Genomic DNA, 87,356 nt, shown 5'->3' on the forward strand with positions numbered 1-87,356 from the left:
CTCGCGGCGTTGCCGAGAGGCCCTAGTAGCTCCGCTACGAGGGCCTCTCGGCGCCTTGCGATCGCACGCACCACGCCCCCGCTCCCTGATCCAGATCACAACCCCACACAGGCCCTAGAGCCGTACAGGTACCGGTATGGGTAAGGGGCGGTCGCCATGGCGACCGCCCCTTACCAAACCCCTTGCGGCGCTCAGAACTTGTTGCGCGGCGTGATCCCCAGGGACATGCCCGCCAGGCCGCGCTGCCGCCCGCCCAGCTTGCTCGCGATCCCGCGCAGCGCGACGGCGGCCGGCGAGTCCGGGTCGGACAGCACGATCGGCTTGCCCGAGTCACCGCCCTCGCGCAGCCGTACGTCGATCGGGATCCCGCCGAGCACCGGCACCTCGGCGCCGGTCGTCCGGGTCAGCCCCTCGGCGACCAGCTTGCCGCCACCCGTGCCGAAGACATCGATCATCTCGTCGCAGTGCGGGCACGGCAGACCCGACATGTTCTCGACCACGCCGACGATCTTCTGATGGGTCTGCACGGCGATCGATCCGGCCCGCTCGGCGACCTCGGCCGCCGCCTGCTGCGGGGTGGTCACCACCAGGATCTCCGCGTTCGGTACGAGCTGGGCCACCGAGATCGCGATGTCGCCGGTCCCCGGCGGCAGGTCCAGCAACAGCACGTCCAGATCGCCCCAGTACACATCCGCCAGGAACTGCTGGAGCGCGCGGTGCAGCATCGGGCCGCGCCACACCACCGGGGTGTTGCCCGGGGTGAACATCCCGATGGAGATCACCTTCACGCCGTGCGCCGACGGCGGCATGATCATGTTCTCGACCTGGGTGGGTTTCCCGTCCGCGCCGAGCATCCGCGGCACGCTGTGCCCGTAGATGTCCGCGTCCACGACACCGACCTTCAGCCCGTCCGCGGCCATCGCCGCCGCCAGGTTGACCGTCACCGACGACTTGCCGACGCCGCCCTTGCCGGACGCCACCGCGTAGACCCGGGTCAGCGAGCCCGGCTTGGCGAACGGCACCTCGCGCTCGGCCGTACCGCCCCGCAGGGAGGCCGCCAGCTCGCGCCGCTGCTCGTCGCCCATCACGTCCAGCGTGACGTCCACACGCGTGACGCCCTCGACCCGGGCGACCGCGTCCGTCACGTTCCGGGTGATGGTGTCCCGCATCGGGCAGCCGGACACCGTCAGATAGACCGTGACCGCGACCACGCCGTCCGCCGCGATGTCGACCGATTTCACCATGCCGAGATCGGTGATCGGCCGGTGGATCTCGGGGTCGTTCACCGTCGCCAGCGCGGCGCGCACCGCGTCTTCCGCGGGGGCGGCGGTTCCGTACGTGTCGGTAGCCATACCGAGATGGTACGGCGCTCCCCACCTCCGCACGAAAGCCCTCGGCGGCAGTTGTCGGAGGCCGGTCAGCGGTCGGATTCCTCGCCGGCGGGCTCCGCCAGATCCCGGACCAGATCCTGGAGCTCCGAGCGGATCCAGTCGCGGGTGGCGACCTCGCCCAGGCCCATCCGCAGCGCCGCGATCTCCCTGGTCAGATACTCCGTGTCCGCCATGGACCGCTCGTTCTGCTTGCGCTCCTGCTCCTGCGTGACCCGGTCCCTGTCGTCCTGGCGGTTCTGCGCCAGCAGGATCAGCGGAGCGGCGTACGACGCCTGGAGTGAGAGCACCAGCGTCAGGAAGATGAACGGGTACGGGTCGAAGCGCAGTGCGGCCGGCGCGAGGATGTTCCACCCCAGCCACACGATGATGACCAGGGTCATCCAGACGATGAAGCGGCCCGTCCCCAGGAACCGGGCGACCCGCTCCGACAGCCGTCCGAACGCCTCCGCGTCGTACTGGGGCAGCTCGGGCAGCAGCCGGGGCCGTCGCGGGCGCGGCTGGTCGAGGCGGCGCCGCTCGCGCGAGAGCGCCGTGGCGCCGCTGCCGGGACCCGCCTTCGCCCGCTCCCGGCCGCCGCCGTCCCGATCGGGTCGCTCAGCCGGCACGGCCCGTCCCCTCCACCTCGTGGTACCCGGTCTCCCGCCAGTCGTCCGGCAGCAGATGGTCGAGCACGTCGTCGACCGTCACCGCGCCGAGCAGCGCCCCGCTGTCGTCGACGACCGGCGCCGAGACCATGTTGTACGCGGCGAGATGGCTGGTGATCGCGGGCAGCGGGGTGTCCGGGGAGAGCGTCGGCAGATCGCTGTCCACGATCGAGCTGACCAGCGTGTACGGCGGATCGCGCAGCAGCCGCTGGAAGTGGACCGTGCCCAGGTACTTGCCCGTCGGCGTCTCGTCCGGCGGCCGGCACACATAGACCTGCGCCGCGAGCGCGGGGGACAGGTCCTGCTGCCGTACGCGGGCCAGCGCGTCCGCGACGGTCGCGTCGGGCCGCAGCACGATCGGATCGGTCGTCATCAGCCCGCCGGCCGTCCGCTCCTCGTACGACATCAGCCGCCGTACGTCGGCCGCGTCGTCCGGGCGCATCAGTGTGAGCAGCCGCTCCTTGTCCGCCTCGGGCAGCTCGGAGAGCAGATCGGCCGCGTCGTCCGGGTCCATCGCCTCCAGGACATCGGCGGCCCGCTCCTCCGCCAGCTTGCCGAGGATCTCCACCTGGTCGTCCTCGGGCAGCTCCTCCAGGACGTCGGCGAGCCGGTCGTCGTCGAGGGCCGCCGCGACCTCAGCCCGGCGTTTCGGCGTCAGATGGTGCAGCACATTGGCGAGATCGACGGGGCGCAGCCGCTCGAAGCTGGCCACGAGGTTCTCCGCGCCCTGCCCCTCCTCCTCCAGCGAGAAGCCGGTGACGGCCGACCACTCGACGGTGAGGGCCTCCCCGCGCCTGCGCAGCGCACCGCTCCTCCGGCCGCGCTCGACGAAGACCTTGTCGATCTCCCAGTCGCGGCGGGCAGGCAGCTGCCGCACGGCGATGTCGAGGACGGTCACCTCCTCGCCGGTCTCCACCAGCCGGACCCGCCGGTCGAGCAGCTCGGCCAGCACGAGCCGCTCCGTCGGACGCTGTTCGAAGCGCCGTACGTTCAGTACGCCCGTGGTGATCACCTGGCCCGACTCGATGCCCGTGACCCTGGTCATCGGCAGGAAGATCCGGCGGCGGCTGAGCACCTCGACGACCAGCCCGAGCAGCCGCGGCGGCCGTCCGGCGACCCGGAACATCGCGACCAGGTCGCGGACCCGGCCGACCTGATCGCCGTTGGGATCGAAGACCGGAACGGCCACCAGATGCGAGACGAAGACCCGGGGGGCGCCTGCCGCCATCGTCGAGCGCCTCCTTGTCGGCGATTGTCGTTCTATGCAGCGTGATGGACGGTTTCAGGCTAGCCCGTACCGCTGCGGGCCGCCCTGACGGTTCCGTCCGTACGGTGTCCCGGCCGCCCGCGTCGAGCGGTGTGCGCGGCCCGGGTACGCTGCGATCTGCCACCCCCAGCAGCGTATGAGAGGCAGTGCGTCTGTGACCGTTCTCCCATCGTCCCACCGTGCCCGCGGAGCCGCTCTGCCCGTCGCGATCTGCCTGGGACTGGCGGCGGTACTCACCGGGTGCGGTGAGGATCCCGACGAGGGGACGAACGGAGTCGGGAAGCTCTCCGCCACCGAGATCGAGAAGAAGGCGAAGACGGCGGCGGACACGGCGGGCGCGGTCCGGCTCTCCGGCGCGCTGGTCAGCGGGGGCGAGACGTACAGGCTGAACATGCGGCTCAAGCAGAACGGCGCGCTGGGCTCCGTCACCTCGAAGAGCAGCGAATTCCAGCTGCTGCGGATCGAGGACGCGCTCTATCTGAAGGCCGACGCGGGGTTCTGGAGCCACACCGACGGCAAGTCCGGCGAGGCGACCGCCAAGCCCAGTGCCGGGGACACCGAGGCGGCCGGGAAGCTCGGCGACAAGTACGTGAAGGTGCCCGAGGAGGACCCCGCGTACAAGCAGCTGACCGGCTTCACCGACATGGAGGTGCTGCTCGGCGGGATCCTGTCGCTGCACGGCGAGCTGAACAAGGGCGACCGGGACCGCATCGGCGGCCTCCGGACGATCAAGATCAGCGGCAGCGCGGGCGACGGCGGCACGCTGGACATCGCGCTGGAGGGCGAGCCGTACCCCGTACAGCTGGTGCGCGCGGGCAACGCGGGGACGCTCACCCTCGCGGACTGGGGCAAGGACTTCGAGCTGACGGCCCCGGCGAAGAACCAGATCGTCGACTACGGCAGCCAGTTGCCGAAGACGGGCGAGTAGGACGGGCGGCGGTCAGCTCTTCGCGGCCTTCCCGGTCTTCTTGCCGCGCTTCAGCAGCAGTCGCGGCAGGGACGCCGGTACGGGCTGACGCGTCGTCACCGGGGTCGGCAGCGGCGGCGCCGCCAGCGAGCCGGCGGGCAGATCGGTGGTCGAGTTCCGGGGCGTCAGCCGCAGCACCCGGCACTCCCGCGCCCAGCGCTCCGGCATCTCCTCCGCGTCCGGCGCGTTGAGGCGCTTGCCCTTCAGCTCGGCGACCGCCGCCTCCCACGCCGGGGAGTGCGGTGCCAGCTCGGACACGGCGGCGGTCCAGGCCACCAGCCGGCCGCCCTTGTCCTTGCTGCGCACGGTCACCTCGGCGCTCCCGCCGTCGGCCAGCCCCGGCAGCGGCTGCTCCCCGGGCCCGTCCCCGACCACCAGCGCCGCGCCCTCGTGCCAGACGTGCCACAGGGCGCGGTCGGGGCCGGATCCTCTGATCCACACGAGGCCGGACTTCTTGGTGGCCTCCTCGACCAGCGCCGCGCCGAAGAACTGTGGTTCTGTCATGCGCGCAGCCTATCCAGCGGCCGGGAGAGCGGGGGCTGGGAGCGGGCGGTTCCGTCAGGTCTCGAAGAGCTTGCCCGTGAGGTAGAAGAGCGCCCCCATCGTGCCGAACAACTGGAGCATCAGCAGCCCGGGCATTTGGTTCTCCTTGCTCGGCCCCTCGTCCGCCTCCCGGCGCGCGACCTGCCGGATCCGCTCCCGGTGCCCGAGCGCGCCCACCGCGAACGAGAGCGCGATCACCGCGGCGTACAGCAGGATCTGCCGGAACGACCAGCCGGCCTTCGCCCCGCCGAAGGCCCCGAGCCCGGCGAAGACGGCCAAGGCGGCCAGCCCGATCATGACCTTCTGCTCCCGGGTGGCCATGAGCGGTGCCCACAGCCCGACGAAGGCGGCGGCCGAGAGCAGCGCGACCACGATCAGCAGTGGTACGGGTATGGAGGAGAGCGGCATCGGTCCGTCCTGGGATGGTTCCTGGGATGGGCCGAAGCCCCCCTCCCGGCCGTGTGGCGGGGAGGGGGGCTTCGGGGTGTTGTCCGACAGGTGTCACATCGGGAGGATGCCCGACTGAGTGAGCGCCAGGCATACCAGCACCTGGGCCAGGAGCAGATCGGCGGGAATCAATTCCCACCGCTTCACCGTCACTTCTTTCTCCCGAAGTGATTCCGGTGATGCCGCCCGGCTCGCCGCCTTTATCTCGGTGGCGGCCTTTACGGTGCTGCTCTTGCCGCGCCGCTTCAGCATCTCATCGATCAAGGAGCCGCCGAAAGCGGCGGAGCTGTGTTCCTTGTCGCCGCGGGTGATGATGGTGAGTCCTTCATCGGTGTCGACCCTTCGATAGGCACCCCAGGGAATCCATTCCCGGCGCACGACATCGATGATGACCAGCCCACCCTCATGAATCTCCACCCGAGCCCTGCCGAAACGGATCATGAACCAGGAGATGGCCATGGCTACCGACGTCAGCATGAGAGCTTCGCCCACGGAGTTGTACGACATCGTGGTCAGCCAGACCACCAACGCCATTGCGTACATTCCACAGCAGAGCAGTGCCATGAAGATCCAGGTGCCTGTTCTTCGCAGTATGCGTGGCTTCACTTCTCTCGTCATTCCTCCTGATCAGCAGTACGCGGCTTTACCGAGGCTACCTGTTCCACAACCGGCCCAGGCCATCCCGAAGTTCAGCGCACCATTGCCCAAGGTCTCCCGGACACTCGTTGTTATGGGACTGGCCTTCATGGCGGCGCGGAAGGTACCGCCGCTGACGGCCTTCCCAAAGGCTCCGGCTACCGCGCCGCCGCCGAAGGCGAAGGCGCTGTCCTTGGCGAAGGTTCCCCAGTCCGTCTCCATGTTCGGGTCGATGCCGGAAGCGGTGACCTTCGCGAATGCCACCGCCATGCCCGCCGCCACACACAGACCTGCCGAGGCCATGATGCAGACACCCAGCGCCGCGGCTCCCGCGTAGTCGCGCCAGTTGTCCTTGACGTGGTTGCCCACGGCCTTGGCCCCCGACACGAGCGCGTCGCCCGCCGCCTTGTTGGCGCGGTCGACCGCCTTGGCGCCCGCCACCACGCCCTTACCCGCGGCCTTTCCTGCCTTGACCGTGGTCCGGGCGGCCGACTTGGTCGCCTTCTTGGTGCCCGACCAGGCGCGGCTCGCCTGCTTCTTCACATAGCCGCCGGCCTTTTTCGTGGTCTTCTTGACATAGCGATACGTTTTCTTCGCGTATTTCTTGACCACGTAGACCGATCGCTTGACCACCTTCTTGGTGACTCTGGCGACCTTCTTGGCGATTGCCTTCGTCTTCTTGACGACCTTCTTGACGACCTTCTTCACCGTCTTGACGGCCTTCTTGACGACCCTCTTCGTCTTGTTGGCGACCTTCTTGGTGGTCTTGACGACCTTCTTCGCGACCTTCTTGGCGGCCTTCTTGATCTTTCCCCAGAAGAGCCCGTCGGGGTCGGAGAAGGACGCCGGATTGTTGTTGGCGTACGCGTACGCGTTCATCCGCTGCGACTCGGACATATCGATCATCGGGTCGACGCTGATGAACCGCCCCAGCCCGGGATCGTACGCACGGGCGCCCAGTTGGGTCAGTCCCGTACGGTCCTCCGTGCCGTTGACGAAGCCCCGGCCGATCCACGCGGCCGGTGTCGCGGAGACCGTGCCCCGCTCCTCGCCGAAGGGGGCCAGCACGCGGCGCTGCACGTCCTGGGTCGTCGCGTCGATCGCGGTCGTCGCCGTGGAGTGGTGGTCGGCGAAGAGGAACTGGATCGCGCCCGCGGACCGGGCCGCGACCGTGTCGCCGTCGAACTCGTAGTAGCGGGTGCCCGTCTTCTTGCCGTCGGCCGTGAGCAGCAGCTCATTGCCGCCGGGCAGATACAGGGTCGTGCCCGCGATGTCCTTCCTGATCAGCCGCCCGCCGTCGGCGCTGTAGGTGTACTCGGTGGCGCCCACGCCCGCCTCGTCGACCTTGACGAGCTGGTTCTCGGCGTCCCACTCCAGCGTCTGGTCCCGGCCGTCGGTCTTGCGGGTGACGGTGTTCCCGGCTCCGTCGTACGTGAAGGAGGAGGTGGTGGACGACGTACCGTTCCTGGCGGTGTCCACCGAGGTCAGCGCGGCCGGCTTGGCGCCGTCCGGCTTGGCGTACTTGTAGGTGCGGACCGCGTCCTTCGCGGTGGCACCCGCGGTGTCGTGGCGGGTCTCCTTGGTCCGGTTGCCCAGGGCGTCATAGCTGTACGACAGCCAGTAGGGCTGCGCACCGCCGATGTTCGAGCCGCTCGGGGCCGCCGTGCAGTCGTCCTTGGCGGTCCACGCCTCGGTCAGCCGCTGGAGCGCGTCCGAGACGAAGCACTGGGTGTCGGTCTGCTCCGTCGCGTCCTGGCCGGTCTTGGTGGTGATCCTGGTGACATTGCCCTCCAGGTCGTACCCGTACGAGGTGTCCTCGACCCGGGTCGGCCCCGCCGTGCGGTCCGTGGTGGTCCGCAGCAGATCACCGGTGTGCTCGTCGTACGACCAGCTCCGGTAGAGCCGGCGCGCCTGGTCGTTGTACTCGGTGCGCTGCGCCCGCCCGAAGGCGTCGTACGTGGACGAGTTGACCAGGATCCGGCCGCCCGCGGTCAGGCCCTGGGCCTGGTCGTCCGCGCCGTACCGGGTGACCACCCGCTCCGCCGGCAGATCGCCGATGGCCGGCTGGTTGACCACCGTCTGGAGCCCGGTGATCTCGTCGTAGCCGAAGCCCCAGGTGTAGGTGCCGGCCAGCGCGCCCTCGGTGGACGGGATGGTGACGTCCAGGCCGGTGGCCTGGTAGTCGTCGGTGAAGCCGGTGACCCGCTCCACATAGGCCTCGCCGTTCACATACCGGCGGGTCTCGGCGATCTCGCCCTTGGCGACCGTGTCGTACTTCCACTCGGAGAGGACCTTCGAGCCCTGGCTGAGCGTGGTCTGCCGGCCCAGCTGGTCGTAGTCGACGGAGAGCGACACGTTCCGCCCGTCGGTCGTGCCGACCGGACGGTCCAGCGAGTCGTAGCGCGTCTCCATGGTGCCCGTGTCCGGGTCCTCGGCCTTGACCTCACGGCCGCGCGCGTCGTACGTGAACTTCCGTACGTTGCCCGCCGCGTCGGTGACCTTCTCCAGCAGACCCCGCGCGTTGTAGCCGTAGAGGAGGGACTGCGACGTGGTGCGTGCCGCGTTGGTGTACTCGATGATCTCGGTGGTCCGGCCCAGCGGGTCGGTGACCGTGGTGCTCGCGGAGCCGCCCTGCGGCGGGATCTCCGTGGTGTGGTTGCCGTCGTACACCGTCTTCGTGCGGCGCGTCTCCGTGCCGTACTTCATGGCGACGGTGTCCGTGGCCCGGCCCGCTCCGTCGAAGACGGTACGGACGACGGCGGGCGACTTGGTGTCGTCACCGGCCACCAGCTTCCCCTCGGGGTCGCCGGTCGCGTAGTAGTCGTCGAACGACTTCCACTCCTGGCCCTGCGAGTCGTACAGGGTCTCCGTCAGCACCCGGCCCGAGCCGGTTCCCGAGGCGACCTGCGTCTGGCGCTCGCGCAGCAGACCGTCGTAGATCTCGTAGCCGGTCTCCCACGAGCCGTCGCCGCGCAGCTCCTTCGAGACGACCACCGGGGTGTCCGTCTTCGAGATGCGGTACGTGAACGAGCTGTTCGGCGCGGTCGGGAACGCGGTCCGGCTGCGGCCCGCCTCCCAGACGGCCGTCACCCGGCCGAGGTCGTCGTAGGCGATCTCCGTCTTCTTGCCGTTGGTGTCCGTCTCGGCGATCTGGAGGCCGCGCGCGACATCGAACTCGGTGGTGAGCGTGTGGCCGAGCGGGTTGGTGACGACCGTCTTGGCGGCCGGCCCCGTCTCCGGGGTGAAGGCCGTCGTCATCGTCCGGCCCTGCGAGTCGGTCGACTTCAGGGGCCGGCCGTACGGGTCGTACGTGGACGTGTTGGCGGTGAAGAAACCATTCCCCTCGGCGTTGTTCTCGTCCTCCCGCGTGGTGTTGCCACGGGTCGGCGCCGCGCCCAGGGTCGTGGAGTCGTCGTAGTAGCTGCGGTTCTCCGAGATCAGCTCGCCCGGCGCGGCACAGGTGCCGGCCGTGACCTTCTCGGACGCGGGCAGCTCCAGGATGTTCGCCGCGGTGCTGCGGGCGTACGTCGTGACGACGCAGCTCTCGTCACCGGTCTTCGCGGTGTCGCCGTGCTCGGTCTCCGTGATGACCATGCCGTACGCGTCGAACGTCCGCTCCGTCTTCGTACGCTGCCAGCCGCCGCCCTTGGCGGGCGACCGCGTGGTCTCCGTCTGGACGTCCGTCATGTCGGACTCCAGGGCCGGCAGACCCGTACGGGCGCGGGAGGCCGTGACGGCTGACCGCCACGGGGTCGAGGTCTCCTCGGAGACCACCTCGGCGCCGTTGTAGACGATCTCCGACCGCTCCATGGCCTGGAAGGACGCGTGGTCCGCGACCTCGTTGCCCTCGAAGTCGGCGACCTTCGCGCCGTCGATACCGCGGAAGTAGCGGGTACGGCTGTCCTGCCGCGGGCCGTCGGTGCCGTTGCCGGTCTGGGTGCGGACCTCGCCGTACCCCCGGTAGTCGCTGTACGTGCGGTACTCGGCCTTGGTGAACTCGTCCTCGCTCTTCGCCCAGGCCGCGCCGCCCACGTACGTGTAGTCGGTCTGCTGCGTCGGCGAGCCGCCGACCAGGTCGTTCTCCAGGACCTGGGTGACCACGTACTTGTGGAACCAGTCCTTCACCGGCTTGTAGTCCGCCGCCGGGGAGTCCGCAGAGGACCAGTAGACCGGGTAGCAGCGCCGGGTGTTGCTTGCCTCGGTGGGCAGGCTTCCGGGAGCGCAGTCGGCCGCCGAGTAGCTGATGCCGATGGAGCCGCCGGTCTCGGTGTTGATCTGGTTGACGCGGTAGCGGACCAGCGGCGGGATGCCGTCACCGGTGGCGTCCACGCGGTTGGCCAGCTGTGTGCCCTTGAAGGTGATCTCGGGCAGCGCCGTGGAGGAGTCCGCCGAGTAACCCGTCCGGGTGATGCCGGCCAGCCACAGGGTGGCGGGGGAGCCGTCGCCCGGATCGGGCAGCTCGTGCCGGAAGTCCCAGGAGTCCACGGACCGGTAGCCGGAGCCGACCAGCGCCGAGGTGGTGATCCTGGCCAGCCGCTTGCTGGTCCAGAAGGTGGGCGCGATCTTGTCCTTGCAGGTCTCGCCCGCCTTGCAGTCCTGGTCGAGCGGGACATCGGGCCAGCGCTTGGCGTTGGCCGCCGTCATCTTCGCCGGGGCGCAGTCGAACGACGCGTCGGGCAGGCAGCGTTCGGCGACCGTGTACTGCACCTTCGCGGAGGCCGCGTTGGTGCCGTACAGGTTGTCCGCGCGCAGACCGTACTCGATCCGGTCCAGGTATCCGCCGCGGACGTACTCGGTCGGGGTGCCCAGGCCGGTGCTGCTGGAGACGTTGCGGCCGTAGAAGTTCTTCTCGGTCTTGTAGTAGTACGCGGAGGCGTTGGAGTTGGGGTCGACCACGTAGTCGAGGTTCCAGCGCCACGCCTGCTGGCAGTACGAGTCGGCGTAGGCGGCCTTGTAGCAGGGCTCGGTGCTCTGGTTGCCGTACACCGGCACGGTCCAGGTGGAGTTGGTCTCCTCCTTGCCGGACGACCAGCCGGGCAGCCGGTTGTACCCGAAGTGGTACTTCGTGCCGTCGGTGGTGGTGATCAGCCAGTGCTCGCCGTTGTTGTCACCGTTGCCGCGCGCGGTGTCGGTGAGCAGCTCGACGCGGGTGCCGTCGTCGTCCTTGAGCTTCCACGCCTTGGACTTGTCGTCCCGGACGAGCTCGTGGGACTGGCCGTCGAGCGACATGGTGGCGTTCTCGGTGCCGTAGCAGAGGTCGCCGTTCTTGGCCTTGTTGTTGCCGTTCGTCATGTCGTCGTTGCACGACACGTAACGGCGCTCGATGTAGTTCTCGGTGAGCGCCCAGCCGTCGCCGACCGCGTTGGCCTGGTTGTTGGTGGCCGCCGTACGGCCGTCCAGCGACTGGGAGGAGTAGCCGAGCGACAGCTCGGGCTCCAGGCCGCCGGGGACCTCGGGGGTCTGGATCTCGTAACCCCAGCCGAAGTTGCCGGAGGAGTCACCGGCCACCCAGTTGCCCGAGGGGCTCAGCGGGGTCGCCTTGTAGTCGCCGGTCGAGCCGGACGGCGCCGCGGAGACCGCGAGCAGGGTGACCCCGGAGGCGGCGGCGAGCCCGGTGACGGACTTGGCGCCGCTCGGGGCGGCGCTCACCGGCGAGCCGGACGCGTCGCTCGTACCGGCCGTGCCGTCGACGGGGATGTCCGCCGTCAGCGTCCTGGCGTCCGAGTCGTTCTCGGTGGCGAGCGGGGTGCCCGCGCCGCAGTCCTTCGCGTCCGGCGATTCCAGCGCGCAGTCCGGCAGTTGTACGAGCGAGAGCCGGGAGGCCCAGCCGGCGCCGAAGGCGTTCGCGAACCCGGAGTAGTCGAGCGAGAGCCGTACCTTCGCGTCGTGCCCGCCCTCCGCCGCGCGCACGGCGATCAGGACGCCATCGACCCCGAGCTTGCCGGCCGCCTTCCGGTCGAGTATCTGGACCTGGGCGCTCTCCGGCGCGGTGCCGCGCTTGCCCGCCCTGGGCTTGCCGGCCGCCGTACCGACATGTACCGGCAGCTTCCCGGCGCGCTTCACCGCGCCCCGGGCGCCCGGGAGTTGGACCTCGGCCGTACCCGCCGCGGGCCATGTGACGGCCGGTGCGGAGGTACGGGAATCACGCGCGGCGTCGTCCTTGCCGCCGGGCTTCTTCGCCCCGACCGGGGTGACCGGTACGGGCTTGGTGGTGTCGAGCTTCGGCAGGGCGAGCGAGGCGAGTGCGAAAGCGGTCTCGGCGCTCAGGAATCCGCCCAGCAGGACGGACGCGGTGACGACGGAGGTGGCCTTTATCCATCTTCTTCGCCTGGTTGGTTTCGTTCTGCGCGCGCTGTTCGCGGCGCGGACCGAAGGGTCGTTCACGGATGCCCCCTAGTGCTGAAAGTAATAACCGCGAGTGGAGAGTACGTCGCTGAGGATCACGTAAAGCGTGGCTAAAGGGACATACCTGATCGCTCCCGCTGGGATTTGCACAAGCGGAATGCCGGGCTTGGCACGGCATGTGAAATTAATTCACCTTCTCGGTGCGATTTACTCTCCTTTCGTTCGGCACCGCCGTTCATCCACATGGCTTTTTGGGCTTCGCCGGCCGCCGCTTCGCGCGCACGCCGGTGAGGCTTCGGGGAGGAAACGTCTTGAGATCTCAACGACAGCCGCACAAGCGGAGAACCGGAATGCGCCCGCTGATAGCGGGCGCGATCGCGGTCTGTCTCGCGAGCGCAGCGCTCCCGCTGGCCGCGGGACCGGCAGCTGCGGCGGACGAACCGGTGCCCGCGGAGCCGACGGCGGCCGAACGCGCCCTGACGCGCGCCGCCGCGAGCGGGGAGCCGGTCGAGGTGGTGGCGGAGCGGAGCGAGTACTCCACGACCTACGCCAACCCCTCGGGCACCTTCACCAAGGAGACCTACGTCGTCCCGGTCCGGGTGCGCCAGGAGGGCAAGCTGGTCGACGCGGACGCCACGCTCGTACGCGCCAAGGACGGCACCGTACGGCCCCGGGCGACCGCGGTCGGGCTGGAGTTCTCCGGCGGCGGCAACGACACGATGGCCACCATCGAACGCGACGGCCGCGCCATGTCGCTGGACTGGGACGGCAAGCTGCCCACGCCCGAACTCGACGGTGACACCGCCACGTACCCCGAGGTGTTCCCGGGCGTCGACCTGAAGCTCCGGGCCAGTGTCAACGGTTTCCAGCAGCTCCTGGTCGTCAAGACCCGTGAGGCCGCCGCCGATCCGCGGCTGGAGCGCCTGTCGTTCCCGATGGAGACCGACGGGGTGACGGCGCGCACCGACAAGGCCGGCAACCTCACCGCCGTCAACCCGGCCGGGCAGAACGTGTTCGCCGCGCCGACCCCGGTCATGTGGGACAGCTCAGGCGTCGCCGCAGGCGCCCCGGCCCCCGCGAACGCGAAGTCGGTCGGCGCCGCGCTGTCCGCCGCCGCGGCGGCTCCCGCGCAGGCCCCCGCCATCGAGGAAGAGGGCTTCGTCCCGGCCGTCGGCGCCAAGGAGGCCACGATGCCGGCCGTCGTCGAGGACGGCGCACTGAAACTGACGCCCGATCAGTCCATGCTCGCGGCCGACGACACGGTCTACCCGGTCCACATCGACCCGTACGTCTCCGGCGGGCGCAACAACTGGACCTCGGTCGCGAAGAAGTACCCGACGACCAGCTTCTGGAACAAGTCGGACAACATCGCACGGGCCGGCTACGAGTCGGACACCGGTGGCACCTGGGCCTCCTACTTCACCATGGACACCAGGAACCTGGCCGGCAAGACCGTCACCAACTCCACGTTCCGGATCAAGGAGACCCACTCCTGGTCCTGCACCAAGAAGCCGGTCTACCTCTACGCGACCAACCCGATCAGCTCCGCCACGACCTGGGCCAACCCGCCCACCCAGGGCGCCCTGCTCTCCACCGTGACCGACGCCAAGGGCTGGGGCACCGCCTGCCCGGCCGGCAACCTGGAGTTCGACGTCAAGGGCAACGCGATCAAGGCCGCCGCGTCGAGCTGGGCGACGATGACGCTGAGCCTGCGCGCGAGCGAGACCGACACGTACGGCTGGAAGAAGTTCGACGCGTCGACCGCCGTCCTGTCGACCGAGTACAACACCCCGCCGAACGATCCGACCGACCTGGACACCGTCCCCAGCACCAAGGGCACCTCCACCACCTGCGGCAACATCTCGCCGTACGGTCTGATCGGTGACACCGACGTTCAGCTGGCCGCGAAGGGCGTCGACCCGGACGGCGGCAAGGTCAACGTCAAGTTCAACCTGTGGGCGACCGGCCACCACCCCAACGACGAGCCCAACGGGAAGCTGATCGTCAACACGACGGTCTCCGTCACCTCGGGCACGGTCGCCCGGGTCACCATCCCCAAGGCGACGCTGAAGACGTATGTCCCCGACGCGGACGGCTACTTCTCCTGGCGCGCCCAGACGGACGACGGCACCCTGATCAGCGCCTGGTCCCCGCCCACGAGCGCGGCGGCCTGCCGGTTCCGCTACATGCCCGACCGGCCGAGCACCCCGCCGACCGTCAGCTCCCCGCAGTTCCCGAACGGTGACGCGGGCTGGCCCGTCGACACCAGCCCGGTCCGCACGAAGGGCACGTTCACCGTCGGCCCCGGCGCGGCCACCAACATCGCGTCGTACGAGTACTGGTCCACGCTCGACGCGACCGTCGTCACCCGCACCCCCGCGGCCCTCAACGGCACGGTGACCCTCGACCTCACCCCGACCAAGGCCGGCGCGAACCAGCTGTACGTCCGCAGCGTCGACCAGGCGGGCAACCGCTCCGACATCCGTACGTACCTCTTCTACGTCAACGGCGCCAAGGTCTCCGACAAGCCCGGCGACCTCAACGGCGACGGCCACGCGGACCTGTGGGCCGTCGACTCCGCGGGCACCCTCCAGCGCTACTTCGGCGACAGCACGGGCAAGGTCGCCAAGGCGTCGGCCCCGGCGTCCGACACCGGCCGCTACAAGGACGCGAAGACCACCCGGCGCGGCGACTGGACCGACGACGGCTACGAGGACCTGATCATGAAGGCCAACGACCCGAACCTGGGCCGCGACCGTCTCTGGGTCCACCCGAACGACGGCACGGGCGCGGTGGTCCCCGCCGACCAGCGTGAACTGCGCGTCTGGGACCGGGAGAACGACCACTGGCAGGGCGCCGACCAGATCCTCGCCATCGGCGACGTCGACGGACCGCTCGACATCGACGGCGACGGCGTGATCGGCCCCGACGACCGCCCCGGCTTCCCGGACCTGCTGGTCAAGCAGGGCGACCAGCTGTGGCTGTACTTCGGCTCGGCGTCCGGCTATCTCGACGAGATCTACCTGGACGACTACATCGAGCAGCCCCCGCTCCTCATCGGCGACGGCGGCTGGTCGGACTACGACCTGGCGGCCCCCGGCGACGCCAACGGCAACGGCTATGCGGACCTCATCGCCCGCAAGAAGAGCACCGGTGAGGTGTTCCTCTACGCCGGCATCGGCCCGCACGGCGAGGGCCTCGGATCCCCGTCCGGCCGCACCACCCTCTACACCGGCTGGACCCCCGCCGGCCGCCCCCTCCTGACCGCCGTACCCGACGTCATCGGCACGGGCCAGTCGGGCGTCTGGTCCACCAACGCCGCCGGTGACCTGTTCGTCGGCCCCTCAACCAGCGCGGGCCCCAACCTGACGGGCTTCCGCTCCCTGAACTGACCCGCCGACCCGCCCCTTCACCCACCCGTGCCCCGGAGGCAGCCGCCTCCGGGGCACGGGTCTGTTCTCAGTGGTCGCCCTCGTGCCCGGCGAACAGCACGCATGCGTCGCCCCGAGGGTCGAGACGGGGGCAGTCCGCGAGGGTGACCAGAGCGCTGGGCGGCTTGGAGTCCGTCCAGCGGGCCCAGACCGCCCCGGTGTCCCTTCCGTCCAACTCGCACACGAGCCCGTAGTGCTGCTCGCCGTGATGGCCGGCCAAGAGACACTCCAGCGGTTTCAGCAGGTCGTCGTCGGACTCGGGCTCGGGCGCGGGCGGTCCCATCGTCCGTACCTCCTGCACGAGCGCGGGCGGCAGCCACTGAAATTCGGCACATCGTTCAGTCATCGGATCATCCCGTCGTTCAGCGGCCGGTTCTGTCCTCCAACGGTTTCAACTTTCAGCACGGTCGGCGAGGGCGGGGGTGTCCAAATTCTCTGGCCTGCACTTCAGCCGTTGACCTGCGGAAACCATCGTTTCTGGACATCAGGTTGGACGGATCCGGGTCCTGCCGCACATGGTGTGTCCTCTCCAGGGCCCGTTGTTCTGGCTACCGTGAGCGCATCCCGCCGCACTCAGGGAGAGCGATGACGCCACCACCCAAAGCCGGATCGAAAGCTGACCGTGACGCGCTGAGGCACCAGATGTCGGCAGCCGGATGCACCACCGCGGAGATCGCCACCGAGATGCGGGTCCGCCTCCGCGTGCGACCACGCGAAGCCTGGCGTCACGCACTCGGCTGGACCTTGCAATCGACGGCGGACCGCATTTCGACACGCCCGGGTCCTGCGGTTTCCGCAGATGCCTCCTTGATCGGCAAGTGGGAGAAGTGGCCGGGCCCGGGCGGCCGTCGGCCCACCCTTCAGGTCCTGGTGGCCCTTGCGGCCATTTACGGCTGCGATGTCGAAGACATCCTCGACATCGAGGACCGCGGCGCCCTTCCGGAGAGCGACCTCCGGATCCTGCGTCACTCGGCACCGGAGCAGGCTGTTCCCGCAGCCGCTATGCCGGCCATGCCTGCTGTGCCCGCTGTCACCGAGCCGGAACCCGAGCGCGATCCCGTACTCGCGGCGGCCACCGAATCCGCGTCCTGGGCGCAGTGGGCCGAGGCTACCAACGTGGGAGAGATCGCCCTGGAGCAACTGCTCGCGGATGTACGAACTCTCGCGTACGACTACTTGACCGGCGACGCGCTCCCGCTGTTCAACCGCACACGGGCATTGCGCGACCGGACCTTCGCGCTGCTGGAAGGTCATCAACCACCGCGCCAGTCAGCCGACCTCTACGTGGTCGCCGGCCACCTCTGCGGCCTCCTCGCGTGGATGACATCCGACCTCGGGAACCTGCGCGCCGCCGACACACACGGGCGTACCGCGTGGCTGTGTGCGGAGAACGCCGATCACAACGGGCTGAGGGCATGGGTGTGTTCGACTCGTTCGAAGATCGCGCTGTGGGACGGCAGGTTGAGGGACGCTGTCACCCATGCCAGGCGTGGCGCTCTTGTCAACGTCAGTGGAACGGTGGGTGTGCTGCTGGCATGTCAGGAGGCGGACGCATGGTCCGTGCTCGGTGCGGCAGAGGAAGCCGAGGGCGCCCTCACGCGGGCGACGCGCGCCCGGGACAACATCAACGGGGAGGACGAAATCGGCGGTCTCTTCTCCTGTCCACAGGCCCGGCAGGAAAACTACTCGGCCGCCGTGCACCTTCGGATCGGTCGGCCACAGGAAGCTCTTCGGGAGACATCGGCCGCACTTGATCTCCTCGCGACACAGCCGGTCCGTGCGTACGGCACCGAGGCACAGATCCACATCGCACGGGCAGCAGCGCTCCTCGACAGCGGCGAGCCCGACGGAATCATGCCCGCTCTGACGCCAGTGCTTGCCATGCCCGCCGAGCGGCGCATGGGCCCCGTGACGCAGCGCATGCGTGAGCTGGCGGCGTCCATGGCTCACGGTCCGGCAGCCACCGCCGCCACGACGACCGGGGCCAAGCGCAGCATCATCGACTGGTGCTCCGACTCGGCGTCCCGGCACCTGGCCCTCTCGTCAGGAGAGGGCGCCGGCTGATTGGATCTCAGATCATGACCTCTCCTGAGCACATGAGCAACCATTGGTGGTGGCGACCTGGTTGGTCCACCGGAAGCCGCTTCTACACCTGGCACCTCACCTTCGACGGACAGTTGGATGTCCATCGGTTCGCGGACGAGTACCGCACCTCACTGGCCGGGGCCGACGGACTCGACCTCATCCCCGATCAGTGGCTGCACCTCACGATGCAGGGCATCGGCTTCGTCAACGACATCGACCGGGCGGACGTCGATGCCGTGGTGGACGCGGCCCGCCACCGCCTCGCCGCCGTACCGCCCTTCGACCTGAAGCTTTCCGCGCCGATCCTCGACCCAGAGGCAGTCCTCGTTCCCGTGCGACCCCATGAACCGGTGTGCGCGGTCCGTGACGCGATCCGCGCGGCGATCGGCGACGTGCTCGAAGTGCCCGAGAAAGCCGAGGGCTTCCGGCCGCACGTATCCCTCGCGTACAGCAACAGCGACGGACCGGCAGCCGCCATCGGTTCAGTCCTGGGCGCCGTTGATGTGCCACCGGCGACCGCGCGCATCGCCTCGGCCGAGCTGATCGTGATTCACAGGGACAACCGCATGTACGAATGGGAGACGTACGCGAGGGTGCCACTCGGCTGAGGCCGCCGGACATGACGAACCGAGGGACGGATACATGACGACGCTGGCCGTGACCGGGCACATGGACCTGACCGAGGAGAGCGTCCCGCTTGTACGGGCCGCTCCGCGAGAGGCTCTGGAGCCGTACCGCGAGGATCTGACCGGGGTGTCGTGCATCGCTGCCGGGGCCGACACCCTGTTCGCGGAGGAGGTGATCGCCGTCGGCGGGCGGCTCGTGGTGGTGATCCCGTCTCGGGACTACCGCGACAGCAAGGTGAAGCCGGGCCACGCACCGGTCTTTGACCGCCTGGTCGCTGTCTGGAACGGCGAGCCGCCCTCGGGCAGGGGCGGAGGGACCTCGGATGTCGTGGGCGCCCGCCGTGGCGGGATGCCGGTGGACGTGGTCCGGCCGGACGGAGCCGCGCGGCGGGCGTGACCCGCGACGCCGTCCGGCCCACGTGGTGCCGGGGCAGTCCGGGCCGCGTCAGAGCCAGCCGTTGCGCTTCAGCATGCGGTGGATGGACAGGCAGATGGTGCCGATGGCGACCAGCACGAGCGGGTAGCCGTACTTCCACTTCAGCTCCGGCATGTAGTCGAAGTTCATGCCGTAGACGCCGCACACGGCCGTCGGTACGGCGATGATGGCCGCCCAGGACGTGATCTTGCGCATGTCCTCGTTCTGGGCGACGGTCGCCTGGGCCAGGTTGGCCTGGAGGATCGAGTTGAGGAGTTCGTCGAAGCCGATGACCTGCTCGTGGACCCGGGCGAGGTGGTCGGCGACATCGCGGAAGTACTTCTGGATGTCCGGGTCGATCAGCCGCATCGGGCGTTCGCTCAGGAGCTGCATCGGGCGCAGCAGTGGGGAGACGGCGCGCTTGAACTCCAGTACCTCGCGCTTGAGCTGGTAGATCCGGCCGGCGTCGGAGCCGCGCTTGCTGCCCTTCGCGGGCTCGGAGAAGACATCGATCTCGACCTCGTCGATGTCGTCCTGCACCGCGCCCGCCACCGCGATATAGCCGTCCACCACATGGTCGGCGATGGAGTGCAGAACGGCCGAGGGGCCTTTGGCCAGCAGCTCGGAGTCGCCCTCCAGACGGTGGCGGAGGTTGCGCAGCGAGCCCCGGCCGCCGTGCCGGACCGTGATGACGAAGTCCCGGCCGGTGAAGCACATCACCTCGCCGGTCTCGACGACCTCGCTGGTCGCGGTCAGCTCGGTGTGCTCCACGTAGTGGATGGTCTTGAAGACGGTGAACAGGGTGTCGTCGTACCGCTCAAGCTTGGGCCGCTGGTGGGCGTGGACGGCGTCCTCCACCGCCAGCGGGTGCAGCCCGAACTCGGCCGCGATACCGGCGAATTCCTCCTCGGTCGGCTCGTGGAGGCCGATCCAGGCGAAGCCGCCGCTCTCGCGCACCCGCAGCATCGCCTCGTGCGGGGTGACACAGGGGGCGCTCATCAGGCGCCGGCCCTCGCGGTAGACGGCGCAGTCGACGACCGCGCTCGACGCGGAGGGGTCGCGGGTCGCGTCGTACGAGTCGTACTTGCTGGTACTGGTCTTGCGCAGGGACGGGCGTACCACTGCGCGCAGGTCACGGATCATCGACATGGCGGGCTCCTTCACGGAGAGGCCGTCGGCGGTGGCGTGGCACAGCCCGGAATGGGGACGTGAGGCGTGGGTACGTCCGCAAAGCGGGCGGCACCGCGGGTTTCGCGGTGACGGCTGTTCGCTACAGACAGGCAAAAACACCGGCGATTGCTGGAGAAGTGCTCTTCCGTCGTGCGAAGTGCCGCATGCGCGTCAGCGTCGGACCGACACGTCGGCGCCGGATCAGCGGCACATGGTGCGGGCGGAAGAGCGGCTGGTACTGGCCGGGTGACTTCGATCCACCGCAGCCCCACCTCCTCCGGCCGGTCCCCCGTGGGGGATGACGTGCTCCAGGACTGGAGAGCGACGCTTCAGCGTGCTGTCCCGGACAACGGCCAAGACTATCAGTCCGCACCGGGCCAATCCGTTTCCCTGCCCCGTTCGTGGCCGATCTATGCTCCCCGGATGGAAGAAATTCTCGCTCTCGTCGACGCCCGGCTCCGTACCGCCCTCGGTGAACCGGACGCGCGCGCCGCGGTGACCTTCCTGGGTACGGACCGGTTCGAGGTGCTCAGGTTCCGGGACTCCGAGGGCGGTACGGACGTGGTGCGCTACGTCACCCTCGGAATGTCGGGTCAGCCCATGGCGGACCCCTCGGCGCTCCTCGCCGACCCCGTCGGCGGGCCCCGGGCCGAACTCGTCCTCTCCGTACGCGCCGGACTCGCCGACACCGATCAGGTGCTGCGCCCGCTCGCGGTGCTGGCGGCCTCGCCGCAGGTCGAGGGCGTCGTCGTGGCGCCGGGCGGCTCGCTCGACCTGGGGGAGCCGCTGTGGCCGGGGGCGCCCTTCCACTCCGTGCTGGTGGGGGAGCCCGGCGGGCTGGTGCCGGACCTGGATCTTGACCCGCCGCTGGAGCCCGTACGGTTCCTGCCGCTGCTGCCGATGACCCCCAACGAGGCCGCGTGGAAGCGGGTCAGGGGCGCGCGGGAGCTGGAGGAGCGCTGGCTCGCGCACGGTACGGATCTGCGCGATCCGCTGCGGCGTTCGGTGGCGCTGGACTGATCATCGGACCCGTCGCGGCGCGGCTGATAGGTGCCGTATACATCTGCGTCGCTCCGTGACCGCGTGCTGCTCCCCGGTGATCGTCCTTGACGGGGAGCGGGACGGAGAGGACCGTTGGGTGCTATGAGGGGCGAACCCAATTGCCCGAAGTGTGGTGGCCGGCTCAGGGCGCCCGGTCTCTTCGCCGACTCCTGGCAGTGCGATGTGCACGGCGTCGTCCATCCGCTGCAACCCGTGATACCGCCCAGCGTCGAGGCTCTCGAAGCCGTCGTGCACCGCGCGCGCGTCCCCGTCTGGATGCCCTGGCCGCTCCCGGTCGGCTGGCTCTTCACCGGCGTGGCGTACGCGGGCGACGACCGCAGCGGGGGCCGCGCCACCGCCGTCGCCTGCTCGGGCCCCGGACCGCTCGGCGGCCCCGGTGAGCTGCTGCTCATCGCCGAGGAGCTGGGGGTCGGGCTCGGCGCGCGCTACGCGGGCATCGAAGGACCCGACCCCGGACCCGCCATCCACGCCGACAAGCCGCCGCAGACCAAACTGCTCGCGGCCGGCCGCCCCACCCCGCTCTGGCATGTCCCCGAGGCCCCCCAGGACCGCGCGGTCTTCGCGGGCGAGGCGCTCGGACTCTGGCTGTGGGCGATCGTCTGGCCCGAGCAGTCGGGCATGCTGCTCTACGACGAACTCGTCCTGACCGACCTGCGCGAGGCGGGCCAGGGAGCGGAGCTGCTGCCCTGTGGCGCGCTCTCGCCCCGGCTGCTGCACTGAGCCGCAGCATTGACCGCGGTACGGGGGCGGCCCGGCGCGCCCCCGGCGTGACGTTATCCTGGGGCGTCCTCAGAACCGTGCCGAGCCCCTCGGCCCCGAGCCCCGGAGTCCGCGTCGTGCGCATCGACCTGCACACCCACTCCACGGCCTCGGACGGTACGGACACCCCCACCGAGCTGATCCGCAACGCCGTCGCCGCCGGGCTGGACGTCATCGCGCTGACGGACCACGACTCCACCCGCGGCCACGCCGAGGCGATCGCCGCGCTCGCCGGCCTCGGCGACACCGGCCGCCCGCTCACCTTCGTACCCGGCGCCGAACTCTCCTGCCGGCTCGACGGCATCGGCCTGCATCTGCTCGCGTACCTCTTCGACGCCACCGAGCCGGAGTTCCTCGCCGCGCGCGAGCTGGTACGGGACGACCGCGTGCCGCGCGCGCGGGCGATGGTCGGCAAGCTCCAGGAGATGGGCGTGCCGGTCACCTGGGAGCAGGTGGCCCGGATCGCGGGCGACGCCTCCCTCGGACGCCCGCACATCGCCACCGCCCTCGTCGAACTCGGCGTCGTCAAGACGGTCTCCGACGCCTTCACGCCCCAGTGGCTCGCCGACGGCGGCCTCGCGTACGCCCCGAAGTACGAGCTGGACCCGGTCGAGGCGATCCGGCTGGTCAAGGCCGCGGGCGGCGTCACCGTCTTCGCCCACCCCCAGGCCGTCAAGCGCGGCCGGACCGTGCCCGAGTCCGCCCTCGCGAAGCTCGCCGGCGCCGGACTCGACGGCATCGAGGTCGACCACATGGACCACGACGGCCCCACCCGCGCCCGGCTGCGCGCGCTGGCCGCCGAACTCGGGCTGCTGACCACCGGATCCAGCGACTACCACGGCAGCCGCAAGACCGTGGAGCTGGGCGCGTTCACCACCGATCCCGAGATCTACGGCGAGATCACCCGGCGCTCCTCGGGCGCGTTCCCGGTGCCGGGCGCGGGCGGACGCGCGTAACAGAAGGTATCGGCGCGTCACAGCGCCGAGCGCGCCCCTCTTTCCTCCCTCCCTTTCCACTCCCTTTTCACGCGATTTCTTTCGCTCTTCTCTCGCAAGGCCCATACCTGTGTTCGACTTTGCCGTTTTCGGATCCCTTTTCCTCACGCTTTTCGTGATCATGGATCCGCCCGGGATCACCCCGATCTTTCTCGCGCTCACCTCCGGCCGCCCCGTCAAGGTCCAGCGCGCCATGGCCTGGCAGGCGGTGGCCGTCGCCTTCGGGGTCATCGCCGTCTTCGGGCTGCTCGGCCAGCAGATCCTCGACTACCTGCACGTCTCCGTACCGGCCCTGATGATCGCCGGCGGACTGCTCCTGCTGCTGATCGCGCTGGATCTGCTCACCGGCAAGACGGACGAGCCCCAGCAGACCAAGGACGTCAACGTGGCGCTCGTCCCGCTGGGCATGCCCCTGCTGGCCGGTCCCGGCGCGATCGTCTCCGTCATCCTCGCCGTACGGCACGCCGACGGCGCCACGGGCCAGCTCTCCGTCTGGGCGGCGATCCTGGCCATGCACGTCGTGCTCTGGCTGACGATGCGCTACTCGCTGGTGATCATCCGGGTCATCAAGGACGGCGGCGTGGTGCTGGTGACCCGGCTCGCCGGGATGATGCTCTCGGCCATCGCCGTGCAGCAGATCATCAACGGGATCACCCAGGTGATCCGGGCGGGCTGAACAGGCGCTGAACGGGCCGCCGCCGAACAGGCAGCGCCCCCGTACGAAAGAATCCGTACAGGGGCGCTTCGTCGGTCGTACGCAGAGTGATGAACAGTGAGGGGTGCCGAGTACGGTGTTACGAGGCCGGGGATTCGGCCGGGCGGATATAGATGCGCTGGCCCATCGCGGCGGCCTGCTGCACGATCCGGTTGACGGAGGCGGCGTCCACGACGGTGCTGTCCACGGCTGATCCGTCGACGTCATCGAGGCGCATGATTTCGAAGCGCAAGGCTTCTCCCTTCGTCTGATCCTCCTGCTGGAGAACTGATGGACGGGTGACGGAGGATTCCGTCGTTGCCTACATAGGTGTGCAACGGGTTGCCCTCTGCAAACATTCCCTACGCTAAGGAAAAGTTTCGGATGGCTAACTACTGGCGGATCCGGGTGTGCGACGGGTGTCGTCCACGGAGAATGGACGGCGTATGAACGAGGCAGAGATCCACCCACAGGACACCCCGGACGACATCCGGGACATCACCGAGATCGCCGCGCGGCTGGAGCGCACCAACGAGCTGCTTCAGCGCATGCTCGCCGAGGTCGCCAAGACCCCGTCCACGCATGCCATCTTCGTCGACGCCGGTTACGTCTATGCTGCGGCCGGGTTGCTGGTAGCGGGCACCGAGGACCGGCGCTCCTTCGACCTGGACGCCGAAGGCCTGATCGAGGCATTCATCGACAAGGCCCGGATCATCTTCGCCGACAGCAGACTGCTCCGCGTCTACTGGTACGACGGCGCCAGACGCCGGATCCACACCTCCGAGCAGCAGTCCATCGCCGAGCTGCCGGACGTGAAGGTCAGGCTCGGCAACCTCAACGCCAACAACCAGCAGAAGGGCGTCGACTCCCTGATCCGCACGGATCTGGAGTCGCTCGCCCGGCACCGCGCCATCAGCGACGCGGCGCTCGTCGGCGGCGACGAGGACCTGGTGTCCGCCGTCGAGGCCGCGCAGGGGTACGGCGCCCGGGTGCACCTCTGGGGCATCGAGGCGGGCGAGGGGCGCAACCAGGCGGAACCGCTGCTGTGGGAGGTCGACAGCCAGCGCACCTTCGACCTGGAGTTCTGCAAGCCGTACGTCACCCGGCGCCCCGTCACCACGTACGAGCACGAGGGCGACCCGCCGCCCTCCCGCGACCAGGTCCGCTTCATCGGCGCGCAGATCGCCGCGACCTGGCTGGTGGAGCGGGGCCGCGAGGCCGTGGCGGAGCTGCTGCCGGGCCACCCGTATCTGCCGGGCCCGGTGGACCAGGATCTGCTGATCGAGGCGGAGAAGCTCCTCCAGCGGTCCCTGCGGGGCCACGCGGTGCTGCGCCGGGCGCTGCGGGACGGCTTCTGGCAGCACGTGCAGTCCCAGTTCTAGGGCGTGTTTAGAAAGTAGCGCCGTCCGCCCGTAGGGCGGGCCTGGCGGCGTCTGGTGCGTGCGATCGCAAGGCGGAGGGTCGCCCCAGTACTGGACGTACTGGGGTGATCCCGACAACGCGGCGAGCGTGCGTGCCAGGCGTCGCCAGGCAGGCGGGACTTTCTAAACACGCCCTAGCCCTCGCTGTCGCCGTTCCGGCCCGCGGTGTCGCCGTTGTGGCTCTCGCTCCAGTCCCCGTGCGGGTCGTCCCAGAACTCCGTCAGCGCGGCGGCCGTCTCCTGCGGGCGGTCGGTGTTGGGGGAGTGCCGCGCGCCCGCGATCCGAGTCCGGCGCGCCCCGAGCCGCTCGGCCATCGCGTCGAACTGCTCCACGGGCCAGGTGTCGTCGTGCTCGCCGGAGATCACGTGCAGCGGCAGCCGCCGCACGGCGGCCAGCTCGGCCACCCGGTCGGGCTCCTCGCTCAGCTGCCGGCCGGTCACGATCAGCTGGGCCGGCCGGGTGCGCAGCCAGCGCGTGCGCAGCTCGTCGCCGTCGACGGGCGTCTCCTCCGGAGGATCCATCGCGCGCATGGCCTCCCAGACCTGCTCCATGGTCATGCCGCCGGCGAGCGCGTCGCGCAGCAGCGCCAGCCGCTCCCGCTGGGAGTGCGAGACCCGCGCGGGCCCCGAGGACATCAGCGTCAGCGTGGTGAACGGGCTCCGGTCGAGCAGGACGGCGGCGCGGGCGATCTGCCCGCCCAGCGAGTGCCCGAGAAGGTGCACCGGGCCCCCGACCGCCTCGGCCTGCGCCAGTACGTCGGCGGCCAACTCGCCCTGGGCGTAAGCCTCTTCGGTGTCAGGACCGGCTGTCTCGTACTGTCCGCGGCCATCCACCGCGACGGCTCGGTAGCCCGCTTTCGCGAGCGGTTCGAGCAGCGCGATGAAGTCCTCCTTGCTCCCGGTGAACCCGGGCAGCAGCAGTACGGTCCCCAGCGGCTCGCCGGAGGGCCGGCCATCGAGGACGGCGAACCGGCCGCGGCGGGTCGGGAGCGTGTGCGCGGTGGCGCAGGGGGGCGGGGTGAAGGTGGGCGGCCTGCTCATGCGACGAGGCTATCCGCGTACATGACGGCCGCGCGTCCGGGGCCGGTGCCCGGGGGACCCGGGCCGTACGTACGCCGATGGCCCGGCACCCCGTTGTAACGGGGGTGGCGGGCCATCGGGCGTGTTCGGGCTGGTGGTGCGGGGTCGTGCGGGTCGTGCCGTCGGTCAGTCCTCGGACGCGACCTTGGCCGTACGGGTGCGGCGGCGCGGGGCCGGAGCGGCCTCGGCCTCCGCCTCGGCGGCCTGGGGGGCAGCCGTCTCGGCCTTCGGCTTCGCGACGCGGGTGCGGCGGCGGGGCTTGGCCTCGGCGACGGGCGCCTCGGCGGTCTCCACCGGCTCGGCCGCCTCGACCGCTTCGGCCTTGGGCTTGGTGACCCGGGTACGGCGGCGGGGCTTGGTCTCGGCGGCCGGGGCCCCCGGGGTCTCCGCCACCGGGGTCACCGGTGCCTCGACGACGGCGGCCGTCTCGACGCTCTCGGCCACCGTCCCGGTCTCGGTCTCGGCCACGGGCTTCACGGCCCGCGTCCGGCGGCGACGCGGCTTGGCAGCCGCCTCGGCCTCCGGCTCCGCGACGACGGGAGTCACCGCGGGCGCCGTTACGGGCGCGACCACGGCGGCCTCCGCCACCGGCTCGGCGGCGACACGGGTGCGCCGGCGGCGGCGCGGGGTGCGCGCTTCGGCCGGGGACCGCTCCGGGGCGATGTCCATCGGGACGGCCGTCTGGAACTGCGGCTCGGGCTCCGCGACGCGGGGTGCCAGCGGCGGCAGGGACGCCACCGACGGCACGGACGCTGCGGACGCGGGTGCCGCGTCCGGCGCGTTGCTTCCGCCACGCGTACGGCGCCGCTGGCGCGGGGTGCGCGGCGGGCGCTCCTCGCGTACCGCCGGAGCGGGCGCCGCGGCGGCGGACCTGCGACCGCGCCCGCCCGTCTCGCCGAGGTCCTCGACCTGCTCCGCCGACAGCCCCGCGCGTGTGCGCTCGGCACGCGGCAGGACGCCCTTGGTGCCGGCCGGGATGTTCAGCTCCTCGAAGAGGTGCGGGGACGTGGAGTACGTCTCCGGCGGGTCGGGGAAGCCGAGGTCCAGCGCCTTGTTGATCAGCTGCCAGCGCGGGATGTCGTCCCAGTCGACCAGCGTGACCGCCGTACCGGACGCGCCGGCCCGGCCAGTACGGCCGATGCGGTGGAGGTAGGTCTTCTCCTCCTCGGGCGACTGGTAGTTGATGACGTGCGTCACACCTTCGACGTCGATACCGCGCGCGGCGACGTCCGTGCAGACCAGCACGTCCACCTTGCCGTTGCGGAAGGCGCGCAGCGCCTGCTCGCGGGCGCCCTGGCCCAGGTCGCCGTGGACCGCGCCGGAGGCGAAGCCGCGCTGGGCGAGCTGGTCGGCGATGTCGGCGGCCGTCCGCTTCGTACGGCAGAAGATCATCGCGAGTCCGCGGCCCTCGGCCTGGAGGATGCGCGCGACCAGCTCGGGCTTGTCCATCGAGTGCGCCCGGTAGATCCGCTGCGTGGTGTTCGCGACGGTCGCGCCCTCGTCGTCGGGCGAGGTGGCGCTGATGTGCGTGGGCTGCGACATGTAGCGGCGGGCGAGGCCGATGACCGCGCCCGGCATGGTCGCGGAGAACAGCATCGTCTGGCGCTTGGGCGGCAGCAGCTGGATGATCCGCTCGACATCGGGCAGGAAGCCCAGGTCGAGCATCTCGTCGGCCTCGTCGAGCACGAGCCCGCGCACATGCGACAGGTCGAGCTTCTTCTGGCCCGCCAGGTCGAGCAGCCGGCCCGGGGTGCCGACGATCACGTCGACGCCCTTCTTGAGCGCCTCGACCTGCGGCTCGTAGGCCCGGCCGCCGTAGATGGCGAGCACGCGTACGTTGCGCACCTTGCCAGCCGTCAGCAGGTCGTTGGTGACCTGCTGGCAGAGCTCGCGGGTCGGTACGACCACCAGGGCCTGCGGAGCGTTGGTGAGCTCCTCGGGCCCGGCGCGGCCGGCCTCGACGTCGGCGGGGACGGTGACGCGTTCGAGCAGCGGCAGGCCGAAGCCGAGCGTCTTGCCCGTGCCGGTCTTGGCCTGGCCGATGACGTCCTTGCCGGACAGAGCGACCGGGAGGGTCATCTCCTGGATGGGGAACGGGGAGAGGATGCCGACGGCTTCAAGCGCCTCGGCGGTCTCGGGAAGGATTCCGAGTTCTCGGAAAGTCGTAGTCAGGGTGCTGCCTCTTCTGTGAGACGCGACGCGAGGCGAACGCTGGGGGTCGTACCGCGCCTGGGTACTGGCCGGCCATGGATTGGCCGGATGGCGTGGGACCACTGCCGTCGCTCAAGCGCTCGTGCCGCTGAGGGGGCCCCTCATCTGCGAGTCGTGCGCAGCTGTGCGCACGGTCCCGCACGGAGGGCGGTCGGGGTCGGAGCCGATCGGGCCACCGACCGGGCATCCTCTGGGGCCTGTACGGAAGGAAGGACTTCCGTACGAAAGCTGTCTAACACTGTGAAACACATGCTGTCACACATGCGATGGCCCGCCGAAAAGTCGGCAGGCGCATTATCACTGTACCCCGGATTCGCGCATGTGTGTTGGGCGAATTCGTCGGAACGGTGGGACAGCGGGGTCTGACCAGCCCCTTACACGGTGCGCGGAGCGGGCTATTGTGCGCTTCATGGAGACGCCCGACACGCCCGACCAGCCCACCGAGCCCGCCGCCGTCGTCGAGGACGCGACCGAGGACGCGGCCGAGCAGCCCACCGGAATCGCCGCCCAGGACTGGGCCACGGCCTCGGCCGAGCCGCAGTACCGCGCCGCCGTCGTGGATCTGCTGGGAGTCCTCGCCTACGGCGAGCTGGCGGCCTTCGAGCGGCTCGCCGACGACGCCAAGCTCGCGCCGACCCTGGGGGACAAGGCCGCGCTGGCGAAGATGGCCGCCGCCGAGTTCCACCACTTCGAGCGGCTCACCGACCGGCTGCGCGCGATCGACACCGAGCCGACCGGCGCGATGGAGCCGTTCGCCAAGGCGCTGGACGACTTCCACCGGCTGACCGCACCGTCCGACTGGCTGGAGGGCCTGGTCAAGGCGTATGTCGGCGACTCGATCGCCAGCGACTTCTACCGCGAGGTCGCCGCCCGGCTCGACAGCGACACCCGCGCGCTGGTGCTGGGCGTGCTGGACGACACCGGCCACGGCAACTTCGCCGTCGAGAAGGTACGCGCCGCGATCGAGGCCGAGCCGCGCGTCGGCGGCCGGCTCGCGCTGTGGGCGCGCCGGCTGATGGGCGAGGCGCTCTCGCAGGCGCAGCGCGTGGTGGCAGACCGGGACGCGCTCTCCACGATGCTGGTGGGCGGGGTGGCCGACGGCTTCGACCTCGCGGAGGTCGGCCGGATGTTCTCCCGGATCACCGAGGCGCACACCAAGCGCATGGCCGCGCTCGGACTGGCCGCCTGACCCGCGCGGATACGAGAACGGGTACGGCGCGGACCGTACCCGTACGTACCGAAGCCGCACGGGATCCCCGCCGCACGCCGTCCCCCGTGTACGACGCCCGCTACACGACGCTCCGGGACGGCACGGTCCGGCCGATCCGGTGTCCCGACGGGCGGATCAGCAGTGAGAGCAGCACCGCTCCCACCAGCAGGGCGCCCGCGAAGGGCGCGTAGGCGTGGCCGGGGCCGAGCGCCGTATGGGTCAGATAGAGGCCGAAGAGCGCGCCGAGCGGCCCCGCGACGTACACCGTCCGCTGCGCCGGAAGCCGGTGGGAGAACCGGTGGACCGCCGCCCACGAGAGACCGAGTCCGAGCAGGACCGATCCGAGGACTTCCAGGATCACTGCTGATCACCTCACGCACGCCGGGAGTGGACTTGCGGTCCGGACCTTGCGGCCCAGCACGTCACTACCCGGAGTACCCGGAGCGCAACCCTTTCCGGCCTCCCTCCGGACCGCGCCGGACCAGCGGAGACGGCGGAGACAGGGCTGAGACAGCGGAGACGGGGCGGAGACAGCACGAAGGCCCGGCGGGACATCCCACCGGGCCTTCGCCCTGTTCAGGTGACGACAGCGTTACAGCGCGCCGAAACCGACCCGTCGCGCCGTAGGCTCACCGATTTCCACGTACGCGATCCGCTCGGCCGGTACGAGCACCTTGCGCCCCTTGTCGTCCGTGAGGCTGAGCAGCTGCGCCTTGCCGGCCAGCGCGTCGGCCACGGCTCGCTCGACGTCCTGGGCGGACTGCCCGCTCTCCAGAACGATCTCGCGGGGCGTGTGCTGCACGCCGATCTTGACCTCCACGGCTATGTCCCTCCGAACGGTCTGCGTTGCGCGATCAGCCGCGCCGTACTTCGCACACATTAGCCCGGTGAGACCACCGGGAAGACGCCCCGGGGCACGCCCGCAGCGAACAGAGCCGGTACCGGCCCGTTCAGTGCGCCTCCGCGTCGTGCAGCGGGAAGCCGGCGATACCGCGCCAGGCGAGCGACGTGAGCAGCCGGACGGCCTGCTCGCGGGGGATCGTGGAGGAGCTGGAGAGCCAGTAGCGGGCCACCACCTGGGAGACCCCGCCGAGGCCCACGGCCAGCAGCATGGACTCCTCCCTGGAGAGGCCGGTGTCCTCGGCGATCACCTCGGAGATGGCCTCCGCGCACTGGAGGGCGACCCGGTCGACGCGCTCGCGCACCTCCGGCTCGTTCGTCAGGTCCGACTCGAAGACCAGCCGGAACGCGCCCCCCTCGTCCTCGACATAGGCGAAGTACGCGTCCATGGACGCCTCGACACGCAGCTTGTTGTCCGTGGTGGACGCGAGCGCCGTGCGGACGGCCTGGAGGAGCGCCTCGCAGTGCTGGTCGAGCAGCGCCAGATACAGCTCCAGCTTCCCGGGGAAGTGCTGGTACAGGACCGGCTTGCTGACACCGGCCCGCTCGGCGATGTCGTCCATCGCGGCCGCGTGGTAACCCTGCGCGACGAAAACTTCCTGTGCCGCACCCAGCAACTGATTGCGTCGGGCGCGGCGCGGCAGGCGGGTACCTCTCGGGCGTGCCGCCTCGGTCTGCTCTATGGCTGTCACGCCGCCTCCCAAATCGTTCCGTGCGCGCGATGCGCCGCTCCGCCATCGTACTTTTGGGTAACGGGGCGGTGCTCCGTGCGGACGCAGAATTTCATGGAGCCCCCCGTTTCCGGAAGCTCAGCCCAAAGCTCGGGACCGGGGAGCGGCCGGGGACCGGCCCTGGACCTCCCGGACCTCCTCCCGGACCGCCCCGGACCTGTCCGGCTACGGGCGGTAGTCGTCCTCGTCGCCGTCCACGGCCCGCGCTTGCTCGGCGGCGTCCCCCTCGCTCGCCGTGTCCGGGTCGATATGGGTCAGCGGTTCGTCGCCGCGGTGCCGTACCTCCCGCTGCTGCTCCGCCGCGTCGGCCTCGGGGACCTCGTCGTCCAGCTCGCCGTCCTCACCGTTCGTCTCGAAGGTGTCGGGGTCTGTGGGATCGACCGACATAACGCCCCCTTCCTCTCCCCTACGAGCCTAGGAGCCACGGGGGCGAGGCGCCATGTGGCCTGTGACGGCGAACACACGGACCGGGGCGTGATCGTCTCGTAACATTGCCCGCATGTCGTCGACCGAACTGCCGGACGCCGTCGCCGCGGCGGTGGTGCCGAAGGTGAGTCCCGTGCGGGCCGTGGAGGGCGAGCGGCTGCGCTCCGTCGAGCTGCCCGGGCTCACGCTGAACGTGCGGGCGCGGCCCGCGACCAGGGCCGGGGCGCCGCCCGCGCTGTACGTCCACGGGCTCGGCGGGTCCTCGCGCAACTGGTCGGCGCTGATGCCGCTGCTCGGTGACCTGGTCGACGGCGAGGCCCTCGATCTGCCCGGCTTCGGTGACTCGGCGCCGCCGCTCGACGGCGACTACTCCGTCGCCGGGCACGCGCGTGCCGTCGTCCGGCTGCTGGACGCGGGCGGACGCGGCCCCGTACATCTGTTCGGCAACTCGCTCGGTGGCGCCGTGGCGACCCAGGTCGCCGCCGCACGGCCCGATCTGGTGCGGACCCTGACCCTGGTCTCGCCGGCGCTGCCGGAGATCAGGGTGCAGCGCACGGCGCTGCCCACCGCGCTGATCGCGGTGCCCGGCCTGGCCGCGCTGTTCCTCAGGCTGACCAGGGACTGGACGGCGGAACAGCGGGCCCTGGGCGCGATGTCGGTCACCTACGGGAACCCCGCCTCGGTCACCGAGAGCGAGCTGCGCGACGCGGTGGCGGACCTGGAAAGGCGGCTTCAACTGCCGCATTTCTGGAAGGCGATGGCGGGCTCGGCGCGCGGTATCGTCAACGCGTACACGCTCGGCGGTCAACACGGTTTGTGGCGGCGGGCCGAGCGGGTGCTCGCGCCCACCCTGCTCGTCTACGGCGGGCGGGATCAGCTCGTTTCGTACCGTATGGCCCGAAGGGCGTCGGCGGCTTTCCGTGATTCCCGGCTCCTCACTCTTCCGGACGCGGGACATGTCGCCATGATGGAGTACCCGCGACAGGTCGCGCCGGCCTGCCGGGACTTCATCCATGAGTACGAATCCCGGCACGCGCGCGAAGACAACGAAGACGAAGACGGCAGGAGCTGATCCGGGGCGTGGGACGACACAGCCGCAGGGGTCCCGTACCCCAGGACGCCCCGCGCGGATACGACGGCGCCGAGGGCGCTGACGCGTACGGCACTCCGGCGCACGGCAGCCCGGTGTACGGCACTCCGGCGCACGGGACCCCGGCGTACGGCACCCCCGCGCACGGCACTCCGCTGTACGGCACCCCCGCGCACGGCGTGCCGCAGGTGCGCGGCGGCCACCCCGAACAGCGTGAGTCCGGGGGCGGTTGGGGCGGCGCGCCCGCCGCTTCCGCCTCCGCCGCGACCGCACCGGCCGCGCCGACCGGGCAGCGTTACGGCGACTGGCGCGGCGGCCCCCGTACCACCGCCGTGCGGGGAGCCGCGCCCGGTACGGCGGCGCGGCCGGCTCCTGCGGTCCCGGGACAGGCCCCCGCTCCGGCCTTCGCGCCCGCGCCCGCCCCTGAACCGGTGATACCCGCGCCCCGGCGCGAGTTCATCGACGCGTTCGACGGCTTCCAGGCGTTCGGCGCCCCGGCCGCCAGGACCGTCTCGCGTGAAGGCGCCGGTCCCGGAGTCCTCACCGGCGAGCCGGACACCGCGGGAGCGGGCGGCGGTACGGGCGGCGACGGCGCCGCCACCGGCCACCCGGGACCGGAAGGACCGGCCAAGGGCGGCAAGGGACGCGCCTTCACCGGGATCGCCGCCGCCGCGCTGACCACGGTCCTCGCGGTCGTCGTCGTCGGACAGGTCACGGGCGGCGGCTCGGACAAGTCAGGCGCCAGGGCCGCCGGGAGCCTCGACCGTACGGAGGGGAGCGACGACACCTCCCGCTCCGAGGGCCGGGCGACACCCGAGCAGTCACCCACGGCGCCGGCCGCCGCGCCGCCCGCCGCCACGTACGCGACGCTGATGACCCAGCAGTTCGCGCTCGACCCGAATCTGACGGCGACGGGCGAGTTCACCGCCGTACCCGGGCTGGCCAAGGCGCCCGGCAAGGGGAAGAAGATCCGCTACCGGGTCGATATCGAGAACGGACTCGGCCTCGACGGACAGCTGTTCGCCGATGCCGTCCAGAAGACCCTGAACGACAACCGGAGTTGGGCCCACAACGGCGGCATGACCTTCGAGCGGATCTCCAGCGGCCAGCCCGACTTCGTGATCACACTCGCCAGCCCGGGCACCACCGGCGTCTGGTGCGACAAGTCCGGTCTCGACACGACCGTCGACAACGTTTCCTGCGACTCCGCCGCCACCGACCGCGTCATGATCAACGCCTACCGCTGGGCGCAGGGCGCGAAGACCTTCGGCCCCAAGGCGATGCACGCCTACCGGCAGATGCTGATCAACCACGAGGTGGGGCACCGGCTCGGCCACAACCACGAGAGCTGCCGCACAGCCGGAGCGCTCGCACCGGTCATGCAGCAGCAGACGAAGACGCTGGAGATCGACGGCATCGCATGCCGGCCCAACCCCTGGGTATACCCCACGGCGTGACCAGGGCCGCCCCGACCGAGTTATGTCCGTATGGCGAGATCTCCATCTCACCCTGCGTTGACATCGAACGCCTGGTCGGTCATATTTCTCGACATGTCGTCCCCCCACGCCACCGTCTCCGGTCACGCCGCCATAGAGCTCACGCTCATCGGTGTGACGGCGCTGTGCGTGGCCGACATTCTCTGTCGCTGACACCTGCGACCCCCGCCCGAGCGCGCACCGGCCGGCCCTCCTCCGCCGCCACGCCGTTCCCCGCCCGGGCCCTCCTGACGTTCGTCCGCGGGTGCGGCGCGCCGGATCACAGCTCCCTTCTCCCGGCCGCTTCCGCCTGCGCGGACACCGGGCGCGGTCCCGCGACGCCGTCCCGACCCTCCCCGTACCGCCCGACCGCTGCCGCGCAGCCGCAGCCCACCGAGAGGCCCTCTCCGATGCGTCAACCGTCCGTCAAGTACCGCCGCGTGGCCGCGGCAGCCATCACCCTGGCCGTGGCGGCGGGCGCCGCCGCCTGCGGCCCCGATGACAACGCTGCCAAGAAGGCGGACGGCGCGTCCGACGGCAAGCCGCAGAAGGGCGGCACGCTCTCGGTGCTGAACACCGAGCCGCAGAGCACCTTCGACCCGGCGCGGCTCTACACCTCCGGCGGCGGCAACGTCCCCTCGCTGGTCTTCCGTACGCTCACTACCCGCAACCGGGCCAACGGCGCGGAGGGCACGAAGGTCGTCCCCGACCTCGCCACCGACACCGGCCGTCCCAACAAGGACGCGACCGAGTGGACGTACACGCTCAAGGACGGGCTGAAGTTCGAGGACGGCACCCCGATCACCACCGCCGACATCAAGTACGGTATCGAGCGCTCGTTCGCCGCCGAACTCTCCGGCGGCGCCCCCTACCTGCGGGACTGGCTGGTCGGCGGCGCCGACTACGAAGGCCCGTACAAGGACAAGAAGGGCCTCGCCTCGATCGAGACGCCCGACGCGAAGACGATCGTCTTCAAGCTCAACAAGCCCGAGGGCGACTTCCCCTTCGTGGCCACCCAGACGCAGTTCGCGCCGGTCCCCAAGGCCAAGGACACCGGCGCCAAGTACGCCGAGCACCCCGTCTCCTCCGGCCCGTACAAGGTCGTCTCGAACGAGGGCGACGGCCAGCACATGGTCCTGGAGCGCAACCCGCACTGGTCGGAGAAGCTCGACGACCAGCGCCACGCCTACCCGGACAAGATCGACGTCAAGGCCGGTCTCGACGCGGCGGTCATCAACCAGCGGCTCTCCACCAGCTCGGGCGCCGACGCCGCCGCAGTCACCACCGACACCAACCTCGGGCCCGCCGAACTCGCCGAGATCAGCGGCGACAAGGCGCTCGCCGCGCGGGTGGGCACCGGCCACTTCGGCTACACGAACTACCTGGCCTTCAACCCGAAGATCAAGCCGTTCGACAACGCCAAGGTGCGCGAGGCGATCTCGTACGCCATCAACCGCACCAGCGTCATCAACGCGGCCGGCGGCTCCGCGCTCGCCGAGCCCGCGACCACCTTCCTCCCGGAGCAGAAGGCGTTCGGCTACACGCCGTACGACGCCTTCCCGGCCGGGAAGACCGGCAACCCGGCCAAGGCCAAGGAGCTGCTCAAGGAGGCCGGCTACCCCAAGGGGCTGACGATCTCCCTCACCCACTCCACCGTCCAGAACCGGGAGACCAGCCCCGAGGTCGCCACCGCCGTGCAGGAGGCGCTCAAGCAGGCCGGGATCACGGTCAAGCTCGTCGGCCTCGACCAGAACGCGTTCAACCAGGCGCGCTGGGCCTACAAGGGCGGCCCCGGCTTCTTCCTCTCCCGCTGGGGCGCGGACTGGCCGTCCGGCGGTCCGTTCCTGGCCCCGATCTTCGACGGCCGGCAGATCGTCAAGGACGGCGCCAACTTCAACCACGCGCAGCTGAACGACCCGGCGGTCAACAAGGAGATCGACGAGATCAACAAGCTGACCGACCCGGCCGCCGCCGCCGAGCGCTGGGGCGCGCTGGACAAGAAGATCGGTGAGAAGGCGCTCGACGTGCCGCTCTTCCACCCGGTCTACAAGCGGCTGTACGGCAAGGACGTCAAGAACATCGTGATCAGCGACTGGACCGGCGTCCTCGACATCTCGCAGGTCTCGGTCAAGTGACCACCTCTCCTCCCGCACTTGACGCGCCCGGGGCGGCGGCCGGGACCCCGGTCCCCGCCGCCTCGGGCGCGCGTCAGGTCTGGCGGCGGCTGCGCGGACGCCCCTCGGCCCTGGTGGCCGGGGGCGTTCTCGTGCTGCTGACCGTGCTGGCGCTGGCCGCGCCGCTGCTCGCCGCGATCGAGGGCCAGGACCCGAACACGTACCACGACTCGCTGATCGACTCCGCGCGCGGCGGGGTGCCGATCGGCTCGTTCGGCGGGGTGAGCGGCGACCACTGGCTGGGCGTCGAACCGGGCACCGGACGCGATCTGTTCGTACGGCTGCTGTACGGCGCCCGGATCTCGCTGCTCGTCGCGGTCGGCGCGACCGTGGTGCAGGTGATCATCGGGGTCGCGGTCGGCCTCGCCGCCGGGCTCGGCAACCGGCTGCTCGACTCCTTCCTGAGCCGGGTCACCGATCTGATGGTCGCCCTGCCGATGCTCGTCCTCGCGATCGCCCTGACCGCCGTCGTCTCCGACAGCTTCCCGCGCCCGCTGCTGCTGATCCTGGTCATCGGACTGCTCAACTGGGGCGGTACGGCCCGGATCGTCCGGGCGCAGACCCTCACCCTCAAGAGCCTCGACTTCGTCGCCGCCGCCCGGCTCGGCGGCTCCGGACGGCTGCGGGTCGCGCGGCGCGAACTGCTGCCGTCGCTGGCCGCGCCCGTCATCACGTACGCGGCGATCCTCGTCCCGATGAACATCGTGAACGAGGCGTCGCTGTCGTTCCTCGGCATCGGGGTCAAGCCGCCGACGCCGTCCTGGGGACAGATGCTGTCGAACGCGCAGACCTGGTTCCGGGCCGACCCGATGTACGTCCTGCTGCCCGCGGGCGCGCTGTTCGTGACGGTGTTCGCGTTCACCGTGCTGGGCGACGCCGTACGGACCGCGCTCGACCCGCGCGAGGCCAGCCGGCTGCGCGTCGGCACGCGCGCCTCGCGCCTCTCGCGCGCCGCCCGTAAGGGACGTACCACCGCCAAGAACTCCGCTCCCGAGGAAACCGCCTCATGACGCGCTACCTGCTCAAACGGCTCGGCGGCGCGCTGCTCGTCCTGCTCGTGCTCTCCGTGGCGATCTACGCGCTCTTCTATCTGGCCCCCGGCGACCCCGCCCGGCTGGCCTGCGGCGACCGCTGCTCGACGGCGCAGGTCGACCAGGTGCGGGAGCGGCTCGGGCTCGGCGAACCGGTCCTCGCGCAGTACGCCCACTTCCTCCAGGGCATCTTCGTCGGCCGCGACTACTCGACCGGCACGGCGCTGCTGCACTGCGACGCGCCGTGCCTGGGCTTCTCGTACAAGAACGACCAGCAGGTCACCCAGCTGATCCTGGACCGCGCCCCGGCCACCCTCTCGCTCGCCGTCGGCGCCATGGCCGTCTGGCTGATCGTCGGGGTCGGCACCGGGCTGCTCTCGGCGCTGCGCCGGGGCGGGATCACCGAGCGCGTGCTGACCGTGATCACGCTGGCGGCGACCGGCACGCCCGTCTTCATCCTCGGGCTGCTGCTCCTGATGCTGGTCTGCGCGTACTTGCAGTGGCTGCCGTTCCCGTCGTACGTCGCGCTGACGGACGACCCCGAGCAGTGGGCGTGGAACATGCTGCTGCCCTGGCTGACCCTGGGCTTCTTCGAGAGCGCCAAATACGCGCGGTTGACGCGCAGTTCAACGCTGGAGACGCTGGCGGAGGACCATATCCGCACCTTCCGCGCGTACGGCGTCGGAGAGCGGGCGATCGTCGGGCGGCACGCGCTGCGCGGCGCCCTGCCGCCGGTGATCGCGCTCAACGCGAACGACTTCGGCACGGTGATGGGCGGGGCGGTGCTCACCGAGACGCTGTTCGGCATCCCGGGGATCGGCAAGACGCTGGTCGACGCGGTGCGGGTGGTCGATCTTCCGGTGGTGGTGGGCGTCGTACTGGTGACGGGCACGGTCGTCGTGCTGGCGAATGTGGTGGCCGACCTGCTCTACGCGGCGGCCGACCGAAGGGTGGCACTGCGATGACAGAGCTGACGGATCGCGCCGAGTGGCTGGTCGAGGTCGACGGCCTCACCGTCGACTTCACGGCCGGCTCCGGCGGCGCGGAGGACACCGTACGGGCCGTGGACGGGCTGTCCTTCACGCTCGCGCCCGGCCGCGCCATCGCCCTCGTCGGCGAGTCGGGCAGCGGCAAGAGCACCGTCGCGGGCGCCCTGCTCGGACTGCACCGGGGCACCGGCGCGCGGGTCGGCGGCAGCGTGCGCGTGGCCGGTACGGACGTGGGCGGCGCCACCGACCGCGAACTGCGCGCGCTGCGCGGCGCGGTGGCCGCGATGGTCTTCCAGGACCCGCTGTCGTCGCTCGACCCGTACTACGCGGTCGGCGACCAGATCGCCGAGGTCTACCGCGTCCACACGGACGCGGGCCGGCGGGCGGCACGCGCGCGTGCCGTCGAGGTGCTCGACCGGGTGGGGATCCCGGACGCGGCCCGCCGGGCGCGCTCCCGGCCGCACGAGTTCAGCGGCGGGATGCGCCAGCGCGCGCTGATCGCGATGGCGCTGGCCTGCGCACCGCGCCTGCTGATCGCGGACGAGCCCACCACGGCCCTCGACGTGACCGTGCAGGCCCAGATCCTCGATCTGCTCCACGAGCTGCGCCAGGAGACCGGCATGGGGCTGCTGCTGGTCACCCACGACGTGGGCGTCGCGGCGGAGAGCGTGGACGAGGTGCTGGTGATGCGGCACGGGCGGGAGGTCGAGAGCGGTCCTGTGGCCGAGGTGCTGGCCACCCCGCGCGACGCGTACACGCGCGCGCTGCTGGCGGCGGTGCCCCGGGTGGACGCGCCGCTGACCCGGACCGTACCGGCCGTTCCGGATGAGGCTCCCGCGGTCGCACCACTGATCGAAGCCGTCGACCTGCGGCGGGAGTTCCGGCGCGGGCGGGACACCGTCGCCGCCGTGGACGGGGTGTCGCTCACCGTCGCACCCGGGGAGACCCTCGGCATCGTCGGCGAGAGCGGCAGCGGCAAGACCACCCTGGGCCGGATGCTCGTACGGCTGCTCGACCCGAGCGCCGGCCGGCTGACGTACCGGGGCACGGAGATCGGCGCGGCCTCCGAGAAGGAGCTGCGGCCGTACCGCCGCGAGCTCCAGATGGTCTTCCAGGACCCGGTCTCCTCGCTCAACCCGCGCCGCTCGGTGGGCGAGTCCGTCGCCGATCCGCTGCGCGCCGCCGGGGTGCTGGACGAGAACGCGATCCACGCGCGCGTGCGGGAGCTGCTGGAGCGGGTCGGGCTCGATCCCGACCGCTACGACCGCTATCCGCACGAGTTCAGCGGGGGCCAGCGCCAGCGCGTCGGCATCGCCCGCGCGCTCGCCGCCGAGCCCCGGCTGATCGTCTGCGACGAGCCCGTCTCGGCGCTCGACGTGACCACCCAGGCCCAGGTCGTGGCGCTGCTCGCGGAGCTCCAGCGGGAGCTGGGTCTCGCACTGGTCTTCATCGCGCACGACCTCGCCGTCGTGCGCCAGGTCAGCGACCGCGTCGCGGTGATGCGGGCCGGCCGGATCGTCGAACAGGGCACGGTCGCCGAGGTGTACGGAGCGCCCGCCGACCCGTACACGCGGCAGCTGCTCGCGGCCGTACCGGTGCTCGATCCGGTGGCCGCGACGGCCCGGCGGGAGGCCCGCAGGGCGCTGCCCGGGGCCGTACCGGGGGCCGCCCGAGAAGTGGCCGTGGCCTGACGCTCCGTATCCGTGCCGTCGTGTAGCGCGCCCAAACGCTACCGGTACGGGAAAGTTACGTGCATTCACCCCTTCCGGTGGTGCGACGGACAACCGTCCATCACACCACCGGGTTGTCCGCTTACGGTCGTCCCGCTGTGAGTCGCCGATCAACGGCGGCTGTCCACAAGGGATATCGGGGGTGCGCTCGTGCGGATCGGACTGCTCACGGACGGTGGATACCCGTACGCGACGGGTGAGTCCAGGCTCTGGTGCGACCGGCTCGTACGCGGGCTCGCACCGCACGAGTTCGACGTCTACGCGCTGAGCCGCAGCGCACGGCAGGAGGCCGCCGGCTGGATACGGCTGCCCGACCGGGTCACGCGGGTGCGGACCGCGCCGCTCTGGACCCCGGCCGGTCACGGGCCGTACGGCCGCGGCCCGCGCGGACTCGGGCGGCGCGACCGGCGCCGGTTCGCGGACGCCTTCGCCCAGCTGGCCACCGCGGTCTGCGCCGCACGCTCGGACGACGCGACCGCCGCCGACGCCTTCGCGGCGGGTCTCTACGGCCTCGCCGACCTGGCGGGCGAGCACGGAAAGGGGCACGGGCAAGGGCGCGGACACGGGCACGGACACGGGCCCGGGCGCGGACATGGGCACGCGTACGGGTACGGCGGGCTGGGCGCCGCGCTCCGCTCGGAGAGCGCCGTACGGCTGCTGGAGTCGGCCTGCCGGGCGCCCGGCGCGCGCCGGAGCGCGCAGGCCGCCACCGTCCCCGACTTCCTGGTCTTCGCCGACCGCCTGGAGCGCGCGCTGCGCCCCCTCTCGCTCGACTGGTACGGGGACGACGGGCTGGCCGCCGTGGACCTCTGCCACGCTGCCTCCGGCGGCCCGGCCGCACTGCCGGGACTGCTGGCCAAACGCTTCTTCGGGGTGCCGCTGCTGGTCACCGAGTACGGCGTACGGCTGCGGGCGCACTACCTCGCGACCGGCGCGCCGGACGGCGCCGAGGGCACGGCGGGGGACGCGGGGGAGGCGTACGCCGGTCTCCGGACGCCGGTCCGCGCGCTGCTCGCCGCCTTCCACCGGCTGCTGGCCGCCGAGGTCTACCGGCAGGCCGGCGCCATCACCCCCGGCAACGCGCACGCCCGCCGCTGGCAGGAGCGGTGCGGCGCCGACCGCGCCAAGCTCCGCACGGTCCACCCCGGCATGGAGGCGCGGCGGTTCGAGGGCGTGGGCGAGGCGGCGAGCGGGGACGGCCGGCGGGACACGGACCCGGACGGGGCCCGCGACAGTGACGGCGCCGCCGTCCTCGGCGGTGACCCGACGACCGTCGTCTGGGTCGGCCGGATCGAGCCCGGCAAGGACCTGATCTCGCTGCTGCACGCCTTCGCCGTGATCCACGGCGCCGAACCGGCCGCGCGGCTGCGGATCGTGGGCGCGCCCGTCGAGGAGCCCGGGGCCGCCGCGTATCTCACCCACTGCCGGGGGCTCGCCGCGCAGCTCTTCCCCGACGAGGCGGCGGACGCGCACACCGTCGGCGAGAACCCCGTCTCCTTCGAGGAGATCGGCGGCCCCGAGGCGCCCGACCTGCCCGGCGTCTACGCGGCGGCCGGGGTGATCGTCCTGTCCAGCGTCGTCGAGGGCTTCCCGATCAGCCTGGTCGAGGCGATGTTCTGCGGACGCGCCACGGTCTCCACGGACGTCGGCGCGGTCGTCGAGGTCATCGGCGGTACGGGGCTGGTGGTGCCCCCGCGCAATCCGCGGGCGCTCGCCGACGCCTGCCTCACCCTGCTGCGCGACCCCGAGCGCCGGGCGCGGCTCGGCGCGGCGGCGCGCGCCCGCGCACTGGAGCTCTTCACCGTCGAACAGAATCTCGCGGCCTTCCGCTCCCTCTACCTCGAACTCATCTCGCACGCGCCCGTCCGGCGCCCGGCCGAGGCCGTCGGCGCCGACGGGGAGCCGCTGCTCTTCGCGACACCGCCCGAGATGTACGTCCCCGGGCGGTGGACGGCCGGCAGCCAGGCCCGGGCGTCGGAGCCGACCCCGGCGTCCGAGCCGGCCCAGGCCCCGGCCCAGGCCCAGGCCCCGGCCCCTGAGTCGGACCGTCTGACGGAGGCATCCGCATGACCGCACAGACCACCCCGCCCGGACAGGTCAGAGCCCCCGCCCGCCGGGGACCGGCCGATCCCGTCAAGGCGCTGATGCACCGTCACCGGGATCTGTGCGAACGGGCCGTCGACCCGCTGGAGATCGCGGCCGGGCTCGAAGCCCACGGGATCACCGACCGGACCGCCGCCCGCTTCCGCCACCGCGACGTCTTCTCGCTCGCCGAGGAGCTGTACGCGCGCGTGCCGCGCGCCACGGACACGGACGGTGCCGCCGTCGTCGTCCAGGGGCCCGGCCCCGCGGGCCCCGCCCGCTGGACCGCCTACGCGCTGCTGCCCGGCGCCGTCTGCGCCGCCACCCTCGTAGGGCTCGACCACAGCACAGGACAGGGCCGGCTCGCGATAGGACTGGCGGGGGCGCTCGCGCTCTCCGGCGCGCTCTCCGCCTGCCTCCGGCGCGGCCCGCTGCGCACCGAGGGCCGTACGTTCCCCGCCGCGGGGCTCTGGACGTACTGGCTGCTCGGCTACCTGCTGTGCGGCGACGGACTCCTCGCCGCGCTCGTCGCCGGCGGGCCCGACGGCCCCTGGCCCGGGTCGCTCACCCCGCTGGCCGTGCTCGCCCTCGCCGTCGTCCCCGCCGCCTGGTGCGCCCACCTCTTCGCCGTACACGCCCGGCGCAGGCTGCACGGCAGCCGCGGCCTGGCCGACTTCACCGCGGGCGCGCGCCCCCTGCTGCTCACGCTCGTCGGGCTGTACGCCCTGGCCGTGACCGGCCTGTCGCTGCTCGCCGCGTACACCCCCGGAGGGGTGGAAGGCACGGAGACGCTCGCGCCCACCGTCGCCCTCGGCACCCTGTTCCTGCTCGCCAGGCTCCTGACGGTCCACGGCTTCCCGGAGTCCGCCGCCACCGGACTCGCCGCCGCCTGCGCGGCCGAAGCACTGGCCTGCGCGACCGCCCTGGCGGGCCGGATCCCCGGCTGCGGCTTCCTCGCCGTACCCGTCAGGGCAGTGGTCGACGCCGCCGGCGCCGGCGCCGTGTCCGCGCTCGCCTGCGGCGCCGCCGCCCTCGGACTGCTCACCCATGCCGCCGTCGCCCTCTCCCGGGCCTCGGCGCACACCTGAACCACCCGAAGCACACACCAGAGAAACCAAAGAAGGAGACATCAGAGATGAGCCCGCAATCCCCCTCACCGGCCGGGGTACCGGACCGTCGGCACACGGGGGCCGCGCGATGAGGGTCCTCCTGCTCGGCGCCAACGGATTCCTCGGCCGCTTCGTGGCCGACCGGCTGCTCGCCGACCCCGCCGTCCACCTCACCGCGCTCGGCCGCGGCGACGACGCCGACGTACGGTTCGACCTCGCCGGCGGCAGCCCCGGAGCGCTCACCCGCTTCCTGGACGCCGTACACCCCGGAGTCGTCATCAACTGCGCGGGCGCCACCCGGGGCGGCGCCCGCGAGCTGACCCGGCACAACACGGTCGCCGTCGCCACCGTCTGCGAGGCGCTGCGCCGCAGCGGCTGCGGCGCCCGGCTCGTCCAGCTCGGCTGCGCCTCCGAGTACGGGCCCTCCCCGCAGGGCTCCTCGACCGCCGAGGACGCCGTGCCCCGGCCCGGCAACCCCTATGGCGTGAGCAAGCTCGCCGCCTCCGAACTCGTCCTGGGCTCCGGGCTCGACGCCCTCGTCCTGCGGATTTTCTCCCCGGTGGGTCCCGGCACCCCCGCCGGATCGCCGCTCGGCCGGCTCGCGGAGGCCATGCGGCGCGCCATGCAGGCCGGCGACGGCGAGCTGAAGCTCGGCGGCCTCGGCGTCCAGCGCGACTTCGTCGACGTACGCGATGTGGCGCGCGCCGTGCACGCCGCCTCGCTCTCCGCCGCGCAGGGCATCGTCAACATCGGTACCGGACGCGCCGTCAAGCTCCGTGACGCCGCCGCCGTACTGGCCAGGGTCGCGGGCTACGCCGGGGCGCTCCACGAGATCGACCTGCCGGGCGGTCAGGGCGGCCCCGGCGACCCCCGGCCGCTGCGTCCTGGCCATGCCGCCATCGGCCACCCCCGGGGCGAGCCGATGGCCGAGCACCTCGGCGTCGGTCCCTTCCCGTACCCCGATGGCTGCGGTGCCTTTCAGCAGGCCGACGTACGCACCGCGCGCGACCGGCTGGGCTGGCGGCCCCGGATCAATCTGGAGGAGTCACTCGCCGATATCTGGATGGAGGCGGCGTGCCGTATCTGACCAGCGCGGGCGGCCGGCTCCCCGCCACGGAGGGGAGCCGGCTCGGCTTCGGCGTGCCGGGGTACGCGCATCCGCTGCTCGCGCCGGTCGAGTGGGCCGAGCTGACCCGTCCGGGCACCCCGCTGCACTGGGCCGTCCTCAATGTCGCGGACGGCCCCGGCGACCGGCCCGACCCGGACTGCCTGACGGCGGCGGGCCGGCTCACCAACGCCGGGGGCCGGGTGCTCGGCCATCTCGACCTGGCGTACGGCGCCCGGCCGTTCGACGAGGTCGTCGCCGACGCGGGACGCTTCCTCGACTGGTACCGCGTCGGCGGGTTCTTCCTCGACCGGTGCCCGACGGGCCGCGCGGAACTCCCCGGCGTACGGCGGACGACGGCCGCCCTCGAAGCGCTCCTCGACGGCGGACAGGGCGCGCGCCGGTACAGCACTTACGACACGTACGACGAGCACCGCGCGTACCACCCCCGTAGGGGGTACGACGGCGGCTATCTGGTGCTCGGACACGGCCGTCATCCGCACCCCGGCTACGCCAAGATCGCCGACCAGCTGGTCACGTTCTCCGGCCCGTGGACGGATTACCGCTGGTCACAGGCGGCCCCCTGGACGGCGGACTATCCGTCCGGACGCTTCGTCCATCTCGTCCACGGGGTGCCGCGCGGCCATCTGGAGGAGGCGATGCGGATCGCCCGCTGGCAGGGCGCGGGCACGATCTTCTTCACCGACCGGACCGGTCACCCCGACGGCCGGACGGCATGGCACAGCCCCTTCGAGGCGCTGCCCGGTTACTGGGACGAGATCGTCTCGCGAGTCGGACCGGGTGTCTCGGAATGAGAAGGGCCGTGGCAGTGTTACAGGGAGAACATCCGTATTGAATGACCGACCAACCCCCTTGTTGAGGTCTCTGTGTCGTTGCCACCCCTGGTCGAGCCCGCTGCCGAGCTGACCGTCGACGAGGTCCGCAGGTACTCCCGTCATCTGATCATCCCGGACGTCGGGATGGACGGTCAGAAACGGCTGAAGAACGCGAAGGTGCTGTGTGTGGGGGCCGGAGGTCTCGGCTCCCCGGCGCTGATGTACCTGGCCGCCGCCGGTGTCGGCACGCTCGGCATCGTGGAGTTCGACGAGGTCGACGAGTCGAACCTGCAGCGCCAGATCATCCACAGCCAGGCCGACATCGGCCGGTCGAAGGCGGCGTCCGCGCGGGACTCCGTGCTCGGCATCAACCCCTACGTGAACGTGATCCTCCACGAAGAGCGGCTTGAGGCCGAGAACGTGATGGAGATCTTCGCGCAGTACGACCTGATCGTGGACGGCACGGACAACTTCGCCACCCGCTACCTGGTCAACGACGCCTGCGTGCTGCTGGACAAGCCGTACGTCTGGGGTTCGATCTACCGGTTCGACGGCCAGGCCAGCGTGTTCTGGTCCGAGCACGGCCCCTGCTACCGCTGCCTCTACCCGGAGCCCCCGCCGCCCGGCATGGTCCCCTCCTGCGCCGAGGGCGGCGTGCTGGGCGTGCTCTGCGCGTCCATCGGCTCCATCCAGGTCACCGAGGCGATCAAGCTGCTGGCGGGCATCGGCGACCCGCTCGTCGGCCGGCTGATGATCTACGACGCCCTGGAGATGCAGTACCGCCAGGTCAAGATCCGCAAGGACCCCGACTGCGCGGTCTGCGGCCCGAACGCGACCGTCACCGAGCTGATCGACTACGAGGCGTTCTGCGGTGTCGTGTCCGAGGAGGCCCAGCAGGCGGCGGCCGGGTCGACGATCACTCCCAAGCAGCTCAAGGAGTGGATCGACGACGGCGAGAACATCGAGATCATCGATGTCCGGGAGCCCAACGAGTACGAGATCGTCTCGATCCCCGGCGCCAAGCTGATCCCGAAGAACGAGTTCCTGATGGGCACCGCCCTGGCGACCCTGCCGCAGGACAAGAAGATCGTCCTGCACTGCAAGACGGGTGTCCGCAGCGCGGAGGTCCTCGCGGTCCTCAAGTCGGCGGGCTTCTCCGACGCGGTGCACGTCGGCGGTGGCGTGATCGGCTGGGTCAACCAGATCGAGCCGAGCAAGCCGATCTACTAGATCGTCAGACGCGGATGAAGGGGCCCGGCCGTATCCGTACGGCCGGGCCCCTCACGCGTTGCCGCTGCCGTCAGCCGCAGACCTTGCCCGCCGCCGGGACCTTGCCGTTCAGCAGGTAGTCGTTGACGGCGCCCTGCACGCAGGTGTCGCCGCTGTCGTACGAGCCGTGCCCCTGCCCGTGGTACGTGACCTCCACGCCGACGCCCTTGCCCAGCGAGTCGACCATGGCCTTGGCGCCCGCGTACGGCGTCGCCGGGTCACCGGTGTTGCCGATGACGACGATCGGGGCGGAGCCCGGCGCGTGCACGTCCGGGTGTGTCCACTCGCCCGCCACCGGCCACTTGGAGCAGCTCATCAGCCCCCAGCCGAGGAAGTCCCCGAAGACGGGCGACGCCCTGCGGAACTCGGGCAGCTTCGCCTTCGTCTGCGCCAGGGTGTAACGCTCCTTGGAGTCGGCGCAGTTGACCGCCGCGTTGGCCGCCTGGATGTTGCTGTACTTCCCGTACTGGTCGCGCCCGTTCATCGAGTCCGAGAGCGCCTGAAGCAGCGCGCCGCTGCCGCCGTCCGCCTCGTCGAGCCCCTGCTCCAGATACGGCCAGAACTCCTTCGAGTACAGCGCCTGGGCGATGCCGTTGGTGGCCTGGGTCCGGGTCAGCTTCCGGTTGCCGATGCCCGCGATCGGCTGCTTGCCGATCCGGTCGAGCAGCCCGATGATGTACGACTCGATCTCCTTCGGCGTCGTGCCGGGCAGCTTGCAGGAGCCCGCGCGGGCGACACAGTCCTTCTCGAAGTTGGTCAGGGCGAGCTGGAAGCCCTTCGCCTGGCCGAGCGAGCCCTGTTCGGAGTTCTGCGTCGGATCGACCACGGCGTCGAAGACCGCGCGGCCGACGGACTTCGGGTACAGGTGCGCGTAGACGCCGCCCAGCTCGGTGCCGTACGAGATCCCGAAGTAGTGCATCTTCTTGTCGCCGAGTACCTGGCGCATCAGCTCCATGTCGCGCGCCGCGTTGGTCGTCCCGACGTACGGCAGCACCTTGCCGGAGTTCTTCTCGCAGGCCGCCGCGAAGTTGGCCAGCCCCTTGACGAAGGTCTTCTCGGCGGCAGGGGTGGCCGGGCTGCCGTCCTGGGCGAAGTACGCGTCGAGCTGCCGGTCGTTCTCGCACTGGACGCCGGCGCTGCGGCCGACCCCGCGCGGGTCGAAGCTGACCAGGTCGTAACGGGCGCGGAGCTTCTCGTAGTCGCTCGCGAAGGCCGGCAGCCCGGTGATGCCGGAGCCGCCGGGCCCGCCGAAGTTGAAGATGAGCGAACCGATCCGCTGCTTCGTGTCGCGCGCCTTCGCCCGGATGAGGGCCAGCTCGATGGTGTCGCCGCCCGGTTTCGCGTAGTTGAGCGGCACCTTCATGGTGGCGCACTCCCACCGGGTCCCGCCGGGCAGCGGGGACGGGGACGGGCCGCCGCCCTCCGAGGCCGACGGCGCCGGACACGCCTTCCAGCCGAGCCGCTGGGACACGAGGCTCCTGGGCAGGTCCGTGGACGGGGCGGCGCCGGTGGGGGAGTTCGCCCGTACGGAGGTCCCGGAGGTCTCGGTGGTCCCGGATGTCCCGGTGGTCCCGGAGGTTCCGGTGGACCCGGTGTTGCTGTCGGAGCATCCGGAGGCGGCCAGCAGTGCGGCGGCGGTGACGGCGAGCGCCGTGCCGCGCCGGGCGGAGATGGTTGGCATGGATCCATCGTGCGCCCGGCGGGTGAGGGCCGCGCGGGGCCGCGGTCCATGCGGGTGGCGGGGGTGCCGGGGCGGCCTCAGGGGGAGACCGCTCCGGGCGCCCGCGCGCCCTACGGGGCTCCCTCACCAGCTCCCTCACCAGCTCCCCCTACAGGGCTCCCTTACGGGTCAGGTGCGAGAAGCTCAGCCACCCCGGCAGCACCGGCAGCCACAGCGTCAGCAGCCGGTACAGCAGCACCGCCGGCGCGGCGACCTCCTTCGGCAGCCCGACCGCGAGCAGACCCAGCGTCAGCGCGCCCTCGACCGCGCCCACCCCGCCCGGCGTCGGCGCCGCCGAGCCCAGCGCGTTGCCCGCGAGGAAGACCACCGCGATACTCGCGTAACTCAGCTGCTGGTTGCCGTTGTCGAACGCCCGGATCGAGGCGTCCAGACACATCACGAACACGCCCGTCAGCAGCAGCATCCCGCCGATGCCGGTGACCAGCTTCATCGGCCGCTGGAGCACATCGAGCATGCGCGGCACCACCCCGGCGAACAGCGACCGCAGCCGGGTTGCCACGAACTTCCGCAGGAACGGGATCGCCGTCACGACCAGGACCAGCACGGCGACCGTCAGCAGCCCCGCGATCACGGTCCTCGACGGGGTCAGCGACGCCGTCTTCTCCGTACCGGTGAGATAGCCGAACGACAGCAGCAGCAGGATGTGCGCGCCGAGCCCGAAGAGCTGCGACGCGCCGACGCTCGCCACGGCCAGCCCGGGCCGTACCCCGGAGCGCTGGAGGAAGCGCGTGTTCAGCGCCACCCCGCCGACCGCCGCCGGAGCGACGATCTTGACGAACGACCCGGCGACCTGCGCCATCACCGTCCGCCCGAACGGCACCCGTTCCGGTACGAAACCGAGCAGGCTCATCGCCGCGGCGACATAGCTGAGCGCCGAGAACGCCAGCGCCGCCAGCACCCAGCCCCAGTGCGCGTCGCTGACGACCGTGCCGAAGTCCACCTGCGTGATCTGCGTCAGCAGGAAGTACGCGGCGACCGCCCCGGCGATGAAGCTGAAGAGCGTCCGCGGCTTGATCCGCTCCAGCCGTACGGGTTCGACGGGCGCCTGCGGCCGGATCAGCAGCACCTGCCGGCGCATCTGTGAGAGCAGATCCTCCTCGCGGGCCTCGTCGAGCGCGTCGTCTATGGCCCGTTTCTCCGCCTGCTTCTCCGCGCGCAGCGACTTCCGCGCGGCCTTGCGGTCGCCGTCCGACGCGAGCGTGTCCGTGTCCGTCACCCGGGCGCGCTTGTTCGCCTCGGACGCCTGGAGCACCGCCTCGCGCTCGCGCTGCGAGCGCTCGCGGGCCAGCCGGCGCAGCGTCGCGCGCGTGGAGCGGCTCAGCGCGATCGGCTGGAGCAGCGGCAGCGCGTCGGCGATCGCGTCGGGGCCCAGCACCTCGGCCGCCGCGGCGACCGAGCGCTCGGCGCCCACCCGCAGCCCCATCGTGGTGAGCATCTGGGCGGTGTCCATGCGCAGCAGCAGATCGCCCGCGGCGATCTCGCCGCCGCGCAGCTCGGTGAGGATCACCTTGCCGGCGCGGTCGACCACCAGCGCGTCCCCGGTGAGGCTGCGGTGCGCGATCCGCCGTGACTGGAGCGCCTTGACCTGGCGCCAGGCGCTGCGGACCAGATCGTCGGTGATCTCCTCGTCCGGCAGGGAGTCCAGCGACCGGGCGCCGAGGTGCTCGTACACCAGCATGACGGCGTCGGGGCCCAGCTCGGAGGTGGCGATCAGCTTGGGGGCGTTGGCGCCCGCGGCGATGGCCGCGTACGCCAGGAGCGCCTCCTGTTCGAGGGCCTGGCGCAGGGAGGGGAGGGATCTTCGGGTGGTGATGGAGCGCAGCGTCAGCCAGCGCCAGAACCGGTAGTAGAAGCCGTGGGCCTGCTGTTCGCGGTCGACGACCGTGACATCGAGCGGCGGCCCGTCCTCCAGGGTGACCAGATAGCGGCGCCCCCGGTCGCCCTGCTCGGCGCTGTCGTCGGCGTCCTCCGCGCGCATCGCGCTGACCGGGCGGAAGCCGACGTGGCGCAGACCCGCCATCAGGTTCTGCCCGGTGGGCCGTACGTTGGGCGAGCCGACCGTGTAGAGCGTGCCGTACGCGACGGTCCAGCCGATCAGTACGGTCAGCGCGATCGAGAACGGGGTGGTGTACCCGGCGACCAGCATCGCGAAGGCGTCGAGCAGCAGCACCACCCAGAGGACGACGCGCCAGCGGGGTCTGCGGGCCATCCCCACGGCCGTCATATAGGCGATGACGGGCGCGAGATAGCCGTGGACGGGATCGGTGATCCCCGCGCCGCCGAGCTGCGGCCGGGTCAGCGCCTCCTGGATGGACTCCGGGGCGGTCCTGGTGACCCAGAGGTCGGTGGCGAGCGTGACGCCGTGCGCGAGGACGGCGGCGAGCACCCCGTCGGCGATGCGCAGCCCGTCGCGCTTGATCAGCCGCTCGATCGCGAACGCGACCGGCACCAGCAGGACCGCGATGCTGGAGATCAGGCCGGCCAGCTTCACGATCAGGTCGGGGGCCTGCCCGGTGCCCTTGCTGATGTCCTGTTCGAGTCCTGATGTGGTGCCGTGGGCGAAGGCGGAGAGGCCGAGGACGAGCGCGATGGCGAGGATGCCGATGAGCAGGCGCAGCAGGTCGGAGGGGCGGTGGACACGGGCGGCGAGCAGGGGCTCGTCACCGGAGACCCGCTCGGCGTGGGAGACGCCGCCGTCCGCGCGGGTCGCGCCGTCGCAGCCGTCGAGGGGATCGCCGGTGTCCTCGGAGTCCTGGCGCGGCGTGTCGTCGGGGTCCGGGCGATCGGCGTCAGGGCGTTCGGGGGCCGGGTGTTCGACGTCAGGGTGTTCGCCGTCGGGGCGTTCGGGGTTCGGGCGTGAGCCGTCGCCGGAGGTACCCGCTGCCGCGGAAGGCTGCACGGCCCGCCCCTTCGCCGAATCGGTCTCGTCTTGATCGCGTATCACCAGTCACCGCCCGCACGATGGTGGCACGAGCGGATGACAGACGGGGGCATCAGGGTGCAATGCGGGGGCATCGGACGCGCGAGTTTGCGGTCCTTTGCGTACGTACGTACACAGGGTGACGGCGCGGAAACGCTCCGGCGTGATGTCGGGCGTGGTGTCGGGCGTGATGTCCGCCGGGGCCCGGCGGGGTGTCGGTGGCGTGCGGCAGGATGGGACGGATGACGAACGACGAGTCCGACGCGCCGGCGCTGCCCGTGTACGCGGAACGCGTGCTGGAGGTCGCCGAGCTGATCCCGCCCGGAAGAGTGATGACCTACGGCGATGTCGCGGAGTGGCTCGGCGACGGCGGGCCGCGCCAGGTGGGCCGGGCGATGTCCCTCTACGGCGGCGCTGTGCCGTGGTGGCGCGTGGTGCGGTCCGACGGCGCGTTCCTGCCCGGCCACGAACTGCGCGCGCTGGACCACTACCGCGAGGAGGGCACCCCGCTGCGCGGGGCCGGCCGGGCGGCCGAGGGGCATCTGCCGCGGCTGGACATGAAACGGGCGCGATGGGACGGCACGGACGGCACCGACACGGGCGAAAAGGCTCACATATGACAGCTTCCGGCATCGGACCGCGTGACGGGAGACACGGCGCCGCCGGGCCGGCCGCCGGGGGCACCGGCGGGGACCCGGGCGCGGGCCGACCCGTACGGGGCGCGTAGCGTCGACGGCGCCCGCCCCGCGCACGCGGCGCGCCGTACGTACGCCGCGAGCTGTACGTACGTCGTGAGCCCCGCGTGCCGCACGTGCTCCGGCCGGAGCGCCGACACCCGTCGCGCGCCCCGGCTCCGTCTCCACCCGCACTCCACCAGCCTTCCAGGACCGGCGAACCACGTGACCATCCCTTCCTCCACCGGGTCTACGCCCCGGGCTTCCACCGGGTTCTCCACCGGGTCCTCCGCCATGGCCTCACCCGGGCGTCAGCCGTACCGCAAGGCACGGCAGCGGACCCCGGGCGCGTACCGGCTGGTGCGTACCCCGCCGGCACCGGTGGCCCCTCCTGTGCTGGACGCGGCGCAGCGCCGGGTGGTTGATCACGCGGCCGGTCCGATGCTGGTGCTGGCAGGACCGGGCACGGGCAAGACGACGACGCTGGTGGAATCGGTCGCCGCGCGGGTCGCCCGGGGCGCCGACCCCGAACGGATCCTGGTGCTGACCTTCAGCCGCAAGGCGGCGGTGGAGCTGCGCGACCGGATGGCGGTCCGGCTCGGCGGCACCCGCGGACCGCAGGCGACCACCTTCCACTCCTTCTGCTACGCCCTGATCCGCGCCCACCAGGAGGCCGATCTCTTCAGCGAGCCGCTGCGGCTGCTCTCCGGCCCCGAGCAGGACCTCGCCGTGCGCGAACTGCTCGCGGGCCAGCTCCAGCTGGAGCGCGAGGGGCGCGGGCGGGTGCGCTGGCCGGACGAGCTGCGGGCGTGTCTGACAACGCGCGGCTTCGCCGACGAGGTCAGGGCCGTCCTCGCCCGCAGCCGCGAACTGGGCCTCGAACCGGACGCGCTGGCGGCGTTCGCACGGCGTACGGGACGGCCGGACTGGTCGGCCGCCGCGTCCTTCCTCGCCGAGTACCTGGACGTCCTGGAGCTGCAAGGGGTCCTCGACTACACGGAGCTGGTGCACCGGGCGGCCAGGCTCGCCGACCGGCCGGAGGTCGCCGCGCGGATCGTGGCGCGCTACGACGCGGTCTTCGTCGACGAGTACCAGGACACCGACCCGGCGCAGGTCGCGCTGTTGCACGCGCTGGCGGGCGGGGGGCGCACGCTGGTCGCCTTCGGCGATCCCGACCAGTCGATCTACACCTTCCGGGGCGCCGATGTGAACGGCATCCTCGACTTCCCCGACGCCTTCCCGCGCGCCGACGGCCGCCCGGCACCGGTGGAGGTGCTCACCACCTCCCGCCGCTCGGGGGCCCTGCTCCTCGCGGCGACCCGGCTGCTGACCCGCCGGATGCCGCTGACCCGGCTCCCCCCAGGAGCGGTACGGGCCCACCGCGAGCCGGCGGCGGTGCGCGGGGGCGGCAGGGTCGAGACGTACACCTTCCCGACCCCGTCGGCGGAGCTGGACAACATCGCCGACATCCTGCGCCGGGCGCATCTGGAGGACGGTGTCGCCTGGAGCGACATGGCCGTCCTGGTCAGGTCCGGCGGCCGTACGATCCCCTCCGTCCGCCGCGCGCTGACCTCGTCGGGCGTCCCCGTGGAGACCGACGGCGACGATGTGCCGCTGCGCCACGAACCGGCGGTGGCGCCGCTGCTGACGGCGCTGCGGGCGGTGGCGACGGCGTCGCTGGAGGCGTCGCGGGACGCCACCGGGTCCGCCGCCGTACCCGATGCCGCGTCCGGCTCCGGGGTGTGGCTGGACGTGGAGACCGCGCTCACGCTGCTCGCCTCGCCGCTCGGCGGGATGGACTCCGCCGATCTGCGGCGGCTCGGGCGGGCGCTGCGGGACGAGGAGCGGGCCGGCGGCGCGGCCGTCCCCGCACCGTCGGACGTGCTGCTCACACGGGCGGTCGCGGAGCCGGAGCGGCTGGTGGCGCACGACACGGCGTACGCGCGGGGCGCGCGGCGGCTCGGCGCGCTCCTGCACAAGGCGCGCGAGCGGCTCGAAGGGGGCGGCACCGCGGAGGAGGCCCTCTGGGAGCTGTGGCAGGGCACCTCCTGGCCCGGCCGGCTCGAACGGTCCGCCCTGCGCGGCGGCGCCGGCGGCCGTAACGCCGACCGCGACCTCGACGCCGTCTGCGCCCTCTTCGACGCCGCGGCCCGCGCCGAGCGGCGCACCGGGGGGCGCGGCGCGCTCAACTTCCTGGAGGAGCTGGACGCGCAGGACATCGCGGCCGACACCCTGACCCGGCGCACCGTGCGCCCCGACGCCGTACGCCTGATGACGGCCCACCGCGCCAAGGGCCTCGAATGGCCGCTGGTGGTCGTCGCGGGGGTCCAGGAGGGGCTCTGGCCGGACGTACGGCGGCGCGGCTCGCTGCTGGAGGCGGACCGGATCGGCCGGGACGGGCTGGCCGAGCCGCTCACCCCCGGCGCCCTCCTTACGGAGGAGCGGCGCCTCTTCTACGTCGCCGCCACGCGCGCGCGCGACCGGCTCGTCGTCACCGCAGTCAAGGCGCCCGCCGACGACGGCGACCAGCCCTCCCGCTTCCTCACCGAACTCGGCGTCGAGCCCCGGGACATCACCGCCCGCCCCCGCCGCCCGCTCGCCGTCGCCCCCCTGGTCGCCGAATTGCGGGCCACCACCGTCGACCCCGCCGCGAGCCCGGCTCTGCGGGACGCGGCGGCCCTGCGGCTGGCCCGGCTCGCGGCGCTCACCGACGAGGAGGGCCAGGCACTCGTCCCGGCCGCGCACCCGGATCGCTGGTGGGGGATGTACGAGCCGACGCACGGCGAGGTGCCGCTGCGCGAGCGGGACCGGCCCGTCGCGCTCTCCGGCAGCGCGCTGGAGCAGCTGGCCAACACCTGCGCGCTCCAGTGGTTCCTGGGGCGCGAGGTGAAGGCGGACGCGCCTGCCACGGCCGCGCAGGGGTTCGGCAACGTCGTCCACGTCCTGGCCGACGAGGTCGCCTCCGGCCGTACCCCCGCGGACCTCGCCGTCCTGATGAGCCGGCTGGACTCCGTATGGGACGCGCTCGCCTTCGACGCGCCCTGGAAGTCCCAGCAGGAGAAGGAGCACGCGCGCGTGGCGCTCGAACGCTTCCTCAAGTGGCATGTCATGGACCGCGGCGGCAGGGCCCCCGCCGCCACGGAGCACGGCTTCGACGTCACCCTCGAAGCGGGTCCGTACGAAGTACGGATCCGGGGCTCCATGGACCGCGTCGAGCGCGACGCGCAGGGCCGGGCGTACGTGGTCGACTTCAAGACCGGCAAGCAGTCCCCCACGAAGGACGAGGTCGCCCGCCACCCCCAGCTCGCCGTCTACCAGCTCGCCGTGCGCGAGGGCGCCCTCGACGACCTCTTCGACGGCCACCGCCCGGATTCCGCCGGCGCCGAACTCGTCCACCTGCGCCAGGCGGCCCCCGTGAAGGAGGGCGGCGACCAGCTCCCCAAGGTCCAGTCCCAGGAGCCCCTGACGGGCGAGTGGGTCGGCGAACTCCTCACCACCGCGGCCGGCCGCGTCCTCGACGAACGCTTCACCCCCACCACCGGCCAGCACTGCACCCACTGCGCCTTCCGCGCGTCGTGCAGCGCGCGGCCGGAGGGGCGGCAGATCGTGGAGTGAACGGGGAGCCGATCAGGCCCCTGGCGAGGCGATGCTCAGCCCGGCGTTCTCAGCGGCCTTCAGCAGACGGCTGTCGTACGTCACAAAAGTGAGCGGCTCGGCGCCCGGCTGCCCGGCGACGAGCCGCGCGGTGGCCAGATGGACGGCGTCCAGAGAACGTAGTGCCGGGTCCGGGTATGCCGCAGCTGTGGCACGTACCGTCCGGTCGATCTCCAGCAGGTAGAGCCTGGCCAGGACGCCGGGAACACCGGCGAGCGACTGCGGGGCGGTCCGGCGCAGGGCGCGCGGAACTTCCACCTCGACAAGGGCCGAGGCGATCAGTGACTCATCGGGGCGTGCACTCAGCCACGAGATCAGTTCTCCGCTTTCGAGCTCCTGCCGGATCAGTTTCACGACGGCCGCCGAGTCCAGATAGATCACCAGCGTTCCTCTTCGCGCATGGCCGAGATCTCCGCGCCGGTGTCGATGGCGGGGTCCCCCAGTACGGGCGGCAGCGGAAAGGGGCCGCTCATGCTCGGCGCGGTCGCTCGTCCTTCGGCGACCAGCCGGTCGAGCAGTGACTGAGTAGTGGTGATGGGGACCAGTCGCGCGACTGCCGTGCCGCTCACTGTCACCTCCAAGGACTCGCCGCGCTGCACCCGAGCGAGCACGGCGCTCGTGTTCTGATTCAGCTCTCGTACGGGAATGCGGTCCATGATGTCAGCGTAGAACGTCATGTTCTACATGGGTAGGGAGAGTTGGCCCGAACGAGTGATAGGACTGGCCACCTCCATATCCACCGACCCGGCCGTTGTCAGTGGTGCCGGATAACCTTCCCGACATGTCCGTACCCCTCCTCACCGACCCCGAGCGCCTCAAGGAGCTGCTCGGGATCCCCTTCACCCCGGAGCAGATGGCCTGCGTCACCGCGCCGCCCGCCCCGCAGGTGATCGTGGCCGGGGCCGGGTCGGGGAAGACGACGGTGATGGCCGCGCGGGTGGTGTGGCTGGTGGGCAGCGGGCAGGTCGCACCCGAGCAGGTGCTCGGGCTGACGTTCACCAACAAGGCGGCCGGCGAGCTCGCCGAGCGCGTCCGCAAGGCGCTCGTCCGGGCGGGCGTCACCGACCCCGACGCCGCGGACCCCGACCACCCCCCGGGCGAGCCCCGCATCTCCACGTACCACGCCTTCGCGGGCCGCCTCCTCACCGATCACGGGCTGCGGATCGGGCTGGAGCCGACCACCCGGCTGCTCGCCGACGCCACCCGCTTCCAGCTCGCCGCGCGCGTGCTGCGCGAGGCGCCGGGACCGTACCCCGCGCTGACCAAGACGCTGCCCGTGCTGGTCAGCGACCTGCTCGCGCTCGACGCCGAGCTGGCCGAGCATCTCGTACGGCCGGCCGACCTCGCCGCGTACGACACGGAGCTGCTCGCCGCCCTGGACCGCGTCCGGCTCTCCAACGCCGATCTGCGCAAGCTCCCCGAGACCGCCGTCGCCCGCGGCGAGCTGCTCGAACTCGTCGGGCGCTACCGCGAGGCCAAGCGCGCCCGCGACCTGCTCGACTTCGGCGACCAGATCGCCCTCTCCGCCGAACTCGCCACCACCAGGCCCGAGGTCGGCGCCCTCCTCAGGGACGAGTTCCGCGTCGTCCTCCTCGACGAGTACCAGGACACCTCGGTCGCCCAGCGCCTGCTGCTCTCCGGGCTCTTCGGCGGCGGTACGGGCCACGCCGTGACCGCCGTCGGCGACCCCTGCCAGGCGATCTACGGCTGGCGCGGCGCCTCCGTCGCCAACCTGGACGACTTCCCCGCCCACTTCCCGGGCGCCGACGGCGCCCCCGCCGCCCGCTTCTCCCTCAGCGAGAACCGCCGCAGCGGCGGCCGGCTCCTCGACCTCGCCAACGGCCTCGCCGCGCCCCTGCGCGCCATGCACGAAGGCGTCGAGGCACTGCGGCCCGCGCCCGGCGCCGAGCGCGACGGCGGCGTGCGCTGCGCCCTGCTGCCCACCCACGAGGCGGAGATCGAGTGGCTCGCGGACTCCATCGCGCACCTCGTCAGGACCGGCAAGGAGCCCGGCGAGATCGCCGTCCTGTGCCGTACGGCAGGTGACTTCCCGGAGATCCAGGGCGCACTGGTGGCCCGCGACGTGCCCGTCGAGGTCGTCGGGCTCTCCGGGCTGCTCCACCTCCCCGAGGTCGCCGACCTCGTCGCGATGTGCGAAGTCCTCCAGGACCCCGGCGCCAACGCCTCGCTCGTCCGGCTGCTCACCGGCCCCCGCTGGTCCATCGGCCCCCGCGACCTGGCTCTCCTCGGCCGCCGGGCCCGGCTGCTGGTCCACCGGGGACCCGGCGCGGGCTCCGGTGCCGGATCCGGCGCTGACGACGATCTCGGCGCCCGGCTCGCCGCCGCCGTCGAGGGCACCGACCCCGCCGAGGTCATCTCCCTCGCCGACGCGCTCGACACCTTCCTGGACTCGGCGGGCGCCCCCGAGGACGGGCTGCCCTTCTCCGCCGCCGCCCGGGTCCGCTTCGCCCGGCTCGCCACCGAGCTGCGCGAGCTGCGCCGCTCCCTCGCCGACCCCCTGATGGACGTCCTGCACCGGGTCCTGGCCACCACCGGCCTCGACGTCGAACTCTCCGCGTCCCCGCACGCCCTGGCCGCCCGCCGCCGCGAGACCCTCGGCAACTTCCTCGACACCGCCGCCTCCTTCGCCTCCCTCGACGGCGAGGCCGGACTGCTGGCCTTCCTGGCGTTCCTCCGTACGGCCGCCCAGTACGAGAAGGGCCTGGACAACGCGCTGCCCGGCGGGGAGAACACCGTGAAGGTGCTCACCGCCCACAAGTCCAAGGGACTGGAGTGGGACGTCGTCGCCGTACCGGGACTCGTCGCCGGACAGTTCCCCAACAGCAAGGCCCGCGAGGCGTGGACCTTCCAGCCCAAGGTCCTGCCGCACCCGCTGCGCGGTGACGCCCCGACACTTCCCGAGGTGCCCTCCTGGGACGCGAAGGGCATCAAGTCCTTCAAGGAGGCCATGAAGGCGCACCAGCACACGGAGGAGCTGCGCCTCGGCTATGTCACCTTCACCCGGCCGCGCTCCCTGCTGCTCGGCTCCGGCCACTGGTGGGGGCCCGCCCAGAAGCGCCCGCGCGGCCCGTCGGACTTTCTGCACGCCCTGTACGACCACTGTGCGGCCGGTCACGGCGAGATCGAGGTGTGGGCGGACGCCCCGGAGGAGTCCGACCAGAACCCCGCCCTGGAGGCGGAGACCACCCCGCGTCCCTGGCCGCTGCCGCTCGACGGACCGTCCCTGCTCCGCCGGCACCGGGCGGCGGACACGGTCCTGGCGCACCTCGAAGCGCTCCGGGCGGCGGGGGACGGGGACGGCGGGGACGGCGGGGACGGGCCGGTGCCGGATCCGGCACCCGTACCGGAGCCGGAGCCCGAGGTTCCGGGGGAGGGGGACCTCTGGGGCGACCTGTTCCCCCCGGAGGACCCGGAGGACCCGGAGTGCCCGGAGTACCCCGAAGGTCTCGACCCGGAGGGCGGCCCTTACGTACCCCATGACGGTGCCTGGGAGTCCGCCCGCCCTGCGGCGGCCGTCCCCGCCCCACGCCCGCCGACTTCCGTGCCGCCTTCGAGTGACGCGCCGCCTTCCGGCGACGAGCCGCTCACCCCGGAGGAGACCCGCGCCCTCGCCTCCTGGGACCGCGACCTCGACGCCCTCGCCGGCGAGCTGCGGCGCGCCCGCGCCACCGTCCGCGATGTCCTCGTACCGCCGTCCCTCTCCGCCACCGAACTGCTGCGGCTGGCCGAGGACCCCGACGGCTTCGCCCGGGAGCTGGCCCGGCCCATGCCGCGCCCGCCCCGGCCGGCGGCAGCACGCAGGGGCACCCGCTTCCACGCCTGGGTGGAGTCCCGGTTCGAGGAGACGCCCCTCCCGATGCTCGGGCCCGACGAGCTGCCCGGCGGCCCCGAGGACGAGCCCGAGATCATCGACGAACGCGACCTCGCCGAACTCAAGGCCGCGTTCGAACGCACCCCGTACGCCCGCCGCACCCCGTACCGGGTGGAGACGCCCTTCCACCTCAGCCTCGCGGGCCGCCTGATCCGGGGCCGTATCGACGCCGTCTACCGCGTCCCGGCCCCGCACGGCGGCGCGCACGCCTACGCGCACCCCTACGCGCACCCCTACGTGTACGAGATCGTGGACTGGAAGACCGGCAGGACCCGCACCGCCGACCCGCTCCAGCTCGCCGTCTACCGGCTGGCCTGGGCCGAGCAGCTCGGGATTCCGTTGACGGCGGTGACCGCCGCTTTCGTATACATACGGACCGGGGAGGTGGTACGCCCCGAGCGCCTCCCCGCCCGTCCCGAGCTGGAACGACTCCTCACCCACGACCCCCGCGCCACGGACGGCGCGAGCGGCGACGAGAGCGACGACACAGCCACGGACGAGCGAACGTCACATCCGGCAGACGAGACCGCCCGCCGGGCCCGTTAGGCTCGACGTCATGAGCGACACCCCGGACAGCGTCGTCCAAACGTACGTCCAGACCCACCGCACGGCCTTCCTCGACGACCTCGCCGACTGGCTGCGCATTCCCTCCGTATCCGCCCAGCCCGACCACGACGCTGACGTGCGGCGCAGTGCCGACTGGCTCGCCGCCAAACTCAAGGAGACCGGCTTCCCGGTCACCGAGATCTGGGACACACCGGGCGCCCCGGCCGTCTTCGCCGAGTGGCCCTCCGCCGACCCCGGCGCGCCGACCGTGCTCGTCTACGGCCATCACGACGTCCAGCCCGCCGCCCGCGAGGACGGCTGGGACACCGACCCGTTCGAGCCGGTCGTCCGGGACGGCCGGCTGTACGCGCGCGGGGCCGCCGACGACAAGGGACAGGTGTTCTTCCACACCCTCGGGGTACGGGCGCACCTCGCCGCCACCGGACGCACCACCCCCGCCGTCCACCTCAAGCTCCTCGTCGAGGGCGAGGAGGAGTCGGGCTCCCCGAACTTCCGCGCCCTGACCGAGCGGCACGCCGACCGGCTCGCCGCCGATGTGGTGATCGTCTCCGACACCGGGATGTGGTCCGAGGACACCCCGACCGTCTGCACGGGGATGCGCGGCCTGGCCGACTGCGAGATCGAGCTGTCGGGACCCGACCAGGACATCCACTCCGGTTCCTTCGGCGGAGCCGTCCCGAACCCGGCCACCGTCGCCGCCCGGCTGGTCGCCGCCCTGCACGACGAGGACGAACGCGTCACGGTCCCCGGCTTCTACGACGGCGTCGCCGAGCTGACGGCCGCCGAGCGCGCCCTGATCGCGGAGCTGCCCTTCGACGAGGCGCGGTGGCTGCGTACGGCCGCGTCCCACGGAACGCTGGGCGAGGCCGGCTACTCCACCCTGGAGCGCGTCTGGGCCCGTCCGACCGCCGAGGTCAACGGCATCGGCGGCGGCTACCAGGGGCCGGGCGGCAAGACGATCATCCCGTCGTCGGCCCGGCTGAAGCTGTCGTTCCGGCTCGTCGCGGGCCAGGACCCGGACCGTATCGAACAGGCCGTACGGGAGTGGGCCGCCGCCCGGATACCGGCCGGAATCCGGCACACCATCGTCTTCGGCGCGGCCACCCGCCCCTGTCTGACCCCGCTGGACCACCCCGCGCTCCGGTCCGTCGTACGGTCGATGGAGCGCGCCTTCGGCCAGAAGGTCCGGTTCACCCGCGAGGGCGGCTCGGGACCGGCCGCCGATCTCCAGGACGTGCTGGGCGCGCCGGTGCTCTTCCTGGGGATCTCCGTCCCGTCCGACGGCTGGCACGCGCCGAACGAGAAGATCGAACTCGATCTGCTCCTCAAAGGTGTCGAGACCACCGCCTACCTCTGGGGCGACCTGGGCCCCGTCCTGGCCGCCGCCGCGCCACCACCACCCCACTGATCACCCGCACCACCCGCACCGCCCGCACTCCGCTGATCGAAACCCAATCCACCCGGGGGAGTTGGAAGACACCTGTGAGCACCCTCAGCAGTGACGCCACCGCACACCGACCCATCGGCCTCACCGCCCACAGCGGCATCGACCGAGCCGCGCACCACCGCCTCGACGAAGCATGGCTCGCCGCCGCCTGGAGCCATCCCACGACCCGCGTCTTCGTGGTCTCCGGCGGCCAGGCGCTGATCGACGACACCCCCGACGGGCGGACCGAACTGGTCATGACCCCGTCCTTCGAGGCGCCCCTCACCGAGACCCACCGCTACTTCCTCGGCACGGACGCGGACGGAGTCCGCTACTTCGCGCTCCAGAAGGACACGCTCCCCGGCCGGATGGACCAGTCGGCGCGCCCGGCGGGACTGCGCGAGGCCGGCACGCTGCTCTCCGCGCGCGACGCGGGCCTGATGGTGCACGCGGTGGCGCTGGAGAACTGGCAGCGGCTGCACCGCTTCTGCTCGCGCTGCGGTGAGCGCACGGTGATCGCGGCGGCCGGCCACATCCGCCGCTGCCAGGCGTGCGGCGCCGAGCACTACCCGCGCACCGACCCCGCCGTGATCATGCTGGTCACCGACGAGGAGGACCGCGCGCTGCTGGGCCGCCAGGTCCACTGGCCCGAGGGCCGCTTCTCCACACTGGCCGGCTTCGTGGAGCCCGGCGAGTCGATCGAGCAGTCGGTGGTCCGCGAGGTCTTCGAGGAGGCGGGCGTCACGGTCGGCGAGGTCGAGTACATCGCCAGCCAGCCGTGGCCGTTCCCGTCGAGCCTGATGCTGGGCTTCATGGCCCGCGCCACCTCGTCGGAGATCACGGTGGACGGCGAGGAGATCGAGGAGGCCCGCTGGTTCTCCCGCGAGGACCTCCGCGCCGCCATCGAGTCCGGCGAGATCCTGCCGCCGGCCGGCATCTCGATCGCCGCGCGGCTGGTGGAGCTCTGGTACGGCAAGCCCCTGCCGAAGCCGGCGGGCTGAGCCCCGGGCGGTGGGCCGGTGTCGCGGTTGTGGGGTGCGGGTTAGGGCGGTGTTGAGTGGTGTGGGTGGGTGGCGCGGGTTGTGGGGGAAAGGGGCCGCCCCTCCTGCTGTGAGTGTCGCGTCTCCGTGACAGGTGTAAAGGGCGCTCCTGCGTCGCGTCGGCTGCGCCGATTTCGCTTCGCTGCACCCTTGACTCCTGTCCCGGAGTCGCAAGTGCGGCTTTTTGGGAGGGGCGGCTGGGGGGTGAGGGGTTGCCCGGGGGGCCGGTTGTCCTGCCGGTCGGTTCAGGGTCCGGCGGGCGGGTGGGCCCTGCGGGGCTGCGCGGCAGTGGAGTGGGGCTGCCGGGCTTGTCTCGGCGGCTGACGGCCGCCGTTTGGCTGGCACTCATGCCCCGCTGGTCGCCGTTGCGTTGTGGTGCCCGGGAGGTGGGCGGGTGTTGCTGTCTGGTCGGGGGCCTCGGGCCGGTGCGGGGGCCTCCGAGCAGCCCACCTCAATCTATATGCCCCATTTGGGGCGGTTTGGCGGGTGGTGGGGGGCCTCTCCGGGTGCCACATGTGTCCTGAGGTGCATAAGAAGCACTCCAGGATGCAAAGACCGCCTCCGGAAGCCCACTTACCGCCACACGGGTCTCACCGGCCCCTCCGCCCTCGCACGGTGACCAGCGGGGCATGAGTCTCAGCAAACAGCGGACCGTCGGCCGCCGAGACGGCGCGCCACCACCCCATGCCACTGCCGCGTGGCCCCGCAGGGTCCACCGGGCCGCCGGACCCTGAGCCGAGCAGCAGGACATCCGGCCCCCCGGGCAACCCCCTCCCACCCGGCCGCCCCTCCCGAAAAGCCGCACCCGCGACTCCGGGGCAGGTGTCAAGGGTGACCGGAGGTCATCGCGCAGCGACGCGACGCAGGAGCGCCCTTTACACCTGTCACGGAGACGCGACACTCACAGCAGGAGGGGCGGCCCCATGCCCAACGACCGGTTCCTCCCCCTTGCCTCAACCCCCTGTGCCTCAACCCCCTGCCCCTTGAACGCCGGGGTCTTCCTGGGGCAGGGGCGCGACCGCGCGGGGGTGGGGTCAGGCGGCGCCGACCTTCTGCTTGACCTGCGCCAGCGACGGGTTGGTCAGCGTCGAACCGTCTGGGAAAAGCACGGTCGGGACTGTCTGGTTGCCGCCGTTCGCCTTTTCGACGAAGGCCGCCGACTCCGGGTCGTGCTCAATGTTGATCTCGGTGTACGCGATGCCCTCGCGGTCCATCTGGCCCTTCAGTCGACGGCAGTATCCGCACCACGTGGTGCTGTACATCGTCACAGTGCCCGGCATGGTCTCCGACGCTCCCTCTGTCGTTCGTGAACGGGGTCGTTCGCTCGCATTCTGTCGAACGCGCGGGCCCCGGCGACCATTCCCCGAAGCGGTCGTACGACTATTGGTGCTCCCCTGTGGACAACTTTCGCAGGGGCCCCGCGTGACCTGGCAGCATGGCGGGGTGACAGCAGCAACGTACTCCCCACTCTTCCCGGAGGAATCCGGCGGCGGCCAGGTCGTGGCCCCGCCGCCGGACGCCGACGCGGTGCTCGACGGGCTTGACCCCGAGCAGCGCGAGGTGGCGACGGCCCTGCACGGGCCGGTGTGCGTGCTGGCCGGGGCCGGCACGGGCAAGACGCGCGCCATCACGCACCGGATCGCGTACGGGGTGCGGGCGGGGATACTCCAGCCCGGCAGCGTGCTGGCCGTCACGTTCACCAACCGCGCGGCGGGCGAGATGCGCGGGCGGCTGCGGCAGCTCGGCGCGGGCGGTGTGCAGGCGCGCACATTCCACTCGGCCGCGCTGCGTCAGCTCCAGTTCTTCTGGCCCAAGGCGGTCGGCGGTGAGCTGCCGAGGCTGCTCGACCGCAAGATCCAGCTGGTCGCCGAGGCCGCTGCCCGCTGCCGGATCCGGCTCGACCGGAACGAGCTGCGGGACGTCACCAGCGAGATCGAGTGGGCGAAGGTGACCCAGACGGTCCCCGCCGACTATCCGGCCGCCGTGGCCAAGTCCCTGCGCGAGGCGCCGCGCGATCCGGCGGAGATCGGCCAGCTCTACGGGATGTACGAGCAGCTGAAGCGCGATCGCTCGGTGATCGACTTCGAGGACGTCCTGCTGCTGACGGTCGGCATCCTCCAGGACCGGCACGACATCGCGGACCAGATCCGCCGCCAGTACCAGCACTTCGTGGTGGACGAGTACCAGGACGTCAGCCCGCTCCAGCAGCGGCTGCTCGATCTGTGGCTGGGGGAGCGGGAGAGCCTGTGCGTCGTCGGCGACGCCAGCCAGACGATCTACTCCTTCACCGGCGCCACCCCCGACCATCTGCTGAACTTCCGCACCCGCCACCCGGGCGCGACGGTGGTGAAGCTGGTCCGCGACTACCGGTCCACCCCGCAGGTCGTCCAGCTGGCCAACGGCCTGCTGAACCAGGCGCGCGGCCGGGCCGCCGAGCACCGTCTGGAGCTGATCTCCCAGCGCGCGTCCGGCCCCGAGCCGGTCCGTACGGAGTACGGGGACGAGCCGGCCGAGGCCGAGGGCACCGCGCGCCGGATCCGCGACCTGATCGCCGCAGGCGTCCCGGCCGGCGAGATCGCCGTGCTCTTCCGCATCAACGCCCAGTCGGAGGTCTACGAACAGGCCCTGGCCGACGCGGGCGTGCCGTACCAGCTGCGGGGGGCCGAGCGGTTCTTCGAGCGCCAGGAGGTACGCGAGGCGGGCGCCGCGCTGCGGGGCGCCGCCCGCTTCGGGGGGAACGACGCACTGCTCGACGATGTCGTCGAGCTGCCCTCGCAGGTGCGGGCCGTGCTCTCCACCAAGGGCTGGACCACCGAGCCCCCGGCGGGTTCGGGGGCCGTCCGGGACCGCTGGGAGTCGCTGGCCGCGATCGTCCGGCTCGCCGAGGACTTCGTCCGGGCCAAGCCGGACGCCACCCTGTCCGATCTGGTGGCCGAGCTGGACGAGCGGGCCGCCGCGCAGCACGCGCCGACCGTGCAGGGCGTCACGCTCGCCTCGCTCCACGCGGCGAAGGGCCTGGAGTGGGACGCGGTCTTCCTGGTCGGGCTCACCGAGGGGATGATGCCCATCACCTACGCCAAGACCGACGAGCAGGTCGAGGAGGAGCGCCGGCTGCTCTATGTGGGGGTCACCCGGGCGAGGGTTCATCTCTCGCTCTCCTGGGCGCTCTCGCGCTCCCCGGGGGGCCGGGCGACCCGGCGGCCCACCCGCTTCCTGAACGGGCTCCGGCCGGGCTCCGGAGCCGCCGGCGCCCGGGACACCCGGCCGGGTGCCGGCGCGGGAGCGGAGCGCGGCGTCGCCCGGCGCAAGCAGCGCGGCCCCGCGCGGTGCCGGGTCTGCCGCAAGACCCTCACCGACGCCGGCGAGATGAAGCTCATGCGCTGCGAGGACTGCCCGTCGGACATGGACGAGGGGCTGTACGAGCGGCTGCGCGACTGGCGCGCGGACCAGGCGGAGCGGCTGAGCCAGCCGGCCTACTGCGTGTTCACGGACAAGACGCTGATGGCGATCGCGGAGACCGTGCCGGGCACGGCGGGCGAGCTGGCGGTGATCTCCGGCGTGGGTGTCCGGAAGCTGGATCGGTTCGGAGCGGATGTGCTGGCGATCTGCGCAGGTGAGGACGGTGCGGAGAGCGCTGAGGACGGCTGATGCGAACTCGTCGAAAAAATAGTTTGCGCCCGCCCGGGGAATCCCCATAGGTTCTTAACCACGGAAACAGTGGCTTCTCCGAAGCCCTGGACCGTGCTCTACTTATCTCAGCTGTACTTGTCCATATACGTACGACCGGTCCCGGCCGGTCTTCCGAGACGCCGAGAGGAGGCGATTCCAGTGATCAGCATCAACACAGGCTTCATCAGCACCGGCTCCATCGGCGCCGGCAAAATGACCGATCGCTCGGTCGTCTCCGCCTGCTCGCTCGGCCTCTCCCGGTCCGAACTCATCACCAGTGGACTGTCCGGCGCCAATGCCGTGCGTCCGGCAGGACTGCCTGTTCTCCCCGCGCGGGAGTGCACCGTCCTGGAGCGCGATGAGCGACCGACCAAGGCGCTGGAAGCAGCAGCAGCGGCACAGGCCACGGTCTATGCCTTTGCGGTGACCGGTGCCGAAACGAAGAAGCAGACGCAGCATCACAAGATGTGGGCCTTCCGTGGGCTCGAACCCTGGAGTGATCCAGCCTGATTCACCATCAGGCAGGCGCCTTCAGGGCCGCGGAACCCACCCGGGATCCGCGGCCCTTTTGTTTGTCCCCGAACGGGACGGACGGTGAGAGGGGCCTCGGGGCACGCACCACCGGTAGCAGCCGACCACCGGGCAACAGCCCGGAACCGATCAGACGAGGAAGACACCCCGTGCAACTCGAAGCGCACGCCCCGTCCCCTTCCGAAACGAACTCCCCGCCCGTCCCCACGGAGGACTCCACCTTGACCCCCCTCACCGCGCTCACCGCGCTCGACGACGCCATCGAGAACCTCGGCGTGCCCGTTCCCTGTCGTGCCTACGACCCGGAGGTCTTCTTCGCGGAGTCCCCGGCCGACGTCGAGTACGCCAAGACCCTCTGCCGCACCTGCCCGCTGATCGAGGCCTGCCTCGCCGGCGCCAAGGAGCGGCGCGAGCCGTGGGGCGTCTGGGGCGGCGAACTGTTCGTCCAGGGCGTGGTCGTGGCCCGGAAGCGTCCCCGTGGACGCCCGCGCAAGAACCCGGTCTCGGCATGAACATCACCGGAACCATCGACCGCCCCTACACGCACGATCCCCAGAAGCAGGCTCCGATGACCTCTTCCACGAGCGAGCCTTCGGGCTCCGCCACCCCAGCAGTCACCACCATGGGCGCGAACGAGTCGCGTCAGAACAGGACCCGCGAGATGCAACTCATTCCAGAAGCCCTGGCTCGCGCGCATATGAGCGAACGCATGCGGGAAGCCGACGCGGAACGCCGGGCCGTGCGCCTGGTCGCCGCCCGGCGCATGCAGCGTCGCGCCGAGCGCGTTTCGATGCGCGCCCGCCGCGCGCTGGCCATGGCCGTCATGCAGTAGGAGCAGGCAGCACCCACCGGGGCCGGTCCGTCAGGACCGGCCCCGCCGTGCTGCTCAGGCGTCCGCCTCGACCGTGACGCCGCCCGCGCTCTTCTCCAACGACACCGGCTCCGGCTCCGGCTCCGACACCGGCGCCTGTTCCGGGTCGGGATCCGGCAGGAAGCCCGGCAGCCACGACTCCAGCTCGTCCCGGAGCCGGACCGTCGCGTTCAACTGGCAGAGCACCCCGATCGTGCTCAGCGTCACCCGGTGGATCAGCAGATACGCCGGGGGCAGATTCAGCTGCTTGCCCAGCTGATGGGCGGGCGAGCGCGGGTCACCGATCCGGGTGGCCTGCTCGCGCATCCAGCTACGGGTGAAGGTGAACTCCTCCACCGCCGTCGGCTCGATGATCGGCAGCAGATACTCCAGCACCCCGTCGGGGTCGAGAGCGATGGACCCCTTGACGAACCCCTCCTCGCAGAGCCGGTCGTACACCACCTGGGCATCGCCCTCCAGCGCCATCCGCAGCGCCTCACCGATGATCCCGGGCAGCCCGCCCGGCAGCCGGTCCACCGTGCCGAAGTCCAGCACCCCGAGCCGGTACCCGCCGTCCTCCCCATCGGCCGGCGGCAGCAGCCGGAAGTTCCCCGGATGCGGATCCGCGTGCAGCAGCCCGGTGCGCGCCGGGCCCGAGAAGAGGAACCGCGCCAGCAACTGCCCCGCCCGGTCCCGCTGCGCGGGCGTGCCCCCGGAGATCACCTCCGCCAGCGGCACCCCCTCCATCCACTCGGTGACCAGCACCTGTTCGCCCTGGTGCACCACGTCCGGCACCACCACGTCCGGATCGTCCGCGAACTCCGCCGCGTGCGCCCGCTGCGCCTCGGCCTCCAGCGCGTAGTCCAGCTCCTCGGAGACCCGGTCCCGCAACTCGGTGATCAGCGGCTTGATGTCCATCCCCGGGATCAGCGGCCCCAGCAGCCTGGCGAACCGGCTCAGCTGGGTGAGATCGGAGAGGAGCGCCTCCCCGGCCCCCGGGTACTGGACCTTGACCGCGACCTCGCGTCCGTCGTGCCACACCGCCCGGTGCACCTGCCCGATCGACGCGGCGGCCGACGGCTTGTCCTCGAATTCGAGGAACAGCTCCCGCCACTCCTCACCCAGCCGCTCCGCCAGCACCGCGTGGACCGTGCGGGTCGGCATGGGCGGGGCGGCGTCCTGGAGCTTGGTGAGCGCAGCCCGGTAGGGCCCGGCGATCTCCTCGGGCAGCGCCGACTCGAAGACGGACAGCGCCTGCCCGAACTTCATCGCCCCGCCCTTCAGCTCCCCGAGCACCTTGAAGAGCTGGTCGGCGGTGCGCTGTTGCAACTCCCGGGAGACGATTTCGGCGGACTTCCCGCCGATCCGCTTGCCCAGCCCCCAGGTGGCCCGGCCCGCGAACCCCAGTGGCAGGGTGGCCAGCTTCGCGGTGCGGGTGACCGCCTTGCGGGGAAGATCGGACATGAGCCCCTCCTCGGACGTACTGCGACGAGTCCCAGACAGCCATGACAACCAAGCCGGCCGCTTACGGCGGTTACCCCGCCATTGTGTCGTGTGATGCCCCGGTCTCCGAGACGCGCACCCCCTCTCCACGTCCCGCAGCGCCGCACGGGCACTCCGGATGGGGAACGATCCGCTCCGGGCGCCAGTCCAGCAGCGGGAGCGACACCTCCCAGCGCGCACCGATGCTGCCCGGCAGCTCCCCGTCCAGGAACGACAGCGCGTGAGCCACCGTCAGCCCCGCCACCGTGGTGGCCAGCCCGAGGTCAGCGGCGGGTACGGCGGCGGCCGGCGCCCGGCCGGAGCGCCACTGCGCCAGCATCCGCGGCCATCCAGGATCACGGTCCGCCCGCAGCCGGGCCACGCAGCCCGCGCACGCCGAGCCGCCGGGCAGCACCAGCGGTCCGACCAGCCCTGTGGCCTCGATCACTCCCGCGTAGAGATGCGGGGTGCCCGTGGCGATCCAGGGTTCCGCCGTCACCGGATCGGGGGCGTAGGCCGCGAGCCCGTCCCGGGGCGCGACGATCACCAGCGAGAGCCCGGGCTCAGGACCGCCGCGGGCCTCCGTGAACTCCGCGGCTCTCGGCGCCCGCCCGGGCGCCGACCGCCGCACCAGGCGGCCGGCCGCCGCGTCCCTGCGCTCACCGACGGACTCGGCGGGCAGCCCGCCCGGCGCCACGTCACCCGCCAGTGCGTGGCCGCTGTCCAGCACGTCGACCCGGCCCACGCCGGACGCCGCGAGCGCCGCCGCCACGGCCGCCCCGACCCGTCCCGCACCCCGCACCTGGACCCGCATGGTCCGGCGCGCCGCCAGCCGCCGCATTCCCGCCCCGGGCTCCGGGTGGACGACGGAGAGCGCCGCGAGATCGGGCCGCAGCCGGTCGACTGTCTCCGGCCGCCGCCGCAGCGCGTCGGCCGCGGCGCCGCCCGCGTCCGCGTCGTCGATCAGCCCCGCCGCCGTCAGCCGCCGCACCAGCGCCTCCGCCTGGCCGTCGGGCAGCCCCATCGCACGTGCCTCCTCCCGCAGCAGCGGCAGCCCGCGTGTCCCGTCCAGCAGCTCCAGAAAGCTGCCTGTCGCCGTATCCACCGGACCCACCAGAACCGCGTGCGCCGGGGTGACCCCGAACTGCACCGTCTGCCGCTCCCGCCAGGCCCGCCGCAGCGCGGGCTTCACCATCGGATGCATTCCGGCCTCCCCGTCCCGTGAACGAATTCCCCCTCGTCCGTGGAGTCAGAATGCCCGGATGGCGCGGACGGTGCGGAAAGTTATCCACAGCGCCGGGCGTTAGTCGTTCGAATGATGAACGCCAAATAAATGGATCAAGGTTGAACCAACGCGGGGCGGGACTTCTCACGCATACAGCGGGTAACGTCATGGCGTGTCCGCCGATCCCTCCTCCCGACGCTCGGCGACGAGCGCTGTCGAGGTCCGCAGAAGCGCCCGCCGCAGAAGAACGGTCTCGGCCTACCGCGAGGGCGACCGGACCATCGTGCTCATCCCCGCCCGTATGTCGGAGGCGGAGGAACAGCGCTGGGTGACGGTCATGCTGGACAAACTCGCGGCACAGGAGAGCAAGCGGCTCCTCGGCGACGACGCCCTGACCGAGCGGGCCGAGCGGCTGTCCGCCCAGTACTTCGACGGCAGGGCCCGCCCGCTCACCGTCCGCTGGGTCACCAACCAGAACACCCGCTGGGGCTCCTGCACCCCCGCCGAGGGCAGCATCCGGCTCTCGCACCGCCTCCAAGGCATGCCCGAGTACGTCATCGACTACGTCCTCGTCCACGAGCTGGCGCATCTGCTCGTACCGGGACACGGCCCGGACTTCTGGCGGCTGCTGGAGGCGTACCCGCGCACCGAGCGGGCGCGCGGCTATCTCGAAGGCGTGGTGGCCGCCGAGCGGCTGCCGCAACTCCCCGACGTCGACGAGGAATGAGCCCAGCCCCCACCGGTCGTGTACCGAGTCTGTACCGGCTCACCCCGATGTCGGTGCCGACCGTTAGCCTGGCGCGACGTATTCACTTCGGGACGGGGGACGGTCGTCACGTATGGCCAGGGAATTCCAGCGCGGTCACAAGGCCAAGGTCAGCGATCTCACCGCGGGTACGGATCTGTACGTCGGCGTGCGGATCGACGCTCCCGGACTGACCTTCGACATCAGCTGTTTCGGTCTCGACTCGGCCGAACAGCTCTCGGACGACCGCTACTTCATCTTCTTCAACCAGCCGGCGTCGCCCGAGGAGTCCCTCCAGCTGCTGGGGGCGCAGGCGGGTGACACCGAGTCCTTCAGGGTGACGCTGGACCGCGTCCCCGCGGCCATCCACAAGCTGTCCTTCACCGCGACCATCGATGGCGACGGACAGATGTCCGACATCGGCCCCGGCTACATCCGGATCGTCGCGGGCGGTGAGGAGGTCGTCCGTTACGCCTTCACCGGCGCGGAGTTCACCACCGAGCGCGCCGTGATGCTCGGTGACTTCTACCGCAAGGACGTCTGGCGGTTCGCCGCCGTCGGCCAGGGCTTCGACGGCGGTCTCGACGCCCTCCTGAAGAACTTCGGCGGCGAGATCGCCGAGGAGGAGGCGCAGGACGCGCCGCCCGAGCCGCAGTCCGCCGGCCCGGTCCCGGGCTTCGCCGTGCCCACCGCGGGCGCCGCCCCCGCGCCCGCCCCGGCGCCGGCTCCGTTCCAGGCACCCGCTCCGGTGGCAGCGCCCGCCCCCGTATTCGTCCCCGCTCCGGCCGCCGCGGCCCCGTCCGTGCACAGCGCGCAGACCATCGTGGCGCCGCTCTTCCCGCCGCCCGCCGGCGCCGTACCGCCCCCGCCGGTTCCCCCGCCCCCCGCTCCAGCCCCCTACGGACAGCCCGTGCCGGCGCCGTACGGCGGACCGCCGCCCGGTGCGCCCCATGGCGTACCCCAGGGCGTGCCACCGGGGCCCCCGCCGGGCGGCGCCGGTCTGGGAGCCGCCCTCCAGCGGTACCGCGAACTGCCCACAGGGCAGCGCTGGACCGTGCAGAACAGCCAACTGGTCCGCGTCGACCTCGGCACCGGCGGCAGCCCGGTCCTCGCCCGCCAGGGCAGCATGGTGATGTACCAGGGCAAGGTCGACTTCGGCTACAAGGGCGCCGGTTTCACCGGCCGGATCGTCGGCAACGCCACCGGCCAGGAAATGCAGCTGATGCGCTGCATGGGCAAGGGACAGGTCTTCCTCGCGGAGGAGGGCGCACATCTGCACCCCGTCGAACTCCAGGGGGACGGCATCTGCGTCTCCGCGGAGAACGTCCTCGCCTTCGACGAGGGACTCCACTACGAGGTCCGCCGTATCGAGGGCCACGGCATCCCCGGCGGCGCCCTGTTCACGATGGTGTTCCAGGGCACCGGCACCGTGGTCGTGAAGACCCACGGCACCCCGGTGGTGCTGCCCGTCACCCCCACGACCTTCGCCGACGCCAACGCCGTCGTCGCCTGGTCGGCCGCGTCCCAGGTGATCGTCTCCAGCCAGGTCAGGCTGCGCAGGAACGCGTACCCGGGCCACAGCGGAGAGACCGTGAACCTTCAGTTCCGGGGCGCCCCCGGCAACTTCATCGTCGTCCAGCCGTACGAGGTCTGAGGGAGCCCGGACAATGAACCAGCAGCTCACGGGCTACGCGCCCACCCCCGTCGCGGCCCGCATGGAGAACCACGGCCACGCCATGCTCAAGGTCGCCATGGCCACCGGCCAGGACCTGTTCGCGCGCACCGGCTCGATGGTCGCCTACGAGGGCTTCATCCAGTACGAGCCCAACCCGCCGGCCATCCGCCAGATCGCCTCCCAGTGGGTCACCGGCGAGAGCACCCCCCTGATGAAGTGCTCCGGCGACGGACTGCTCTACCTCGCCGACTACGGCGCGGATGTCGTCGTCATCAACCTCGACAACGACGCGCTGTCGGTCAACGGCACCAATCTGCTGGCCTTCGACGCCCATCTCCAGTGGGGCGTCGAACGCGTGAAGGGGCTCGCCAAGTTCGCCGGCCAGGGTCTGTGGAACGTGCAGATCTCCGGGACCGGCTGGGTCGCCCTGACCTCGCGCGGCACCCCGGTCGTCGTGGACTGCGGGCGCGGCGAGGACGAGACCTACGTCGACCCCGACGCGCTGGTCGCCTGGTCGCCGGCGCTCAAGGTGAAGGGCAAGCGCAGCTTCAAGGCGTCCGCGCTGATCGGGCGCGGCAGCGGCGAGGCGTTCCAGATGGCGTTCTCGGGCCAGGGCATCGTGGTCGTCCAGCCCAGCGAGGACAGCACCGACCGACTGCGGATCCAGGGCTGAGGGAAGCGAGAACACCACCATGCAGAGCCCGCTTTTCGCCTACACGGAACAGCAGTCCACCGACCGCTACGTCATCCAGAACCCGCAGCTCCTGCGCGTCGCGCTGACCGGGCAGGAGGACGTCCTCGCCCGTAAGGGCGCGATGGTCGCCTACCAGGGGCTGATCGACTTCGACGGGGAGTACGAGTCGCACAGCCGGCAGCACGCCCGCGCGCACACCGGTGAGGGGCTGGAGCTGATGCGCTGCTCCGGGCAGGGCACCGTCCATCTGGCCAACCTCGCCCAGTACATCCACGTCGTGGATGTCGGCCAGGACGGCATCGTGGTGGACAGCGACTATGTCCTCGCGCTCGACTCCTCGCTGCACACCGAAGTCGTCGCGGTGGACAGCCAGTACGGAATCTCCGGCTCCGGCAAGTACCAGCTCACCGTCTCGGGCCGGGGCAAGGTCGCCCTGATGACCTCGGGCCCGCCGCTGCTGATGAGCGTCACGCCCGACAAGTACGTCAACGCGGACGCGGACGCCGTGGTCGCCTGGTCCGCCGGCCTGCGCGTCCAGATGCAGGCCCAGACGCACTCCTCGGGGGTGCTGAGGCGGCGCGGCAGCACCGGTGAGGGCTGGGAGCTGAGCTTCCTCGGGGAGGGCTTCGCCCTCGTCCAGCCCAGCGAGGTCATGCCGCCGCAGGGCGCGGAGATCGGCCAGGGACTCGCCGCGCAGTACGGCGTCGGCCGGCACGGCGCGCACGGCCAGAATCTCAGCAACGACTGGGGCCGCTGACGCGGGACGGCCGGGAACGCGACGGACGAGAGGGCGGGCCGCCGGGTACAGGTGGCCCGCCCCTCCCCAAGCCTCCAGCTAGCCGTCCAGCACGGCCCGGGTGCGCTCCAGCAGCCGCACGACCGAAACGTCGGCGATCTCCGGCACCTCGTCGTAGGTGAACCAGCGCAGATCGAGCGACTCGTCGCTGATCCGCTCGGCCGCCCCGGCCGGCGCCAGCACCGCGTACTGGACGTCCAGATGCCACTGGCAGGGGCCCGGGATGGGGTGCCGGTCCAGCCGTACGGGCTGCTCCGCGAGCGGGCGCAGATCCAGGATCCCGGACTCCTCCATGGCCTCCCGCAGCGCGGCCCGCAGCAGCGTCCTGTCGCCGGGCTCGCAGTGGCCGCCCATCTGGAGCCACATGCTCAACTTCTTGTGCAGGGTCAGCAGCACCCGGCCCCGCGCCGGATCGATCACCAGGGCGCTGGCCGTCAGATGCCCGGCCCCGCACGCCTTCCACATACCGTCGGGATGGGCCGCCAGATGGTCCAGATAGACCCCGCTCAGCTCCGGCTGGTCCTCGTACTCCTTCAGCACGAGGACGGCGTCGTCGTACAGGGTCACTTGTCGGTGTCGTCCTTCGGATCGTCCTTCGGGGAGTCCTTCTTGCCGTCCTGCTCGCCCCTGGCGGCCTCACCGAGCATCTTGTCCAGCTCCGAGAAGTCCGCCTGCTCGTGGTGGACGAAGCCGTCCGGGTCGTCCAGGTCCGAGGCCGTCGGCAGCATGTCCGGGTGCTCCCACAGCCGGTCCCGGCCGTCGACCCCGCGCGCGTCCGTGAGCGAGGCCCACAGCCGCGAGGCGTCCCGCAGCCTGCGCGGACGCAGCTGGAGCCCGATGAGGGTGGCGAAGGTCTGCTCCGCGGGACCGCCGGAGGCCCGGCGCCTGCGCAGCGTCTCGCGCAGCGCGTCCGCGCCCGTCAGCCGCTGCTTCGCGGCCTCGTGGACCACCGCGTCGACCCACCCCTCGACCAGCGCGAGCGCCGTTTCGAGCCGGGCCAGCGCCGCCTTCTGCTCCGGGGTGTCCTCCGGCTGGAACATGCCCTGCTGGAGTGCCTCCTGGAGCCCCTCGGGGTTCGCCGGGTCGAACTGGCCGACCACGTCCTCCAGCTTCGAGGTGTCGACCTTGATCCCGCGCGCGTACCCCTCGACCGCGCCGAACATGTGCGACCGCAGCCACGGCACATGGGCGAAGAGCCGCTGGTGGGCGGCCTCGCGCAGGGCCAGATACAGCCGGATCTCGTCCTTCGGCACACCGAGGTCCTTGCTGAACGCCTCGATGTTCAGCGGGAGCAGCGCGGCCCGGTTGGCCGGGCCGAGCGGCAGCCCGATGTCCGTCGAACCGACCACCTCACCGGCCAGCACGCCCACGGCCTGCCCGATCTGCTGGCCGAACATGGCGCCGCCCATGGAGCGCATCATGCCGATCAGCGGGCCCGCCACGGACTGCATCTCCTCGGGCAGCACCTCGCCCATGGCCGTGCCCACCCGCTCCGCCACCGGGTCGACGAGCTGCTGCCACGCGGGCAGCGTCGCCTCGACCCACTCGGCGCGGCTCCATGCCACCGCCATGTTCGCGCCGGAGGGCAGCGAGGTCACCCCGTCGAGCCAGATGTCGGCCAGCCGGACCGCCTCCTCGACGGCCGACCGCTCGGCGGGGCCGACACTCGCGTCCTTCGTGCCGTCGGGGGTGCCCTGCGCGACCGTCTGGCGGGCGATCTGCTTCGCCATGTCCCAGTTCACGGGACCGCCCTCGTAGCTGAGCATCTGGCCCAGCTGCTGGAAGGCCGCCCCGAGGTCGTTGGGGTTGAGCGAACCGAACATGGCGGCGAACGGATTGTCCGCGCCGCCCGCGCCGCCGGCGCCCGGCAGCCCGAAACCTGCGAAGGGGTTGCCGGCACCGCCCTGGCCGCCGGCACCCTGTCCACCTCCGGCAGGGTCCTTCTTCTTGCCGTCGCCGTCCTCCGGCTCCTCCGGCGGAAGGCCGAATCCGAATGGGGTGTCACTCACGGGGTTCCTCGGCTCGTAGGGCCACCGGCTTCCCGCCGGCAGCGGCTGCCCGACTGCACCACCCAGCCTAGCTACGTCCTCCACGGGGCACAGGACGTGGCAGCACGGGGCAGCGCGCCCGGGCGCCGCCGGCTCTCACCGGCCGAAAGCGGCCCGACATCCCGTTGGCTTGCGGGCTCGGTGCTCCGTCGGTGGACGGCCTGCGGCAGGATGGACGTCACCTGGTACGTACGCGTCATTCACGTACGTATTGAAGACAACCGCTGGAGACGCCCGGTGAGTTCCCGAGATCCGCAGGTTCGCGCAGCGCGAAACCACTCAACCCCGACCCCGTCCCGCGGCCCTGTCGTCGCGGTGACCGGCGCCGCCTCCGGCGTCGGTGACCTGCTCACCCGGCGCCTGGCCGCGTCCGAGGAGATCAAGCAGGTCATCGCCATCGACGAACGCAGAGGAGAGGTCTCCGAGGCGCAGTGGTACATCCTGGACGTCCGTGACCCGGCCATCGCGGAGAAGCTGCGCGGCGCCGACGTGGTGGTGCATCTGGCGCTCGACCTCGACCTGGAGACCGACGCGGCGGCCCGTACGGCGTACAACGTACGCGGTACGCAGACGGTGCTGACGGCGGCGGCCGCCGCGGGCGTGCACCGGGTCGTGCTCTGTACCTCGGCCATGGTCTACGGCGCCCTGCCCGACAACGACATCCCGCTCTCCGAGGACGCCGAGCTCCGCGCGACCGCCGAGGCCACGGGCGTCGGTGACCTGCTGGAGATCGAACGTCTGGGCCGCCGTGCGCCGCGTGCGCACCCCGGGCTCAATGTGACGGTCGTCCGCCCCGCCGTCCTGGTCGGCGGTACGGACACCGCCCTCACCCGCTATTTCGAGTCGCCCCGGCTGCTCGTCGTGGCCGGATCCCGTCCCACCTGGCAGTTCTGCCATATCGAGGATCTGGTCAGCGCGCTGGAGTACGCGGCGCTCGAAAAGGTCGAGGGGGAGCTGGCGGTCGGCTGCGACGGCTGGCTGGAGCAGGAGGAGGTCGAGGAGCTGAGCTCCATCCGAAGGATGGAGCTGCCCTCCGCGGTCGCCCTGGGGGCCGCGGCGCGGCTGCACCGGATCGGCCTGACGCCCTCCCCGGCCGGAGATCTCGCCTACACGATGCATCCCTGGGTGGTCAGCGTCAGCAGGCTGCACGACGCGGGCTGGCGGCCCCGGTGGACGAACGAGGAGGTACTCGCCGCGCTGCTTGAGGAGGTCGAGGGCCGCCACACGGTCGCGGGCCGCAGGCTCGGCCGCAAGGACGCCACCGCGGCGGGCGCCGCGGGCGCGACGGTGGCGCTGCTCGGCACGGCGGCGCTCGTACGGCGGGCACGCAAGGCGCGCCGCCGCCTGTGAGGCGGCGGCCGTTTCCGCGCTGTCGGTGCCGTACGGCACGATGGACACCATGGCGAGCACGCAGCACATCCACCCCGGCGAGCGGGCGGCACAGGACCCCATCAGGCTGCTGGCGATCCGCGACACCCCGCTGAGTGTCGACGAGGTCTTCCGCGCGGTCGGCGACGACGCGGCGGGCGGCACCGCGCTCTTCGTCGGTACGGTGCGCGACCACGACCGGGGCGCCGGCGTCTCGGCCCTCGGCTACTCCAGCCATCCGTCGGCCGAGGCGGAGCTGCGCAAGGTGGCGGAGAAGGTCGTCGCCGACTTCCCGGTCCGCGCGCTGGCGGCCGTCCACCGGGTGGGGGACCTGGCGGTCGGGGATCTGGCGGTGGTGGTCGCGGTCTCCTGCGCGCACCGGGGTGAGGCGTTCGAGGCGTGCCGGAGGCTGATAGACGACCTCAAGCAGCAGGTCCCGATCTGGAAGCAGCAGACGTTCTCGGACGGGACCGAGGAATGGGTGGGGGCGCAGGGCTGAAACCGGGTCAGTACCCGTACGGCCCGATTTGCGTAACCGCCTTCCGGGCAGCAGCGTTGAGTGCAGCGGATGGTTTATCTGCTGATCGGTCAGTCCACAAGACGCTTAATGAGTCGGGAGGCCGGCATGGCCGCACTCGCCTGGTTGCTGATTCCCCTGTTCGCCGTCGTTGGCGCGGCGATATGGGGGAGCTGGGCTTCGAGGGACCGTACGACCGGAGACATAGCCGAGCTGAATGGCTATGCCCGATTCCGCGACGCGATGGAGAAGGCGGGGGCGCCGGGCGGACCGGCCCCCGAGGTGCACTGACAGACCCTTCCCGTACTGTCGTTCCATGCCACGCCGCACCGCGACGATGCTCGCCTCCACGCTCCTCCTCATCGCGCTTCTCTGCGCGGGAGTGCTGATCAAGGTTCCGTACGCGGAGATGAGTCCCGGGCCCACGGTGAACACGCTCGGTGAGGCGCGCGGCGAGCCGGTGCTCCATGTCGCCGGGCGCAAGACGTACCCGACCTCCGGCCATCTGAACATGACGACGGTCAGGGTCACCGGGGCGGACTACGACATGAACATCGTGGAAGCGGTCTACGGCTGGCTGGCGCACGACAGCATCGTCGTTCCGCACGACACCCTGTATCCGGACGGCAAGACGGAAGAGCAGTCCACCCAGGAGAACGCCGAGGAGTTCAGCCAGTCCCAGGAGAGCGCCAAGGTGGCCGCACTCCGGGAGCTGGACATTCCGGTCTCGGCGTACACGATCGTCTCGTCGGTACTGAAGAACAGCCCCGCTGAGGGCACGCTGCACGCCGGGGACGTGATCAAGGCCGTGGACGGTACGGCGGTGAAGGCGCCGGCGGATGTCGCCAAGCTCGTCACCGAGCACAAGCCCGGCGAGGACGTCGTCTTCACGATCGTCCCCGCCAAGGCGGCGAAGGCGGCGGAGAAGGCCGGCAAGGAGCCCGACGCCACCGAGAAGGTCACGATCACCACGAAGAAGTCCGACGAGGGCGACCGCGCGGTGGTCGGCATCCAGGCCGGCACTGACCACACGTTCCCGTTCACGGTCGACATCAACCTCGCGGACGTGGGCGGGCCGAGCGCCGGCCTGATGTTCGCCCTGGGCATCGTCGACAAGCTCACACCCGGCTCGCTCACGGGCGGCAAGTTCATCGCCGGTACGGGCACGATCGACGACAGCGGGACGGTCGGCCCGATCGGCGGCATCGGCATGAAGCTGGTCGGCGCGCGCAACGCCGGCGCGCGGTTCTTCCTCACCCCGGACCAGAACTGCGCCTCGGCCGCCGAGGACATCCCGGCCGGGCTCACCCTGGTCAAGGTGAAGACGCTCGCCGACGCCAGGGAGTCCCTGGAGAAGATCAGCGCCGGGGAGACGGCCGGTCTGCCGAGCTGCTCGGCATCCTGACCGGACGTACCCCCGACGGCGGACGGAACCGTCCGTAGAGGCTGCCCCTAGGACTCGAAGGTCGCGGCGAGCGCCTCGGCCAGACCCGGGACCAGCCCCGCACCGGTGAGCACCTCGGTCGGCGAGTCCTTCTCGCGCAGCCGCACCGCCGAATCGCGGGTGCCGTCCCGCAGTACGGCGACCGTCATCCGCACCTCCTGCCGCTCCGGGTGGGCCGCGACCCACTTGGCCAGCGCGGCCTCGTCGAGACCTTCCGGTACGGACGCCTCCGCCGACGGCGGCAGCATCAGCCGCTCCACCGTCATCGCGCAGCCCGCCACCGCCCCGGGCCAGGCGATGGTGGCGAGGAACTCGTCGAGCGGGGTGCCGGACGGGATCTCGTCCTGCTCCACCGGGGTGAGGGGCGCGACGGCTCCGCCGTCGTCGTCGAGGCCGAGCTGGGACGCGAGCGCCGGTTCGTCGGCGCGCAGCCGGACGGTGTCGACCAGCGCGAAGAGCCGGGCCGGCTGGTCCCAGCCGAGCCCGGAGGCATACTCGTCGATTTCGAGAACCGCGCGCGTCAGCGGAGTCGCGGCCATGGGTGTGCCCGAGGGCGAAACATTGGACATGGTCAATATCCTGCCTCCTTCGGACCCCGGTGCGGGAACTAGGTAAAGCCTCAGTAAGTTGCATGAGTGGGCTCTACGATCGCTGGGCCCGCTTCACACACCGAATAACCCGCTGAATCGCACGACACAAACCCGCTGAATCACACGACCGCGAACTTCGAGGTGCGCACGTTGGCTTTCCAGATGCCGGACCGCGGCGGAGGCCCGACCGGGCCACGGATCAGAGTGGGCCGGCCATCCCGTCGGGCCCGGACCCTGCTCATGACCTTGGGCGTACTGGCCGTACTGGCCATGCTCTTCGTCATGTTCGCGGGGTTCTGGACCGACTGGCTCTGGTACCGCTCGGTGAAGTACTCATCGGTTTTCACCACCACTCTCCTGACCAAGGTCGGTCTGTTCGCGGTCTTCGGACTGCTGATGGCCGCCGCAGTCGGACTGAACATCTGGCTGGCGCACCGGCTCCGGCCGCCGCTGAGCGCGATGTCGATGGAGCAGCAGAACCTCGACCGCTACCGGATGGGCATCGCCCCGTACAAGAAGTGGGTGCTGCTGGCGATCACCGCCCTGATCGGGCTGATCGCCGGTGCCTCCGCGGCCGGCCAGTGGCGCACGTGGCTGATGTGGGTGAACGGGGTGCCCTTCGGGCAGAAGGACCCCCAGTTCAAGATGGACGTGGCGTTCTACGCGTTCGATCTGCCCTGGTACCGCTTCATGCTGGCCTTCGGTTTCGCGGCGGCCGTGCTGTCGCTGATCGCCGCCGCGCTGACGCACTACCTGTACGGCGGGCTCCGCGTCACCAGCCCGGGCGCGCGGGCGACGGCCGCGGCCACCGGTCATCTCTCGGTGCTGCTGGGCGTCTTCGTCTCGCTCAAGGCCGTGGCGTACTGGCTCGACCGGTACGGCCTGGCCGTGAAGTCCAGCGACTTCAAGGCCACGGGCAACTGGACGGGACTGCGGTACGTCGACGCCAACGCCTATCTGCCGGCGAAGACGATCCTGTTCTGCATCGCCGTCATCTGCGCCCTGCTGTTCTTCGCGACGCTCTGGCGCCGCACCTGGCAGCTGCCCATGATCGGCTTCGGACTGATGGTCCTTTCGGCGATCCTCATCGGCGGTCTCTACCCCGGGATCGTGCAGAAGTTCCAGGTCCAGCCGAACGAGCAGGCCAAGGAAGCGCCGTACATCAAGAAGAACATCGACGCCACGCGCGCGGCGTACGGCATCGACACCGCCGAGGTGCAGGACTACGGCGGCAAGGGCGACTCGTCGCGCAAGGCCGAGCAGCGCAAGGCGGCGGACACCGCCGCCAGCTACCGGCTGGTCGACCCCAATGTGGTCTCGCCCGCGTTCCAGCAGCTCCAGCAGGAGCGTCAGTACTACAAGTTCCCCACCACGCTGGACGTCGACCGCTACACCGACGCCGACGGGAAGCCGCAGGACACGGTCGTCGGTCTGCGCGAGCTCGACATCACGGGCATCCCGAAGCGCAACTGGATCAACGATCACTTCACGTACACGCACGGGTACGGCCTGATCACCTCAAAGGGCACCAACACGGTGACCGACGAGAACGAGGGCACGATCGGCGCGCCCGACTTCACGGAGTCCGGGCTGCCGACGACCGGTGACATCGGCAAGTACGAGCAGCGCATCTACTACGGCGAGAGGACCACGCAGTACTCGATCGTGGGCGGCCCCCAGAAGGAGCTGGACTACGAGAAGAACGGCGAGCGGACGACGAGCTACAAGGGCAACAGCGGCGTCGACCTCTCCAACCCGCTGAACCGCGCGGCATACGCCGTGGCGTTCAGCGAGCCGCAGATGCTCTACTCCGGCGCCATCGGTGACGGCTCGCGGATTCTCTACAACCGCACGCCCAAGGACCGCGTCGAGGCCGTCGCGCCCTGGCTGACCATCGACGGCGACTCCTACCCCGCCATGGTCGACGGCCGGATCCAGTGGATCGTCGACGCGTACACGACGACGAACGGCTACCCGTACGCGTCGCGCACCACGCTCGGTGACACCACGGCCGACTCGCTGACCGACAGCCAGCGCGCGGTCGTCGCCCAGCAGAACCAGGTCAACTACATCCGCAACTCGGTGAAGGCGACCGTCGACGCGTACGACGGCACGGTCAAGCTCTACCAGTGGGACACCAAGGACCCGGTCCTGAAGACCTGGATGAAGGCGTTCCCCGGCACGGTCAAGTCGAAGAGCGACATCGCCCCGAGTCTGCTGGCGCATCTGCGCTACCCGCAGGACATGTTCAAGGTGCAGCGCGAACTGCTCTCCCTCTACCACGTCACGGACGCCGCCCAGTTCTACAGCGGCAGTGACGCGTGGCAGGTTCCGGACGACCCGACCAACCGGAAGAGCAACTCGGTCCCGCCGTACTACCTGAGCCTGAAGATGCCCGGGCAGGACAGCCAGAAGTTCTCGCTGACCACCACGTTCACACCCAACGGGCGCCCCAACCTGGGGGCGTTCATGGCGGTGGACGCGGATGCCACCAGCAGTGACTACGGCAAGATCAGAGTCCTGAGAGTGACCTCCACGGTCCAGGGGCCGCAACAGGTGCAGAGCGAGCTGAACGGTGTGCCCGAAGTCGCCGAGTTCGTCAGGAACCTGAGAGGTACGGACTCGGACATCGAGTACGGCAACCTGCTGACGGTGCCGCTCGACGGGGGCTTCCTCTACATCGAGCCGGTGTACGCGCGCGGTGGCAGCGCCAACTACCCGCTGCTGAAGAAGGTGGCCGTCTCCTACGGAGGCAAGCCGGTCTTCAAGGACAGCCTGCCCGAGGCGCTGAACGCGGTGTTCGGTGCCGAGAGCACGCAGGAGCCGACGACACCGCCGACGGGCGAGACGACCAAACCGCCGGCCACCGGGGCCAAGGCGCTCCAGCAGGCCATCTCGGACGCCCAGAAGGCGTACGACGCGGGTGAGGAAGCGCTCAAGAAGCAGGACTGGACGGCGTACGGCAAGGCCCAGAAGGACCTTCAGGACGCGCTCCAGCGGGCCGCCGACGCGGATGCGAGCGCCAAGACCGGCTCGGGCTCCGGGTCGGGTTCCGGGTCGGGCTCCGACTCGGGTTCAGGCTCCGGTTCGGACTCAGGAGGCTGACCAGGGCTCCCCCTCGCGCCGTGGTACGGTTGGGACACAACGGCGCGGGGTGGAGCAGCTCGGTAGCTCGCTGGGCTCATAACCCAGAGGTCGCAGGTTCAAATCCTGTCCCCGCTACTACAAGACAAGGGCCCGGATCCTTATCAAGGATCCGGGCCTTTGCCATGTGCCCGATTCGATGTGTCCGATCCGAAGTGCGTTTCAGGTAGGGCACGTTGGGCTCGCGGGTGTTTGACTTGTCTCTCTGTGGGCATGTCGACAAAACGCTGAAGTGACCTTGGCGGGTCGCGGCTTACCGACTGTACGTGCGTGGCAGGTGATGCGACGATGGAAAATATGGGGGATAGGGCAACTCTGTTGGAGACAGGGCGGTTTGTGCAGCGACACGAAGAGAGCGCTGACAGCGCTGCCGGTACCGCCGGCACGGAAGAGACCGCCGACGTCGAGGCGCGCCACCGAAGCGCCGCCGACGCCGGTGACACCGCGTCGATGAGCGTCCTCGGCGCACTGCTGCTGCGCCGGGGCGATCTCGATGCCGCGGAGCCGTACTTGAGAGCGGCGACCGCCGAGGGCGAGCGCGCCGCCGCCAACAACCTCGGCGTCCTGCTCCACCAGCGCGGCTATGTGGACGAGGCGGCCGGCTGGTGGCGGATCGCCGCCGTCGCCGGATCCGCCCCCGCCGCCCACGCGTTGGGCCGGCACTACCGCGAGCTGGGCGACGACCCCGCCGCCGAGTACTGGCTGCGCCAGTCCGCCGAGCAGGGCCACGCGCTGGGCGCGTACGCGCTCGCCGATCTGCTGGAGCACCGCAGCGACGTCGGCGCCGAGCGCTGGCTGCGCGCCGCCGCCGACCAGGGCCACCGCGAGGCCGCCTACCGGCTGGCCCGTGCCCTGGAGCGGCGGGCCCGCGAGACTGCGCGCTCCGGCGCCGACGTGATGTACCGCAGCGGTACGGGCCCGCCCACCTCGGGCCGTATCCGGCTGAGCGCGCAGCCGGTCCGCCCCATGGACACCGGTACGGGCATGAGCACCACCGGCATCAGGGAGGCGGCCGGAGCCGGCGCGGCGCTCGGATCCACGCTCATCACCGAGGCCACCCAGTGGTACCGGCAGGCCGCCGCGCGCGGCCACCGCCGGGCCGCGCTGCACCTCGGCGCGATCCTGGAGAAGCGCGGCGAGCTCAAGGAGGCCGGCCGCTGGTATCTGAGCGCCGCCAGGGACGGCGAGTCGCGGGCCGCGTGCGCCCTCGGCTTCCTGCTGCGTGACGCCGGCGACGAGGAGAGCGCCGCCGTCTGGTGGCTGCGCGCCGCCCAGGAGGGCGACGGGAACGCCGCCAACGCCCTCGGCGCGCTCCACGCGGCCCGCGGCGAGCAGCAGACCGCCGAGCGCTGGTACCGGGCCGCCATGGACGCGGGCGACGTCAACGGCGCGTACAACCTGGGGCTGCTCTGCGCCGCCCAGGACCGTACGGCCCAGGCCGAGCAGTGGTACCGGCGCGCCGCGTACGCGGGCCACCGCGAGGCCGCCAACGCGCTCGCCGTCCTGCTGCTCCAGGCCGACGACCCGACGGGCGCCGAGCCGTGGTTCTCCAAGGCCGCGGAGGCGGGCAGCGTGGACGCCGCCTTCAACCTGGGGATCCTGTACGCGGGCCGGGACGACGACGGCGCGGCCCTGAGCTGGTACGAGCGCGCCGCCGCGGCCGGGCACACCGAGGCCGCCCTCCAGGTCGGCATCGCCTGCCTGCGGGACGGCGACGACCGCTCCGCCGAACGCCATCTGCGCTGCGCGGCCGGCGGCGGCAGCGCGGAGGCCGCCTTCCGGCTGGCGACCGTGCTCGACGCGCGCCAGCCCCCGCCCGGCCCGCCCGCGCTGGGCGAACCGCACACCGTCAAGAGCGAGTGCGAGCAGTGGTACGAGCGCGCCGCCGAGCAGGGGCACCGCCGCGCCCAGGTGCGGGTCGGCATGCTCGCCGCCGCGCGCGGGGACAACGCGAACGCCGCCCGCTGGTACCGGGAGGCCGCCGAGGCGGGCAGCCGCAACGGCGCCTTCAACCTCGGGCTGCTTCTCGCCCGCGAGGGTGGCGAGCGCGAGGCTGCCCTGTGGTGGACCCGCGCGGCCCAGGCCGGCCACGGCCGCGCCGCGCTGCGCCTGGCCCTGCTGGCCGCCCGCAGGGGCGAGCTGACCGAGGGCCAGCGCTGGTGCGCGCGCGCCGTCGAGCTGGGCCCCGCCGAGGTCGCGGAGCGGGCCGCGAGGCTGCGCGAGGCGCTCCATCAAGAGCTGACCGCGTAGCGCTCATATGAATTTGCGCTGGTCGGCGGGGTAACGTAATGTTGCATTCAACGGCGCGGGGTGGAGCAGCTCGGTAGCTCGCTGGGCTCATAACCCAGAGGTCGCAGGTTCAAATCCTGTCCCCGCTACTGAAATCGAAGGCCCGGATCTCGAAAGAGATCCGGGCCTTCGGTCATTCCCGGACGCCGAGACGGACAAGCGCGGATGTCGAAACGCCGCCATCCCGCAGGATGACGGCGTTGGGCGGGATGCTCGCGCTATGCCTTGGCGCAGTCCGGGCAGACGCCCCGGTAGGTCACTTCGACGCCCGAGATCGTGAAGCCGAAGCGCTCCCCGTCGGGCAGATCGGCCAGCGGGTCGCCCGCCGGGTGTACGTCCCGGATCGCGCCGCACTGAGCGCACACCAGGTGGTGGTGCGGCCGGTGGGCGTTCGGGTCGTAGCGCTTGGCGCGGCGGTCCGTGCTGACCTCGATGATCTCACCGAGCGTGACCATCTCGCCCAGGGTGTTGTAGACGGTCGCCCGGGAGATCTCCGGCAGCCGCGTGACGGCGCGCGCGTGCACCTCGTCGGCGGTCAGATGGACATGGTCACCGTCGAGCACCTCGGCGACGACACGACGCTGAGCCGTCATGCGCCAGCCGCGTCCGCGAAGTCGTTCCAGCAGGTCACTCATGGGGGTCAGCCTAACAGTGAGGGCCCCGGTCCTGAACGAGTGCGACTTTGGATTCCACCTTGATCTGGATCATGTCCAGGCCGGTGCGGCAGTCTCGCGCCGTGCCGGTGCCCAGCAGCGGATGATGTCGCGTACGGAGACGATGCCGACCGGCTCGTGGTCGTCGAGGACGATCAGATGCCGGAATCCGCCGGTCGACATGGCCGCCGCGGCTTCCTCCAGTGTCCAGACCGGTGCCGCGAAGACGACGGCGTTCGTGGTGTGCGAGCAGGCGGTCTCCGTGTCGGGACTCTGGCCCGCGCCGAGCGAGTTGAGGATGTCCCGCTCGGTGAGGATGCCGATGCCGCAGTGGTCGGTGTCGAGGACGACGGCGGCGCCGACGCGGCGCGCCGACATCAGCCGGGCCGCCTGGCGGAGCGTATGCGTGGGCCCGATGGTCAGAACCACCGAACTCATGGCGTCACGGACAAGCATGGGTGGAGCCACCTCCTGGGAGGAGTGGGGGAGCCCCTGGGGAACGAGGGGGAACGAAGGGGTACGAGAACCGATTCACAAGTTCACAAGTGGGGGGACTCCCAGAGTCGCACTCTTGGGCGGAGTCGACAAGAGGTGGCCGGGAGCGGAGGGGGGTGGGGCCGGGGCGCGCATAAATGCGACAAAGCGCCGTGGCGCCCCCGGCGTGCGGCGCCGGTCTGCGCACCCTGCGGACCCGTCCTGCGGACCCGTCCTGCGGACCCGTCCTGCGGACCCGTCCTGCGGACCGGTCCGCAGACCGGTCAGTAGCGCTGGAACTGATGCGCGGGTTTTGCCACCTGCAAGGCGAGACAGCGTCAACGCGCTGACCAGCATCGGGGCGGTTGTCATTGGTCGTTGTCGGTGGTCGTTGGTCACCCTCGTACGGCCCACGGACGGCCCGGTGACGGGCCCCGGTGGCGCTCGGGCGTTAGCGGTACGGGCCGCTAACGTTAGCGGCTGTGCTATCGGCCCGCATGCCCTCTGATCAGGTTGTTAGCGGTTAGCGGCCCCTGGTTGCTGACCGGTGAAACCAGCGTGCGGGGCGCGCGGACACCCCCGGTGGCCGCTATCGCGCGGGGGCTGGCCGTGAGGGCGGGGGCCCCGGGGACGTGGGCTCGGGTAGAGGGAGGTGTCTCTACCCGAGCCCACGCGACCGGGCGCGCCGGCCACCGCTGACCGCCTCTTCCCGGGCCCGGCGGGTAAGGGGACCCCTCTACCGGGGTAGAGGGGGGTGGTAAAGGGGGCTGAGCTGCGAGGTAGTGGGGGTAGAGGGGGTGCGGGCGCCGATGGTGTCCCGCCGAGTGGTGTAGCCGATCAAGGCGTAGTTGTGCGCGGGCGGATGCTCGGGGCGTGCAACCGATAGCGGTGCCTGCTCCCTGT

At 71.5% G+C, this 87,356-nt stretch carries 70 protein-coding genes and 2 tRNA genes; 44 read left to right on the top strand and 28 right to left on the bottom strand.

Translation table 11 applies throughout. The features are described from left to right. Nucleotides 1–191: 191 nt before the first annotated feature. From AB0389_RS28060 to AB0389_RS28070, 3 genes are all read right to left on the bottom strand, one after another. Nucleotides 192–1,352 (bottom strand): Mrp/NBP35 family ATP-binding protein, encoded by a 1,161-nt coding sequence (locus AB0389_RS28060; RefSeq protein WP_366398293.1) that lies wholly within the window; start codon nucleotides 1,350–1,352, stop codon nucleotides 192–194. A 65-nt stretch (nucleotides 1,353–1,417) separates the two neighbouring features. Next, the gene (locus tag AB0389_RS28065) at nucleotides 1,418–1,996 is read right to left on the bottom strand and encodes a DUF1003 domain-containing protein (RefSeq protein WP_366398294.1); all 579 of its coding nucleotides are present in this window, start codon (nucleotides 1,994–1,996) and stop codon (nucleotides 1,418–1,420) included. Next, complete coding sequence (locus AB0389_RS28070) at nucleotides 1,986–3,263, bottom strand: CBS domain-containing protein (RefSeq protein WP_366398295.1); 1,278 nt, start codon at nucleotides 3,261–3,263, stop codon at nucleotides 1,986–1,988. The genes AB0389_RS28065 and AB0389_RS28070 overlap by 11 nt, the downstream gene beginning before the upstream one ends. A 193-nt stretch (nucleotides 3,264–3,456) precedes the next feature. Here AB0389_RS28070 and AB0389_RS28075 point away from each other — a divergent pair, with 193 nt between their 5' ends. After that, nucleotides 3,457–4,230 carry a hypothetical protein gene (locus AB0389_RS28075; protein ID WP_366398296.1) on the top strand — a complete coding sequence of 258 codons (774 nt, stop codon included), beginning with the start codon at nucleotides 3,457–3,459 and terminating at the stop codon, nucleotides 4,228–4,230. A gap of 12 nt (nucleotides 4,231–4,242) precedes the next feature. On the opposite strand, the gene AB0389_RS28080 is transcribed toward AB0389_RS28075, so the two are convergent. From AB0389_RS28080 to AB0389_RS28095, 4 genes are all read right to left on the bottom strand, one after another. After that, nucleotides 4,243–4,773, bottom strand: coding sequence for a hypothetical protein (locus AB0389_RS28080; RefSeq protein WP_366398297.1), 531 nt, complete (start codon nucleotides 4,771–4,773; stop codon nucleotides 4,243–4,245). Between the two features lie 54 nt (nucleotides 4,774–4,827). Continuing rightward, the gene (locus AB0389_RS28085; protein ID WP_366398298.1) at nucleotides 4,828–5,220 is read right to left on the bottom strand and encodes a hypothetical protein; all 393 of its coding nucleotides are present in this window, start codon (nucleotides 5,218–5,220) and stop codon (nucleotides 4,828–4,830) included. 93 nt (nucleotides 5,221–5,313) lie between these two features. Further along, the gene (locus AB0389_RS28090; RefSeq protein WP_366398299.1) at nucleotides 5,314–5,877 is read right to left on the bottom strand and encodes a hypothetical protein; all 564 of its coding nucleotides are present in this window, start codon (nucleotides 5,875–5,877) and stop codon (nucleotides 5,314–5,316) included. A 9-nt stretch (nucleotides 5,878–5,886) separates the two neighbouring features. After that, the gene (locus tag AB0389_RS28095; RefSeq protein WP_366398300.1) at nucleotides 5,887–12,279 is read right to left on the bottom strand and encodes an RHS repeat-associated core domain-containing protein; all 6,393 of its coding nucleotides are present in this window, start codon (nucleotides 12,277–12,279) and stop codon (nucleotides 5,887–5,889) included. A gap of 311 nt (nucleotides 12,280–12,590) precedes the next feature. Here AB0389_RS28095 and AB0389_RS28100 point away from each other — a divergent pair, with 311 nt between their 5' ends. Beyond that, the gene (locus AB0389_RS28100) at nucleotides 12,591–15,632 is read left to right on the top strand and encodes a VCBS repeat-containing protein (RefSeq protein WP_366398301.1); all 3,042 of its coding nucleotides are present in this window, start codon (nucleotides 12,591–12,593) and stop codon (nucleotides 15,630–15,632) included. Nucleotides 15,633–15,699: 67 nt separating this feature from the next. Here the strand turns inward: AB0389_RS28100 and AB0389_RS28105 are convergent, their stop codons facing one another. Next, on the bottom strand, nucleotides 15,700–16,017 hold the full coding sequence (locus tag AB0389_RS28105) for a hypothetical protein (protein WP_366398302.1): 318 nt from the start codon (nucleotides 16,015–16,017) through the stop codon (nucleotides 15,700–15,702). A gap of 239 nt (nucleotides 16,018–16,256) precedes the next feature. On the opposite strand from AB0389_RS28105, the gene AB0389_RS28110 reads away from it, so the two are divergent. Genes AB0389_RS28110 through AB0389_RS28120 form a run of 3 tightly spaced genes read left to right on the top strand, consistent with a single transcriptional unit; the run spans nucleotide 16,257 to nucleotide 18,779 of the window. After that, nucleotides 16,257–17,735 (top strand): helix-turn-helix transcriptional regulator, encoded by a 1,479-nt coding sequence (locus tag AB0389_RS28110; protein ID WP_366398303.1) that lies wholly within the window; start codon nucleotides 16,257–16,259, stop codon nucleotides 17,733–17,735. Between the two features lie 32 nt (nucleotides 17,736–17,767). Beyond that, the gene (locus AB0389_RS28115) at nucleotides 17,768–18,364 is read left to right on the top strand and encodes a 2'-5' RNA ligase family protein (RefSeq protein WP_366398304.1); all 597 of its coding nucleotides are present in this window, start codon (nucleotides 17,768–17,770) and stop codon (nucleotides 18,362–18,364) included. 34 nt (nucleotides 18,365–18,398) lie between these two features. Continuing rightward, nucleotides 18,399–18,779, top strand: a complete 381-nt coding sequence (locus AB0389_RS28120; RefSeq protein ID WP_366398305.1) for a hypothetical protein — start codon at nucleotides 18,399–18,401, stop codon at nucleotides 18,777–18,779. Between the two features lie 48 nt (nucleotides 18,780–18,827). Here the strand turns inward: AB0389_RS28120 and AB0389_RS28125 are convergent, their stop codons facing one another. Next, on the bottom strand, nucleotides 18,828–19,946 hold the full coding sequence (locus AB0389_RS28125) for a magnesium and cobalt transport protein CorA (protein WP_366398306.1): 1,119 nt from the start codon (nucleotides 19,944–19,946) through the stop codon (nucleotides 18,828–18,830). 444 nt (nucleotides 19,947–20,390) lie between these two features. Between AB0389_RS28125 and AB0389_RS28130 the strand changes: the two genes are divergently transcribed. The 4 genes from AB0389_RS28130 (at nucleotide 20,391) to AB0389_RS28145 (ending at nucleotide 23,459) form a co-directional block, all read left to right on the top strand. Beyond that, entirely contained in the window at nucleotides 20,391–20,987 is a 597-nt protein-coding gene (locus tag AB0389_RS28130; protein ID WP_366398307.1) for a suppressor of fused domain protein, read from the top strand. A gap of 123 nt (nucleotides 20,988–21,110) precedes the next feature. Beyond that, nucleotides 21,111–21,749: a DUF6758 family protein gene (locus AB0389_RS28135; RefSeq protein WP_366398308.1), complete on the top strand. Its 639-nt coding sequence runs from the start codon at nucleotides 21,111–21,113 to the stop codon at nucleotides 21,747–21,749. A gap of 116 nt (nucleotides 21,750–21,865) precedes the next feature. Further along, complete coding sequence (locus AB0389_RS28140) at nucleotides 21,866–22,744, top strand: PHP domain-containing protein (protein ID WP_366398309.1); 879 nt, start codon at nucleotides 21,866–21,868, stop codon at nucleotides 22,742–22,744. Nucleotides 22,745–22,853: 109 nt separating this feature from the next. Beyond that, a complete protein-coding gene (locus AB0389_RS28145) occupies nucleotides 22,854–23,459 on the top strand; it encodes a MarC family protein (protein WP_366398310.1) in 606 nt (201 codons plus the stop codon). A 118-nt stretch (nucleotides 23,460–23,577) separates the two neighbouring features. Here AB0389_RS28145 and AB0389_RS28150 read toward each other — a convergent pair whose 3' ends face one another. Further along, a complete protein-coding gene (locus AB0389_RS28150) occupies nucleotides 23,578–23,730 on the bottom strand; it encodes a hypothetical protein (RefSeq protein WP_181957505.1) in 153 nt (50 codons plus the stop codon). Between the two features lie 193 nt (nucleotides 23,731–23,923). Between AB0389_RS28150 and AB0389_RS28155 the strand changes: the two genes are divergently transcribed. Beyond that, nucleotides 23,924–24,859, top strand: coding sequence for an NYN domain-containing protein (locus tag AB0389_RS28155; protein WP_366398311.1), 936 nt, complete (start codon nucleotides 23,924–23,926; stop codon nucleotides 24,857–24,859). 173 nt (nucleotides 24,860–25,032) lie between these two features. Here AB0389_RS28155 and AB0389_RS28160 read toward each other — a convergent pair whose 3' ends face one another. Continuing rightward, complete coding sequence (locus AB0389_RS28160; RefSeq protein WP_366398312.1) at nucleotides 25,033–25,938, bottom strand: alpha/beta hydrolase; 906 nt, start codon at nucleotides 25,936–25,938, stop codon at nucleotides 25,033–25,035. Nucleotides 25,939–26,103: 165 nt separating this feature from the next. Next, nucleotides 26,104–28,056 carry a DEAD/DEAH box helicase gene (locus AB0389_RS28165; protein ID WP_366398313.1) on the bottom strand — a complete coding sequence of 651 codons (1,953 nt, stop codon included), beginning with the start codon at nucleotides 28,054–28,056 and terminating at the stop codon, nucleotides 26,104–26,106. Nucleotides 28,057–28,588: 532 nt separating this feature from the next. Between AB0389_RS28165 and AB0389_RS28170 the strand changes: the two genes are divergently transcribed. Next, complete coding sequence (locus AB0389_RS28170) at nucleotides 28,589–29,377, top strand: ferritin-like fold-containing protein (protein ID WP_366398314.1); 789 nt, start codon at nucleotides 28,589–28,591, stop codon at nucleotides 29,375–29,377. Nucleotides 29,378–29,477: 100 nt separating this feature from the next. On the opposite strand, the gene AB0389_RS28175 is transcribed toward AB0389_RS28170, so the two are convergent. The 4 genes from AB0389_RS28175 to AB0389_RS28190 form a co-directional block, all read right to left on the bottom strand. Beyond that, nucleotides 29,478–29,759 carry a hypothetical protein gene (locus tag AB0389_RS28175; protein WP_366398315.1) on the bottom strand — a complete coding sequence of 94 codons (282 nt, stop codon included), beginning with the start codon at nucleotides 29,757–29,759 and terminating at the stop codon, nucleotides 29,478–29,480. Nucleotides 29,760–29,990: 231 nt separating this feature from the next. Further along, nucleotides 29,991–30,218 (bottom strand): DUF3107 domain-containing protein, encoded by a 228-nt coding sequence (locus AB0389_RS28180; RefSeq protein WP_162794024.1) that lies wholly within the window; start codon nucleotides 30,216–30,218, stop codon nucleotides 29,991–29,993. A gap of 130 nt (nucleotides 30,219–30,348) precedes the next feature. Beyond that, nucleotides 30,349–30,990 (bottom strand): TetR/AcrR family transcriptional regulator, encoded by a 642-nt coding sequence (locus AB0389_RS28185; protein ID WP_366398316.1) that lies wholly within the window; start codon nucleotides 30,988–30,990, stop codon nucleotides 30,349–30,351. A gap of 204 nt (nucleotides 30,991–31,194) precedes the next feature. Then, on the bottom strand, nucleotides 31,195–31,416 hold the full coding sequence (locus AB0389_RS28190; RefSeq protein WP_366398317.1) for a hypothetical protein: 222 nt from the start codon (nucleotides 31,414–31,416) through the stop codon (nucleotides 31,195–31,197). Between the two features lie 112 nt (nucleotides 31,417–31,528). Between AB0389_RS28190 and AB0389_RS28195 the strand changes: the two genes are divergently transcribed. The 12 genes from AB0389_RS28195 (at nucleotide 31,529) to moeZ (ending at nucleotide 46,306) form a co-directional block, all read left to right on the top strand. Continuing rightward, nucleotides 31,529–32,527, top strand: a complete 999-nt coding sequence (locus AB0389_RS28195; protein WP_366398318.1) for an alpha/beta hydrolase — start codon at nucleotides 31,529–31,531, stop codon at nucleotides 32,525–32,527. An 8-nt stretch (nucleotides 32,528–32,535) separates the two neighbouring features. Then, on the top strand, nucleotides 32,536–34,002 hold the full coding sequence (locus tag AB0389_RS28200; RefSeq protein ID WP_366398319.1) for a DUF3152 domain-containing protein: 1,467 nt from the start codon (nucleotides 32,536–32,538) through the stop codon (nucleotides 34,000–34,002). 93 nt (nucleotides 34,003–34,095) lie between these two features. Then, nucleotides 34,096–34,194, top strand: a complete 99-nt coding sequence (locus AB0389_RS28205) for an Ms4533A family Cys-rich leader peptide (RefSeq protein ID WP_366398320.1) — start codon at nucleotides 34,096–34,098, stop codon at nucleotides 34,192–34,194. A gap of 236 nt (nucleotides 34,195–34,430) precedes the next feature. Then, nucleotides 34,431–36,155: an ABC transporter substrate-binding protein gene (locus AB0389_RS28210; protein WP_366398321.1), complete on the top strand. Its 1,725-nt coding sequence runs from the start codon at nucleotides 34,431–34,433 to the stop codon at nucleotides 36,153–36,155. Beyond that, complete coding sequence (locus AB0389_RS28215; protein WP_366398322.1) at nucleotides 36,152–37,204, top strand: ABC transporter permease; 1,053 nt, start codon at nucleotides 36,152–36,154, stop codon at nucleotides 37,202–37,204. The genes AB0389_RS28210 and AB0389_RS28215 overlap by 4 nt, the downstream gene beginning before the upstream one ends. After that, nucleotides 37,201–38,190, top strand: coding sequence for an ABC transporter permease (locus AB0389_RS28220; RefSeq protein WP_366398323.1), 990 nt, complete (start codon nucleotides 37,201–37,203; stop codon nucleotides 38,188–38,190). The genes AB0389_RS28215 and AB0389_RS28220 overlap by 4 nt, the downstream gene beginning before the upstream one ends. After that, nucleotides 38,187–39,905 (top strand): ABC transporter ATP-binding protein, encoded by a 1,719-nt coding sequence (locus AB0389_RS28225; protein WP_366398324.1) that lies wholly within the window; start codon nucleotides 38,187–38,189, stop codon nucleotides 39,903–39,905. The genes AB0389_RS28220 and AB0389_RS28225 overlap by 4 nt, the downstream gene beginning before the upstream one ends. Nucleotides 39,906–40,094: 189 nt before the next feature. After that, on the top strand, nucleotides 40,095–42,014 hold the full coding sequence (locus AB0389_RS28230) for a glycosyltransferase (protein WP_366398325.1): 1,920 nt from the start codon (nucleotides 40,095–40,097) through the stop codon (nucleotides 42,012–42,014). Further along, nucleotides 42,011–43,114, top strand: a complete 1,104-nt coding sequence (locus tag AB0389_RS28235; RefSeq protein ID WP_366398326.1) for a hypothetical protein — start codon at nucleotides 42,011–42,013, stop codon at nucleotides 43,112–43,114. The genes AB0389_RS28230 and AB0389_RS28235 overlap by 4 nt, the downstream gene beginning before the upstream one ends. Nucleotides 43,115–43,223: 109 nt before the next feature. Continuing rightward, entirely contained in the window at nucleotides 43,224–44,222 is a 999-nt protein-coding gene (locus AB0389_RS28240; protein WP_366398327.1) for an NAD-dependent epimerase/dehydratase family protein, read from the top strand. Continuing rightward, nucleotides 44,210–45,055, top strand: coding sequence for a spherulation-specific family 4 protein (locus tag AB0389_RS28245; protein WP_366398328.1), 846 nt, complete (start codon nucleotides 44,210–44,212; stop codon nucleotides 45,053–45,055). The genes AB0389_RS28240 and AB0389_RS28245 overlap by 13 nt, the downstream gene beginning before the upstream one ends. A gap of 72 nt (nucleotides 45,056–45,127) precedes the next feature. Continuing rightward, the gene (moeZ, locus tag AB0389_RS28250) at nucleotides 45,128–46,306 is read left to right on the top strand and encodes an adenylyltransferase/sulfurtransferase MoeZ (RefSeq protein ID WP_366398329.1); all 1,179 of its coding nucleotides are present in this window, start codon (nucleotides 45,128–45,130) and stop codon (nucleotides 46,304–46,306) included. A gap of 70 nt (nucleotides 46,307–46,376) precedes the next feature. Here the strand turns inward: moeZ and AB0389_RS28255 are convergent, their stop codons facing one another. Continuing rightward, the gene (locus AB0389_RS28255) at nucleotides 46,377–48,026 is read right to left on the bottom strand and encodes an alpha/beta hydrolase (RefSeq protein ID WP_366398330.1); all 1,650 of its coding nucleotides are present in this window, start codon (nucleotides 48,024–48,026) and stop codon (nucleotides 46,377–46,379) included. Between the two features lie 148 nt (nucleotides 48,027–48,174). Beyond that, nucleotides 48,175–50,985, bottom strand: coding sequence for a lysylphosphatidylglycerol synthase transmembrane domain-containing protein (locus AB0389_RS28260; protein ID WP_366398331.1), 2,811 nt, complete (start codon nucleotides 50,983–50,985; stop codon nucleotides 48,175–48,177). A 263-nt stretch (nucleotides 50,986–51,248) separates the two neighbouring features. On the opposite strand from AB0389_RS28260, the gene AB0389_RS28265 reads away from it, so the two are divergent. Together AB0389_RS28265 and AB0389_RS28270 are read left to right on the top strand one after the other, a co-directional pair. Further along, nucleotides 51,249–51,626 (top strand): MGMT family protein, encoded by a 378-nt coding sequence (locus AB0389_RS28265; protein ID WP_366398332.1) that lies wholly within the window; start codon nucleotides 51,249–51,251, stop codon nucleotides 51,624–51,626. A gap of 348 nt (nucleotides 51,627–51,974) precedes the next feature. Beyond that, nucleotides 51,975–55,295 (top strand): ATP-dependent DNA helicase, encoded by a 3,321-nt coding sequence (locus AB0389_RS28270; RefSeq protein WP_366398333.1) that lies wholly within the window; start codon nucleotides 51,975–51,977, stop codon nucleotides 55,293–55,295. Nucleotides 55,296–55,307: 12 nt separating this feature from the next. On the opposite strand, the gene AB0389_RS28275 is transcribed toward AB0389_RS28270, so the two are convergent. Further along, nucleotides 55,308–55,715 (bottom strand): type II toxin-antitoxin system VapC family toxin, encoded by a 408-nt coding sequence (locus AB0389_RS28275; protein ID WP_366398334.1) that lies wholly within the window; start codon nucleotides 55,713–55,715, stop codon nucleotides 55,308–55,310. Continuing rightward, nucleotides 55,712–56,011: a type II toxin-antitoxin system prevent-host-death family antitoxin gene (locus AB0389_RS28280; RefSeq protein WP_366398335.1), complete on the bottom strand. Its 300-nt coding sequence runs from the start codon at nucleotides 56,009–56,011 to the stop codon at nucleotides 55,712–55,714. The genes AB0389_RS28275 and AB0389_RS28280 overlap by 4 nt, the downstream gene beginning before the upstream one ends. Nucleotides 56,012–56,115: 104 nt before the next feature. On the opposite strand from AB0389_RS28280, the gene AB0389_RS28285 reads away from it, so the two are divergent. The 3 genes from AB0389_RS28285 (at nucleotide 56,116) to nudC (ending at nucleotide 62,220) form a co-directional block, all read left to right on the top strand. After that, nucleotides 56,116–59,772 (top strand): UvrD-helicase domain-containing protein, encoded by a 3,657-nt coding sequence (locus tag AB0389_RS28285; RefSeq protein WP_366398336.1) that lies wholly within the window; start codon nucleotides 56,116–56,118, stop codon nucleotides 59,770–59,772. A gap of 10 nt (nucleotides 59,773–59,782) precedes the next feature. Beyond that, the gene (locus AB0389_RS28290) at nucleotides 59,783–61,201 is read left to right on the top strand and encodes a dipeptidase (protein ID WP_366398337.1); all 1,419 of its coding nucleotides are present in this window, start codon (nucleotides 59,783–59,785) and stop codon (nucleotides 61,199–61,201) included. Between the two features lie 74 nt (nucleotides 61,202–61,275). After that, nucleotides 61,276–62,220 (top strand): NAD(+) diphosphatase, encoded by a 945-nt coding sequence (gene nudC, locus AB0389_RS28295; protein ID WP_366398338.1) that lies wholly within the window; start codon nucleotides 61,276–61,278, stop codon nucleotides 62,218–62,220. Nucleotides 62,221–63,293: 1,073 nt separating this feature from the next. Here the strand turns inward: nudC and AB0389_RS28300 are convergent. After that, the gene (locus AB0389_RS28300) at nucleotides 63,294–63,539 is read right to left on the bottom strand and encodes a mycoredoxin (protein ID WP_366398339.1); all 246 of its coding nucleotides are present in this window, start codon (nucleotides 63,537–63,539) and stop codon (nucleotides 63,294–63,296) included. Nucleotides 63,540–63,645: 106 nt separating this feature from the next. On the opposite strand from AB0389_RS28300, the gene AB0389_RS28305 reads away from it, so the two are divergent. The 4 genes from AB0389_RS28305 to AB0389_RS28320 all read left to right on the top strand — a co-directional run bounded on the left by AB0389_RS28305 (nucleotide 63,646) and on the right by AB0389_RS28320 (nucleotide 67,291). Continuing rightward, nucleotides 63,646–65,907, top strand: a complete 2,262-nt coding sequence (locus AB0389_RS28305; RefSeq protein WP_366398340.1) for an ATP-dependent DNA helicase UvrD2 — start codon at nucleotides 63,646–63,648, stop codon at nucleotides 65,905–65,907. 180 nt (nucleotides 65,908–66,087) lie between these two features. Next, complete coding sequence (locus AB0389_RS28310) at nucleotides 66,088–66,438, top strand: hypothetical protein (protein ID WP_366398341.1); 351 nt, start codon at nucleotides 66,088–66,090, stop codon at nucleotides 66,436–66,438. A gap of 170 nt (nucleotides 66,439–66,608) precedes the next feature. Next, the gene (locus AB0389_RS28315) at nucleotides 66,609–66,971 is read left to right on the top strand and encodes a WhiB family transcriptional regulator (RefSeq protein ID WP_366398342.1); all 363 of its coding nucleotides are present in this window, start codon (nucleotides 66,609–66,611) and stop codon (nucleotides 66,969–66,971) included. After that, a complete protein-coding gene (locus AB0389_RS28320) occupies nucleotides 66,968–67,291 on the top strand; it encodes a hypothetical protein (RefSeq protein ID WP_366398343.1) in 324 nt (107 codons plus the stop codon). Before AB0389_RS28315 ends, AB0389_RS28320 begins: the two co-directional genes overlap by 4 nt. 54 nt (nucleotides 67,292–67,345) lie before the next feature. On the opposite strand, the gene AB0389_RS28325 is transcribed toward AB0389_RS28320, so the two are convergent. Then, entirely contained in the window at nucleotides 67,346–68,773 is a 1,428-nt protein-coding gene (locus AB0389_RS28325) for an AarF/ABC1/UbiB kinase family protein (protein ID WP_366398344.1), read from the bottom strand. A 70-nt stretch (nucleotides 68,774–68,843) separates the two neighbouring features. Continuing rightward, nucleotides 68,844–69,995 (bottom strand): TOMM precursor leader peptide-binding protein, encoded by a 1,152-nt coding sequence (locus tag AB0389_RS28330; RefSeq protein WP_366398345.1) that lies wholly within the window; start codon nucleotides 69,993–69,995, stop codon nucleotides 68,844–68,846. A 193-nt stretch (nucleotides 69,996–70,188) separates the two neighbouring features. Between AB0389_RS28330 and AB0389_RS28335 the strand changes: the two genes are divergently transcribed. The 4 genes from AB0389_RS28335 to AB0389_RS28350 all read left to right on the top strand — a co-directional run bounded on the left by AB0389_RS28335 (nucleotide 70,189) and on the right by AB0389_RS28350 (nucleotide 73,887). After that, on the top strand, nucleotides 70,189–70,743 hold the full coding sequence (locus tag AB0389_RS28335) for a M48 family metallopeptidase (protein ID WP_366398346.1): 555 nt from the start codon (nucleotides 70,189–70,191) through the stop codon (nucleotides 70,741–70,743). Between the two features lie 112 nt (nucleotides 70,744–70,855). Next, complete coding sequence (locus AB0389_RS28340; protein ID WP_366398347.1) at nucleotides 70,856–72,415, top strand: TerD family protein; 1,560 nt, start codon at nucleotides 70,856–70,858, stop codon at nucleotides 72,413–72,415. A 13-nt stretch (nucleotides 72,416–72,428) separates the two neighbouring features. After that, the gene (locus tag AB0389_RS28345; protein WP_366398348.1) at nucleotides 72,429–73,109 is read left to right on the top strand and encodes an AIM24 family protein; all 681 of its coding nucleotides are present in this window, start codon (nucleotides 72,429–72,431) and stop codon (nucleotides 73,107–73,109) included. Between the two features lie 19 nt (nucleotides 73,110–73,128). Further along, nucleotides 73,129–73,887: an AIM24 family protein gene (locus AB0389_RS28350; RefSeq protein ID WP_366398349.1), complete on the top strand. Its 759-nt coding sequence runs from the start codon at nucleotides 73,129–73,131 to the stop codon at nucleotides 73,885–73,887. Nucleotides 73,888–73,965: 78 nt separating this feature from the next. Here AB0389_RS28350 and AB0389_RS28355 read toward each other — a convergent pair whose 3' ends face one another. Beyond that, the gene (locus tag AB0389_RS28355; RefSeq protein ID WP_366398350.1) at nucleotides 73,966–74,493 is read right to left on the bottom strand and encodes an NUDIX hydrolase; all 528 of its coding nucleotides are present in this window, start codon (nucleotides 74,491–74,493) and stop codon (nucleotides 73,966–73,968) included. Further along, nucleotides 74,490–75,935: a zinc-dependent metalloprotease gene (locus AB0389_RS28360; protein ID WP_366398351.1), complete on the bottom strand. Its 1,446-nt coding sequence runs from the start codon at nucleotides 75,933–75,935 to the stop codon at nucleotides 74,490–74,492. Before AB0389_RS28360 ends, AB0389_RS28355 begins: the two co-directional genes overlap by 4 nt. 276 nt (nucleotides 75,936–76,211) lie before the next feature. On the opposite strand from AB0389_RS28360, the gene AB0389_RS28365 reads away from it, so the two are divergent. From AB0389_RS28365 to AB0389_RS28380, 4 genes are all read left to right on the top strand, one after another. Continuing rightward, a complete protein-coding gene (locus AB0389_RS28365) occupies nucleotides 76,212–77,324 on the top strand; it encodes an SDR family oxidoreductase (protein WP_366398352.1) in 1,113 nt (370 codons plus the stop codon). Between the two features lie 49 nt (nucleotides 77,325–77,373). Then, nucleotides 77,374–77,841: a molybdenum cofactor biosynthesis protein MoaE gene (locus AB0389_RS28370; RefSeq protein WP_366398353.1), complete on the top strand. Its 468-nt coding sequence runs from the start codon at nucleotides 77,374–77,376 to the stop codon at nucleotides 77,839–77,841. A 126-nt stretch (nucleotides 77,842–77,967) separates the two neighbouring features. Continuing rightward, complete coding sequence (locus AB0389_RS28375) at nucleotides 77,968–78,150, top strand: hypothetical protein (protein WP_366398359.1); 183 nt, start codon at nucleotides 77,968–77,970, stop codon at nucleotides 78,148–78,150. Nucleotides 78,151–78,175: 25 nt separating this feature from the next. Next, the gene (locus AB0389_RS28380; protein ID WP_366398354.1) at nucleotides 78,176–79,264 is read left to right on the top strand and encodes a PDZ domain-containing protein; all 1,089 of its coding nucleotides are present in this window, start codon (nucleotides 78,176–78,178) and stop codon (nucleotides 79,262–79,264) included. Nucleotides 79,265–79,311: 47 nt separating this feature from the next. Here the strand turns inward: AB0389_RS28380 and AB0389_RS28385 are convergent, their stop codons facing one another. Next, nucleotides 79,312–79,872 carry a PPA1309 family protein gene (locus AB0389_RS28385; RefSeq protein WP_366398355.1) on the bottom strand — a complete coding sequence of 187 codons (561 nt, stop codon included), beginning with the start codon at nucleotides 79,870–79,872 and terminating at the stop codon, nucleotides 79,312–79,314. 183 nt (nucleotides 79,873–80,055) lie between these two features. Between AB0389_RS28385 and AB0389_RS28390 the strand changes: the two genes are divergently transcribed. The 4 genes from AB0389_RS28390 to AB0389_RS28405 all read left to right on the top strand — a co-directional run bounded on the left by AB0389_RS28390 (nucleotide 80,056) and on the right by AB0389_RS28405 (nucleotide 85,415). Beyond that, the gene (locus tag AB0389_RS28390; protein WP_366398360.1) at nucleotides 80,056–82,998 is read left to right on the top strand and encodes a UPF0182 family protein; all 2,943 of its coding nucleotides are present in this window, start codon (nucleotides 80,056–80,058) and stop codon (nucleotides 82,996–82,998) included. Between the two features lie 43 nt (nucleotides 82,999–83,041). Then, nucleotides 83,042–83,115: transfer RNA gene (locus tag AB0389_RS28395), tRNA-Met, on the top strand. A gap of 210 nt (nucleotides 83,116–83,325) precedes the next feature. Then, nucleotides 83,326–85,287 (top strand): tetratricopeptide repeat protein, encoded by a 1,962-nt coding sequence (locus AB0389_RS28400; protein WP_366398356.1) that lies wholly within the window; start codon nucleotides 83,326–83,328, stop codon nucleotides 85,285–85,287. A 54-nt stretch (nucleotides 85,288–85,341) separates the two neighbouring features. Beyond that, a tRNA-Met gene (locus AB0389_RS28405) sits at nucleotides 85,342–85,415 on the top strand. 129 nt (nucleotides 85,416–85,544) lie between these two features. Here the strand turns inward: AB0389_RS28405 and AB0389_RS28410 are convergent. Both AB0389_RS28410 and AB0389_RS28415 read right to left on the bottom strand, forming a co-directional pair. Next, entirely contained in the window at nucleotides 85,545–85,961 is a 417-nt protein-coding gene (locus AB0389_RS28410; protein WP_366398357.1) for a Fur family transcriptional regulator, read from the bottom strand. Between the two features lie 69 nt (nucleotides 85,962–86,030). Further along, nucleotides 86,031–86,435, bottom strand: coding sequence for a CBS domain-containing protein (locus AB0389_RS28415; RefSeq protein WP_366398358.1), 405 nt, complete (start codon nucleotides 86,433–86,435; stop codon nucleotides 86,031–86,033). Between the last annotated feature and the right edge of the window lie 921 nt (nucleotides 86,436–87,356).

This window comes from Streptomyces sp. NPDC093109 (assembly GCF_040701725.1).
Taxonomy (GTDB): domain Bacteria; phylum Actinomycetota; class Actinomycetes; order Streptomycetales; family Streptomycetaceae; genus Streptomyces.

Excerpts from the sequence above, each read along its gene's own strand:
- AB0389_RS28060 (WP_366398293.1), bottom strand. The coding sequence starts at position 1,352 with ATGGCTACCGACACGTACGGAACCGCCGCCCCCGCGGAAGACGCGGTG.
- AB0389_RS28070 (WP_366398295.1), bottom strand. The coding sequence starts at position 3,263 with ATGGCGGCAGGCGCCCCCCGGGTCTTCGTCTCGCATCTGGTGGCCGTT.
- AB0389_RS28080 (WP_366398297.1), bottom strand. The coding sequence starts at position 4,773 with ATGACAGAACCACAGTTCTTCGGCGCGGCGCTGGTCGAGGAGGCCACC.
- AB0389_RS28085 (WP_366398298.1), bottom strand. The coding sequence starts at position 5,220 with ATGCCGCTCTCCTCCATACCCGTACCACTGCTGATCGTGGTCGCGCTG.
- AB0389_RS28090 (WP_366398299.1), bottom strand. The coding sequence starts at position 5,877 with ATGACGAGAGAAGTGAAGCCACGCATACTGCGAAGAACAGGCACCTGG.
- AB0389_RS28100 (WP_366398301.1), top strand. The coding sequence starts at position 12,591 with ATGCGCCCGCTGATAGCGGGCGCGATCGCGGTCTGTCTCGCGAGCGCA.
- AB0389_RS28105 (WP_366398302.1), bottom strand. The coding sequence starts at position 16,017 with ATGACTGAACGATGTGCCGAATTTCAGTGGCTGCCGCCCGCGCTCGTG.
- AB0389_RS28110 (WP_366398303.1), top strand. The coding sequence starts at position 16,257 with ATGACGCCACCACCCAAAGCCGGATCGAAAGCTGACCGTGACGCGCTG.
- AB0389_RS28115 (WP_366398304.1), top strand. The coding sequence starts at position 17,768 with ATGAGCAACCATTGGTGGTGGCGACCTGGTTGGTCCACCGGAAGCCGC.
- AB0389_RS28120 (WP_366398305.1), top strand. The coding sequence starts at position 18,399 with ATGACGACGCTGGCCGTGACCGGGCACATGGACCTGACCGAGGAGAGC.
- AB0389_RS28125 (WP_366398306.1), bottom strand. The coding sequence starts at position 19,946 with ATGTCGATGATCCGTGACCTGCGCGCAGTGGTACGCCCGTCCCTGCGC.
- AB0389_RS28130 (WP_366398307.1), top strand. The coding sequence starts at position 20,391 with ATGGAAGAAATTCTCGCTCTCGTCGACGCCCGGCTCCGTACCGCCCTC.
- AB0389_RS28135 (WP_366398308.1), top strand. The coding sequence starts at position 21,111 with ATGAGGGGCGAACCCAATTGCCCGAAGTGTGGTGGCCGGCTCAGGGCG.
- AB0389_RS28155 (WP_366398311.1), top strand. The coding sequence starts at position 23,924 with ATGAACGAGGCAGAGATCCACCCACAGGACACCCCGGACGACATCCGG.
- AB0389_RS28160 (WP_366398312.1), bottom strand. The coding sequence starts at position 25,938 with ATGAGCAGGCCGCCCACCTTCACCCCGCCCCCCTGCGCCACCGCGCAC.
- AB0389_RS28165 (WP_366398313.1), bottom strand. The coding sequence starts at position 28,056 with ATGACCCTCCCGGTCGCTCTGTCCGGCAAGGACGTCATCGGCCAGGCC.
- AB0389_RS28190 (WP_366398317.1), bottom strand. The coding sequence starts at position 31,416 with ATGTCGGTCGATCCCACAGACCCCGACACCTTCGAGACGAACGGTGAG.
- AB0389_RS28195 (WP_366398318.1), top strand. The coding sequence starts at position 31,529 with ATGTCGTCGACCGAACTGCCGGACGCCGTCGCCGCGGCGGTGGTGCCG.
- AB0389_RS28205 (WP_366398320.1), top strand. The coding sequence starts at position 34,096 with ATGTCGTCCCCCCACGCCACCGTCTCCGGTCACGCCGCCATAGAGCTC.
- AB0389_RS28210 (WP_366398321.1), top strand. The coding sequence starts at position 34,431 with ATGCGTCAACCGTCCGTCAAGTACCGCCGCGTGGCCGCGGCAGCCATC.
- AB0389_RS28220 (WP_366398323.1), top strand. The coding sequence starts at position 37,201 with ATGACGCGCTACCTGCTCAAACGGCTCGGCGGCGCGCTGCTCGTCCTG.
- AB0389_RS28225 (WP_366398324.1), top strand. The coding sequence starts at position 38,187 with ATGACAGAGCTGACGGATCGCGCCGAGTGGCTGGTCGAGGTCGACGGC.
- AB0389_RS28235 (WP_366398326.1), top strand. The coding sequence starts at position 42,011 with ATGACCGCACAGACCACCCCGCCCGGACAGGTCAGAGCCCCCGCCCGC.
- AB0389_RS28240 (WP_366398327.1), top strand. The coding sequence starts at position 43,224 with ATGAGGGTCCTCCTGCTCGGCGCCAACGGATTCCTCGGCCGCTTCGTG.
- AB0389_RS28255 (WP_366398330.1), bottom strand. The coding sequence starts at position 48,026 with ATGCCAACCATCTCCGCCCGGCGCGGCACGGCGCTCGCCGTCACCGCC.
- AB0389_RS28265 (WP_366398332.1), top strand. The coding sequence starts at position 51,249 with ATGACGAACGACGAGTCCGACGCGCCGGCGCTGCCCGTGTACGCGGAA.
- AB0389_RS28270 (WP_366398333.1), top strand. The coding sequence starts at position 51,975 with ATGGCCTCACCCGGGCGTCAGCCGTACCGCAAGGCACGGCAGCGGACC.
- AB0389_RS28280 (WP_366398335.1), bottom strand. The coding sequence starts at position 56,011 with ATGACGTTCTACGCTGACATCATGGACCGCATTCCCGTACGAGAGCTG.
- AB0389_RS28285 (WP_366398336.1), top strand. The coding sequence starts at position 56,116 with ATGTCCGTACCCCTCCTCACCGACCCCGAGCGCCTCAAGGAGCTGCTC.
- AB0389_RS28290 (WP_366398337.1), top strand. The coding sequence starts at position 59,783 with ATGAGCGACACCCCGGACAGCGTCGTCCAAACGTACGTCCAGACCCAC.
- AB0389_RS28300 (WP_366398339.1), bottom strand. The coding sequence starts at position 63,539 with ATGCCGGGCACTGTGACGATGTACAGCACCACGTGGTGCGGATACTGC.
- AB0389_RS28320 (WP_366398343.1), top strand. The coding sequence starts at position 66,968 with ATGAACATCACCGGAACCATCGACCGCCCCTACACGCACGATCCCCAG.
- AB0389_RS28325 (WP_366398344.1), bottom strand. The coding sequence starts at position 68,773 with ATGTCCGATCTTCCCCGCAAGGCGGTCACCCGCACCGCGAAGCTGGCC.
- AB0389_RS28330 (WP_366398345.1), bottom strand. The coding sequence starts at position 69,995 with ATGCATCCGATGGTGAAGCCCGCGCTGCGGCGGGCCTGGCGGGAGCGG.
- AB0389_RS28340 (WP_366398347.1), top strand. The coding sequence starts at position 70,856 with ATGGCCAGGGAATTCCAGCGCGGTCACAAGGCCAAGGTCAGCGATCTC.
- AB0389_RS28345 (WP_366398348.1), top strand. The coding sequence starts at position 72,429 with ATGAACCAGCAGCTCACGGGCTACGCGCCCACCCCCGTCGCGGCCCGC.
- AB0389_RS28350 (WP_366398349.1), top strand. The coding sequence starts at position 73,129 with ATGCAGAGCCCGCTTTTCGCCTACACGGAACAGCAGTCCACCGACCGC.
- AB0389_RS28370 (WP_366398353.1), top strand. The coding sequence starts at position 77,374 with ATGGCGAGCACGCAGCACATCCACCCCGGCGAGCGGGCGGCACAGGAC.
- AB0389_RS28375 (WP_366398359.1), top strand. The coding sequence starts at position 77,968 with ATGGCCGCACTCGCCTGGTTGCTGATTCCCCTGTTCGCCGTCGTTGGC.
- AB0389_RS28380 (WP_366398354.1), top strand. The coding sequence starts at position 78,176 with ATGCCACGCCGCACCGCGACGATGCTCGCCTCCACGCTCCTCCTCATC.
- AB0389_RS28385 (WP_366398355.1), bottom strand. The coding sequence starts at position 79,872 with ATGTCCAATGTTTCGCCCTCGGGCACACCCATGGCCGCGACTCCGCTG.
- AB0389_RS28390 (WP_366398360.1), top strand. The coding sequence starts at position 80,056 with ATGCCGGACCGCGGCGGAGGCCCGACCGGGCCACGGATCAGAGTGGGC.
- AB0389_RS28400 (WP_366398356.1), top strand. The coding sequence starts at position 83,326 with ATGGAAAATATGGGGGATAGGGCAACTCTGTTGGAGACAGGGCGGTTT.
- AB0389_RS28410 (WP_366398357.1), bottom strand. The coding sequence starts at position 85,961 with ATGAGTGACCTGCTGGAACGACTTCGCGGACGCGGCTGGCGCATGACG.
- AB0389_RS28415 (WP_366398358.1), bottom strand. The coding sequence starts at position 86,435 with ATGCTTGTCCGTGACGCCATGAGTTCGGTGGTTCTGACCATCGGGCCC.